Source organism: Stenotrophomonas sp. STEN014, assembly GCF_056760315.1.
Genome location: NZ_JBRREN010000004.1, coordinates 222,821 through 335,925 on the forward strand (window position 1 = coordinate 222,821; position 113,105 = coordinate 335,925).

The following is a 113,105-nucleotide window of genomic DNA, read 5'->3' on the forward strand; positions in this document are numbered from 1 at the left end:
GGCCGCCTCGGGCGAGTAGCCGCGATGGTGCTGGCCTGCGTTGGGCTGGGGGCGAATCTTGGCGATGCCTGCGCCACGGTGCGCGCCGCGCTGCAGGCGCTGGCACGCTTGCCACAGGCGCGGCTGCTGCGCAGCTCCCGCCTGTATCGCACGCCGGCGTGGGGCAATGAGGCGCAGCCGCCTTTCATCAATGCGGCGGCAGCGCTGGAAACAACACTGGCTCCGCTGCAGCTGCTGGATCACCTGTTGGCCATCGAGCAGCAGTTCGGTCGTGTAAGACTGCCGGATGAACGCTGGGGGCCGCGGACGCTGGATCTGGACCTGCTGCTCTATGCCGACAGCGTCGTGCAGCTGCCGCGTCTGCAGGTGCCCCATCCCCACCTGCACGAGCGCGCGTTCGCGTTGCTGCCCTTGGCCGATGTCGCGCCAGAGGCCTGGATCCCCGGGCATGGAACGGTGCGTGACGTGCTGGCTGGTGTGAAAACCTGCGGTATCGATCCGATAGGGGGATAATGCGTGGCTTATCGCCAACCGTTATCAATTCATGAGCATTCACGCAGACAGCAAGCCTTGGACCGTTCCCGCGCTGGCCGAGGCCAAGCGAAATGGCCAGAAGCTGGTGATGTTGACCGCCTACGACGCCGGCTTTGCCCGTTCGTTTGACGCCAACGGCGTTGACCTGATCCTGGTGGGTGATTCGCTCGGCATGGTGGTGCAGGGGCATGACTCCACCTTGCCGGTCAGTGTGGAAGACGTGGTCTATCACACCCGCGCGGTCGCCAGCGTGCTGCAACGTGCGCTGCTGGTGTCTGATCTGCCCTTCGGCGCCGATGCCACGCCGGAGCGGGCGCTGGAGGCATCGCTGCAGCTGCTCAAGGCCGGCGCCGAGATGGTCAAGATCGAAGGTGCCGGCTTCAAGCTGGACATCATCCGCCACCTGGTCGAGCGTGAGATTCCGGTGTGTTCGCACCTGGGGCTGACCCCGCAATCGGTGCTGCGCCTGGGGGGCTACCGTGTGCAGGGCCGGGGCGATGCCGCCCGGCAGCTGCTGGACGATGCCAAGGCCGTGGCCGAGGCGGGCGCCAGCTTGCTGGTGCTCGAATGTGTACCAACGCCGCTGGCCGGGCGCGTCACCGCCGAGACCGCCATTCCCACCATCGGTATTGGTGCCGGCCCCGAGTGCGACGGGCAGGTGCTGGTGCTGCATGATTTCCTCGGCCTGGACAGCGGTCATCGACGCCCCAAGTTCGTCAAGGATTTCCTTGCCGAGGGCGGGTCGGTGGCCGGTGCCGTCCGTGCCTATGCCGACGCGGTCCGCGCCGGTACCTTCCCTGACGCAGAACACGCCTACGCATCATGATTGAAACCGTTACCGAACTATCCCGGCTGCGTGCCATTGTCACCGGCTGGAAGCGTCAGGGTCTGCGCGTCGCGCTGGTGCCCACCATGGGCAACCTGCACGCTGGCCACTATTCGCTGGTGGAGCTGGCGCGCCAGCATGCCGATCGCGTGGTTTCCAGTGTATTCGTCAATCCGACCCAGTTCGGCCCGAACGAGGACTTCACCCGCTATCCGCGCACCCCGGAAGCCGACACCAGTGGCCTGGAGCAGGCCGGTTGTGACGTGTTGTGGCTGCCGACGGTCGAATCGATGTACCCGTTTGGCGTTGAGCTGGCTGCCAGTGTGCATGTGCCGGGTGTCAGCTCGTTGCTGGAAGGGGCCCATCGTCCCGGTCACTTCGATGGCGTCTGCACGGTAGTCACGCGACTGTTCAACCAGGTGCAGCCGGATGTGGCGGCGTTTGGCCGCAAGGATTACCAGCAGCTGGCGGTGATCCGGCAGATGGTGGTCGATCTGGCCTTCCCGATCGAGATCCTCGGCGGGCAGATCGTGCGCGAGGCCGATGGCTTGGCGATGAGCTCGCGCAACCAGTACCTCACCGCCGATGTGCGCCCGCAGGCGACCGTGATCCGCACGGTGTTGCTGGCGATGCGCGATGCCTATCTGGCAGGTGCCGACCGCGCCACGGTGGAGGCGGACGCGGCCGCGCAGCTGCAAGCCGCAGGCTATCGGGTTGATTATGCAGTGGTGCGGATGCCGGACCTGTCCGAGCCGGGCGACAGCAACGACGGCCGGCGCGTGGCGCTGGTGGCGGCCAAGCTCGGCACCACCCGGCTGATCGACAACGTAGAGTTCTGAATGCGGGGCGATGGGACTTTGTCTGTCCCATCCGGTTCATGAAATGACTGCCGATGGCGCCCTGGTGGCGCCATCGGCATATCCGGGGCCGGCGCGCGGGAAAGGTCATGCTGCAGTGCGGGCAGGGCCTTGTGCCGGTGCTAGACTGCGCGTTTTCATACGCAGTTTCGGCATTGCCATGCATCTCTCCCTGCTCAAAACCAAGATCCACCGTGCCACCGTCACCCATTCGGAGCTGAACTACGAGGGCTCCATCGCCATTGATGACAACCTGCTGCAGGCCAGCGGTATCCGCGAGTTTGAACAGGTGCACATCTGGGACGTCACCAACGGCGCGCGTTTTTCCACCTATGCGCTGCGTGCCGAAGCCGGCAGCGGCGTGATCTCGCTCAACGGCGGTGCCGCGCGCCACGTGCAGGTGGGCGACATCATCATCATCGCCGCCTTCGCCAGCATGAGCGAAGCAGAAGCCGACAGCTTCAAGCCCAAGCTGGTCTACGTTGACGGCGACAACCGTATTTCCCACACCAACGACAGCATCCCCACACAGGCCGCATGACCAAGAACAACGGATTCGACGTATTGCACGCCCATGCCCAGCGTTTGCAGGGCACGGGTATCCCTTCACTGCTGGCTGCCGAGCCGGATCGGGTGAAAAACCTGGCGCTCAAGGTCGGTCCGTTGTACGTGAATTTCGCGCGGCAGAAGTACGATCAGGCCGCGCTGCGGGCGCTGCTGGAGCTGGCCGCCGCGCGCGATGTCGCCGGCGGTTTCCAGCGGCTGTTTGGCGGTGAGCGGATCAACATCACCGAAGACCGCGCGGTGCTGCACAGCGCGCTGCGCGGCGATGCCAGCATCGCGCCGGCCGCGGTTGCCGCGCATGCCGAGGCGGCCGCCGTGCAGCAGCGGATGGGTGCGTTGATCCGGCAGCTGGAAGCCAGCAACGTCACCGACATCGTCAGTGTCGGCATCGGTGGGTCCGATCTGGGCCCGCGACTGGTGGCCGATGCCCTGCGTCCGGCGGCGGGTGCGCGTTTCCGCGTGCATTTCGTTTCCAATGTGGACGGCGCCGCCATGCAGCGCACGTTGGCCACACTGGATCCTGCGACCACGGTCGGCATCCTGATTTCCAAGACCTTCGGCACCCAGGAAACCCTGCTCAACGGCAAGATCCTGCGTGACTGGCTGGGCGGCAGCGAGCGCCTGTACGCGGTCAGTGCCAATCCCGAGCGCGCCGCCAAGGCCTTCGATATCGCCGCCGAGCGTGTGCTGCCGATGTGGGACTGGGTGGGCGGACGTTACTCGCTGTGGTCGGCAGTCGGTTTTCCGATCGCACTGGCGATCGGTTTCGAACGCTTCGGCCAGTTGCTGGCCGGTGCTGCGGAAATGGATGTGCATGCGGCCAGCGCGCCACTGGAGTGCAATCTGCCGGTGCTGCACGCACTGACCGATATCTGGAACCGCAACATGCTCGGCTACGCCACGCATGCGGTGATGACCTACGACCAGCGGCTGGCGCTGCTGCCGTCCTACCTGCAGCAGCTGGTGATGGAAAGCCTCGGCAAGCGGGTCAAGCTCGACGGCAGCCCGGTCGGTGGCGACACGGTGCCCGTATGGTGGGGTGGTGCCGGTACCGACGTGCAGCACAGCTTCTTCCAGGCGCTGCATCAAGGCACCAGCATCGTGCCGGCCGATTTCATCGGCTGTGTGCGCAGCGATAATCCCTACGCGATCAATCACCAGGCGCTGCTGGCCAATCTGCTGGCGCAGACCGAGGCGCTGGCCAACGGCCAGCACAGCGAAGACCCGCACCGCCAGTACCCGGGCGGCCGTCCGAGCACACTGATTCTGCTCGATGCGCTGACCCCACAGGCACTCGGCGCACTGATCGCGATGTACGAGCACGCGGTATATGTGCAGTCGCTGATCTGGGACATCAATGCTTTTGACCAGTTCGGTGTGGAGCTGGGCAAGCAGCTGGCCAGCCAGCTGTTGCCGGCATTGCAGGGTGAGGCGGTGGATATTGCCGATCCGATGACCCGCGAAGTGCTGGCCCGTCTGCGCTGAGCCGCGCGCTGCAGCAGCGTGTGATCAGAAACGCCGTGCAGCGATGCGCGGCGTTTCCCGTTCAGCGGTTGGGATCGCGCTCGGGGCTGGGGCGCTTGGTCAGCTTGCGCTGCAGCGAGCGCCGGTGCATGCCCAGCAGGCGTGCAGCGGCCGAGACATTGCCGCCGGTCTCATGCAGCGCCTGCTGGATGTGCTCCCACTGCAGGCGGCTGATCGGCGTCATCGCATCGGGTGGCTCGACTTCTTCGGGCTCGTCGCCTGCCTCGTCGTCCTCGCCGAGCGCGCGCAGGATCATCTGCACTGTGGCCGGCTTGGGCAGATAGTCATCGGCGCCCAGCTTGATCGCTTCGACCGCGGTCGCGATCGAGGCATAGCCGGTCACCAGCAGAATACGCATGTCCTGACGCAGCTCGCGCAAGGGCTGGATCAGGTTGAGTCCGGATTCGGTGCCAAGCTTGAGGTCGATCAGCGCAAACGCGGGGGGCGCCTGGGTGGCCAGTTGCAGTGCGCTGTCGATATCGGTGGCGGTGATTGTTTCGATGTCGCGCCGGGCAAGGGTGCGCTGCAAAGTGCGCAGATAGAGCGGATCATCGTCGACCAGCAGGCCGTGGGTCACAGGGGTGTTCATGTATTTACCTCGGCATTGTCCAGCGGCAGGCGGAAGCCGACGCGCGCTCCCTGGCCCTCGGCAGGACGCAGCCACAACTCGCCATGCAGGCGTTCAATGGTGGCATGGGACAGCGCCAGGCCGACCCCCATGCCGTCGGTTTTGCCGCTGTTGAACAGGGTGCCGGGCAGCGCGGCGGCGTCGGCATTGAAGCCGGGGCCATAGTCGCGCACTTCGCCGTAGAGCTGGCCGTCCCTTACCTGCAGATCCAGGTCGACTTGCGGGCGTCCTGCGCCTTCGCCGGCATCAGCGGCATTGTTCAACAGCACCTGCAGCAGGTGGCCCACGCCGGGGTCCAGCTTCAGTTGCAGGGGCGCCTCGGGATTGCGTCGCAGCTGGATGGTCGGGCGTACCAGGCGCCATTGTTCAAGCACGCTGCCGATGGATGCCACGCTGCGGCTGCGACGTACGCCTTCGGCGGGAGCCGCCAGCGCCAGGACGCGCTCCCGGCATTGCACCAGCAGCTCGCGCAGGGTTTCCAGGTCCTCGCGCATCTCCGGATCGTCGGCGCATTGCTCGGCGATATCGTCGGTCAGCAGTGTCATGGTCGCCAGCGGGGTGTTGAGTTCGTGCGCCACCGAGGCGGCGTGGGTGGCCAGGGCGACGATGCCTTCGTTGCGTACGAAGCGCTCGCGCAGCAGCGCCAGCTGGTTCTCGCGTTCGCGCAACGCCGCGGCCAGACGGGTGGAGAACACCAGCACCACGACGCTGGAGAGCAGGAAGTTGGCTGCCGCGCCCCAAAGATGCAGGCTCATCGAATCGAAATGGCCGCCTTGCAGCGGCAGACCGAATGCCGCACTGAGCGCATAGCCACCCACGCAGGCGGCGGCTACCGCGTGGGTCCAGCGCAGCGGCAGGGCCAGCGCCGCCAGTGCGATCAGGATCAGGAACAGGGAGCCGAACGGATTGCTGATGCCGCCGCTCCAGCCCACCATCCACGTCAGTACCGTGACATCGACCAGAATGTGGCCAAACGCCGTGGCCGGTGCCACATCGCTGTCATGTACGCGCAGTTGCACGTACAGGTTGAACAGTGCCAGCACGAAGACACCGGCCCACAGCGGCAGTTGTGGCAGCTCCAGCCCCAGCAGCCAGGTGGCGACGAGGATGGTTGCGGCCTGGCCGGCAGTGGCCAGCCAGCGCAGACTGCACAGGGTGCGCAGGAAAGAAGTGTCGCGGGTGTTCATTGGTCAATCGTATGCTGTCGAGGTGGATAAAGCCCACCGCAAGGTTCATGCCCGACGATGGCCAGGCGCGCTAAAATGGCCGCATGCATGACGCCGTGACCCGACCGACTCCGCCCACCGACGCTACCGCGTGGCCCCGCCGCATAACCCAGTCCGTGAATATCGGCGGGGTGAAAGTAGGGGGCGGCCACCCCGTGGTTGTGCAGTCGATGACCAACACCGACACCGCCGATGTAGCCGCCAGCGTGAAACAGGTCGCCGAGTTGTGGCGGGCCGGTTCGGAAATGGTACGACTGACTGTCAACAATCCCGAATCCGCGGCCGCCATTCCGCGCATCGTCGAGAAGCTGGCGATGATGGGCATCGATGTGCCGCTGATCGGTGACTTCCACTACAACGGCCATCAGCTGCTGGGCAACGAACCGGCCTGCGCCGAGGCGTTGGCCAAGTACCGCATCAATCCGGGCAACGTCGGCTTCGGCAAGAAGAAGGACACCCAGTTCGCGCAGCTGATCGAATTCGCCATCAAGTACGACAAGCCGGTACGCATCGGCGCCAACTGGGGCTCGCTGGACCAGTCGCTGGCGGCCAGGCTGATGGACGAGAACAGCCAGCGTGCGCAACCGTGGGATGCCGGCCGCGTGCTGCGCGAGGCGCTGATCCGCTCGGCAATCGATTCGGCCGAAACCGCCGTCGAGCTGGGCCTGCCACGTGACCGCATCGTGTTGTCGGCCAAGGTCAGCGGCGTGCAGGAACTGATCGCGGTCTACCGTGACTTGGCCAACCGCTCCGATTTCGCCCTGCATCTGGGGCTCACCGAAGCCGGCATCGGCAGCAAGGGCATCGTCGCCTCGTCGGCGGCGTTGGCGGTTCTGCTGCAGGAAGGGATCGGCGACACCATCCGCATCTCGCTCACCCCCGAACCGGGCCAGTCGCGCACCCAGGAAGTCATCGTCGCGCAGGAGCTGCTGCAGACCACCGGGCAACGCGCGTTCACGCCAATGGTCACGGCCTGTCCGGGCTGTGGCCGTACCACCTCCGAGTTCTTCCAGGAGCTGGCCAAGGTGGTGCAGAACCACGTGCGCGAGAAGATGCCGGTATGGCGCGTCAGCCATCCGGGTGCGGAGAACATGACGCTGGCGGTGATGGGCTGCATCGTCAACGGTCCGGGCGAATCCCGGCACGCCAACATCGGTATTTCACTGCCAGGTACCGGCGAGACTCCGGCTGCGCCGGTGTTTGTCGACGGCGAGAAGAAAGTGACGCTGCGAGGCGAGAACATCGCCCAGGACTTTGTTGCACTGATCGACAACTACGTTGAAACCCGATATGTACGAAGCTCCGGCTGATTCCCGGAGCGAGGCGGCCGGCCTGCGGCGCTGGTTTGGGCACAATGCGTGGCGGCTGGTACTGCTGTTTGCCGGTGTGCTGCTGCCACTGGCCGGTTTTGTCGCCCTGGCCGACGAGATCCACGAGGCCGAGGCCCTCCATGTCGACCATGCCGTGCTGCTGCGGATGAAGGCGCTGGCCTCTCCGGCGTTGAACGACTTTTTCGTGGTGATGTCCAAGCTGGGTTACCAATGGGGTGTCATTCCGCTTGACGTGCTGATTGTCGGGGCGCTGATTCTGGCTCGGCGTTGGCGGAAAGCGGCATTCGCCACAACGGCATTCGTGGGATCCGCGTTGTTGAACGTGGGCAGCAAGCAGATTTTCCAGCGGGAGCGTCCGACTCTGTGGGAGTCCATTGCGCCGGAAAGTACCTTCAGCTTTCCCAGTGGCCATGCAATGGGATCGATGACGCTGGCACTGACGGTGGTGCTGCTGGCGTGGCCCACGCGCTGGCGCTGGCCGGTAGTGGTTTGGGCGCTGCTGTTCGTCGTGCTGGTTGGTCTGTCACGCATCTATCTGGGCGTGCATTTTCCGTCCGACATTCTGGGCGGCTGGTGTGCGGCCCTGGTATGGGTGCTGGGCGTGTATCTGCTGATGTTTCGACGCCGTCACACTTTTCCTGCCTGACGATTGTCGTATCGGGAAATTCCTAGTGGACAGCGGGCAATGCCCTTATGGCTGGTGGCCAGCCGACAGCTCAGAGTGGCGCGGCTGCTGCAGCTGTTGTGGGGTTGGCTCCGGCGAACAGGCACCCGTCGGTACCTGAAAAACTCCGGCGTCGCCGATTCTGGTCGATAATGCGCAGGGCCCACCACCGGTGGTTGATGAGGGGAATGCCATCAACCGCTGCACGCACTGCAAGGCGTGGCTGGGCTCAATCTGTTGGTTCGTCTTCGGGGAATCCTGCAATGACTGTCCGAGTTTTTTTGATTGACGACCATGCCCTGGTACGCACCGGCATCAAGATGATTCTGGGCGGGCAGGCCGACATCGAGGTGGTGGGTGAGGCCGAGAGTGGTGAGCTGGCCTTGCCGCAGATCCGGCAGCTCAAGCCCGATGTGGTGTTGTGTGATCTACACCTGCCGGGGTTGAGTGGATTGGAAATCACCGAGCGCATCATCAAGGGCAAGCATGGCACGCGGGTCATCATCGTATCGGTGCTGGAAGACGGGCCGATGCCACAGCGGCTGATGGAGGCCGGTGCATCGGGCTATGTGGGCAAGGGCGGTGATGCGCAGGAGCTGGTCAAGGCCATCCGCGATGTCGCGCTGGGCCGTCGCTACCTGGCCAACAGCATCGCCCAGAATCTGGCGCTGGCGAAAATCGGACCGGGCTCGCCGTTCGATGAGCTGTCGCGACGGGAGATGGAAGTTGCCCTGTTGTTGATCCAGGGCTACCGCCAGGAGGAGATCGCGCGCCGGTTGAGCTTGAGTGCGAAGACGGTGAACACGCACAAGACGCGGATGTTCGAAAAGATCAAGGTGCAAGACAACATCGCCTTGGCACGTCTGGCGGCTCAGTACGGCATCGTGGATCCTGCAAGGAACGTGTGTTGACACGTCTGCCGCAGGCGCCCGCCTGACGCGCGCCGGGGAAGGGCGCGGAGCCTTGAAAACAGAAAAGCGGCCTCATGGGCCGCTTTTCTGTTTTTCATATCAGGCGCGTGGATCAGGCGTTGCGCGGTGCCTGGTCCTCTTCCTTCTCCGCGTTGGCTTCTTCCGTCGCCGTCACGACCGCCGGTTCCGCTGCGGCCGGCGGGGGTGCCGGAGCAATTTCCTGCGCGGTCCTGATGACGGCCTGCTCGGCCGGGGCTTCAGTCGCAGGAGCTGGTTCCTGCGCGGTGAACAGTTGCCCATTCTCCGGTTGCACTGCAGCCGGTGCGGATGTGACTGCCGGGGCCTCGACGACCACTTCTGTGACCACCTCCGCCGGAGGGGCGGACGCCGCCGGAGCAGCCGGAGGCGCTGCGTCGGCCGGTACGCTGACGGCCGGTGCGGCAACGATGGCGGTTTCCGGCTCCGCCGCGGTTGGCTGCGGCGCTGCGGCTTCCACCTCGGCGGTAGCCGTGGCCTGCGGGGTGATCTCCACCGGGGCGGCCGCGGCAGCAACAGCGGTGGTTGCAACCGGCGCCGGTGCGGCCGGCTTTTCGGCCTTCACCACGGGTGCCTGCGATGCAGCAGCGGCCGGCTCATCGTCAAAGTCGAACTCCGGCTGCTGGCTGCTCGGCTGGGCTGCGGTATGGACGGCATCGACTTCGCTGTCATCCAGTGCATCCGCGTTGTCGTCGTCCGTACCGGTGATATCGGTGTTGCCCGCGGCGTCAGCCCCTCCGCGACGGCGGCGGCGGCCACCGCGGCGACCGCGGCGGCGACGGCTGCCGCCTTCACCATTGCCTTCGTCGCTGTTGGCGGAGGGTTCGGTCCCGTTCTCGATTTCCGTTGCCGCGATGGCGATCTGCTCTTCGGCGGTGACCGCCGCGTTGAGTGCCTGCGTGACGGGCGCCTTGTCCTGCACCACGGTTTCCATGGCGTCCGCGACTTCACCGGCTGCTACCGGCGGGGCGGGCATGGGCTTGACCTCGGCCGGGATGGCGCCCGCCCGTGCGGCTTCCGCGTTCGGCTGACGGGGCTGCTTCTCGGATGCGGCGGCTGTGGTCTTGTCGCTCTCCTGCTGCGGCCTGGGCTGCTTCTGCGGCTTGGGCTGCTTCGGCTGCTTGGGTTGCTGCTCGTTGTTGCGCGGCTGCTTGGGCTGCTGCGGCTGCTCGTTGCGCGGCTGCTTGGATGGCGATGGCTGCAGGTTGTCCTGCGTCTGCGACGCCGGACTGGTCGCGTTCTGGCGCCGATCGTCCTTGCGTTCATCGCGACGGTTGCCATTGCGGGCCTGTTGCGGCTGGCCATTGCCGCCCCCGTTGCCACGATTGCCTTCGCGGCGCTGGTTGCGGTCATTGCGGTTGCCGCGGCCGCCTTCCGGCCGCTGTGGCTGGGCCGGCTGCGCGGCAGCGCTCGGCTCGCCACCGAACACGCGCTTGAGCCAGCCCATCACGCCGCCGGCAACCGGTGCTGCGGGCGCTGCGACGGGAGCGGGAGCCGGGATTGCCTCGACCACTTCACGGACCGGAGCCGGCTGGCTGTGCTTGACCTGGGTTACCGCCGGTGCCGGCGGGATGTTCAGCTGGGCCTTGGTCAGGGCGTGTACCGGCAGCTTGCGCGGGGTGCCGCGCTGATAGCTCGGCCGTGCGCTTTCCTCGCCCAGCTCGTTGTCGCGCAGGCGGGTGACTTCGTAGTGCGGGGTGTGCAGCTGCTCGTCGGCGACGATGACGATCGGGGCATCGTGGCGCTGCTCGATCTCGCGCAGCGCGCTGCGCTTTTCATTGAGCAGGTAGTTGGCGATCTCGACCGGGGCCTGGACCAGCACCTGTCCGGTGTTTTCCTTCATCGCATGCTCTTCGGCCACGCGGATGATGGACAGCGACAGCGACTCGATGCTGCGCATGCGGCCCTGGCCGTCACAACGCGGGCAGACGATCTGGCTGGATTCGCCCAGGCTCGGACGCAGGCGCTGGCGGCTCATTTCCATCAGGCCAAAGCGCGAGATGCGGCCCAGCTGGACGCGGGCGCGGTCGTACTTCAGCGCATTCTGCAGGCGGTTCTCGACTTCGCGCTGGTGCTTGCTGGAGGACATGTCGATGAAGTCGATGACCACCAGGCCGCCCAGGTCGCGCAGGCGCAACTGGCGGGCGACTTCTTCGGCCGCTTCCAGATTGGTCTGGAAGGCGGTGTCTTCGATGTCGCTGCCCTTGGTGGAGCGGGCCGAGTTGACGTCGATGGCGGTCAGCGCCTCGGTCTGGTCAACCACGATCGAGCCGCCGGACGGCAGGCGCACGTTGCGTTCGTAGATCGCCTCGATCTGCGATTCGATCTGGAAGCGGTTGAACAGCGGGATGTCGTCCTTGTAATGCTTGAGCTTGCGCAGGGTCTGCGGCATCACCTGCTGCATGAAGTCGCGTGCGGTCTCGTACAGCTCTTCGGTGTCGACCAGGATCTCGCCGACGTCGCTGCGCAGGTAGTCACGCAGGGCGCGCACGATCAGGCGCGACTCCTGATAGATCAGGAACGGGGCCGGCTTGGTCAGTGCGGCTTCGGCGATCGAGCGCCAGACCTGCAGCAGATAGTCCAGATCCCATTGCAGCTCTTCGGCATCGCGGCCGACGCCGGCGGTACGGATGATCACGCCCATGTCGTCGGGGATGTTCAGCTTGTCCAGCGCTTCCTTCAGCGCGGCGCGGTCTTCACCCTCGATGCGACGCGACACGCCGCCGGCAGAGGGGGAATTGGGCATCAGCACCATGTAGCGGCCGGCCAGGGAGATGAAGGTGGTCAGGGCGGCGCCCTTGTTGCCACGCTCTTCCTTGTCGACCTGGACGACGATTTCCTGGCCTTCGCGCAGGAGCTCCTTGATGGTGGCCTTGTTGTGGTCAACGCCGGCCTGGAAGTAATCGCGGGAGATTTCCTTCAGCGGCAGGAAGCCATGGCGGTCACCGCCGTACTCGACAAAGGCGGCCTCGAGCGACGGCTCAAGGCGGGTGATGCGGCCCTTGTAGATGTTGGACTTCTTCTGTTCCTTGGATGGCTGTTCGATATCGATGTCGTACAGGTTCTGCCCGTCGACGATGGCCACGCGCAGTTCTTCGGCCTGCGTGGCATTGATCAGCATTCGCTTCATTGTGCGTTCCTCGCGCGCTGCTACCGCGCGGAACGCCATGGCGTTTCGCCTCTGGACACGGGTCACCGCCCATTCGCGCAGGCGCGGGTAGGGCGGCTTGGGTTTCCAGCGCTGCAACACCACGGCAGGCCGCGGGAGCGCTTCTGTTTCTTGTTTTTAGGTTTTTCAGGGCCGGCGACTGCATCCGGCCGTGGCCGGGGGCGTCGCACGGGACATATGTTTCGTCCAGCACAGATGCTTTGGGCATCTGGCGATGGCCGGAGACGCCGACGAGCCGCTAACATGGCCGCCCCGGGGGCGGTGGCCGCGCACTGTGCCGGATTCGTGGGAAGCGGGGCTTCTGGCCCTGACCAACTTCCAACGAAATCAATCCCTTATATCGCCCCCCGAGTGTAACAGAATAATAGGCTCATGACTGACTCCGAACACCGCCCCACGTCGCCTGCGGGCAAAACCAGTGTGCGCATGATCAAGGTTCCTGAAGACAGGGCCGGACAGCGGCTGGACAACTTCCTGCTGGGCCAGCTCAAGGGTGCTCCGCGCAGCCTGGTCTACAAACTGGTCCGCAGTGGCCAGGTGCGGGTCAATGGTGGCCGGGCCAAGGCCGAGCGCAAACTGGAGGCGGGGGATGAGGTCCGGGTGCCCCCGGTCAGTCTCGCCGAGGCCGGAGAAAAGACGCCCCCGCCCGCCAGTTTCCTGCAGGTGATGGAAGCGGCCATCGTCTTTGAGGACGCCAAATTGCTGGTGATCAACAAGCCGACCGGGGTCGCCAGCCATGGCGGGAGCGGAATCAGCCATGGTGCGATCGAGACGATGCGGGTATTGCGACCCAACCTGAATCTGGAACTGGTGCACCGCCTGGACCGCGACACCTCCGGCCTGCTGATCATGGCCAAGAAGCGCTCGGCGCTGGTCGAGCTGCAGGCGCTGCTCCGGGAAGACCATGGCGGCATCCAGAAGCGTTACCTGACTCTGCTGGCCGGGCGCATGCCCGACGGGGTGATGAGCGTGGACGCGCCATTGCATGTCGGTCTGCGCCAGGGCGGTGAACGTCACGTCCAGGTCAATCCGATCGGCAAGCCCTCGCTGAGCCATTTCCGGGTATTGGAGCGGCGCGGCGGGCACTCCTATTGTGAAGTGCGGATCGAGACCGGCCGTACCCATCAGATCCGCGTGCATGCCCAGCATATCGGCCATCCCGTCGCGGGTGACGACAAATACGGCGATCCTGCCGTCAACAGGCGCTTTCGTGAGCAGATCGGGCTCAAACGCCTGTTCCTGCATGCCGCCTCGCTGGAGTTCGCGCTGGATGGCGGCAAGACCCCGTATCTGCTCAATGCGCCGTTGGCGCCGGAGCTGGCTGAGGCGTTGAATCGGCTGGCCTGAGCCTGGAGTGGTGGGCGCCGCCGGCGCTTACCATTTGAACAGCACCAGACTGATGGCGAGGGTGGCCATGCCGGTCACCAGGCCGTAGACGGTCTCATGGCCCTGGGCGTAGCGCTTGGCGGCCGGCAGCAGTTCGTCCAGCGCCAGGAACACCATGATCCCGGCGATCAGCCCAAACACGACGCCGAAGGTATCGTGCGAGAGCATGTCGGCCAGGGCGAAATAGCCGATCCCCGCGCCTACCGGTTCGGCCAGGCCCGACAGCAGGCTGGCGGCAAAGGCCCAGGATTTCCTGCCGGTGGCGAAGTACACCGGCACGGCGATGGCGATGCCTTCGGGAATGTTGTGGATGGCGATGGCGAAGGCCAGCGGTGCGCCGACCGAGGGGCTTTCCAGGGTGGCGAAGAAGGTGGCCAGGCCTTCGGGGAAGTTGTGCGCGGTGATCGCCAGTGCACTCAGCAGGCCGACACGACGGATGTGGTTGCGGTTGTCGGCGCGCAGGGCGGGGTCCTGCGTATCCAGGGTCTCGTGCGGGTTGGGTATGAGATGGTCGACGGCGGCGATCAGCAGCACCCCGGCCAGAAACGAGAGGGTGCCCCAGGTGAATCCGAGTCTGTCGCCATGGGCCAGGGCGAACGAGGCGATGGATTTGTTCAGGATTTCCGACAGCGACACATAGACCATCGCGCCGCCGGCAAAGGCCAGTCCGAACGCCAGCAGGCGCGGGTTCGGGCGCCGCGAGAACAGCACCATCAGGCTGCCGATGGCGGTGGCCAGGCCGGCAGCCAGCGTCAACGAGAACGCGATCCAGAGATTGCCGCTGGGAATCTCGTGCATCGGATGCGCGCCGGGGGAGAAGAGGTTCAGCCGCCGCGGCGCATCCGCTCCTCGATCGCGAAGCACTCGTCCGGCTTGGGTTGCGGCGGGTTGAAGCTGACCGGCACCTGGATCGTGGTGGGGACCGGCTGGCCGTTGCGGGTGGCCGGCTTGAACTTCCATTCACGCACGCGGGTGATGGCCGAGTCGTCCAGCTGGCTGTTGCCGCTGCTGGTGACCAGTGTCACGTCGGTCGGCGTGCCCTGTGCACCGACCAGTACGTTCAGCACGCTCTTGCCGCCCACGCCGGTACAGGCCAGCTCTGCCGGATAGTCCGGCGGCGGGGTCTGCAGGGCGGCAACCTCGGTGGGGGCGACCACGGCATTGGCCGGTGGCTGCGGCGAATTGCAGGCGCCGAGCACGGCAACGGTGGTCAGGGAGCCCAACAGCAGGCGCAGTTTCATGTCATTGCTCCGTTAGCGCAGAGGCCTTGGCGGCACAGATGAAGTCGTTCTCGCTCAGACCGCCAACGTCGTGGGTGGAAAAGCGCACGACCGCGCGGTCGTAATGCACGCCCAGATCCGGATGGTGATCCTCGGCGTGTGCAATCCACGCCAAGGCGTTCACAAAAGCCATGGTGTGGTAGTAGTTGTCGAAACGGAAGGTGCGCAGCAGTGCCTGGCCGTTCTCGGCCAGTTCCCAGCCGGGAACCTGCGGCAGCAGTTCGGCCAGACGGGCCTGGCCGAGGCGATGCTCGCTGCCTTTGCGTGGAATGCAGCTGGCTTGCGCCAGGGGTATCAGGTCAGGGGCCACGGGAACCTCCATCGGGCAGGGGACTGGACAATGGTGCGCGGGGAAGCAGTGTCCCATCAGCGTCAACCAAGACGCGGCTAGAATACCCGCATGATCCAGATCTCAGATACCGCTCAGACCCATTTCCGCAAGCTCATCGAACGCGAGGCCGTGCCCGGCATGGGCGTGCGCCTGAGTGCCGTCGACCCCGGAACGCCGCGCGCCGATGCGCGCCTGGAGTTCGCCGAACCGGCCGATCTGCTCGGCGACGAATGGGCGATCGATTGCGACGGCTTCACGCTGTATGTGGATGCCACCAGCGTGGGCTGGCTGGACGGTGCCGAAATCGATTACGTCACCCAGGCCGCCGGCACCCAGCAGCTGACCATCAAAGCGCCCAAGATCAAGGGTGAAGCGCCCGGCGAGGCTGCCTCGATGGTCGAGCGCGTGCGCTGGGTGGTTGAAAACGAGATCAACCCGCAGCTGGCCTCGCATGGTGGCCGTGTCGCGGTGCAGGAAGTCTCCGCCGACGGGGTGGTGCTGCTGCGCTTCGGGGGTGGCTGCCATGGCTGTGGCATGGCCGATGTGACCTTGAAGCAGGGGATCGAGAAGACCCTGATGGGCCGGGTGCCCGGTATCACCGCAGTACGCGACGCCACCGACCACGACACCGGTCAGGCGCCCTACATCCCACGCGAAACCGCGGGCTGAGGCGACACCCGCCGCATGCCGGGGACACCGGTCAGTGATCTGGTAAATCTGCTGGCCGCGCGCCGGCAGGTGAGCATTCTGCACGACCGCCGCACGCGCATGCCCTACAGCTGGAGCAACTGGCTGCAGACCCGCGTATCCCGGGCGATCTCCGCCTTCACCCACAGCGAGATGCTGGCCACGGCGGCGGCCAGGCCGGCGCGGCCGTCCCCTGGCGCCGTGCCGCTGTGGCGCACGATGCTGCTGATGTTCTGGCATGGCGGTGATCCGCCGCCGCCTGATCAACGCGGGCTGCGCTGGTTCGCCGGTTTCTTCAGCGCCGGCCTGCATCTGCTGTTTGCGATGCTGCTGCTGTGGGTCGCGCTGGTGCGTAGCAATGCCCCCGAGGACAGTGCCGACGAGGGCGCGCGTGTACAGATCGAATACGTCGGCCGCGGTACGCCCGAGGATGAGGGGGGCGGTACGCCGCAGGCCGCAGTGGCAGCCGGGCAGGTGGCCAATGCCGGGGCTGACACGGTGATCCCGGCGTCTGCGCAGCCAGCGGCAGCGGCGTCGTCTTCGGCTTCGGCCGCGGCGCAGGAGGCGGTCGCTGCTCCGGACTCGACCGCGGAGATGGACGCATTCGAGAGTATGTCGATTGACGCGTCCAAGCCGGTACCGGTTCCCGAACCGACGGCCGAACAACCCTTGCAGGTCACTGAAACGACCCGGCCCACCAGCCGGTTCGTGGTGCCGCCACCGGCCGTGAATGCGCCCATCGTGAGCCCGCGGGTGCAGGCGGTACGGGAACGCACGGTCGAAACCGCGGTGGAACGCCCACAGCCGATGCAGTCGATACGCACCCCGGTCGAGCTGCAGCCGCAGCTGCGGCTGCCACAGGTCCAGGTCCGCGAACGCCAGATCGAGGTGGCACCCTCCCAGCCGGTGGTACTGACCCAGCCGCGCGCGCGCGCGGTCGAAGTGCAGGTGCGGTCGCCCGAATTGGGGGTGGCCGAACGGCAGATCGAGACCGCGCCGCAGCGCAATGTGCCGATGGCGGCGGTAAGGTCACCCGAGATCAATGCGCAGGTGAGTGCGCCGCCGGTGGCGGTGCGCGAACGACAGCTGCCCGGAGTGCCGGATGCGCCAGTAGCCTCGCCCGCGCCCGCCGAGGGGACGATGGCCACAGCCACGGGCAGTGCGCGGGCGGACGTGACCGCTCAGCGTGAAGGAGCTGCCTCGACGGGTATGGCGGCGACATCCGTGCCGCGCTCCGGCAGCAGTGCCGGGGCCGGGCCGAGGCCGCAGGATCGCAGTGGCGGTTGGGCTACGCCCACCCGCGGCGACGACTGGGGCGCCTCACAGCGGCCGATGGCGGGCGATGCTGGCGGGCGGGCGGACCAGGGCGAGGGGCTGTTCAACGCCGATGGCTCGGTGCGACTGGCTGGCAGCGAAGGGCGGGCCCAGGATTCACCGCGCGGTGCGCCGGGAGGCGAGTCGGACAGCTGGAGCCGTGAGCGCATCGCCCAGTCCGGCACCTGGCTCAAGCGCCCGCCGTACGACTACACGCCGACCTCGCTCGACAAGTACTGGGTGCCCAGCGAGTCGCTGCTGGCCGAGTGGGTGCGCAAGGGCATCAAGAGCATCGAGATTCCGATTCCCGGCTCCAGCAGCAGGATTTCCTGCGTGGTGTCGCTGCTGCAGTTCGGCGGCGGCTGCGGCCTGACCGATCCGAACATGCAGGAGCAGCCGGCCGAGGCACGGCCGCCGCCGGATATCCCGTTCAAGAGGGAATTGCAGGAAGACAACGGCAGCCGCTGATGCGTGTCAGCGGCGCTGGTTTCCGGTGTGTTGCTGGTCAGCTGCCTGTGATGAAAGAAGTGAAACCGCTGTCTGGCGGGCGCGCGGTAGCGGGGGCGCTTTCAACCCTCTGCTCGAAGAAGCCCTGTGCATCTTCGGTGCGGAGCCTGGCAGGAACCTCAAGCGCTTCTTCCTGACGCAATCGTTCCAATGCGATCGCCATGGCCGCACCGGTGGGATCAAACGCGTTGCATGGAAGCCGATGGCGGCGGTCTCTGCGGCGACGATAGCGGGGAAGTTCTCTGCGCAGATCAGGCATCGGAAAAACGGCATATCCACCGGCAGCTGCGCCCGAGGGCGTTTGCGGGTGGGCTGACAGAACAAAGCCGCCTTCCCGGCGGCTTTGGAAACCCAAATGCAGGGTGGATCAGTCGACCCCGTGCAGGTCGCGCAGCTGGCTCGGGCGCGAGCCGAAGTAGGCCGCCAGATCGGCGATGTCCTGATCGCTCAGGTCTCTGGCCTGGGGGGTCATCAGCATGTGATCACGGGTACCGCCGCGGTACGTCTGCAGTGCATGGGCGAGGTAGTCGCCGTACTGGCCGCCCAGTTTGGGATAGGTCGGGTCGATCGGAGCGTTGCCATCGGCCCCATGGCAGTCGATGCAGCTCTGCCCGGTAGCCTTGCCTTTGGCCGCGGCCAGCTGCTCGCCGGCGGCGATGCGGCCCTGGGGCAGTCCGGCCGAGGAGCGGGAGTTGTGCTCGCCGCTGGCATGGCCGGGGTCGGTGGCGGACTTTCCGGTCGATTCCACCTCGGACTGCGAACACGCAGCCATGGCAACGGCGGCGAACAGGGCGAGGGACAGGCGCATTGCGTGCGTGGCTTTCGTCATGGTCGGCGCTTATTTGAGGGTGGACAGATAGGCGGACAGGTCGGCGATTTCCTGAGCGCTGAAACTCATCGACTGCGCCTGCATCGTCGGGTGCTTGCGCTTGCCTTGCCGGTATTCCATCAGCGCCTGGGTCAGGTAGGCCGAAGACTGCCCGCCGATCTTGGGCACGCGATAGCTGGGGTAGGCGTTCTTGTAGCCGGTCAGGCCATGGCAACCCTGGCAGGTGTAGGCGAGGGTTCTGCCGGCCTCCACGTTGCCGGTTACGGCCGGTGCCGGCGTGGCGGGGGCGGCGGGTGAGTCAGACGACGGATCAGCTTGGGCGGCCCCGAAGGTCAGGGCGAAAGCCAGAGCGAAACAAGCGGCGAGCGGCTGCGGGCGCATGGTTTCCTTGTCCGGTGAGCGGGGCTGGGGTTCCGCCGTGGGGACACGGAACGGGCCGAGTATAGCCCGCGTATTTATGCGATCGGAACCTGTGGTTGATGCTGCGGCGCGTCAGCCCATACTGCGTGCTCCTCACCGATCCATGACTTTCGGGGCATGGTGTGACTGTGGGGTGGTGCAATACTTATCTACAACACCTGCCTACGCATCCCTGGGACAAGACGATGTCGCGACTTTCTAATCTGTACGGCCGCACCGGAACCTGCGCCGCCGCACTTCTGATCTCTTCGGCCCTGCTGCTGGGAGGATGCAAGGCCGGAGGCGAGGAGGCCCAGGCCAAGACGCCCGAGGAACAGAAGGCCATCGATGCGGTTCCGGTGGAAGTGGCCAAGGCGACCAACCGTGCGATCGCCGCCAGCTATACCGGTACGGCCGCGCTGGATGCGCGTGCCGAATCGCAGGTGGTGGCCAAGACCTCCGGCGTCGCGCTGGCGGTGATGGTCGAAGAGGGCCAGACGGTCCGCGCCGGGCAGCCGCTGGTGCGGCTGGATCCGGATCGCGCGCGCCTGGCGGTGGCGCAAAGCGAGGCGCAGATGCGCAAGCTGGAGAACAGCTATCACCGCGCGCAGAGGCTGGTGGAGCAGCAACTGGTCAGTGCCGCCGATGTCGACCAGCTGCGTTTTGATCTGGAGAACGCCCGTGCCCAGTACCGCATGGCGACGCTGGAGCTTTCCTACACCACGGTGGTGGCGCCGATCTCCGGTGTGATCGCTTCGCGCGATATCAAGCCGGGCAACTTCGTGCAGATCAACTCGCCGATTTTCCGCATCGTCGATACCGGACAGCTGGAAGCCACGCTCAATGTGCCCGAGCGCGAAATCGCCAAGCTCAAGCCGGGCCAGGTGGTGGAACTGGCGGCCGATGCATTGCCCGGACGCAGCTTCACCGGCACGGTGGACCGGGTGTCGCCGGTGGTCGATACCGGTACCGGCACGTTCCGCGTGGTCACCACGTTCTCCGGCGAGCCCGACCTGCAGCCGGGTATGTTCGGCCGGCTGAGCATCAACTATGACCAGCGCGCCGATGCGCTCGTGGTACCACGCAATGCGCTGCTGGAAGATGGCAGGCAGCCGGCGGTGTATGTGGTGCGTGACGGCAAGGCACTGCGTACCACGCTCAAGCTGGGCTACGACGATGCGGGCTGGATCGAAGTGCGTGAAGGCCTGAAACCGGGCGATGAAGTGGTGATCGCCGGCAAGGCGGCCTTGCGCGAAGGCAGTGCGGTGCAGGTGATCGGGAAGGACAAGCCGGCCGAAGTCGCCGCCAAGGCACCGGCCGCACAGGCGTCCAAGCAATGAGTGGCCCGGCTCCATCGGCCCCCGGCGGTGGCTTCGATCTGATCGAGTTCGCCACGCGCCGGCGCGTCACCATCGCGATGATGACGCTGACCCTGGTGCTGTTCGGCCTGATCTCGCTGCAGAGCCTGAAGGTCGAATTGCTGCCGGACCTGAGCTATCCCACGTTGACCGTGCGTACCGACTACGAAGGTGCGGCGCCGGCGGAAATCGAAACGCTGATCTCGCAACCGGCCGAAGAGGCGCTGGGCATCGTCAAGGGCCTGCGCAAGCTCAAGTCGATCTCGCGTACCGGACAGAGCGACGTGGTGCTCGAGTTCGCCTGGGGCACGGACATGCAGCAGGCCGGTCTGGACGTGCGCGACAAGATGGAGACGCTGCAGCTGCCGCTGGAGGCCAAGCCGCCGGTACTGCTGCGCTTCAATCCGTCGACCCAGCCGATCATGCGCTTGGCGCTGTCGTCCAAACAGGAAGCCGGCAGCGAGGCCGATGCGGTGCGCCGGCTGATGGAGCTGCGCCGCTTTGCCGATGAGGATCTCAAGCGCAAGCTCGAACCGGTCAGCGGTGTGGCCGCAGTCAAAGTCGGCGGTGGTCTGGAAGACGAAATCCAGGTGGAGATCGACCAGCGCAAGCTGGCCCAGCTCGGCCTGTCGCTGGATACGGTGATCCAGCGCCTGCAGCAGGAGAACGTGAATCTCTCCGGTGGCCGGTTGGAAGAAGGTTCGCAGCGCTATCTGGTGCGTACCGTGAACCAGTTCGCCACGGTCGAGCAGATGCGCGAGATGCTGCTGACCACCACCGGGGGTTCCGGCGGAGCGGCGGCGGCCGGGGAGAACCGGCAGTTGATGATGGCCATTCTCGGCAGTCGCGATCCCAATGTGATCGCCGCGATGCGCAATGACGGTAACGGTGGCGGTGTGGCCACGGTGCGACTGAAGGATGTGGCCAACGTCTACCAGGGCTACAAGGAACGCGAGGCGGTGATCCGCAGCGGCGGCCGTGAGGCTGTGGAGCTGGCCATCTACAAGGAAGGCGATGCCAATACGGTGTCCACCGCCGATGCCCTGGAAACCCGGCTGGAAGCCATCCGCAAGCAGCTGCCCAAGGACATCGAGCTGACACAGGTGGAGGACCAGTCGGTCTTCATCCGCCACGCCATCAAGGACGTCAAGATCGATGCGGTGATCGGTGGCCTGCTGTCGATCCTGATCATCTTCCTGTTCCTGCGCGATGGCTGGAGCACTTTCGTCATTTCGCTGTCGTTGCCGATCTCGATCATCGCCACCTTCTTCTTCATGGGCCAGCTGGGCCTGAGTTTGAACGTGATGTCGCTGGGTGGTCTGGCGCTGGCCACCGGTCTGGTGGTGGATGACTCGATCGTGGTGCTCGAATCCATCGCCAAGGCGCGCGAGCGCGGCATGGGCGTGCTGGAAGCGGCGATCAAGGGCACCCGCGAGGTATTCATGGCGGTGGTGGCCTCCACGCTCACCACCATCGCGGTGTTCCTGCCGCTGGTATTCGTCGAAGGTATCGCCGGCCAGCTGTTCCGCGACCAGGCGCTGACCGTGTCCATCGCTATCGCGGTGTCGCTGGTGGTATCGATGACGCTGATCCCGATGCTGAGCGCGCTCAAGGGCCGTCCGCCGCTGGAGTTTCCGGCCGAGGATCCGCGCCAGCCGTGGCGTCCGGCCAGCCGTTGGCAGAAGCCGATGGCCTACACCGGCCGTGGCATCGGCGCGCTGATCCGCTACGGTTTCCTGGCGCTGGTCTGGTCGGTGGTGCGGGTCTTCCGCGGCATCTCGGCGGTGGTGGGCCCGGTGATGCGCAAGGCCAGTGATCTGGCGATGGCGCCCTATGGCCGTGCCGAAGCCGCCTACCTGAAGGCTTTGCCGGCGGCGTTGAAGCGGCCGTGGCCGGTGCTGGGCTTTGCGACCTTGGCCTTCGGCCTGACCCTGGCCGCGCTGCCACTGCTGGGGGTGGACCTGCTGCCACAGCTGGCCCAGGACCGTTTCGAGATGACCGCCAAGCTGCCGCCGGGCACGCCGCTGGCGCAGACCGATGCGCTGGTGCGCGAGGTGCAGCGCACGCATGCCAACGAGGAGGGCGTGCGCCTGCTGTATGGCGTTTCCGGCACCGGCACCCGGCTGGATGCCAGCCCGACCGAAAGCGGCGAGAACATCGGCAAGCTGTCGGTGGTGATGAGCGACACCTCGCGCGAGCCGGAGCTGACTGAAAAGCTGCGGCAGACGATGAAGGCCTGGCCGGCCGCGCAGGTCGACTTCGCCCGTCCGGAGCTGTTCGCGTTGTCGCCGCCGCTGGAGATCGAGATCGAAGGCAACAACCTCGAGGACATCCGCGTGGCGGGCAACCGCCTGGCCGACCTGCTGCGCGGCAATGCGCACTATGCCGACGTCAAATCGACAGTGGAGCAGGGCTTTCCGGAAATCCAGATCGTGTTCGACCAGGAGCGCGCCGCGGCGCTGGGACTGACCACACGGCAGATCGCCGATGCGGTGGTGAACAAGGTGCGCGGCAATGTGGCCACCCGCTACAGCTTCCGCGACCGCAAGATCGACGTGCTGGTGCGCGTGCAGGAATCGGAGCGTTCCTCGGTGGAGGATATCCGCCGGCTGATCGTGCATCCCAGCGGTTCCAAGCCGGTCGAGCTGGGTTCGGTGGCCGAAGTGGTTTCCACCACTGGCCCCAGCGAAATCCATCGCGCCGATCAGCGCCGCGTGGCCATTGTCTCGGCCAACCTGCGTGATATCGATCTGGGCAAGGCGATCACCGAGGTGCAGAGCCTGGTGGCGCAGAATCCGCTCGGTACCGATGTGGGCATGCATATCGGTGGCCAGGGCCAGGAGTTGGGCGAGTCGATCCGTTCGCTGCTGTTCGCTTTCGGTCTGGCGGTGTTCCTGGTGTATCTGGTGATGGCCTCGCAGTTCGAATCACTGCTGCATCCGTTCGTCATCCTGTTCACCATTCCGCTGGCGCTGGTCGGTGCGGTGGGCGCGCTGCTGCTGTCGCGCTCGCCCGTTTCGGTGGTGGTGTTCATCGGTCTGATCCTGCTGGTCGGGCTGGTGGTGAAGAACGCGATCATCCTGATCGACAAGGTCAACCAGCTGCGCGAGGAGGGTGTGGCCAAGCGGATCGCGCTGGTGGAAGGCGCACGCTCGCGTCTGCGTCCGATCATGATGACCACCTTGTGTGCGGTGTTCGGCTTCCTGCCGCTGGCCCTGGCCGTCGGTGAAGGTGCCGAGGTGCGTTCGCCGATGGCGATCACCGTCATCGGCGGCCTGCTGGTCTCCACACTGCTGACCTTGCTGGTGATCCCGGTGGTCTATGACCTGCTGGACCGCAAGCCGGACGAGTACTACGCCGAGCGCGGCCTGCGTGCCCGGCAGGTGGCCGCACAGGCGGTGCAGGTGCTGGCACGCGAGCAGGACGCCCTCGACGGCGCGGCGAAGGACTGACCCGGATGAACATCACCGAGCTGTCCATCCGCCGCCCCGTCACCACCATCATGCTGTTCGTGTCGATGGTGGCGATCGGCCTGATCGCCGCATTCAAACTGCCGCTGGAGGCCGAACCGGAAGCGACGATTCCCTTCTTCTTCGTGTCATTGCCGTACCCCGGCTCCACGCCGGAAGAAGTGGAGCGCAACGTGCTGCGGCCGGTGGAAGAGGCCATTGCCACGATGCCCGGTATCAAGTCGATGAACTCGCGGGCCAATGCCGAAGGCGGCACGATCCAGGTCGAGTTCAGCGACTGGGGCCGGGATATCGCCATGGCCGCTTCCGAGGCCCGCGAGCGCATCGACGCGATCCGCGACCAGCTGCCGGACGATTTCCGCCGCTACTACGTGCAGCGCTGGAGCACCAGCGACCGCGAGGCGATGAGCCTGCGCCTGAACAGCGAGGAGGATCTGACCGCGCGCGTCGATCTGATCGAACGCAGCATCAAGCAGCGCCTGGAGCGTCTGCCAGGCGTGGCCCGCATCGAGGTCGAAGGCGTCGCCAAACAGGAAGTACTGGTCGCGCTGGACAAGGATCGCCTCAGCGCGCACGGCGTCGCCCTGAACGAGCTGGTGCAGCAGTTGCAGGCGGCCAATTTCTCGGTTTCGGCCGGTCAGATCAACGAGGCCGGCCGCCGCCTGCGCGTGCAGCCGCGCGGCGAGCTTCTGGAGTTGCAGGCCTTGCGTGACCTGCGCATCAACAACCGCGGTACCCGTCTATCCGATATCGCCGAAGTCAGCTTCCAGCCGCAGCGCATGAACTATGTGCGGCAGATGGAAGGCCGGCCCAGTGTGGGTGTGGACATCTACAAGGAGCGTTCGGCCAATCTGGTGGATCTCTCGCGCGCTGTGCGGGCCGAGATCAAGGTGCTGGAAAACGATCCGGCGATGCGCGGCATCGATATCGAGATCGCCGACGACCAGGGTCAGGCGGTGACCACCTCGCTGCTGAAGCTGGCCGAGGCCGGTGCGATCGGTCTGCTGCTGTCGGTGATCGTGCTGTACGCGTTCCTGCGCCACTGGCCCTCGACGCTGATGGTGTCGATGGCCATTCCGATCTGTTTCATCATGACGCTGGGCTTCATGTACTTCACCGGCATCACCTTGAACATCATCTCGATGATGGGCCTGCTGCTGGCGGTCGGCATGCTGGTGGACAACGCGGTGGTGGTGGTGGAAAGCATCTACCAGGAGCGGGAGAAGTTCCCCGACCAGCCGGCGATGGCCTCCATTGTCGGTACCCGGCACGTGGCGATTGCCCTGTCCGCCGGCACGTTGTGCCACTGCGTGGTGTTTCTGCCGATGATGTTCGGCGAGAAGAACATCATCACCATCTACCTGTCGCAGCTGGCGGTGACCATTTCCGTGTCGCTGCTGGCCTCGTGGCTGGTGGCGGTGAGCCTGATCCCGATGCTCTCGGCACGGATGAAGACGCCGCCGGCGGTGAAGTCGCCCTTCATCAGTCGTCTGCAGGACCGCTACGCGAAGGCGCTGCGCTGGACGCTGCTACACCGTGGCTGGAGCGTGGCCGGCATCCTGTTCATCTCGCTGGTCAGCGTATGGCCGATGACCCATACCCAGGGCGGTGGCGATGAAAGCGATCCGGACGAGATCAACATCTTCTACCAGTGGAAGGGCTCCTACTCCAAAGAGGAGATGGGCAAGGAAGTGGCGCGGGTGGAGGATTTCGTCAACGCCCATCGCAAGGATTTCCATATCAAACGCGTCTACAGCCGCTACAGCGAACAGGGCTGGGCGCAGACCCGCCTGTTCCTGGACATCGATGATGCCGAGCTGAGCAAGAAGATCGAGGAGGAGGTGCGCAAGGGACTGCCGCAGTCGGCGCGGGCGAAGATCGGCATCGGCTGGCCGGGCGGGCAGGGCAGCGAAGGCCAGGGCATCCGCTTCAGCCTGATCGGTGATTCGACCCAGACCCTGCGGGAGCTGGCCGACGATATCGTGCCGATGCTGGCGCGTGATCCGAAGCTGCGCGACGTACGCGTGGATACCGGCGATGCCAATGCCGAACTGGCGGTGCGCGTGGACCGCGAGCGCGCAGCCGCCTACGGCTTCAGCGCACAGCAGGTGGCGCAGTTCGTGGGTATGGCGTTGCGTGGCTCCTCGCTGCGCGACTTCCATCGCGATGATGTGGAGATTCCGGTCAACGTGCGCTTCGCCGGTTCGGAGAGCTACGGCATCGAGGATCTTTCCTCGTTCATGGTGCGCACCTCCAGCGGCGCGGAAGTGCCGCTGCTGGCGATGGTCGATGTCGACGTCAATCCGGCGGCCAATTCGATCCAGCGCCTGAACCGGCAGACCATGCTGCGGGTGGAGGCCGGGCTGGCCAAGGACGTGGCGATGGATGCGGCGCGCAAGTCGGTGGAAGCCACCCTGGACGGCGTGCAGTTCCCGCCGGGCTACGGCTACACCTTCGCTGGCGGCGGCTTCAACATCAACTTCGATGGCATGCAGCAGATGGTGAACAGCATCTTCATCGCGCTGATCCTGATGCTGGTGATCATGGCCGCGGTGTTCGAGTCGCTGCTGTTTCCGGCAGCGATCATGTCCTGCGTGCTGTTCTCGATCTTCGGCGTGTACTGGCTGTTCTGGCTGACCGGTACCGAGATGAACATCATGGCCGTGATCGGCATCCTGGTGTTGATGGGCGTGGTGGTGAACAACGGCATCGTGATGATCGAGCACATCAACAATCTGCGGCGGCGTGGCATGGCCCGCACCGATGCGCTGGTGGAGGGCAGCCGCGAGCGGTTGCGGCCGATCATGATGACCATGGGCACGGCGATCCTGGCGATGATCCCGATCGCCTTGAATACCGAAACCGCCGATGGCATGCCGCCGTATCACCCGATGGCGCGCGCCATTGCCGGTGGCCTGGCCTTCTCCACGGTGGTCAGCCTGCTGTTCCTGCCCACCATCTACGCCATTCTCGATGACCTGCGCATGGGCACGGCGCGGCTGGTACGACGCGCACGCGGCTTGCCGGTGGACGGCCCGGTGCTGGAAAGCTGATCGGGGTCGCACCCGCTGAAAGAAAAAAGGCCCGCAGCGATGCGGGCCTTTTTTCAAGGGTTAAGCGGTCAGCTCAGCTGGCGAGCTTGCCGTAGACGGTGAAGCCGGTCAGCCACAGTCCCAGCATGCTGCCCAGATTGGTCAGCATGAAGGTCAGCACGATGCGGGTGACGCGATTGCGGTACCAGCCCTTGAGAGTCTGCGCATCGTCACGCAGTTGCAGGAAATCGAGATAGGCCGGTTTGCGCAGTCGGGTTTCCACCATCGCGGCAAAGGCGCCGGTGGGAATGCTCAGCCGGAACGGCTTGAACGGCGCCACGGCGATCGCGGTGAGGATGCTCAGCGGATGGCTGCGGGCCAGCAACGCACCCAGGCCGGCCAGACCACCGGTGTACAGCGCCCAGATCGCCAGCATGTGCGCGCCCATGTCCAGGCCGCCGCGCCAGAAGCCGATGCCGATCCCGGCCAGCACCACCGCCAGGATGGTCAGGGTGATCCACGGGATATTGCGCTTCTTCGGCACGGCTTCGAGCTGCTCGCGCAGCGTCGCCGGGGCTTCGGTATCGGTCTCCAGGTAGCGGGCAAGTCCGGCCAGGTGGCCGGCGCCAACCACCGCCAGCACATTGCGCTGTTCGCTGTGGTATTCCTCGCGCAGGCGCGTGGCCATGTAGCGGTCGCGCTCGCCGATGATGGCTTCGTACAGCGCCGGACTCTCGCTGGCGAACTCGCCGAAGCTCGATTCCAGCATGTCGCCCTGCTTGAGTTTCTCGATTTCCTCTTCGCCCACATCCTCCGACGAGAACAGTCCGGCGCCCAGCCCCATCACCAGCCTGATCTTGCCGAAGAAGCCCAGACGCTGGGATGCACGACGGAAGGTCAGGCCGACATCACGGTCGATCAGGTGCACTGGCAGGTCGCGTTCCTTGGCCAGCTGTACCGCACGTTTCAGCTCGGCACCGGGTTCGATGCCCAGCTGCTCGGCCAGGCGGCGCTGGTAGGCGGCCAAGGCCAGGTTGGCGGCAAACAGCGCCACGCGGCCCTTGCGAATGACGTCGATAAGATCCAGCTGCGCGAGCGCATCGGGATTGGTCAGTGCCTGCAGACGTTGCGGATCCAGCTCCACGGCGACCGCATCGAACCGGCCGCTGCCGATGGCCTGTTCCACGGCCTGCACGCTGGCCAGCGAAACGTGTGCGGTACCCAGCAGGGTGTAGCGCACGCCGTCGCGTTCGACGATGCGCACCGGCTGGCCGGCGAGCAGGTCGCTGTCGGCGTCAAGAAGGTTGTCGATCATTGCTTCATTCATTGTTGGGTGGCGTGTTGGCGCCATCGCCGAGTGCACGCTGCATCTGCACGGTATCCAGCCAGCGGCCGTGCTTGCGGCCGAGCCCGCGGAACACGCCGACCAGCTCGAAGCCGAAACGCTCGTGCAGCTTGATGGAGGCGGTGTTGGTGGGCTCGCCGATCACCGCGACCATCTGCCGGAAACCGCGCGCGGTACAGTCGTCGATCAGCGTCTGCATCAACGCGCTGCCGATGCCGCGACCCTGGTAGCGGGCATCCACATACACCGAGTTCTCCACCGTCCACTGGTAGGCGATGCGGGCGCGGTAGCTGTTGGCGTAGGCATAGCCCCCCACCTCGCCGTCGATGATCGCGACGAGGTAGGGAAAGCCGCGTTCGGTGATGTCGGCCATGCGTTGCGCCATTTCCGCTTCGCTGGGCACCTCGTATTCGTAGGTGTTGACCAGTTCCCGCACCTCGACCGCATAGATGGCGGTGATGGCGGGAATGTCGGCGGGTGTGGCCGGGCGCAGCTGGAGGGTCACGGAGGGCCTGCGGGTGTCAGTCGATGTAGCGCTTGAGCAGATCACCGTAGGCATCGATACGGCGATCACGCAGGAACGGCCAGATGCGGCGCACGTGTTCGCTGCGCTGCAGGTCGACATCACACACCAGGATGGTCGCATCGCCACCGGCCTCGGCAAGGAATTCACCCTGTGGGCCCAGGACGTGGCTGTTGCCCCAGAAGTCGATGCCCGAGGCCCCCAGCGGCGAGGTTTCGTGACCGACGCGATTGCAGCTCAGCACCGGCACGCCATTGGCCACGGCATGGCCGCGATGGCTCAGCACCCAGGCGTCGCGCTGGCGGTTCTTCTCATCCTGCACATCCTCCGGATCCCAGCCGATCGCGGTCGGGTAGAGCAGCAGCTCGGCGCCCGCCAGTGCCATCAGGCGCGCAGCTTCCGGATACCACTGGTCCCAGCACACCAGCACGCCGAGGCGGCCGACGGAGGTGTCGATCGGGGTGAAGCCGAGGTCGCCCGGGGTGAAGTAGAACTTCTCGTAGAAGCCCGGATCGTCGGGGATGTGCATCTTGCGGTACTTGCCCAGCATAGTGCCGTCTTTTTCGAAGACCACCGCGGTGTTGTGGTACAGGCCGGCGGCGCGGCGCTCGAACAGCGAGCCGACCAGTACTACGCCGTGCTTTTTCGCGATCGCGCCCAGGCGCTCGGTGCTGGGGCCGGGAATCGGCTCGGCCAGATCGAATTCATCCACCGACTCGTGCTGGCAGAAATAGGGGCCGTTGTGCAGCTCCTGCAGCAGCACCAGCTTCGCGCCCTGCGCGGCGGCCTCGGCCACGCGGGCCTCGATCACGTCCAGATTGGCGGCGGCATCGCCGTGGTTGCGTTCCTGGATCAGGGCGACGGAAAGGGTGTGACGGGAGCTCATCCGATTACAGGTCCTGCAAGGGGAGGGCGCATGGTAGCGCGGAAGCCACGGCGGATTATCCGCGGCGGCTGAACACGCGCCGCCTCAGGCGGTAGCGCTGTGGCGGCGCAGGAGGTGGCGGATCAGCTGGCCAGCAGGCCGGCCGGCAACTGCATGGTGATGCAGTGCAGGCTGCCGTTCTGCCAGATCAGCGAGCGGCAGGGGACCTGCACGATCTCGCGACCGGGGAAGGCCTGCGCCAAGACGTCGCGTGCGGCCTGATCTGCCGCATCGCCATACGCCGGCATCAGTACCGCACCGTTGATGATCAGGAAGTTTGCGTAGGAAGCGGCCAGGCGGCGGCCCTCATCGAGCACCGGCTGCGGCCACGGCAGCGGGAACAGGCGGTAGGGATTGCCATCAGCAGTACGCATCGAGGCCAGTTCCGCGCCCATGGCCTGCAGTTCGGCGTAGTGCGAATCCAGCGGGTCATCGCAATTCTGGTAGACGATGCTGTCGGCCGACGCAAAGCGGGCCAGCGTGTCGATGTGCGCGTCGGTATCGTCGCCTTCCAGATAGCCATGGTCCAGCCACAGCACGCGGTCCTGCTGCATCCAGGCGGCCATGTCGGCGCTGAGCGAGGCGCGGTCGCGGTCCGGATGGCGTTCGTGCAGGCACTGCCAGGTGGTCAGCAGGGTGCCTTGACCGTCGGTCTCGATACCGCCGCCTTCCAGCGCGAACGGGATGCTGCGCACGTCGGCATGGTTGAACACGCCAGCGGCATGCAGCACGCCGACCAGCTGGTCATCCAGGCTGGCTTCGAACTTGCCACCCCAGCCGGTGAAGCGGAAATCCAGCAGCTGGAAGCTGCCGTCGCCGCGCTTGAGGGTGATCGGGCCGGAATCACGCAGCCAGGTATCGTCGTAGGCGGCGGTGACAAAGCGCACACGCTCCATGTCGATCCGGTTCGATCGCAACCGCATTTCCGCGTAGGTCTCGATATCGTCATCGGCCACGCAGATCAGCACAGGCTGGAAACGGGTGATCGCGGCAACCAGGGCGATGTAGGTCTCTTCAACCTCGGCCAGGCGATCGGCCCAGTCGGTGTCGGCGTGAGGCCAGGCGATCAGTACGCCGGACTGGGATTCCCATTCGGCCGGAAAACGGAGCGTATCGTTCATGTTCTCGTGCATGCAGGGCCCCGTGCCCAGTGCATGGGTGTAAGTGACGGTGGGCGTGGATGCCCGCCGTCACGCGGGGCGGAAGGGGTCAGCGGATGGGGGGCTTTGGCCCGATTTCATCCGGGCTGGCTTGGCGCGCGACAACATCGATCACGCGCTGCTTTTCGAAATACACCGTGAATGCCGGATAGACCCAGCGATGGATGGTCGGCCATTGGCGTTTCTGGCCGCCCCGCGGCTCAAGGCGCTCCTGCGGAGCACCGAAGCGCGCTTCGACCTGGCTCATGGTTTGGCCGCGGGCCGGCAAAGCGCTGGCGGACTGTTCCTGGACCCGCTCGATGAGCAGGGTATCGGCCATGGCGGCTGACGTCGCACCCAGCAGGGTGATCAGGGTTAGTGCGTGGATCGTGTGTTTCATAGTCGCTGCTCCCCAGAGGACAAGTGTCGATTACAGCAAAAAACGGCGACAAATAGATGGTCTTGTCGCGCGTATTGGTGTTGCCGGTCGATACGCGGCAGCCGGTAGGTGGATGCAGCAACAAAAAACCGCCCGAAGGCGGCTTTTTGTGAAGTCGGAAACCGTGCGGATCCCGTGACTGGCTTGCGCCAATCGGCTCAGCGCTGGCGAGCCTTGAAGCGCGGGTTCGACTTGCAGATCACGAAGATCTTGCCGCGACGGCGGACGACCTTGCAATCGCGATGACGGGCCTTCGCCGACTTCAGGGAGGACAGAATTTTCATGGCATACCTCGGCGGATAACTGTTGGAGTTCTCAGGAGCGCGGCCGCGGATATGCAGGTGGACGCTCGTTCAAGCCCGCCATTCTACCGGCTATTTCCATGGCGGTTCAAGTGGTTGCGCGCTGTCGCTACGTCAGGGTGGTGGTGTGGGGCGCTAGAATAGGCCGACTCCCATCAAAACAGGCCTCCCGATGAGCCAGCTTCCTCCCGTTTTGACCATTGATGGCCCCTCCGGGGCGGGCAAAGGTACCGTAAGTCGTATCGTTGCCCGTCATCTGGGGTGGCACTATCTGGACTCGGGGGCGCTGTACCGGGCGGTGGGGGTGGCGGCCAGTTGGGCGGACATCGATACCTCTGACGCCTCGGCACTGGTGCGGTGCACGTTCGATACCAAGGTCCAGTTCGTTGAGCGGGGTGAGAGTCTGCGGGTGCTGGTGAACGGTACCGACGCCACCGACGAGCTCCGGCTGGAAACCACCGGGGCGCTGGCCTCGGCGATTGCGGCGATTCCGGAGGTGCGGGCGGCGCTGAAGGAGCGGCAGCGCGCATTCAGGCTTGCGCCGGGACTGGTGGCCGATGGTCGCGACATGGGAACAGTGATCTTTCCGGATGCCCCATTCAAGGTTTTCCTGACTGCGAGCGCCGAAGAGCGTGCATTGCGCCGGCATAAGCAGTTGAAAGAAAAAGGGGTTTCGGTTAACTTTGAAGACCTCCTGCGCGAGATCATGGCCCGCGACGCCCGTGATGCACAACGCGCAGTGGCGCCCCTGAGGCCGGCAGACGATGCTGTCCTCATCGACACCAGCGGCATTGGCATCGACGACGTCGTTGCCAGGGTGCTGGGTCTGGTCCCCACGCAGGGGGCTTGATCCACGCTGCGCCGAGTGTGGCCAGTGCATCGGCCGCAGTCGCAGAAGAGAAGTTGCAACAACCCCGCTGCGCAATAGTGCGTGGTGGGTTTTTCCATTCACATGCGGCTGCTTCCACGGAGCCGACCAACAGGCTGGGCAGTACGGGTTTCCGCAACAGATCCGCTGTCCGTGTGTTCAACTGAGTAAATCTAAATGACCGAATCATTTGCAGAACTGTTTGAAGCCAGTCAGGCCAATCTGGCCAAGCTGAAGCCCGGTGCCATCGTTATCGGTACCGTCGTTGATGTCCGCGGCGACGTGGTGGTGATCAACGCCGGCCTGAAGTCCGAAGGCATCGTGCCGATCGAACAGTTCCGTAACGACGCTGGTGAAATCGATGTGGGCGTGGGCGACCAGGTGAAGGTTGCGCTCGACTCGCTCGAGAACGGCTTCGGCGAAACCGTCCTGTCGCGCGAGAAGGCCAAGCGCGCGATGGTGTGGGACGAGCTGGAAGAAGCGTTGGAAAAGAACGAAACCATCACCGGCCGCATCAGCGGCAAGGTCAAGGGTGGTTTCACCGTGGACATCAAGGATGTCCGCGCGTTCCTGCCCGGTTCGCTGGTCGATGTGCGCCCGGTGCGCGACCCGGCCTACCTGGAAGGCAAGGAGCTGGAGTTCAAGCTCATCAAGCTCGACCGCAAGCGTAACAACGTGGTCGTTTCCCGCCGTGCGGTTGTCGAGAGCGAGCACTCGGAAGAGCGCGAGCAGCTGATGGACAAGCTGCAGGAAGGCGCCATCCTGAAGGGTGTCGTCAAGAACCTCACCGACTACGGCGCGTTCGTGGACCTGGGCGGTATCGACGGCCTGCTGCACATCACCGACATGGCATGGAAGCGCGTGCGCCATCCGTCCGAAGTCGTGAACGTCGGCGACGAGCTGGACGTGCGCGTGCTGAAGTTCGACCGCGAGCGCAACCGCGTTTCGCTGGGCCTGAAGCAGCTGGGCGAAGATCCGTGGGATAACATCTCGCGTCGTTACCCGGCCAACAGCCGCGTGTTCGGCAAGGTCTCCAACGTGACCGATTACGGCGCATTCGTCGAGATCGAGCCGGGCGTCGAAGGCCTGGTGCACGTGTCCGAAATGGACTGGACCAACAAGAACGTCAACCCGTCCAAGGTTGTGCAGGTTGGTGACGAAGTCGAAGTGATGGTGCTGGACGTCGATGAAGAGCGTCGCCGCATCTCGCTGGGCATGAAGCAGGTTGCCGCCAATCCGTGGGAAACCTTCGCTGCCATCTACAAGAAGAACGACAAGGTGTCCGGTCAGATCAAGTCGATCACCGACTTCGGCATCTTCATCGGTCTGGATGGCGGTATCGACGGCCTGGTCCACCTGTCCGACATCAGCTGGGCGACCACTGGCGAAGACATCGTGCGCAACTTCAAGAAGGGCGACACGCTGGAAGCCGTTGTGCTGGCGGTCGATCCGGAGCGCGAGCGCATCTCGCTGGGCGTCAAGCAGCTGGAGCAGGATCCGTTCGGCCAGTACATGGCGACCAATCCGAAGGGCTCCAAGGTCGAAGGCGTGGTGAAGGAAGTTGACGCCAAGGGTGCCGTGATCGAACTGGCCGACGGTATCGAGGGCTATGTGATGGCGCGTGATATCGCCAACGAGCGTGTTGACGATGCCACCCAGCACCTGAAGGTCGGCGACAAGATCGAAGCCAAGTTCGTGGGCATGGACCGCAAGGGCCGCACCCTGCAGCTGTCGATCAAGGCCAAGGACGAAGCCGAGACGGCTGAAGCGCTGGCTGAGTTCAACAAGAACTCGACCGAAGCGGCGGCAGGCACCACCAGCCTGGGCGCACTGCTGCGTGCTCAGCTGAACGGGAACAAGTCCGAGTAATTCGGGCGGCCTGTTGTAGATGTGACCTGGGCGGCCCGGACATCAGTCCGGGCCGTTTCAGGGTAAGACCCTGCCATTGACGAGTACGCAATGACCAAATCCGAACTGATCGAAATCCTGGCGCGCCATCAGGCGCATCTGAAGGCAGACGATGTCGATCTGGCGGTGAAGTCGTTGCTGGAAATGATGAGCGGGGCGCTGGCCTCCGGTGAGCGGATCGAGATCCGTGGGTTTGGCAGTTTTTCCCTGCATTACCGCTCTCCCCGCCTGGGGCGCAACCCGAAGACGGGTGAGTCGGTGGCCTTGCCAGGTAAGCATGTGCCGCACTTCAAGCCAGGCAAGGAGTTACGCGAACGCGTCAGCCCTGTCGTGCCGCTGGAAAGCGATCCGGCCTGAACGCCTTCACCGGGTACTGCGAATTCATGCTTCGGGCGGTAAGCTACGGGCACCAATTTTAGGGGCGGTAGCCGAGTGAAAATCGTCCGTTTGTTGTTGTTGCTGGCGGTACTGGTTGGTGGGCTGGTGATCGGCTCGCTCAACTCCCAGCCAATCGACATCAGTCTTGCTTTCTGGGTATTACAGACGACCTCGGGCCTTGCGATCATCGCTTCGCTGCTGCTGGGGGCGCTGGTTGGTGGCGGCATGGTGCTGCTGGGGCTCGTTGTCCCGCTATACGCCAGATTGCGTCGCGCCAATAAGGCCCTGTCTTCTGCTGTGGTCGAGCCTTCCGGCTCGGCGCAGCCACCTTCTCCATTTGATGGACGCTGATCACCGATGGCCTTTATCAGTGAGTGGTTCTGGTTTTTCCTGTTTCTGCCGATCGCGGCGGTCAGCGGTTGGGTCATCGGTCGGCGGGGGGGGCAGCGTCATAGTGAGAGTCAGGTCAGCCGTCTTTCCAGCACCTATTTCCGTGGCTTGAACTATCTGCTCAACGAGCAGCCGGACAAGGCGATCGAGCTGTTTTTGCATATCGCCGAGCTGGACAAGGAAACATTCGAGACCCAGGTGGCGCTGGGTCACCTGTTCCGCCGGCGCGGAGAGGTGGATCGCGCGATCCGCCTGCATCAGGGGCTGGTCAATCGCAGTGATCTGAATGACGCCCAGCGCGTGCAGGCACTGCTCGCCTTGGGCGAGGACTACATGAAGTCCGGCCTGCTGGATCGCGCCGAAACCGTGTTTACCGAACTTGCGCAGCTGGATCAGCGGGCGCCACAGGCTCTGAAACATCTGATCAGCATCTATCAGGCCGAGCGCGACTGGGAGAAGGCGATCCAGAATGCCACCCGTTACGAAGAGGTCACGGACGAGCCGATGGGCAAGCTGATCGGCCAGTTCGAATGCGAGCTGGCCGAGCGGCATCGCGCGGCCGGGCGGCTGGACGAGGCTCGGGCGGCGATCAAACGGGCCAACGTGGCCGATGCGATGAGTGTCCGTGCCGGCATCATCGAAGGGCGGTTGGAGAGCGACTTCGGCAACGATGAGTTGGCAGTCCGGGCGTTCGAGCGGGCGGCGCGCAATGATCCGGATTACTTGCCCGAGATCCTTCCGCAGTTGCTGAAGAATTACCGTAATGTCGGCGATATCGCCGGTGCCCGGGCATTTCTGGCTGAAATGACCGAGCACTACCGGGGCATCGCACCCGTGCTGGCGTTGACGCACTTGATGGAAGAGCAGGAAGGGGTTGCGCCGGCGCGGGCCTATCTGGGCCGTCAGTTGAAGGATCGCCCCTCGGTGCGCGGCGAGTCGGCGCTTATCGATTTGACCCTTGCCGAAGGTGCGGACCCGATCGCGACGCTACAGGACCTCAAACACATCACCGACCAATTGCTGGTTCGTAATCCTTCCTATCGCTGTACGCGTTGTGGATTCGGCGCACGTACCCATCATTGGCAGTGCCCCAGTTGCAAAGAGTGGGGTTCGGTCAAGCCGCTGCTGAATTTCGCGGTCCTCTGAGTCGTGTCGTTGCACTATGTCCTTCTGTTGGTGCTGGTTTTCAGCGCTGCAACTATTGTGACTTGGGTGGCGATCCGCTACGCGCTGTGGCGTCAGTTGTTGGATCAGCCGGGCGAGCGACGCAGCCATCGGGTGACCACGCCTCGTGGCGGCGGTATCGGTATCGTGGTGTCGCAGCTGCTGGCATGCGTGCTCGCAGTTACGCTGTTTCCTGTTTTTGCCATTCCAGTAGCAGTGTTCGCTCTCGGTTTGCTGCTGGTGGCGGGTATCGGCTGGTGGGATGACCATCGCGCTTTGCCAGCGCTTCCTCGTCTGTGTGTGCACTTGCTGGCAGCCCTTCTGCTGGGTGCAATGGTGTGGGCGGAAAGCGGCAGCCTGCTCAAGGCGCTGTTTTGCGCAGGTCTGGCGGTTTCATTGATCAACATCTGGAATTTCATGGATGGCATCAATGGCCTGGCTGCAACCCAGGCGATCATCGTCGGGCTGGGCGCAGTACTGCTGTTGCCACAACCGTATTCATTTGTGGCGTATGCATTTGTAGTGGGCTGTGCCGGCTTTCTTCCTTTCAACTTCCCGCGCGCCCGCGTGTTCATGGGTGATGTGGGCAGTGGCGCGCTTGGGTACCTGGTTGCCGGGTTGCTGGCCTTGGGGCTCTGCGTAACGGAGGTTGCTCCAGTGCTATGGCTGCTGCTTCCAGTGGCGTTCTTCATCGATGCCGGATTCACGCTTCTGCTGCGGATCTTGAACGGAGAGCCTTGGATGGAGGCACATACGCAGCACCTCTACCAGCGATTTGTGAAGCGTGATTTTAGTCACTTTGCGGTCACGCTCGGTTACGTGGCTTTCAGTCTGATCGGGCTTACAATCGCCGTTGTATTTTCAAGGCTACCCCTAGTTTGGGGTTGGGCAGGGGGCTCAATCTGCATTGCCGCAGCGGCGGTGATCTGGATTTCCTTTCGCGCAAGATCAATTTCATAAGGATGATGGTGGGTATGAGGTCTTTGCGAGAGCGCTTCGTTGGGGGGGGGCTGCGATATGCGGTGATGACACATGACCTGGTCATGGTCTGGCTGTGTTGGCAGCTGCTGTTCCTGGGGCGCTATGCCTTGTTGAATGATGCGCCTCCCCAGCCCTGGTTCTCGCTTGACGTATTTGTAGTCATCGCGCTGCAGGCGCTGGCTTTCTGGAAGGTTGGCCTCTATCGGGGTCTATGGCGTTTTGCCAGTGTTGCTGACCTGATCAATATCTTCAAAGCGAGTTTCATCGGATTGCTCGCCATTCTCGTGGTGTTCTCGTATCGCCGACTGGAAGGTATTCCCATCTCGGTATTGGTGGTCTATCCCTTTGCGTTGTCGGCGTTGCTAGGTACGCCACGCCTGCTGTACCGCGCGTGGAAGGACTACCAGGCAGTCAATTCGGATGCCAGGGCGCGGCGGGTTCTCGTGTTGGGCGCTGGTCATGCTGCAGAGTCCTTGATCAAGGATCTTCGCCGGTCAGGCGACTATGAACCGGTTGGATTGTTGGATGATTCGACCCATCTGCAGGGCGCCAAGCTGCATGGCACCCCTATCCTTGGCCGGCTGGATGATGTTGTTCCGGTTGCCAGGGAGACGGACGCCAAGCTTCTGGTCATCGCGATTCCGACACTCGACGCCGCCGGCATGCAGCGGGTGGTGGGCCTCTGCGAAAGTACGGGGTTGCCGTTCCGCACTGTTCCCCGATTGGCCGATATTCTGGATGGGAACTCTTTGCCAGGGCAACTCAAGGAAGTTGCGATTGAGGACCTGCTGGGCCGGAAGCCGATCCTGCCGGATTGGGAGCTGATTCGTGGCTGGCTCCGCGGCCGGACAGTTCTGGTGACGGGGGGCGGGGGATCCATCGGGTCGGAATTGTGTCGTCAATGCGCACGACATGGGGTCGCCAAGATTGTCGTTCTTGAAATCAGCGAATTGCTGATGATCAACATCCAGGCGGAACTGCGCAGGAATTTTCCCGATTTGCAGGTGCTCGGCTTGCTGGGTGACTGCGGAGATCCGGCTGTGATTCGCCATGCCTTGAGCAGCTATCATCCTGATACTGTCTTTCATGCGGCTGCTTACAAGCAAGTTCCACTGCTTGAGGATCAGTTGCGTGAGGCCGTGCGCAACAACACTCTGGCCACAGAGTGTGTGGCGACCGCATGTGTTGAGGCCAAGGTGGAGAATTTTGTATTCATCTCCACCGACAAGGCCGTGGATCCGGTGAATTCGCTGGGAGCGACCAAGCGCTATGCGGAGATGATTTGCCAGAGTCTGGACAAACGTTCCGCTGCAACGAGGTTTCTGACGGTCCGCTTTGGCAATGTGCTCGGATCCGTGGGGAGTGTGGTACCGCTGTTCCGTGAGCAGATCAGAAAGGGCGGTCCAGTCACCGTAACCCACCCGGATGTCAGTCGCTATTTCATGACAATCCCGGAGGCCTGTCTGCTTATCCTGCAGGCGGCAGCTTCGTCATCGCGCGGTGCCATCTACATGCTGGATATGGGAGAGCCGGTGCTTATCCGGCATCTGGCCGAACAGATGATCCGACTGGCAGGCAAACAGCCGGGAGTGGATATTCCAATCGTATACACCGGCCTGCGTCCAGGTGAGAAGCTGCATGAAAGCCTTTTTTATGCCGATGAGAAGTGTCGCCCCACGGCGCACCCCAAGGTCATGGAAGCGGGCGTGCGTGAGTTCTGTCCAGAGTTGGTGCTTGGCAACATCGCCGGTTTGCGACGAGCAATAGCCGATTACGACATCAATGCGATGCGTGAGATTCTTCTCGCGACGATTCCCGAGTTCAGGGCGGTCGAGGAGCCGTGTTCCGCCAATGCGGGTGCGAAGATCGTACCTTTCCCCTCAAAAGAAGCAGGAAGGATTCACTGATGCATGAGCGGATAAAGAAAGCGGTGTTTCCTGTGGCGGGCTTGGGTACCCGGTTTCTGCCGGCGACCAAGACGGTCCCCAAGGAAATGCTGCCGATCATTGATCGGCCGCTGATCCAGTACGCCGTCGATGAGGCTATCGAGGCCGGTTGTGACACGCTAATCTTCATCACCAACCGCTACAAACATGCGGTAGCCGACTATTTCGACAAAGCCTACGAGCTAGAACAGAAGCTGGAGCGCGCCGGTAAGCTGGAGCAGCTGGAGCAGATACGCCATGTACTGCCCAAAGGCGTGCGGGCCGTGTTCGTAACCCAGACCGAGGCGTTGGGGTTGGGGCATGCGGTTTTGTGTGCCAAGCCGATCGTCGGCAACGAGCCATTCGCGGTGCTGCTGCCCGATGACCTTATCTGGAACCGTGGTGACGGTGCCCTGAAGCAGATGGCCGACTTCAATGCCGCCAGTGGCGCCAGTGTCATCGCGGTCGAAGATGTCCCGCACGACAGGACCGGCAGTTATGGCATCGTGGCGACCGACAAGTTCGATGGTCGTCATGGCCACATCACCCAGATCGTCGAAAAGCCCAAGCCCGAAGATGCGCCCAGTGATCTGGCGGTGGTGGGGCGCTATGTGCTGAGCCCGAAGATCTTTGAGTTGCTCGAAGCTACCGGCACAGGTGCTGGCGGCGAGATCCAGCTGACCGATGCGATCGCACAACTGCTCAAGACCGAGCAGGTGGATGCATATCGTTTTGAAGGCAAGCGTTTTGACTGCGGTACGCATCTCGGGCTGGTCGAGGCGACGGTTCGCTTCGCACTGGAGAACGACAAGCTGGCAGGACCGGCGCGTGCGATGATGCAGAAGATGCTGTCCGAGTAAGCGTCAGAGACAGATCTGGAAGCGGATGTTGTCTGCCAGCTGGGCAGGTTCGAAAGGCAGCCGCAAGGCTGCCTTTCTTTTTTGATGTGATGCCGGTGTCCCGTAGGGTGTGGTCGCGCTGTGCCGGGACGCTATCGGGCAGCTGTCTGCCGGCCAATGCTCGGGGCAACACATTCGGCTTGCTTGATTGCGAATGAGCTAGGCCTTTTCCCATGGTCGCTGAAAAGAGAAGGCGGCCCTGTGGCCGCCTTCGTCCATCAACAGCATGGCGAACCGCTTATAGCGATTCGAAAATGCCTGCAGCGCCCATGCCGGTACCGATGCACATGGTCACCATGCCGTACTTCTGCTGGCGACGGCGCAGGCCGTGCAGCAACGTTGCGGTACGGATCGCACCAGTGGCGCCCAGCGGGTGACCCAAGGCGATGGCGCCGCCCAGCGGGTTGATCTTGGACGGGTCCAGCCCGCAATCGCGGATCACCGCCAGCGACTGTGCGGCGAAGGCTTCATTGAGCTCGATCCAGTCCAACTGGTCCTGGCTCAGGCCGGCCTGCTTCAATGCCTTCGGAATCGCCGCGATCGGGCCGATGCCCATCACTTCCGGGCGCACGCCGGCGACCGAGAAGCTGACGAAGCGGGCCAGCGGGGTCAGGCCGTAGTCCTTGATCGCCTGCTCCGATGCCAGCAGCACGGCACCGGCGCCATCGCTCATCTGCGAGGAATTGCCCGCGGTGACCGAACCGCCGAACTGGCCATTGCGGAACACCGGGCGCAGCTTGGCCAGTCCTTCTGCGGACGAGTCCAAGCGCGGTCCTTCGTCCGTGTCGGCGATCTTGTTGCGGGTGATGATGCGCTTGCCATCGGCCAGATCCGGCAGGTGCGAGACGATGTCGTAGGGGCTGATTTCGTCCTTGAATTCGCCGTTCCGGATTGCGGCGATGGCCTTCTGGTGCGAGGCCAGGGCGAACGCGTCCTGTTCTTCGCGCGAGACCTTCCATTCCTCGGCGACCTTCTCGGCGGTGATGCCCATGCCGTAGGCGATGGCAACGTGGTCGTTGTCGAACACGCTTGGCGCCATCGCGATCTTATTGCCCATCATCGGCACCATCGACATCGATTCGGTGCCGCCGGCCAGCATCAGGTCGCTGTTGCCCAGACGGACCTGGTCAGCAGCCATCGCCACGGCCTGCAGGCCGGATGAGCAGAAGCGGTTCACCGTCTGCGCGGCGATGGTGTTGGGCAGGCCAGCCAGCAGCACGCCGATGCGTGCCACGTTCATGCCTTGCTCGGCTTCGGGCATGGCGCAGCCGATGATGGCGTCGTCGATGCGGTTGACGTCCACGCCCGGAGCCTGGGCGACCACGCTCTTTAGAACGTGGGCGAGCATGTCGTCCGGACGGGTGTTGCGGAACATGCCCTTGGGCGCCTTACCAACCGGGGTGCGGGTGGCGGCGACGATGTAGGCGTCCTGGATTTGCTTGGTCATTGCAGTGATCTCTTCAATAGGTGTGAGCGTGAGGGCGGGCAAGGGCGGCGCTGGCAGCGCCACCCCGAGGCACGCTCACTCAGTTCCGCAGTGGCTTGCCGGTCTTGAGCATGTGCGCGATGCGGGCCTGGGTCTTTTCCTGCTGGGCCAGTTCGACGAAGTGCTTGCGCTCCAGGGTGAGCAGCCACTCTTCGTCGACCACGCTGTTGCGATCGACGTTGCCGCCGCACAGCACGGTGGCAATACGCTCGGCGATCTCGTAGTCGTAGGGGCTGATGAAGCGGCCTTCGAGCATATTGACCAGCATCATCTTGAAGGTGGCGATGCCCACGTCACCGGCCACGCGGATGCGGCGTGCCGGCAGCGGCGGACGGTAGCCGCCTTCGGCCAGCGCGGTGACTTCAGCCTTGGCGATGTGCAGCAGCTCGAAGCTGTTGAACACCACCTTGTCGGTGCCGCGCATCAGGCCCAGTTCCTTGGCGTTGACCGCTGAATTGGAGACCTTGGCCATGGCCACGGTTTCAAAGGTCTTCTTCAGCTCGGCGAACACGTCGCCGTCCGGGCCGGCCGCCTGCGAGGCGCGCACGGCGATTTCTTTCAGGCCGCCACCGGCCGGCAGCAGGCCGACGCCGGCTTCGACTAGGCCGATATAGCTTTCCAGCGCCGCCACCGACTTGGCCGCATGCATCTGGAATTCGCAACCGCCGCCCAAGGCCAGGCCACGCACCGCGGTCACCACCGGCACGGTGGCGTACTTGATGCGCTGGCTGGTGCGCTGGAAGTTGGCCACGATCGCCTCGAATTCGGCGATCTTGCCGGCCTGCAGTGCACCCAGTGCGCCAGCCAGGTCGGCGCCCGCCGAGAACGGCTCCTTGTTCTGCCAGATCACCACGCCCTTGAACTGCTTTTCAGCCAGACCGATGGCGTGCTGGATGCCGTCCAGCACCTGGTCGGAGACGGTGTTCATCTTGGTCTTGAAGCTGATGACGCCGATGCCATCGCCGTCGGTCCACAGACGGATGCCGTCGTTCTCGAACACGGTTTCGCCCGGCGCGAACTTCTCGCCCAGCAGTGCGTCCGGAAAGCGTTGGCGCTGGTAGACCGGCAGCGAGGAACGCGGCACCAGGGCATTCTGCGACGGGCTGTAGCTGCCTTCGGCAGCGTGCACGCCGTCACGGCCGTCCAGCACCCAGGCCGGCAGCGGCGCATTGCTCATGCTCTTGCCGGCGGCGATGTCGTCGGCGATCCACTGTGCCACCTGCTTCCAGCCAGCTGCCTGCCAGGTCTCGAACGGGCCCAGCGACCAGCCGTAGCCCCAGCGGATGGCCAGGTCGACGTCGCGCGCGGTTTCGGCGATATCGGCCAAATGGTAAGCGCTGTAGTGGAACAGGTCGCGGAACGTCGCCCACAGGAACTGCGCGTGCGGGTGCTGGCTTTCGCGCAGCTTGGCGAACTTCTCGGCCGGATTCTTGATCTTCAGGATCTCGACCACTTTCGGCGCAGCGGCGCGGTCGGCAGGACGGTAATCCTGCTTTTCAAGGTCGATGACCATGATGTCCTTGCCGACCTTGCGGAAGATGCCAGCGCCGGTCTTCTGGCCCAGTGCACCCTTGCTGATCAGTGCGCCCAGCCAAGCCGGCGCGTGGAAGTACTTGTGCCACGGGTCGTCAGGCAGGGTGTCGCCCATGGTCTTGATGACGTGGGCCATGGTGTCCAGACCGACCACGTCCGAGGTGCGGTAGGTCGCCGACTTCGGACGGCCGACCAGCGGGCCGGTCAGGCCGTCCACCTCGTCAAAGCCCAGGCCGAACTGCTGGGTGTGGTGGATGGTCGACAGGATCGAGAACACGCCGATGCGGTTGCCGATGAAATTCGGGGTGTCCTTGGCGTAGACCACGCCCTTGCCGAGGTTGGTGGTCAGGAAGGTTTCCAGGCCTTCCAGCACCGCCTTGTCGGTGGTCTTGGCCGGGATCAGCTCGGCCAGGTGCATGTAGCGCGGCGGGTTGAAGAAATGCACGCCGCTGAAGCGGTGGCGGAGTTCTTCCGGCAGCACGTCTGCCAGCTTGTTGATGCCCAGGCCTGAGGTGTTGGACGCCAGTACCGCGTGTTCGTTCACGAACGGTGCGATCTTTTTGTACAGGTCCTGCTTCCAATCCATGCGTTCAGCGATGGCTTCGATGATCAGGTCGCAGTCGCGCAGCTGCTCCAGGCCGGAGTCGTAGTTGGCCGGGGTGATGGCCTCGGCCAGCGCCTTGCTGGCCAGCGGCGCCGGGCTCAGTTTGCCGAGGTTGGCAATGGCCTTGAGCACGATACCGTCGGCAGGACCTTCCTTTGCGGCCAGGTCGAACAGCACGGTGTCGACGCCGGCATTGGTCAGGTGGGCGGCGATCTGCGCACCCATGACGCCTGCGCCAAGGACGGCGGCGCGGCGGACAATCAGGGAATTGGACATATCGATAAACCTTTGATCTGCGAGGACGGGTGGATCAGGTGAGGGAGGTTGAATCCGGCGCGCGCGCACTGGCGCGGAAGCCGGCTTCGGCGAAATGGATCAGTTCCTGCGCGGCCTTGCTGCGATGGGCGGCCTCGCTGATGTTGTGTGGGCGCTTGATCAGGCCGAAATCGGCCATGGCGTAGGTCAGCGAACCGGCCAGGAAATCCAGGCGCCAATAAAGTTCCTCTTTGCTCAGGCCCGGCACGCAGGCGCCGATGGCCTTGCCGAACTCGCGCAGCACGTGGCCGTAGTGGTCGGACAGGAACTTGCGCAGGTTGTCGTTCTTCTCGGCATAGGCGCGGGCGATGACGCGGACGAAGGCGCCGCCGCTCTGGCGGTCCTGGGCCATCGCCAGCGCAGGCTCGACGAAAGCGGCCAGCACCGGGCGCAACTCGCCGGGATGGGCGGTGCGCGCCTGTTCCAGCTGGCTCAGGCGGGCGGCGGACATCTCGTCCATGCGGCGGCGGAACACTTCATTGACCAGGTTGTCCTTGGACCCGAAGTGGTAGTTGACCGCGGCGATGTTGACATCGGCATGACTGGTCACCTGGCGCAGCGACGTGCCGGCGAAGCCGTACTGGGCGAACAGTTCCTCGGCTGCGCCGAGAATCCGGTCCTTGGTGGAAAAGCTGGCGGGTTTGCCCATGGCGGCTCAATCAATCAAACGATTGTTTAAATCCTACGCCTGTGCCCGGGCTCCGGTCATGCTGCCATGCAGCATCGTTCATCCGCCGCTGTGCAAACGCCGGGGTCAACCGGTAGAATTACCCACCGCAATCCAAGCTAAGCCCGCGTCCGCACGCGGGTTTTTTTCATGTACCCTCGGGCCGACCGGCCCATATACCGGAGAATTCCCATGGCGCTCGAGCGCACTCTTTCCATCATCAAGCCCGACGCCGTCGCCAAGAACGTGATCGGTGAAATCTACGCCCGCTTCGAAAAGGCCGGCCTGAAGATCGTGGCTGCCAAGTACAAGCAGCTCTCGCGCCGTGAAGCCGAAGGCTTCTACGCCGTGCACCGCGAGCGTCCGTTCTTCAACGCCCTGGTCGAGTTCATGATCTCCGGCCCGGTGATGATCCAGGCCCTGGAAGGCGAGAACGCCGTGCTGGCCCACCGTGACCTGCTGGGCGCCACCAACCCGAAGGACGCTGCGCCGGGCACCATCCGCGCCGATTTCGCTGATTCGATCGACGCCAATGCCGCCCACGGTTCGGATTCGGTCGAGAACGCAGCCATCGAAGTGGCCTATTTCTTCGCTGCCACCGAAGTGGTTTCGCGCTAAGCAGAGGTTGAAGTCGTGAACGAGGTCGTACAGACACCCGCCATCCAGCCGTTGCCGAAAACGGCATCCAGCGCTGGCAAGCAGAACCTGCTCGACCTTGATCGCGCGGGCCTGGAAACGTTCTTCGTCGAAACCCTCGGCGAGCAGAAGTTCCGTGCCCATCAGGTGATGAAGTGGATCCACCACCGCTACGTCACCGATTTCGACCAGATGACCGACCTCGGCAAGGCGCTGCGCGCCAAGCTGCAGCAGCATGCCGAGGTCGTCGTCCCGAATATCGTGTTCGACAAGCCCTCGGTCGACGGCACCCACAAGTGGCTGCTGGCGATGGGGGTGGATGGCAAGAACGCCATCGAAACCGTGTACATCCCCGACAAGACCCGCGGCACGCTGTGCGTGTCCTCGCAGGTCGGTTGCGGTTTGAACTGCACGTTCTGCTCCACCGCCACCCAGGGTTTCAACCGCAACCTGAGCACCGCCGAGATCATCGGCCAGGTGTGGGTTGCCGCCCGTCACCTGGGCAATGTGCCGCACCAGATGCGTCGTCTCACCAATGTGGTGATGATGGGGATGGGCGAGCCGTTGATGAATTTCGACAACGTCGTGCGTGCGATGAGCATCATGCGCGATGACCTAGGCTATGGCCTGGCCAACAAGCGCGTTACCCTGTCCACGTCCGGCCTGGTACCGCAGATCGACCGTCTCTCGGTCGAGAGCGATGTGTCGCTGGCCGTTTCCCTGCACGCACCCAACGATGAGCTGCGCGAGACACTGGTGCCGCTCAACAAGAAGTACCCGATTGCCGAGCTGATGGCTTCTTGCGCGCGTTACCTGCGCGGCAACAAGAAGCGCGATTCGGTGACCTTTGAATACACCCTGATGAAGGGCATCAACGACCAGCCCGAGCACGCCCGCCAGCTGGCGCGGCTGATGCGCCAGTTCGACAACGCGGTGCAGGCCAAGGATTCGGGCAAGGTCAATCTGATTCCTTTCAATCCGTTTCCGGGAACGCGCTACGAGCGCTCTGACGAAGAGCAGATTCGCGCTTTCCAGAAGATCCTGCTTGATGCGCACGTGTTGACGATGGTGCGCCGTACCCGTGGCGATGATATCGACGCGGCCTGTGGCCAGCTCAAGGGGCAGGTGATGGACCGCACCCGTCGCCAGGCCGAGTTCAACCGTCTGCTTGCGGCGCAGGAAAACGGAGATGTCGTTGCTTGATCGCCTGCTGATGCTGCTGGTCGCCACAGTGCTGGTTACCGGCTGCGGGCATGGTCGCGATTCCAGGACGGGAACGGTTCGGCGCATCGAGCAGGTCGCGCCGCAGTACGATCTGCGCGATGACAAGCAGGCGCGTCGGCGCATTCAATATCAGGAGTTGCTGCGTCTGTCCGGTGACCGGCTGGGACGCAACCAGCTCGACGACGCACTCAAATACGCCCGCTCCGCGCAAAAGCTGGAGCCCTCGGTTCCGGATGCTTACACCGTACAGGCGGTGATCGAAGGCTACAGGGCCAATCCGGCGGCCGCCGGAGAGCTGTATCGCAAGGCCGCCGAGCTGGCGCCGAAGCAGGGCGATGTGGCCAACAACTACGGCGCCTGGCTGTGCGGCAATGGTCATCCGGCAGAAGCGCTGGTCTGGTTCGACAGGGCGCTGGCGGATCCGGCGTACGCCGCACGGGCCGATGCACTGGCCAATGCCGGGGGCTGTGCGCTGGATGCGGGGCAGCGCGAACGTGCCGAGCGCGATCTCCGCCAGGCGCTGGCCTTGGCGCCTGACAACGCGTATGCGCTGGAGTCGATGGCACGCAGCGAGTACGCCCGGGGGCGCTATTTCGAGGCGCGGGCCTTCTATCAGCGGCGTCTTGCGGCTGCGCCGGCCACGGTTTCCGTGTTACAAATTGCCATTCAGATTGAAGAGCGGCTGGGCGACAGGAGTGCCGCCGGTCGATACCAACAGCGGCTGCGCGAGGAGTTTCCCTCGACAGCGGCCTCGAATCCCCAAGGCTAGTGCATTGTGATCAATGATCCAGGTGTGAACGCTTTTGAAGGTGTGGTGGGGTGTGGTGAGCAGCTTCGCCGGGCCCGCGAGGCGGCAGGGCTGTCGATACAACAGGTTGCTGGTCAGCTGCGTATGCCGGCTCAGGTGGTCGCAGCGCTCGAATGTGAACAGTGGGAGCGTCTCGGTGCGCCCGTGTTCGTGCGTGGTCAGCTGCGCAGCTACGCCAGGCTGTTGAAGGTGGATATCGGCGAGGCCCTGCAGCGGGCGATGATGGCACCGATCGAACCGCCGGCACTGGTCAGCCACATGCACACGCCGCGGCTCAAGCGTATGGCGGAGAGTCTGGGGCGTCGGGCGGTCTACGGAGTGATCACCGCGGTGCTCGCGGTTCCGGTGTGGTTTGCCTTCCAGGGCAAACTGGTCGACACCCCGCCCAGTACCGCTTCGTTGGATGTAATGCCCGAGGCGGCGTCCACGGCGTCGCCGCAGGCGGCTGCAGGCGGGCAGGCGGTGCCTGCTCCGGTGGGCGGCAGCGCGCCCAAGCGCGCTCCCTATATCGCCTCGATGGCCCCGGTTGCGCGAAATGCGGCCTCGGCCCCTGCCGCGACGCTGACGCTGGATTTCAAGGGGGACAGTTGGGTGGAGATTCTTGCACCCGACGGTTCCGTCGTGGAAAAGGGGTTGATTCCCGCCGGGCAGATACGCAGCTTCGATATCGGGCAGGTCGGGCGCATGAAGCTCGGCAATGCGGCCGAGGTCGCGGTTCGACAGGCCTCGGGCAGCGTCGATCTGACGCCCTACAAGCGCGGCAATGTGGCCCGCTTTACGGTATCCTCTGACGGATCCGTGGCGCCGGTTTCGTACTGAAACGTGGCATCCAACTAAAACAACAATGCTCCCCGGAAAAGTGGGGCGAGAGTACGCATGGCGATTGACGACCTGCTCGACGAGCACGAACAAAGTGAACGTGTCCGCACCTGGCTTCGCAAAAATGGGTTTGGAATTTTTGCCGGAGTAGTGCTGGGTATTGCTGCCATCTACGGTTGGCAGTGGTGGCAGAAGGACCAGGTGGGCAAGCTCGCCGAGGCCAATACCCGCTATGAGTCTGTTCTGCGCAGTCTGCAGTCCAAGAATCTCGGCGAGGCTGTGAAGGAAGTCGCGGCACTGGAAGGTGGCAAGGCCGGGATCTATGCCGATCTGGCCGCGCTGGAGCTGTCCAAAGCGCAGGTCGAGGCCGGCAAGCCTGAGGATGCGATCAAGACGCTGCGTGGGCTGAACGCCGAAGGCGAGTTCAAGGCATTGATTGACCAGCGTATTGCCCGGCTGCTGATCGAAACCGGTAAGCCGGAAGATGCGCTGGTGCTGCTGGGCCCGGCAGATGACAGCGCGGCTCTGGAGATTCGCGCTGACGCGCTGATGGCGCAGGGCAAGCGTGATGACGCGCGGGATCTGTACAGCCAGGCGCTGGCCAAGCTGGATGTCGCTGCTCCGCAGCGCCGTCTGCTGGAAACCAAGCTGACTGATGCTGGTGGCACTGTGACCGACCCTGCGGCGGAGAAGAACTGATGAAGCTCAAGCAAGTTGCAGGTGTGGCGCTGATGGCGATGGCGCTGGCCGGTTGCTCCACGGTCAAGGGCTGGTTTGCCGGGAAGGATGCCGAGGCCAAGAAAGCGCTTGAGCCGATGGAGCTGGCCAAGTTCGAGCCGACGGCCAGTGTCAGCAAGATCTGGTCGGTGAATGTTGGCAAGGGCGAGGGCCGGATTGGCCTGCGCCAGGCGCCCGTCGTCGCCGATGGCCGTGTCTACGCGGCGGCCGTAGAGGGCGGTGTGCATGCGCTGGATTTGCAGAGCGGCAAGGAAATCTGGGAATACGTCCCGGCCAAGGAAAAGAAGAAGCCCAAGCTCCGTCTTTCCGGCGGTCCGGGCGCTGGCGAAGGTGTGGTGGTCATCGGCACGCTGGACGGCAAGGTGATCGCACTCGACGCCAGCACTGGTGCCGAGAAGTGGACGGCCAAAGTCCCGGGTGAGGTGATCACGGCACCTGCGGTTGCGCAGGGTCTGGTATTCGTGCGCAGCAATGATGGGCGTACCACCGCGTTCGACGCCGGCACTGGCGAGCAGCGCTGGTTCAACTCGCAGGAGTTGCCTGCCTTGACCGTGCGCGGCAATGCGCCGGTGGTTGCCGGTCCGGGCGTGCTGTTCATCGGCAACGATGACGGCACCGTGGCGGCGTTGGCGATGCAGGACGGTCGTCCACTGTGGGAGCAGATGGTAGGTGCGCCGGAAGGGCGTACCGAGCTGGAGCGCATATCGGATGTCGATGGGGCCCCGGTGCTGGAAGGCAATACGCTGTATGTGAGCAGCTTCAAGAACCAGACGCTGGCCATCGAGGGCCCGACCGGGCGTCCGCTGTGGTCCCGCGATCACGGTGGCGCTGGCGGTGTTGCGGTGTCCTCAGGCAATGTCGTGGTCACCGATGGCAAGGGCGTGGTTTACGGGCTGGACAAGATGTCCGGTTCAGCGATGTGGTCGCAGCAGGCGCTGGGGCGCCGCTCGGTGACCGGTCCGGCCATCCACGGCGACTACGCGGTGGTGGGTGATTACAAGGGTTATCTGCATTGGTTGCGCCTGGACAACGGCGAACTGGCTGCCCGCGAGAAGGCCGGGGGCGATGCGCTCCGGGCACAGCCTTTGGTGGCTGACGGAATTCTGCTGATGCAGAACGTGGATGGAAAGCTGACCGCATTCCGGTTGGCCCAATAAGGAGTAAAAGCGATGCTGCCCTTGGTCGCCCTGGTCGGACGGCCGAATGTCGGCAAGTCCACCCTTTTCAATGCTTTCACCCGCACCCGGGACGCGCTGGTCCATGACCAGCCCGGTGTTACGCGTGACCGTAATTACGGTGTCTGTCGTCTCAACGAGGACAAACCGTTCCTGATCGTCGATACCGGCGGTATCGCAGGTGATGAGGAAGGTCTTGCCGGCGCGACCGCCCGGCAGGCACGTGCTGCCGCAGGCGAAGCCGATCTGATCCTGTTTGTCGTCGATGCCCGCGAGGGTACCTCGGCGCTGGACGATGAAATTCTATCGTGGCTGCGCAAGCTGTCGCGGCCGACCTTGCTGTTGATCAACAAGATCGACGGTACCAACGAAGATACCGTCCGCTCGGAATTCTCCCGTTACGGTTTCAGCGAAATGCTGACCGTTTCGGCGGCCCATCGTCAGGGCCTGGATGACCTGCTGGACGAGGTGGTCGAGCGCTTGCCGGAAGAGGGGACGACCGAGACCTTGGACGATGATCCGGGTCGCATGCGTATCGCTTTTGTCGGGCGCCCGAACGTGGGCAAGTCCACGCTGGTCAACCGATTGTTGGGCGAGGAGCGCATGATCGCCTCCGAAGTTCCCGGCACCACCCGCGATTCGATCGCGGTGGACATGGAGCGTGACGGCCGCGAGTACCGCCTGATCGATACCGCAGGCCTGCGCCGCAAAGGCCGGGTGGATGAAGTCGTGGAGAAATTCAGCGTCGTCAAAACACTGCAGGCGATCGAACAGTGCCAGGTTGCCGTTCTGATGCTGGACGCCACCGAGGGCGTTACCGATCAGGATGCCAGTGTGCTGGGTGCGGTGCTGGATGCCGGTCGTGCGCTGGTTGTTGCGATCAACAAGTGGGATGGTTTGACCGAATACCAGCGCGAGCAGGCGGAAGCCTTGACGTCGCGCAAATTGAGCTTCGTGCCGTGGGCTGAAGTGGTGCGTATCTCCGCCCAGCATGGTTCGGGGTTGCGGGAGCTGTTTCGTGCGATCCATCAGGCGCATGCGTCTGCGACGATGGAATTCAGCACCAGCGAGGTGAATCGGGCGCTGGAGATCGCGTACGAAACCAACCCGCCGCCGGCCATTCGTGGCCACGTGTCCAAGCTGCGCTATGTGCACCCGGGCGGCAGCAATCCGCCTACCTTCATCGTCCATGGCACGCGCCTGAAGGATCTTCCAGAGTCGTACAAGCGGTATCTGGAGAACTTTTTCCGCAAGCGCTTCAAGCTGGTGGGCACGCCGGTGCAGTTCATCTTCCGCGAGGGCACCAACCCTTACGAAGGCAAGAAGAACGTCCTCACCGAACGCCAGGTCAAGGCCAAGCGGCGCCTGATGAAGCATGTGAGGGGAAAGTAGGAAAAAGGGCGTCCATGGGGCGCCCTTTTTTACTGGTCGTTGCTGGCGCTGCCTGGATTGGCCATGGTGGAGTCTGAGGGTGCATTGCCGGTTCCTGCGTCAATGGCGGGCTTGGCGGATAATCACGCCATGAGCATTTGCGAACTTTCCCCTGAACAGGCGCGTACGCGCCAGACTGCCGGTGCCTTGCTGATCGACCTGCGTCAGGCGCACGAGCGCGCCGGCGGTATGGCCGAAGGCGCGCTGGGGATTGCCAAAGACGAACTGCTGGCCGCGCCGTCCCGGCATCTGCCTTCACAGGACAGGGAGATCCTGCTGATCTGCCAGAGCGGCCGACGCTCGGCCGATGCGGCGGCCGCGTTGCAGGCGGCCGGATACACCCGGCTGGCATCGGTTGCCGGTGGCACGGTGGCGTGGCGGGAGGCCGGCCTGCCGCTGGTGCAGCCGCTGCTGGATGCTGGTGAGCGCGATTTCTATGACCGCTATTCGCGCCACCTGCTCTTGCCGCAGGTGGGGGAGGCAGGGCAGCGCCGTCTGCGCGATGCGCGCGTGCTGGTGGTGGGGGCGGGCGGGCTCGGCGCGCCGGCAGCGTTCTATCTGGCGGCTGCGGGCGTGGGTCATCTGCGGATCGCCGATCACGACGTTGTCGAGCGCAGCAATCTGCACCGGCAGATCATCCATACCGATGCCGGCGTTGGCCAGCCCAAGGTCGTCTCGGCGCGTGAGCGTTTGCTGGCGCTGAATCCGCATATCGAGGTGGAGGCGATCCCGCAGCGGGTCACCTCCCACAACATCGATACGCTGATGCGGGATGTGGACGTGGTGCTGGATGGCTCGGACAATTTCCCGCTGCGCTACCTGCTCAATGACGCGTGCATCAAGCACGCCACGCCGCTGGTCTATGCCGCGATCGAGCGCTTTGACGGGCAGGTGAGTGTGTTCGATGCCGGCCGGCAGCGCGGGCGTGCGCCGTGCTATCGCTGCCTGTTCCCGGCGCCGCCGCCGGCGGAGTTCGCGCCCAACTGCGCCGAGGCGGGGGTGCTCGGCGTACTCCCCGGTCTGGCCGGGGTGATGCAGGCTGCGGAAGTGTTGAAGCTGCTGTTGGGTATCGGTGAGCCGCTGACCGGACGGCTGCTGCGCTTTGATGCGTTGCAGATGCGCTTCCGCGAAACCCGCGTGCATGCCGATCCGGCGTGCCCGGTATGTGCACCGGGCATGGAGTTTCCCGGTTATATCGACTACGCGGCGTTCTGTTCCCGGCGCGGCTGATCCTGCGCTCAGGGCAGGTGTCGGGCATGGCGGAATCAGGGACAATACCCGGTCCCTGCCGCTGCCCCCACGCCCATGACCGCTTCCGCTGACGCCTCCGTGGCGACTTCCCGCATCCTCGACGGCCGCCGTATCGCCGAGGAGCTGCTTGATGATCTGAAACTGCGGGTGGATGCGCGCCTGGCGGCCGGGCGTTCGCGCCCCGGGCTTGCGGTGGTACTGGTGGGGGGCGATCCGGCCTCGACCGTGTACGTGCGCAACAAGCGCCGTGCGGCGGAGAAGGTCGGCATCGAGGCCTTCGATTACGACATGCCCGAGGGCACCACCGAGGCGCAGCTGCTGGCGCTGATCGACCAGCTCAATGCCGACCCGAAGATCCACGGCATCCTGATCCAGCTGCCGCTGCCCGGCATCCCCGATGCAAGCCGGCTGATCCAGCGCATCGATCCGCGCAAGGATGTGGACGGTTTCCACCCCGAGAACGTCGGGCATCTGGCCCTGCGCCAGTTCGGCCTGCGGCCGTGCACGCCGCGGGGCATCACCACCCTGCTGGGCCATACCGACCAGCCGGTGCGTGGCCGCAACGCCACCATTGTCGGAGTCAGCAACCATGTCGGCCGGCCGATGGGGCTGGAGCTGCTGATCGCCGGCTGCACCGTGACCAGCTGCCACAAGTTCACGCCGCGCGAGGTGTTGGAGCAGGCGGTGCGCAATGCCGACATCCTCGTGGTCGCGGTGGGGATCCCGCAGCTGATTCCCGGCGAGTGGGTCAAGCCGGGGGCGGTGGTGATCGATGTGGGCATCAATCGCCTGGACGATGGCCGCCTGGTGGGGGATGTCGGTTTCGAGGCGGCCGCGCAGCGGGCCAGCTGGATCACCCCGGTGCCCGGCGGCGTCGGTCCGATGACCGTGGCCACGCTGATGCAGAACACGATCGAGGCGGCCGAGGCCAACGGCTGAACCGAGGTCGAGGAGGCGGGGCCGTGCAACGCTGATTTGCAGCGTTGCCCCCTGCGTCCCCCTGACATCGGCGCGCAAACAAGGGTAAAATGTCGCGCTTCCCCACATATCGGGTACGCCGATGCTGCGCATCCAGGCTGAAGCACTCACATACGACGACGTTTCGCTCGTCCCCGCCCATTCCATCGTCCTGCCCAAGGACGTCGATCTCGGCACGCGCCTGACGCGCGATCTGCGGTTGAAGCTTCCGGTTGTCTCGGCGGCCATGGATACCGTCACTGAAGCCCGTCTTGCCATTGCGATGGCCCAGATCGGCGGCATTGGCATCATCCACAAGAACCTGAGCCTCGAGCAGCAGGCGGCCGAAGTGGTCAAGGTCAAGAAGTTCGAGTCCGGCGTGATCCGCGACCCGATCACCGTCGGCCCGGAAACTTCGATCCGCGACGTGCTGGCCTTGACCCAGGCCCACAACATCTCCGGCGTGCCGGTGGTGGATGGCGGCGGCCAGCTGGCCGGCATCGTCACCCACCGTGACATGCGCTTCGAGACCGAGTTGGACGATCCGGTCCGCCACATCATGACCAAGAAGGATCGCCTGATCACGGTCAAGGAAGGCGCCGCGTCGGATGAAGTGCTGCAGCTGCTGCACAAGAACCGTATCGAAAAGGTGCTCGTGGTCAATGACGCGTTTGAACTACGCGGCCTGATCACGGTCAAGGACATCCAGAAGAAGACCGACAACCCCAACGCCGCCAAGGACACCTCGACCCGTCTGCTGGTCGGTGCCGCGGTCGGTGTGGGCGGTGACACCGATCGCCGCGTCGAGGCGCTGGTCGCCGCCGGTGTCGACGTGCTGGTGGTGGATACCGCGCACGGCCACTCGCAGGGCGTGCTGGACCGCGTGCGCTGGGTGAAGAAGAACTTCCCGGGCGTGCAGGTTATCGGCGGCAACATCTGCACCGGTGATGCGGCGCTGGCGCTGCTGGACTGCGGCGCCGATGGCGTCAAGGTCGGTATCGGTCCGGGCTCGATCTGCACCACGCGTGTGGTGGCGGGCGTGGGTGTGCCGCAGATCACCGCAATCGACCTGGTGGCCGAGGCGCTGCAGGACCGCATTCCGCTGATCGCCGATGGCGGCATCCGCTATTCGGGCGACATCGGCAAGGCGCTGGCCGCCGGTGCTTCGACGGTGATGATCGGCGGCCTGTTCGCCGGTACCGAGGAATCGCCGGGCGAGACCGAGCTGTTCCAGGGCCGCAGCTACAAGAGCTATCGCGGTATGGGCTCGCTGGCGGCGATGGAAAAGGGCAGCAAGGACCGCTACTTCCAGGATTCGGCCGATGCCGACAAGCTGGTGCCCGAAGGCATCGAGGGTCGCGTGCCCTACCGCGGTCCGGTCGGTGGCATCGTCCATCAGCTGATGGGCGGTCTGCGCGCCACGATGGGCTACGTGGGTTGCGGCACCATCGAAGAAATGCGCACCAAGCCGAAGTTCGTGAAGATCAGCGGCGCCGGCCAGCGTGAGAGCCACGTCCACGACGTGCAGATCACCAAGGAGCCACCGAATTACCGCATGGGCTGATCCAGTCCGACGCAAAGAGGGAGACGTTCGCGTGTCCCTCTTTTCGTATCCGCCATCCGTTTTCCGAATTGCACCTGCATTGGCGACATGACCAACATCCATAACGACAAGATCCTCATCCTCGACTTCGGCGCCCAGTACACGCAGCTGATCGCCCGCCGCATCCGCGAGTTTGGCGTGTATTGCGAAATCTGGGCGTGGGACCACGATCCGGCCGAGATCGCCGCCTTTGGTGCCAAGGGCATCATCCTGTCTGGCGGCCCGGAAACCACCACGCTGCCCGGCGCGCCGGCTGCGCCGCAGGAAGTGTTCGACAGCGGCCTACCGCTGCTGGGCATCTGCTACGGCCTGCAGACCATGGCCAAGCAGTTGGGCGGTGGCACCGAAGCCGCCGACCAGCGCGAGTTCGGTCATGCCGAGGTCAAGCTGCTGGGCAATGACGCACTGCTGGGCGGCCTGTCCGACCACGGCGGCGAGCCGCGCCTGGATGTGTGGATGAGCCATGGCGACCACGTCACCCACGTGCCGCCAGGCTTCGCCGTCACCGCCGTGACCGACCGAATCCCGGTGGCCGCGATGGCCAATGAGGAAAAGCGCTGGTACGGCGTGCAGTTCCACCCGGAAGTGACCCACACCAGGCAGGGTTCGGCGCTGCTGAAGCGCTTCGTCACCGAGATCTGCGGCTGCGCCACGCTGTGGACCGCCGCCAACATCATCGACGACCAGATCGCCCGCGTGCGTGAGCAGGTGGGCAGCGATGAAGTGATCCTGGGCCTCTCCGGCGGTGTGGATTCCTCGGTGGTCGCAGCGCTGCTGCACAAGGCCATCGGCACCCAGCTGACCTGCGTGTTCGTCGACACCGGTCTGCTGCGCTTCCAGGAAGGCGACCAGGTCATGCAGATGATGGCCGAGAACATGGGCGTCAAGGTCGTGCGAGTGAACGCAGCCGACCGCTACTTCAAGGCGTTGGAAGGCGTCAGTGATCCGGAAGCCAAGCGCAAGATCATCGGCAACCTGTTCGTCGAGATTTTCGATGAAGAATCGAACAAGCTCAGCAACGCCAAGTGGCTGGCGCAGGGCACGATCTATCCGGACGTGATCGAGTCGGCCGGCAGCAAGACCGGCAAGGCACACGTCATCAAGAGCCACCACAACGTGGGCGGTCTGCCGGAAGACATGAAGCTCAAGCTGGTCGAGCCGCTGCGCGAGCTGTTCAAGGATGAAGTGCGTCGCCTCGGCGTCGAGCTCGGCCTGCCGCGTGCAATGGTCTATCGCCATCCGTTCCCGGGCCCGGGCTTGGGCGTGCGCATCCTCGGTGAAGTCAAGCGCGAGTACGCCGAACTGCTGGGCAAGGCCGATGCGATCTTTATCGAAGAACTGCGTGCCGCGGACCTGTACGACAAGACCAGCCAGGCCTTCGCCGTGTTCCTGCCGGTCAAGTCGGTGGGCGTGGTCGGCGATGCGCGTGCTTACGAGTGGGTGATCGCGCTACGTGCAGTGGAGACCATCGACTTCATGACCGCGCATTGGGCGCACCTGCCATACGATTTCCTCGGCCGCGTGTCCAACCGCATCATCAACGAGCTGCGTGGCGTCTCGCGCGTGGTCTACGACATCTCCGGCAAGCCGCCGGCGACGATCGAGTGGGAGTGATCCTTCCGGTGCCAGCCCCGGTGGCCTGCCGCGTTTGAATCAGCCGCACACAACGCCCCGTCAGGGGCGTTGCTTTATGCGGCGGACCTGCGGGCGGCGGGTTGAATATCGTCAGCAGAGCGACGCCGCACCCAGAGCGTCGGTCGCGTCCGTGGTGTTTGTCGATGCCGGATCTATTGGCCGCACGGCTTTACTATGGTGATCATTTCCTTATGGCCGAACAGGTGGAACCCGATGCCGCATGACGCCTTTGCCTCGCGCAACGGGTTCGATCAGGGTGGCAAGTCCTGTGTGCGTTTCCCGTCCGGGCACGCTCGGGAGCACAGCTGGCGATTCGCGCATTGGAAGCGGCTGTGCGGTGTGCTCCTGCTGTGCATGCTCTGTCTGGTTCCGTGGCCGGCGCTGAGCCTGGCGCCCAGGCCGCTTGACGGCTACTTCAGGGAAGTATGGACCACGCGCGAAGGGCTTCCGCACAACCTGATCCACGGCATCGCGCAGACACCGGACGGCTACCTGTGGTTCGCCACCTGGGAAGGTGTGGTCCGCTACAACGGAATCGACTTCCGCATCTTCGACCAGCGGGCGGTGCCGGAATTGCGCGACAGCAGTGTGCTGGTCGTACGGGTGGCACGCGATGGTGGCTTGCTGCTGGGGACAGCGGGCGGCAGCGTGGTGCGTTATCACGCCGGGCGCTGGAGTGCCTGGCCGGGCAGCGAAGCCCTGCCGCAGGACCAGGTCATTGATCTGGTGGAGGACCGAGATGGCGGGCTGTGGGTGGGAACCCATGGCAGCGGCGTGTTGCATGTCGGCAGCAATGGTGCGATCACGCGCTTCGATGTCGATGCCGGCTTGCCAGGCAATTCCGTGCTGAAGCTCCTGCAGGCGGACGACGGTACGATCTGGGTCGCCACTGCCGGTGGTGTGGCGCGCTCTTCAGGCAAGCGTTTTGTGGCCCTGGGTGCGGCGGAGGGTCTGCCGCCCGGACAGGCGTTCACCGTGGTCTGCGGGCCGGATGGCCGCATCCATGTCGGCATGGAGCAGGGGGCGTGGCGGCAGGACGGCGAACGGTTTGTACCACTGGCGCCGGACCTGCCGCCCTCCAATGTGACCCGCATCATGGTGGAGGCCGATGGAACCGCCTGGCTGGGCACCGTCACCGGTCTGTATCGCCACAGCCGGAGCTATGGGCTGGAGCGCATCGGCAATGCCAACGGCCTGCCCAATGAACAGATTTCCGCAATCTGGGAGGACCGCGAACACAGTCTGTGGGTCGGTACGAACGGCGGCCTTGTGCGCCTTCGCAACGCGCCTTTCAGCACGTTCGGCCTGCAGGACGGCTTGCCCAACGCCTATGTGCGCAGTGTGCTGGCCGATGCGCAGGGCACCTTGTGGGTTGCCACCAGTGATGGCCTGGGCTGGCTGCGTGATGGTCGTTTCAGTGCAGCCGGCAGCCGCAACGGCCTGCCCGGTGATTCCCTGCTCAGTCTCGGCAGGTCGCGCGCAGGCGGTGTCTGGGTGGGGAGCTACAGTCACGGCGCGGTGCTGTGGGATGGTCGCGTGCGCCGCCATCTCGACAGCCGCAGTGGGTTGACCGGCAACCAGGTGCGCGCCCTGCTGGAAACCGCGGACGGCACCCTCTGGGTGGGCACCTCGCGCGGCTTGAACCGGGTCGACGCGCGGGGTGTGCGGCACTACACCCTGGCCCAGGGCATGCCCAGTGACTTCATCATCGCTTTGCACCAGGATCGCCATGGCGTGCTGTGGGTCGGCACTTCCAACGGGTTGGCGCAGATCGACGGCGAGCATGTCCGCGCTTACCCGCTGCGCGATTTCGGCGCCAGCAACGTGTTCGGCCTGCACGAAACCGATGACGGCACGCTGTGGCTGGCGACCAACCAGGGATTGATCCGCCTCCGCGACGGACAGATGCGCCTGATTGGTACCGGGCAGGGATTGCCGGTGGCCAAGATCTTCCAGGTACTGGCCGACGGCGAGGATCATTTCTGGCTAACCTCCAACCGCGGCATGTTGCGCGTGGCGCGACAGGCTCTGGACGCCGTGGCCGATGGCCGGCAATCGGGCCTGGAGGTGGAATGGTTCGACGAAAGCGATGGTCTGGTGAGTGCCCAGAACAACGGCAATTCCGGGCCGGCTGCGTGGCGCACCGCGGATGGAAAGCTCTGGTTCGCCACCGCCGGGGGACTGGCGATGACCGGGCCGGGCCGCATCCACGAACTTACCCGCATGCCGCCGCCAGTGGTCATTGAGGAAGTGCGCGTGGATGATCGTCCCGTGCCGCTGCAGGCCGAGCTTCGCCTGCCACCGGGCACGCGCAAGCTCGAGCTGCATTTCGCCGGCCTGAGCTATTTGATTCCAGAAAAAATCCGCTATCGCTACCGGCTCGACGGCTTCGATCCGGAGTGGGTCGAGCGCGGCGCATTGCGTTTTGCGCAGTACACCAACCTCGACCCCGGCCATTACGTATTCCGCGTATCGGCCGCCCATCCCAATGGGGGCTGGAGCCGCGAGGAGGCGCGCATCGCATTGCATATCCAGCCCCGGCTGCTGCAGCGCCGCGATTTCCGGCTCGGCCTGGCGGGGGTGGCCCTGCTTGCGCTGTACGGTTGGTATCGCTGGCGCGTGCACGCCCTGCAGGCGGCCAAGCGCCGTCTCGGCACGCAGGTGGAGGAGCGTACCCGCGATCTGCGCGTCCAGGCCGAGGCATTCGAACGACAGGCGCGCGAGGATGCACTCACGGGATTGATGAACCGTCGCGCCTTTGACGAAGCGCTCGCGCGTGACTTTGACAGGGCCGCAACGGAAGGGACGCCGCTGGCGCTGGCGCTGGCCGACCTGGATTACTTCAAACGCATCAATGATGGCTACTCGCACACCGCCGGCGATGCAGCGCTGCGCGCCGCTGCCGACACGATCCGCGCGCATGCCGGCGATGAGGTGCTTGTGGCGCGCTGGGGCGGCGAGGAGTTCGCGCTGCTGTTTCCCGGTCTTGCGCGCGAGCAGGCGCTGGCACGGTGCGAAGCGTTGCGCCAGGCGGTGACCGCCATCGACACCTCCGCTTTTGCCCCCGGATTCACAATGACGGTGAGCATCGGCGTCGCCGACCGTGTCGGGCTGACCCATCACGAAAAACTCATCAGCCGCGCCGATCTGCTGCTCTACAAAGCCAAGCGCAGCGGGCGCAACCGGGTGTGTGGTTGAGCTGGGGATGTTTTCCGCAGCGCGCCGGCCCGCCAGGCGGCAGGCGCCAAGCGGCGGCATGGATCACCTTCGGCATGCGGTTGGAGAGGCGCTGAACTCTGTCCGGCCTCCGTGTTGGAGCACGCTGCGGCCGCGGGCGTCGGCCGGGTGGCATGAGGGGGCATGCCGCCTCAGCGGATACGGCGTGGTTGCAGGGCCTTCAGCGCCCAGCCAAGAAGGGGTCTATCCGTCGAGCTTGCCGCTGGTGCAGGCGGCGTGCGGGGCCGCCCTGCGGGCCAGTACCGCCTCGCGGTGGGCGATATAGGCGTTGGAGCCGAGGATGATCAGTGCCCCTGCGACCGTCCAGCCATCCAGCACTTCGCCAAACAGCAGCCAGCCCAGCGTCACCACCAGCGGCAGCTGGGTGAAGCTGATCGGGGTCAGTGCGGAGACTTCGCCCAGCTTCAGGGCGCGGGTCCAGAACAGCTGTCCCACCGTGCCCAGCACGCCGGTGGCGACGAGCCACAGCCAGCCGGTGAGCGACGGCCAGACCCAGACGAACAGTGCCGGCACCAACGACAGCGGCACCCAGAATACATAGGTGTAGAACACCACCGTGTCGGGGCCGTCGACGCGGGTGAGCTGCTTGATCTGGATCGCGACCAGGGCGCTGAGCATGGCGGCGGCGACGGCGATCAGGCTCCCGGCCTGGAAGCCTGACACTCCCGGGCGCACGATCACCAGCACGCCGATGAAGCCGGCGATCACCGCCGCCCAGCGCCGGACGCGGACTTTCTCGCCCAGCCACAGTACCGCGGCGATGGTGACGAACAAGGGCGTGGAGTAGGACAGCGAGATGGCCTGCGACAGCGGCAGGTGACCGATGGCCCAGAAGCCGCACAGCATCGACGCCAGGCCGATGGCGCTGCGCAGGAAGTAGCGCGGCAGCTGTTGTGTACGCAGCGAGCCGTGGCCTGGGCGCAGCAGGACCGGCAGCAGCGCCAGCAGGCCGAAGCCGTTGCGGAAGAACGCCACTTCCTGGGTCGGCACATGGCCGGTGGCGTAGCGGATGGCGATGGCCATCAGCCCGAACGCCATCGCGCTGGCAAACATCAGCAGCGCCGCGCGCAGCGGTGCGGGAGTCGCGCGGCTTGCGGCGGTGATGCTCACCATTGTGCGCCGATCAGCCGTGGCTCCGGTTCGATCGGTACGCCGAACTTCTCCAGCACCGCTGCCGAAACACGTCGCGCGAACGCGAGCAGTTCGGCACCGGTGGCGTGGCCATGGTTGACCAGTACCAGCGCGTGGTCCGGCGAGACGCCGGCATCGCCCTCGCGCCGGCCCTTCCAGCCGCTGGCCTCGATCATCCAGGCGGCCGACACCTTGCGGCTGGCTGCGTCGTTGCCCGGAAACACGGGCAGGGCGGGGTAGTGCTGCAGCAGCACCTCCACCTGTTCCAGCGGCAGGATCGGATTCTTGAAAAAGCTGCCGGCGTTGCCCAGCACCTCCGGATCGGGCAGCTTGCGGCGGCGGATGGCGATCACCGCATTGGCCACATCAGCCGATACCGGCTGTTGGATACCTTGCGCCTGCAGCTCTTCGCGGATGCCGGCATAGTCCAGCCGCAGCTCATGCAGCAAGGGCAGGCGGAACTCCACGGCGGTGATCAGGTAGCGGTCGGCCTCGGCCTTGAACACGCTGTCGCGATAGGCGAACCGGCAGGCGTCCTGGTCCAGCCGTACCCACCCCTGTTTCTGCGTATCCCAGGCTTCGACGGTATGGATGAACTCGCCCACCTGCACGCCGTAGGCGCCGATGTTCTGGATCGGCGCCGCACCGGCGGTACCGGGAATCAGCGCCAGATTCTCCAGTCCGGACAGGCCTTCGGCCAGCGACCACAGCACCAGCTCATGCCAGATCACGCCGGCACCGGCGCGCACGATGGCGTGGTCGGCGCGGTGCTCGAGGATGTGCAGGTCGCGGTTGTCGAACACCAGCACCGTGGCCTGCGGATCGGCGGCCAGCAGCACATTGCTGCCACTGCCCAGCACCAGCAGCGGGGCGCCGGCGACGCTGGCCAGGGCCTCCGGGAGCGCCTGCGGATCGGACACCCGCAGCAGGCGGGCCGCGCGGGCGTCGACGTGGAAGGTATTGAGGGGCCGCAGGGAAGCGTTCTGGTGCAACGACCAGGCGGGAACAGCATTGGTCATAGGGGAGCGACCGCGCCTCGGGAGGGGGCTTCGCGCCGGCGGCGGATCGCTTCCACGCAATCGCCGATCAGCGCCGGACCACGGAAGATCAGTCCGCTGTAGCACTGCACCAGTGATGCGCCGGCGGCCATCTTGGCCACCGCGTCGGCGCCGGACTGGATGCCGCCCACGCCGATCAGCGGTATCGATTCGGGCAGGCGCGCACGCATCCGCCGCAGCACCAGCGTGGACTGGCCCAGCAGCGGCGCACCGGACAGACCGCCGGCCTCGGCTGCCAGCGGGTCGGCTTCCACGCCTGCCCGGCCGATGGTGGTGTTGGTGGCGATCACGCCATCGACCTGCAGCTCGCCCAGTACCCGCGCCGCGCCATCGATGTCGCGGTCGCTCAGGTCCGGGGCGATCTTGACCAGCATCGGCACGCGCTTGCCGTGTTTGCCCGCCAGCTGTTCCTGCGCCTCGCGCAGACCGCCGACCAGTCGCCGCAGCGCCTGCTCCTCCTGCAGCTCGCGCAGCCCGGCGGTATTGGGCGAGGAAATATTGACGGTGATGTAGTCGGCCAGCGGATACACCTTCTCCATGCAGATCAGGTAGTCCGACAGCGCATCCTCGTTGGGGGTGTCCTTGTTCTTGCCGATGTTGATGCCCAGCGGGCCCGGACGGTGCCGGGTCTGCTCGACATTCCGCACCAGCGCATCCACACCGCGGTTGTTGAAGCCCATGCGGTTGATGATGGCGCCATGACGCGGCAGCCGGAACAGGCGCGGCTTCGGGTTGCCGGCCTGCGGACGTGGGGTGATGGTGCCGATCTCGACAAAGCCGAAGCCCAGCCCGAACAGCGCGTCGATATGTTCACCGTTCTTGTCCAGGCCGGCGGCCAGCCCCACCGGGTTGGGAAACTCCAGCCCGAACACCTTGGTCGGCAGCGGCTTGACGCGGCCGGTGATCAGCGGCGTGGTGCCGGTGCGCCAGGCCAGATCCAGCGCGGACAGGCCGAGGCCATGGGCGCGCTCGGCGTCGAGGGAGAACAGGAACGGGCGGGCTAGTGAATACATAGGCTCAGTTCAACGTGCCGATGAAGGCGCGGGTTTGATATCCGATGGCGACCTTGCCATCCACGGCGGGATCGCCGCACAGCTGCCGCGATGCATCCCGCATGGGCATGTGACGGAGGAGCAACACGAGGAAATCCGCTGGCCCTGCAGCTTCCAAGGGGGCCGGTGCCGCAGCGCCCGGAGCGGCTCTGGCAGCGGCCACCGCTGCTTCCGCAGGAAGATCGGGCGCGCAAGACAACCCGTCCCGCAGCGCCGGCGGATATCCCCGCCGGTAGCGGAGAGGGTCCGCCGCCGTGTTGCTGAAGCGTTCGGTTGGAGCGGCCTGGCGCATGCCCGTCTCAGTAATTCAGCGCGGCGATCCACGCCAACCCGCCGAAGAACACGATGAAGGCCAGGATGCCCAGCACCCACAGCGCCACCGACAGCCAGCCCAGTACCAGGCCGGTGACCGCCAGGCCGTCGCCATCGAGCTGGCCGTTGCTGCGGCGGATCTCGCCGCGTGCCATATGGCCGAAGATGATCGCGCCCAGGCTGCCCAGGACGGGCAGCAGGGTCCAGCCGAGGATGCCGGCCACCAGGCTGATCACCGCGTAACTGCTGGTCTGGCGGGGGGCGGGGATGCTCATCGCGAAACTCCATTTCAGATGTGGAAAGCGGACGGTGGAGCCGTCCGCGACAGGACCATGGCTCCCGCCAGGGCGGGAGCCGTGTGCATCACAGGTCGAACTTGATGCCCTGGGCCAGCGGCAGCGAGTCGGAGTAGTTGATGGTGTTGGTCTGGCGACGCATATAGACCTTCCACGCATCCGAGCCGGACTCGCGACCACCGCCGGTGTCCTTCTCGCCGCCGAACGCACCGCCGATCTCGGCGCCGGAGGTGCCGATGTTGACGTTGGCGATGCCGCAGTCGCTGCCGGCCGCGGACAGGAACTTCTCGGCCGCCTTCAGATTGGTCGTGAAGATCGACGAGGACAGGCCCTGCGGCACGCCGTTCTGCATGTCGATGGCTTCGTCCAGGGTGCTGTACTTCATCACGTACAGGATCGGCGCGAAGGTTTCGTGCTGGACGACCTCATCGCTGTTCCTCAGCCCGGTGACGATGGCCGGCAGCACGAAGTTGCCCGGGCGGTCGATCGCGGTGCCACCGGTTTCCACGGTGCCGCCAGCGGCCTTGGCCTTGGCGATCGAGGCCAGGAACTGCTGCACCGCTTCGGGGCTGTTGAGCGGGCCCATCAGGTTGGTCGCATCCAGCGGATCGCCGATCTTGCCCTCGACCTGCTTGTAGGCCTTGATCAGGGTGGCCAGCACGTTGTCGTAGATCGATTCGTGCACGATCAGGCGGCGGGTGGTGGTGCAGCGCTGGCCGGCGGTGCCGACCGCACCGAACACGATGCCCGGCACGGCCAGTTTCAGGTCGGCGGTTTCGTCCAGGATGATGGCGTTGTTGCCGCCCAGTTCCAGCAGGCTGCGGCCCAGGCGACGGGCGACGCGCTCACCGACGATGCGGCCGATGGCGGTCGAACCGGTGAAGCTGATCAGCGGAATGCGGCGGTCATCGACCAGTTTTTCCGACAGCGCGGTGCCGGCGTCGTTGATCAGGAAGAACAGGTCCGGGAAGCCGGCGTCCTTCAGGGCCTCGTTGCAGATCTTCATCGAGGCGATGGCGGTCAGCGGGGTCTTGTTGGACGGCTTCCAGATGCAGATGTCGCCGCAGATCGCCGCCAGGAACGAATTCCAGGCCCACACCGCGACCGGGAAGTTGAACGCCGAGATGATGCCGACCAGGCCCAGCGGCTGGTACTGCTCGTACATGCGGTGGCCCGGGCGCTCGGAGTGCATGGTGTAGCCGTACAGCATGCGGCTCTGGCCCAGCGCGAAGTCGGCGATGTCGATCATCTCCTGCACTTCGCCGTCGCCCTCGGGCTTGGACTTGCCCATTTCCAGCGCGACCAGTGAACCCAGTGCGTCCTTGTGCTTTCGCAGCGCCTCGCCGCACAGGCGCACGGCCTCGCCGCGGCGCGGGGCCGGGGTGGTGCGCCAGACCTTGAAGGCTTCCTGGGCGCGGGCGATCACGGTTTCGTAATCGGCCTCGGTGGTGGCCTGTACCTCGGCGATGACCTCGCCGGTGGTCGGGTTCTGCGGCTTGAGGACGCCCGCGCCGGTGGCGGCAGACCATTCCCCGTTGCCCAGGTAGGTGCCCGCATTGGTGGCACCCAGACCCAAAGCCTTGAGAAGCTCGGAAGACATTCAAACTCCTGTTTCTTAACGTGATTTTGGTGCCGTCGGAGGGTGCTGCGGGGGCGACGGGATGAGCGGCACATAGTATCAGAGTGAACCGCTGGCCCCGCGTGGGCCGGATCCGGTGCGGGGGCGGTTGCGTGCCGCCGGGCAGAGCGGTGTGCCGGTCGCGGCGGTTGCGGTTCGCAGGCGCGCCCCATGCTGTTGCTCGCGACCGTTTTCGGCCATATTCGCCACCCTTGGCAGGGGTTTCCCCGGTGTTGAACAGGAAAGACAGATGAACGTGACGATTTCGGATGCAGTGGTGGTCGGCAACAGCCTGCCCTTTGTGCTGTTTGGCGGGCTCAATGTGCTGGAGGATCTGGATTCCACCCTGTATGCCGCCGAACGCTACGTGGAGGTCACCCGTCGCCTGGGGATTCCGTATGTGTTCAAGGCGTCGTTCGACAAGGCCAACCGCTCCTCGATCACCTCCTTCCGCGGCGTCGGCCTGGAAGAAGGGCTGCGCATCTTCGAACAGGTCAAGCAGCGTTTCGGTGTGCCGGTGATCACCGATGTGCACGAGGTGCACCAGGCCGCGCCGGTGGCCGAAGTGGTGGACGTGCTGCAGATCCCCGCATTTCTGGCCCGGCAGACCGACCTGGTCACCGCCATCGCCCGCACCGGCCGTGCCGTCAACATCAAGAAGCCGCAGTTCCTGAGTCCTTCGCAGATCAAGCACATCGTCAGCAAGATCCGCGAGGCCGGCAACGAGCAGATCATCCTGTGCGAGCGCGGCGCCCAGTTCGGCTACGACAACCTGGTGGTGGACATGCTCGGCTTCCGCGAGATGATCGAGGCCACCGGCGGCCTGCCGGCGATCTTCGACGTCACCCACAGCCTGCAGCGTCGCGACGCGGGGAGCGAAGCCTCCGGTGGCCGTCGCCGTCAGGTGGTGGAGCTGGCCCGTGCCGGCATGGCGGTCGGCATTGCCGGCCTGTTCCTGGAAGCCCATCCGGACCCGGACAATGCCCGTTGCGACGGTCCCAGTGCGTTGCCGCTGGCCGCGCTGGAGCCGTTCCTCACGCAGATCAAGGCGCTGGACGATCTGGTCAAGTCGTTCCCAGTGCTGGATATCGCCTGACAAACGGCCGGGGCAGGGCGGCCGCTGCAGTGGTCGTCCGTCCCGTATGCCATGGCGCGCTTGCGCATGTGCGCATCTGTTGCCGGCGCGTCCAAGGGGTGCCGGGCAGGCGAGGGTCATGCGACAATGCCGCGCTCAGGCTCCGTAGCTCAGCTGGATAGAGCGGTCCCCTCCTAAGGGACAGGTCGCACGTTCGAATCGTGTCGGGGCCACCATCTTCTCGCGTTGCCTGGCGTACCTGCCGGGCGCAGGTCGCGTCTTCTCCGGTGTGCTTGCCGATGTCGTCTCGCTTCCCTTCCTTCTTCATCGCCCATGGTCCTGGCGGCCGTGGGCGTGGGGGGATGCGGCTGGCGCGCGAGCGTCTGGATCGATGGAGGCGTGTATGCGGCGGGATGGCGCCGAGGGTGATTGAGCAAAGGGTGGGGCGATGAATCAGCGGATGCTCGGTGGCATCGCCAATGGCGTGGCGTCGGGGGCGTTGTGGGGGCTGGTGTTTCTCGCACCGGCAGTGCTGACGGACTTCTCGCCGTTGCAGCTGGCCGCCTCGCGCTACCTGGTTTACGGGCTGATCGCCGCGATCCTGCTGTTGCCGCGCTGGCCTGCGCTGCGCGCCCATATCGGCAAGGTCGAGTGGAAGGCGCTGACCTGGCTGAGCCTGCTGGGAAACCTGGTCTATTTCGTGCTGCTGTCCATCTGCGTGCAGTGGAGTGGCGGTGCGTCAGCCGCGCTGATCGTAGGCATGGTGCCGGTGCTGGTGGCGGTAGTGGGGGCGCGTGAGCCGGGAGCGGTGCCGCTGTCACGACTGGCGCCGGCGTTGGCGCTGTGCGTGGCCGGCGTGGTGTTGATGGGGGTGGAAGCGATGGCGTCCTCGCATGTGCAGACGTCGTCGGCGCAGCGCCTGACCGGTCTGCTGTGCGGCGTCGGCGCGCTGCTGTCGTGGACGGCATATTCCATCGGCAACACCCGCTGGTTGGCGAAATTGCCGGCGGTCTCCGGACATGACTGGTCGCTGCTGACCGGGGTGGCGACCGGCGGATTGGCGCTGCTGCTGGCACCGGTGGCGTTTGCCGGTGGCGGGCAGGGGCATTCGGGCGGGCAATGGCTCGGCTTCTGGGCGATGGCCACGGCCGTGGCGGTCTTCGCCTCGATCCTCGGCAACGCCTGCTGGAACCGGGCCAGCCGCGCGCTGCCGCTGACCCTGGGCGGGCAGATGATCGTGTTCGAGACCCTGTTCGGGCTGGTCTACGGCTTTGTGTGGCAGCAGCGCTGGCCGCTGCCGCTGGAGATCCTCGCGGCGCTCTGCCTGGTGGTCGGGGTGATCTGGAGCGCGGCCGCGCACCGTCCGGCAACCCCGCTCGCCCAGTCGGCCTGAGCATTCTGCGCATTTATCTGCCGACCCTCGTCCGGGATGCCGGCGGAGGATGCTGCCGGCGAGAGTGATCGCGTTTTCGCGCGTCTCCTGATCGCCGGCCTTCATCGCACCTGTTTGCAGCCGCTTGCAGGATAGATGCGCGATGTTCGCGATTGATGACATTTGCAACTTTTAGCCGCAGCTTCGGCGACGATGCCGACAAACGCCATTTTGCGTCGCAGCACTTGACAGGCTTCCAGCCGCTGGTGTCTCTTGGAGGCATGAACACCCCGCAGCCCCTCGCCCGTGTCCTGCCGCCGCCTCCTGGTGGCGCGGGCCGCGCATCCGGCCAGTGGCTGTCGATTACCACCACCATTATTACCGTCACCACTTGCCCGGTGCGGCCCGTCGTCTTCGCGTAATTTCCGAAAACCACGGCCCCGCACCCGGATCAGGATGCGGGGAAACTCCATCCAGATGCGTGTCGGGGCCTCCAGCCGAGGTTGATCCGATGTCGTCAGTTGCCGTTTTTCCCGCCGAACCCGTCGCGGACGCCGCCGTGCGCACCGTCGTGCACAAATTTGGCGGCACCTCGGTGGCCAATGCCGACCGCTACCGCCACGTCGGCCAGTTGCTGCTGGCGCGCGGGGAGGAGGAGCAGATCACTGTGGTCTCGGCGATGAAGGGGGTGACCGATGCGCTGATCGAGCTGGCGACGCTGGCCGGTGCGGCCGATCCGTTGTGGCGGCAGCGCTGGGAGGAACTGCGCGCGCGCCATCGCGCCGCGGCAGTGGCACTGCTGGGTGAGCAGGCCGGCCCGACCATCGAATGGCTCGATGGCCGTTTCGAGCGGCTGGCCGACGTGCTCTCGGCGCTGGCGGTGATCGGCGAATTGCCGCGCGAAGTGCTGGAGCGCGTGCAGGGTATGGGCGAGGTGTTCTCCGCGCATCTGCTCGGTCACCACCTGCAGGCGCTGGGCGAGGAGTGCGAGGTGCTCGACGCCCGTGACGTGCTGGTGGTCGATCACAGCGAGCTGGGCGTGGATGTGGACTGGAAGACCAGTGCCGCCAAACTTGCCCACTGGCGGCAGCAGCATCCGGCGCGGCGGCTGGTGGTCACCGGCTTCGTCGCCCGCGACCGCAGCGGCCACATCACCACGCTGGGGCGAAACGGCAGCGATTTCTCCGGCGCGATCTTTGCCGCGCTGTTCGCCGCCGATGAACTGCATATCTGGACCGATGTCGATGGCGTGCTGTCAGCCGATCCACGGGTGGTGCCCGAAGCGGTGCAGCTGGAGTCGCTCAGCTACGACGAGGCCTGCGAGCTGGCCTATTTCGGCGCCAAGGTGGTGCATCCGCAGACCATGTCCCCGGCGATCGAGCGCGGTCTGCCGATCATCATCCGCAATACCTTCGCGCCGGATCATCCCGGTACCCGGATCAGTGCCGAAAGCGTCAGCTGCGGGCCGATCAAGGGTCTGACCCTCAGTGCGGATCTGGCGGTGCTGAACCTGGAAGGTACCGGCCTGATCGGCGTGCCGGGCACGGCCGAACGGGTGTTCGCCGCGCTGCGCAATGCGCATGTGTCGGTGGTGATGATCTCGCAGGGCTCGTCGGAGCATTCGATCTGCTGCGTGGTCAAGCAGGCCGAGTCCGAGCGCGCGCGCAATGCCTTGCTGCAAGGCTTTTCGCATGAGCTGGCGGCCGGCCAGGTGCAGCGGGTGCAGTTGACCGGCGGGGTCAGCGTGCTGGCGGCGGTGGGGGACGGCATGGCCGGCCAGCCGGGCGTGGCCGCGCGCCTGTTCGAAGCGCTGGGCCGGGCGCAGGTCAATATCCTGGCCATCGCGCAGGGCTCGTCCGAGCGCAACATCTCCGTGGCCATCGACAGCGCCGATGCGACCAAGGCGCTGCGCGCGGCGCACGCCGGTTTCTGGCTGTCGCCGCAGACCTTCTCGGTCGGTGTGATCGGCCCTGGCAACGTCGGCGCCGCGTTGCTGGAACAGCTGCACAATTCGCAGGCGCAGCTGCTGGCCAAGGCCAGGCTGGATCTGCGGCTGCGTGCGGTCACCTCGCGCAGCCGCATGCTGCTGGACCAGCGCGGTCTGCGGGGCAACTGGAAAGCGGCGTTCGAGGCGGGGGCCGAGCCGGCGGACCTGGACCGGTTCACCGAACACCTGCTGTCCGCGCGTCTGCCGCATACCCTGATCATCGATTGCAGTGGCGCCCCGGAAGTGGCCGACCGCTACGCCGGCTGGCTGCAGGCCGGCATCCATGTGGTCACTCCGAACAAGCAGGCCGGCGCCGGCCCGCTGCCGCGCTACCAGGCGATCCGTCATGCGGCCGAGGCCAGTGGCGCGCGCTTCCGCTATGAAGCCACGGTGGGCGCGGGCCTGCCGGTGATCACCACGCTGCGCGATCTGGTCGATACCGGTGACGAGGTGACGGCGATCTCCGGCATCTTCTCCGGCACGCTGGCCTGGCTGTTCAACAAGTACGACGGCAGTGTGCCGTTCTCCGGACTGGTCACCCAGGCCCGCGCGATGGGCTACACCGAGCCGGATCCGCGCGATGACCTGTCCGGCGTGGACGTGGCGCGCAAGCTGGTGATTCTCGCCCGCGAGGCCGGCTATCCACTCAGTCTGGAACAGGTGACGGTGGAGAGTCTGGTGCCGGAAGCGCTGCGCCAGGCCAGCGTGGAGGAATTCATGGCACGTCTGCACGAGGTGGATGCCGCCTTCGGGCAGCGTCTGGCCCAGGCGCGTGGCCGTGGCAATGTGCTGCGCTATGTCGCCACGTTCAAACCCGGGCAGCCGCCCAGCGTGGGGCTGGTGGAGTTGTCGGCCGATCACGCCTTCGCCAACCTGCGCCTGACCGACAACGTGGTGCAGTTCACCACCCGTCGTTACTGCGACAACCCGCTGGTGGTGCAGGGCCCGGGGGCCGGTCCAGAGGTCACCGCGGCCGGAGTGTTTGCCGATGTGCTGCGGGTGGCCGCGGGCGAGGGGGCACGGCTGTGAGTGACTGGGTACGCGCGTTTTCGCCGGCGTCGGTCGGCAATGCCGGGGTGGGCTTCGACATCCTCGGGCATGCGATCGCCGGTGTCGGTGACACGGTCGCGGTGCGGCGGATCGCTGCGCCGGAAGTGCGGATCAATGCGATCCGCGGCACCACGCTGGATCTGCCGCTGGATGCGCCAAGCAATACCGCCGGCGCAGCGCTGATCGCCTTGCGTGAGGCCTTGCAGCTGCCGTTTGGTTTCGAGGTGGAAATCGAAAAGGGCATCCCGCTGGGCTCAGGCATGGGCGGTTCGGCCGCGTCCTGCGTGGCCGCGCTGGTGGCCGCCAACGCGCTGTTGGACCGGCCGTTGTCGCGCGAGGCGTTGTATCCGTTCGCGCTGAGCGGCGAGGCGGTGGCCAGCGGTGGCCGTCATGGCGACAACCTGGGCCCGATGCTGCTGGGCGGGCTGGTGCTGGCCACGGCCGACCGGCTGGTACGCATCCCGGTGCCGGCGCAGTGGCACAGCCTGCTGGTGCATCCGGATGCGGTGCTGGAAACCCGCCGCGCGCGGGCGGCCTTGCAGGGCGCTTATGAATTGAAGGAGTTCGTCACACAGAGCGCCAATCTGGCACTGGTGCTGGCCGGCTGCCATGCCGGTGATGCCGCGCTGGTGCGGGCGGGGTTGGCCGATGTACTGGTCGAGCCGCGCCGGGCGCCGCTGATCGTCGGCTTCGAGGCGGCCAAGCAGGCGGTACTGGCCGCCGGCGCGATGGGCGCCAGCATCTCCGGCGCCGGTCCCAGCATCTTTGCCTGGTTTGAGACCCGCGAAGCGGCGCAGGCGGCGCAGGCGCCGGTGCAAGCGGCTTTCGCCGCGGCAGGCTTCGACAGCCAGGGCTGGGTGTCGCCCCTGGATTCACCCGCCGCCACGCTGCTCTGAGTGCATCACTCTCACTTCTTCAATGGAACTGACATGAATTTCATCTCGACCCGCGGCAGCGCTCCTGCCGTCAGCCTGAGCCAGGCCATCGCCGCCGGCCTGGCTCCCGATGGCGGTCTGTATGTGCCACAGCGGATGCCGACCCCGCGCGCGTTGCGGGCGGGCCGTTCGCTGGCCGCCACCGCCGATGCCCTGTTGCAGCCGTTCTTCGCCGATGACCGGTTGGAGGCCGAGCTGCCCGGCATCTGCAGCGAGGCGTTCGATTTTCCGGTACCGCTGCAGGCGTTGGCCACGCCCAATGACCATGTGCTGGAGCTGTTCCACGGGCCGACTGCCGCCTTTAAAGATTTCGGCGCCCGCTTTCTTGCCGCCAGCCTGTCGCGGCTGCGTGCCGGCCAGTCGCGTCCGTTGACCATAGTCGTGGCGACCTCCGGCGATACCGGGGCCGCGGTGGCGGCCGCCTTCCACAAACAGCCGAACCTGAAGGTGGTGGTGCTGTATCCGGATGGCCGGGTGTCACCGCGGCAGGCGCACCAACTCTGCTGCCTGGGCGACAACATCCGCGCGCTGCGGGTGGCCGGTTCCTTCGATGACTGCCAGGCCATGGCCAAGCAGGCACTGGGCGATGTCGAACTGCAAGCGCAGGTGCCGCTCAGTTCGGCCAACAGCATCAGTCTGGGCCGGCTGTTGCCGCAGATGAGCTACTACGCCCATGCCGCGCTGACCCACCAGGCCGTACACGGCACCGCGCTGAATTTCGTCATTCCCACCGGCAACCTCGGCAACGCGATGGCGGCGGTGATGGCCCGCGCGCTGGGCGTACCGCTGGGACGGATCGTCCTGGCCACCAACGCCAACCGGGTGCTGCCGGACTATTTCGCGGGCGGGCAGTACATGCCGCAGGCCAGCGTCGCGACCCTGGCCAATGCGATGGATGTCGGAGCGCCCAGCAATTTCGAGCGGCTGCACTGGCTCTACCGGGGTGACGATGTCGCGTTGCGTGCGGCCTTTGTGTCGCGTCCGGTGGATGACGCCAGCATCCGCGACACCATCGCCGCACGGTTCAGCCGTTTCGGTGAGGTGTTCTGCCCGCATACCGCTACTGCCGTGCAGCTGCTGGAGCAGTTGCGTGCCAGCGGTGAGGCCGCTGCCGGAGAGCACTGGGCGGTGGCGGCCACCGCGCATCCGGCCAAGTTCGAATCGGTGGTCGAGCCCTTGATCGGACGTGAGATTCCGGTGCCGCCGGCGCTGGCGGCGTTGCTTGAGCGATCGGCCCACGCCGATCCGATCGAGCCGGACTACGCCGCGCTGCGCGCGGTGCTGCTCGGGTGATCGCAACGGCCGCGTTGTCCACATCCGGTGTGGAGCGCGGCCGGGGCAGCCTGTGGATAGAGGTCCGCCAGCCCAAGGCTGGCGGGCCTGCCCATTGTCATGGTGAAAATTTGGCCAGTCGTGATGCCGGCAGGGCTCCGGGTTTTCCACAATCGATGTGGACCGGCGCCGGAAGAATCTGTGGATAAGCGCGGCGATCCCTTGTGCGGCAAGGTGCGCATACAGGTTGGCCAAGAAATGACCAGTGCGGCATTCAGCCCAGGTCGTCGCTGGCCAGCTTCTGCAGTCCGGCGAAGTCCAGGATCTCGACCACGTTCAGATGCGGCAACGCGATCAGGCCCTGCTGGCGCAGCTTGGTGAACGTGCGGCTCACCGTTTCCATGGTCAGGCCGAGATGGTCGGCGATATCACTGCGGCCCATCGGCAGGGAGACGCGATTGCCGACCTGGCCCAGCTGCGCTTCGCGCGCGGCCAGCCGCAGCAGGAAATCGGCCAGCCGCTCCGGTGGCTGCAACCGCGCCAGCGCAAGCGCGTTGTCCTGCGCCGCGTCCAGCTCCTGGCAGGCGCGCTGCAGCAGCTTGCGCTCCAGGTGCGGATGGCGCAGGCGCACGTCGCGCATCTGCGTCACCGGCACGCGGCACACGCGGCTGTCGGCGATCGCCTCGATGTCGTAGCGGTGATGGTCGCTGCCACTCAGGCCGACATAGTCGCCCGGCAGTACGAAACCGCTGACCTGGCGGCGGCCATCGGCCAGCGTGCGGACCAGGCGCAAGGCGCCCTCGGTCACGGTATAGACATAAGTGCGTGGCTCGCCGGCGCGTGCCAGCGTGGTGCCCAGTGGAACCGGTTGGGATACCGTGATGTCTTCCAGCGCCTGCACTTCATCGCAGGACAAGGCCGAGCACACCGACAGATGCCGGACCGAGCACTGCAGGCATTCGCGCGCACCCGCGCCTTCCGCAGAGGCGGACGCCGGGGAGGATTGCTCGGAACCTGGGAAGGGCCGGGACATGGCTTCGGTGAGGGGAAAGATGGCGTGAATGATACTTCATGCGGCCAGCAGGGGCGGGCTGGCGCTAGAATTGGCGGTCGTCCATCCCCACCGAGTTGCAGGAGTTTCGCCCGTGATCAAGCCCCGTACCCCGCCCGGCATCATGGAATTGCTGCCGCGCGAGCAGATCGCGTTCCAGCGCATGCTGGACGTCATCCGCCGCAACTACGAGCGCTTCGGGTTCCTGCCGGTGGAGACGCCGGTGTTCGAATTGTCCGATGTGCTGCTGACCAAATCCGGTGGCGAGACCGAGCGCCAGGTGTATTTCGTGCAGTCCACCGGCGCGCTGGCCAATGCCGCCGAATCCGGTGACAGCGGCCTGCCGGAAATGGCGCTGCGTTTCGACCTGACCGTACCGCTGGCCCGTTACGTGGCCGAGCACGAACACGAACTGACGTTCCCGTTCCGCCGCTACCAGATGCAGCGCGTGTATCGCGGCGAACGCGCCCAGCGGGGCCGTTTCCGCGAGTTCTACCAGTGCGATATCGATGTGATCGGCAAGGACGCGCTGAGCATCCGCTATGACGCCGAAGTGCTGGCGGTGATCCACGCGGTGTTCTCCGAACTGCGCATCGGCAATTTCGCCGTGCAGCTGAACAACCGCAAGCTGATGCGCGGTTTCTTCGAGGCACAGGGTGTAGCTGATCCACAGCAGCAGGCGCTGGTCCTGCGCGAGGTCGACAAGCTGGACAAGCGGGGCGCCGACTATGTGCGCGAAACGCTGGTCGGTCCGGACTTCGGCCTGCCGGTCGAGGCGGTGCAGCGCATCCTGGCCTTCGTCGAGGTTCGCTCCAGCTCGCATGCCGATGCGCTGGCACAGCTGGATGCAGTGTTGGCTGCTGCCGGTGAATCGGCCAGCGAATCGCTGCGTACCGGGGCGGCCGAGCTGCGCGAGGTGCTGGAGCTGGTCAAGGCGCTGGGCGTGCCGGAAAGCGCCTATTGCCTGAACTTCTCCATCGCCCGCGGTCTGGATTACTACACCGGCACCGTCTACGAGACCACGCTGCTGGATCACCCCCAGATCGGCTCGATCTGCTCGGGCGGTCGCTATGAGGACCTGGCCAGCCACTACAGCAAGTCGCGGCTGCCGGGCGTGGGCATCTCCATCGGTCTGACCCGCCTGTTCTGGCAGCTGCGCGAAGCCGGCCTGATCGAAGGTATCGGCGAATCCAGCGTGCAGGCGATGGTGGCGCTGATGGACGAGGCGGCGATGCCGCATTCGCTGGATATCGCCCGCCGCCTGCGTGCCGGTGGCATCAACACCGAAGTGCAGATGGAACCGAAGAAGGTCGGCAAGCAGTTCCAGTACGCGGCCAAGGCGGGCATCCGCTTCGTGGTGCTGGCCGGTGAGGATGAGCTGGCGCGGGGTGTGGTTGCGGTCAAGGACCTGCTGCGTGAGCAGCAGTTCGAAGTGGCCCGCGAGGAGCTGGCCAGTGCCCTGCAGGTGGAGCTGGAGCAGACCCGCGCGATGGCGCGCTGAGCTGTCTTTATTCCGGTTTGATCCAAGGCCCCGCATCGCGGGGCCTTTTCTTTTGCGGCACTGGTACGGCGCGGTCGCCCGCCCGGACATGAACGGCGCTGCCTATCGACCTCGGCGGGTTTGACCTCGTCTGCGGTACGTAATAATGTATTAGCACGCTAATGCATTGATACAAATGAAGCCGCGCATCGATACCGAGAAAGACAAGCCCTCCGACGCTCCCTTGAAAGCGTTGGCGCGCGCGTTTGCCGCGCTGGACAAGCCGCAGGAGGTGCAGGCCTTCCTGCGCGATCTGTGCACCCCCGCCGAGCTGGAGGCCATGGCCGACCGCTGGCGGGTCGTCCCGCTGCTGCGCAAGGGCGTTCCCTATCGCGAGATCTACGACCTTACCGGGGTGAGCGTCACCACCATCGGCCGGGTGGCGCGTTCGCTCGAGCACGGCAGTGGCGGCTATGCCACCGCGATCGAGCGTATTGCCGCGCGCAAAACCGAATCCAACTGAGAACCGACCATGAGTGCTTCCCCCACCGCGCCGGCGCGTGACCGGCTGCGTATCGCCATCCAGAAGAGCGGCCGTCTGGCCGATCCCGCGCGCAGCCTGCTGGCCGCCTGCGGCCTGAGCTGGCGGCAGAGTCGCGACAAGCTGTTCTGCTTCGGCGAATCGCTGCCGGTGGATCTGCTGCTGGTGCGTGATGACGATATTCCCGGCCTGATCGCCGATGGCGTCTGCGATCTGGGCGTGGTCGGCCTCAATGAGCTGGACGAACAGGCCAAGGCGCGCCGCCAGCTGGGTCTGGCCGATGCCTACCGGCCTTTGCGTGGGCTGGGCTTCGGCGCGTGCCGGTTGATGATCGCCGTGCCCGAGGACTGGGACTGGCAGGGCGTGCAGATGCTGCAGGGCAAGCGCATCGCCACCAGCTATCCGGCCATTCTCAGCGCCTGGCTGCAGGAGCAGGGGGTGGACGCGCAGGTGGTGGAGCTGTCCGGCTCGGTGGAAATCGCCCCGAAACTGGGCACGGCCGAAGTGATCTGCGATCTGGTCTCCAGCGGCGCCACGCTGGCGGCCAACCAGCTCAAACCGGTGGAAGTGCTGCTGGAAAGCGAGGCGGTACTGGCCGGACCGGCGCACGCGCTGGATGACGCCCGCGCCGGGCTGATGGCGATGCTGTTGCGCCGTCTTGATGGTCTGAGCAAGGTGCAGGACCAGAAGCTGCTGATGTTCAGCGCCAACGAGGACCGCATTGATGATCTGACCCGGCTGCTGCCCGATGCGACGCCGCTGCTGCGCCTGCCCGGGGCGGGCGAAGGCGCGGCGGTGCGCCTGCAGACCATGTGCACCGGCACGCTGAGCTGGCAGCGTCTGGAAGAGCTCGAGCGCGCTGGCGCGCAGGGACTGATGGTGCTGGCGGTGGAGAAGTCACTGGTATGAACGCGAGCGAATTGAAGATCCTGGACTGGGCCGCGCTCGATGCCGATGCGCAGGCCGCCACTTTGACCCGCCCGGTACAGAGCGTGGCCGCGCAGACCCGCGAATCGGTCGCGGCCTTGATCGAACAGGTGCGCGGCGGCGGTGATGCCGCCCTGCGCGCGATCAGCGCCCGTTTCGATGGTGTGGCTCCTGAGGATTTCGAAGTCGGTGAGGCCGAATTCGCCGCGGCCGAGCGGGCGGTGTCGGCCGAGCTGCGCATCGCCATGCAGCAGGCCGCCGGGCGCATCGATGCCTATCACCGGGCCGGCATGGTGCAGCCGTACGCGGTGGAAACCGCACCGGGCGTCGTGTGCGAGAAAATGATCCGCCCCATCGGCCGGGTCGGGCTGTATGTGCCGGCCGGCAGCGCGCCGCTGCCGTCCACGGCGCTGATGCTGGGCGTGCCGGCCCGGCTGGCCGGTTGTCGTGAGGTGGTGTTGTGCACGCCGCCGCGCAAGGACGGCAGTGCCGATCCGGCGGTGCTGGTCGCCGCGCGGCTGACCGGCGTGCACCGTGTATTCAAGATCGGTGGCGCGCAGGCCATCGCCGCGATGGCCTACGGCACCGAGACCGTGCCCTCGTGCGACAAGCTGTTCGGGCCGGGCAACAGCTATGTGACCGAAGCCAAACAGCAGGTCGCCCAGGCCGGTGCCGCCGCCATCGATATGCCGGCCGGGCCGTCTGAAGTGCTGGTGATCGCCGATGCCGGCGCCAATCCGGTCTTCGTCGCCGCCGATCTGCTCTCGCAGGCCGAGCATGGTCCTGACTCGCAGGTACTGCTGCTCAGCGATGATGCCGCGCTGCTGGCTGCCGTCGCCGGCGAGGTCGCGCGGCAGGTGGCGGTGCTCGAACGCGAGGCCATCGCCCGACAGGCACTGTCCGCCTCGCTGCTGGTCAAGGTCCAGTCGCTCGACCAGGCCTTTGAAATCTCCAATCGTTACGCCCCCGAGCACCTGATTCTGGCCTTGCGCGATCCGCGCCCGTGGTTGGCGCAGGTCGAGGCTGCCGGCTCGGTATTCCTCGGCGATTACACCCCCGAAGCGCTGGGCGACTACTGCTCGGGTACCAACCATGTCCTGCCGACCGCCGGTGCCGCCCGCGCCTACAGCGGCGTGAGCGTGGCCAGTTTCCAGAACCAGATCAGCGTGCAGGCCGCCAGCGCCGAAGGCATTGCCGGCATCGGCCCGTGCGCGCTGACCCTGGCGCGTGCCGAAGGGCTGGGCGCGCACGCCAACGCGGTTGCGTTGCGGCTGGGGGTGACGCTGTGAGCGCGGTGCTGGATCTGGTTCGCGCCGACCTGCGTGATTTTGGTGGCTATGCTTCCGCCCGCAGCGCCCGGCTCGAGGGCGAGGTGTGGCTCAACGCCAACGAGGCGCCCTGGCCCAATCCGGCCGATGCGGCCGCCCGCTGCCGCCGCTATCCCGATCCGCAGCCGCAGGCGTTGCGCACGCGGCTGGCGCAACTGTATGGGTGCCAGCCGGAGCAGTTGCTGATCGGCCGCGGCAGCGACGAGGCCATCGACCTGCTGGTGCGCGCGCTGTGCGAACCGCAGCGTGATGCGGTGCTGTTCACTCCGCCGGTATTTGGCATGTATGCGGTCAGTGCGCGCCTGCAGAACGCGCCCGCGCTGGAAGTGCCGTTGCGCGACAGCGCAGACGGGCTGGTGCCCGATATCGACGCCATCATCGCCGCGGCCAGGCACGGCAACGCCAGGCTGGTGTTCCTGTGCTCGCCCTCCAATCCGGGCGGGCGCAGCATCCCGCTGGCACAGGTCGAGACTGTCGCCACCGCCTTGCGCGGGCAGGCCCTGGTGGTGGTGGACGAGGCCTATGGCGAATTCGCCGCGCAACCCTCGGCCACGACCCTGATGGACCGGCATGACAATCTCGCCGTGCTGCGTACGCTGTCCAAGGCGCACGCACTGGCCGCCGCGCGCATCGGTTGCGTGATCGCCGATGCCGGGTTGATTGCAGTGCTGCGCCGTTGCCAGGCGCCGTATCCGATTCCCACGCCGTGCGCGCAGCTGGCGCTGGACGGGCTGGACGAGGCCGCGCTGGCGCAGACCCGCGCCCGCATCGCCACCGTCATCGCCGAGCGCCAGCGCCTGCAGGCGGCCTTGTCGACGCTGCCGGCGGTGCGCCGGGTCTACGCGTCGGACGCCAATTTCCTGCTGGTGCGCTTTGTCGATGCACAGGCCGCATTCCAGGCCCTGCTGGCCGCCGGAGTGGTGGTGCGCGACCAGCGCGGCGCCCCGCAACTGCACGACGCCCTGCGCATCACCCTGGGTACCCCTGAACAGAACGACCGCGTCCTGGACGCACTTGCCACGCTGGAGCTTGCCGCATGACCCCCATTCTGTTTGTCGATCGCGATGGCACCTTGATCGAGGAGCCGGCCGACTTCCAGATCGACGCCTACGAAAAAGTGCGGCTGGTGAAGAATGTCATCCCGGCCATGCTCAGGCTTCGCGATGCCGGCTACCAGTTCGTGATCGTTTCCAACCAGGACGGGCTGGGCAGCGACGCTTATCCGCAGGCCAGTTTCGATGGCCCCAACAACCTGATGCTGCAGATCTTCGAAAGCCAGGGCATCGTTTTCCGCGATGTGCTCATCGATCCGAGCTGGCCGGCCGACAACAGCCCCAACCGCAAGCCGGGCATCGGCATGATGGTCTCCTACCTGCAGGACCGTTCCATCGACTGGGCGCGTTCGGCCATGGTCGGTGACCGTCCCACCGATATCGCCTTCGCCGACAACATGAACATCCGCGGCTTCCAGCTGCGTACCGGCCAGTTCGGCGGCGACTGGGACTGGGACGCCATCGCCCACGAACTGGCCGACGCGCCGCGCCGGGCCAGCGTCCAGCGCGACACCAAGGAAACGCAGATCCGCGTCTTTGTCGATCTGGACAAGGTCGCCAGTTCAAAGATCAGCACCGGTCTGCCGTTCTTCGACCACATGCTCGACCAGATCGGCCGTCATGGCGGGTTTGCGCTGGAAGTGGAGGCCAAGGGGGATCTGCATATCGACGAGCACCACACCATCGAGGACACCGGCCTGGCGCTGGGCCAGGCGCTGCGTGAGGCGCTCGGCGACAAGCGCGGCATCGGTCGCTACGGCTTCACCCTGCCGATGGACGAGACCCTGGCCAGCGCCGCGCTGGATTTCAGCGGCCGCCCGTATTTCGTGTTCGAGGGTGATTTCAGGCGCGAGAAGGTCGGCGACATGCCCACCGAGCTGGTGCCCCATTTCTTCCGCTCGCTGTGCGATGCGGCGGGGTTGAACCTCAACCTCAAGGTGGAAGGCGACAACGATCACCACAAGGTCGAGGCCTGCTTCAAGGCGCTGGCCCGTGCGCTGCGCCAGGCGATCCGTCGCGAAGGCACGCAGCTGCCATCGACCAAGGGGGCCTTGTGAGCATTGTCGGACTGGTGGATGCGGGCGGTGCCAACCTCGGTTCGGTGCGGTTCGCGCTGGAGCGGCTGGGTGTGGACGTGCACATGGTGCGCGCCGCCGGCGATCTGGACGGCGTGCAGCGGGTGATCCTGCCCGGCGTCGGCGCGGCCGCGGCCGGCATGGCGCGCCTGCACGCGCAGGGACTGGTGCAGCCACTGCGGGAGCTGCAGGTGCCGCTCATGGGCATCTGCCTGGGCATGCAGCTGCTGTACGAGCGCTCGGAAGAGGGCGGGGTCGATTGTCTGGGCCTGTTGCCCGGCGTGGTGCGCCGGCTGCATCCGGCCGTGGGCATCCGCGTGCCGCACATGGGCTGGAACAAGCTGCTGGCGCTGCGCCCCTCGCCGTTGCTCGACGGGGTCCCGCCCGGTGCCAGCACCTATTTCGTGCACAGCTACGCCGCGCCGGTGACCGCTGACACCGTCGCCGCCTGCCATCACGGCGGGCTGTTCACCGCCGTCGTGCAGCGCGGCGCGCTGTGTGGCGCGCAGTTCCATCCGGAGCGTTCGGCCGGGCCCGGCGCCCGCATCCTGCGCAACTTCATCGAGACCGATTTCCAATGAGCTTCACCGTCTACCCCGCACTGGATATCCGCAACGGCAGTGTCGTGCGCCTGCTGCAGGGCGATTACGCCCAGCAGACCACCTATGGCGATGATCCGCTGCCGCGCGCGCAGGCCTTTGCCGCCACCGGCGCGCAGTGGATGCACCTGGTCGATCTGGACGCGGCCAAGGCCGGCGGCTACACCCTGGCGCCGCTGCTGGCACAGATCGCCGCCACGACGCCCTTGAAGGTGCAGACCGGTGGCGGCGTGCGCGGCCGCGACGATGTCGCCCGCATCCTCGATGCCGGTGCCAGCCGGGTGGTGATCGGCTCGCTGGCGGTGCGCCAGCCCGAGGCCGTGGAAGCCTGGCTGGGCGAGTTCGGTCCGGAGCGGCTGACCATCGCGCTGGATACCCGTCAGGGCAGCGATGGCGTCTGGCGTCTGCCGATCCATGGCTGGACCGAGACTGCCGACGTCACGCTCGACCAGCTGGCAAGCCGCTATGCCGCCGCCGGCATGCGCCACCTGCTGTGCACCGACATCGCCCGCGACGGCATGCTGTCCGGCCCCAACATCGAACTCTATGCCCATCTTTCTGCCCTGCTGCCGGGCGTGGCGGTGCAGGCCTCCGGCGGCGTGCGTGACGCGGCCGATATCCGTGCGGCCAAGGCGGCCGGCTGCGGGGGCGCGGTACTGGGCAAGGCGCTGCTGGAAGGCCGCCTGCACCTGGAGGAGGCGCTGTCATGCTGAGCCGCCGCATCATTCCGTGCCTGGACGTGCACAACGGCCGCGTGGTCAAGGGTGTGCGCTTCCGCGACCACATCGACATGGGGGACATCACCGAGCTGGCGCTGCGCTACCGCGATGCCGGCGCCGACGAGCTGGTGTTCTACGACATCTCCGCCAGCCCGGAAGGGCGCTCGGTCGACCGCGGCTGGGTCGAGCGGGTGGCGCGGCTGATCGACATCCCGTTCTGCGTGGCCGGCGGCATCCGCGATGTGGACACCGCCCGCGCGGTGCTCAACGCCGGCGCCGACAAGGTCTCGATCAACACCCCGGCGCTGGAACGCCCGGAGCTGATCGGCGAACTGGCCGAAGCCTTCGGCCAGCAGTGCGTGGTGGTGGGCATCGATTCGATCCGCGAACCCGATGGCCAATGGCGGGTGCGCTCCTATACCGGCGACCCGGCCAAGACCCGTGCCGAAGCCCGGCTCACCCTGGACTGGGTGCGCGAGGTGCAGCTGCGCGGAGCCGGCGAGATCGTGCTCAACTGCATGGACAGCGACGGCGTGCGCAACGGTTACGACATCGCCCAGCTGCGCCAGGCGCGCGCCCTGTGCAACGTGCCGCTGATCGCCTCCGGGGGCGCCGGCACCCCGCAACATTTTGCCGATGTGTTCGAACAGGCCGACGTTGACGGTGCATTGGCTGCCAGCGTGTTCCACTCCGGCGCCATCGCCATTGCGCAGCTGAAACAGTTCCTGCGCGACCAACAGATCGAGGTGCGTGATGTCCACTGAATTCAATCCACTTGATGCCGCCACCCTGGACTGGAACAAGGTCGGCGGGTTGATGCCGGCCATCGTGCAGGACGTCGCCACCCAGCGGGTGCTGATGCTCGGCTATATGGACCGGGCAGCATTGGATGCCACCCGCAGCAGCGGCAAGGTCACTTTCTTCAGCCGCAGCAAGCAGCGCTTGTGGGTCAAGGGCGAAACCTCCGGCCACACTCTGGAGCTGGTGGAGATCCGCGCCGATTGCGACGCCGATACCTTGCTCATCAGCGCCCGCCCGCACGGCCCCACCTGCCATACCGGCGCGGTCAGCTGCTTTGCCGGAGCACCGGGCAACTTCCTCGGCGCGCTGGATGCGCTGATCAAGCAGCGCGAGCACGACCGCCCGATCAACAGTTACACCACCAAGCTTTTCGAGGAAGGCACGCGCCGGATCGCCCAGAAGGTGGGCGAGGAGGGCGTGGAAACCGCGCTGGCCGGGGTGGCGCAGCTCGATGACGACCTGCTGGGCGAATCGGCCGACCTGCTGTTCCACCTGATCGTGCTGCTGCGTGCCCGCGGCCTGTCGCTGGATGATGCGGTGGCGGTGCTGGAGCAGCGCCACGCGCGGGCGGCGTCCAAAGCGGCCCGCTGAGCCGCACACCCGCGCGGCATCTGTCGCCGCCGCGCGGGCAAGTGCCTGGCACTGCTGTCGCCGGTGCGGCCGGATTGCCGCCGCCCCGGCGTGGCAGCGCCGATCAGGCCGGGGTTACGGCTGGTCCGGCTTCTTCTCCGGTTTCTTCGGCCGCGTCGGGCTGCCGGGTACCCACCAGGTCCGCGTCCGCGCATCCGCCGGCGGCGCACCGCGTGTCTTCAGCAGCGAGACCAGCATCGATCCGCCGATCAGCACGGCGGTGATCAGCAGCGCAAGCTCGGTGGGAATCACCTTGGTCCCGAACCAGGCATTGAGGATCATCTTGATGCCGACAACCACCAGTACCAGCGACAGGCCGTACTTGAGGTAGTGGAAGCGGGTGATGATCCCGGCCAGGGCGAAGTACAGCGCCCGCAGGCCGAGGATCGCGAACACGTTCGCCGTGTAGACGATGAACGGATCGGTGGTGATCGCGAAGATCGCCGGAATGGAGTCCAGCGCGAACACCAGGTCGGTCAGCTCCACCAGCACCAGCACGATAAACAGCGGGGTGATGAACCGCACCCCGTTGCGGCGCACCGTGAAGCGGTCGCCTTCAAAGGTTTCGGTCACGCGGAAGTGACGGCGCATGAAGCGGTTGACGCGGTTGTTCTCGATGTCTGGTTCCCGCCCGACCGTGACCAGCATCTTGGCCCCGGTGAAGATCAGGAACGCCCCGAACACGTAGATGATCCAGTGGAAGTGTTCGATCACCGCCGCGCCCGCCAGGATCAGCGCCGCGCGCATCACCAGCGCACCGAGCACGCCCCAGAACAGCACGCGGTACTGGTAGGGCGCCGGGACCGCGAAATGGCTGAAGATCAGCACGAACACGAAAATATTGTCGATGCTCAGGCTCTTTTCGATCAGGTAGCCGGTCAGGAATTCATAGCCCTTGGGCGCTCCCAGAAAATGGAACACGCCGGCGGCGAAGACCATGGCCAGCAGGAAGTAGCCCAGGCTCAGCCAGAGCGCCTCCTTGATGCTGATCTCCTTTTGCTTGCGGTGCAGCACTCCCAGATCCAGGGCCAGCAGCACAAGCACGAACAGATTGAAGCCGACCCACAGCCAAAGCGTGTTCATCCGTCCTCTCCCGCGCAGTGATCAGGTCCGGCGCAGGCGAGGCCCTGCGCCTTGATTGGCTGCCCGCCGCCGAGGCAGGGGGGCGGGTTCGACGCTAGCGGTGGACCGGTGCAAACGCCGTCAAGCCGGGCCTTGGCGCCGGTCGCCGACCGCCACCGTCCGGTTCTGCCGGGCAGGGCCGCGCAGGATCTGTCCCTCCGCCCGGCCCGAATGCGCCGCGTGGCGGCAGCCGCGTCGCCCGCTGTTCGGCCCGGCGCGCGCTGGCCGCTCGCCGCGCTGCTTCTGCCGATGTGAACGCTGCCGGCGGCGCAGTGTTAGGATCAGCCCACAGGCACTGCCTGTTTCGCGCGCTCTGCGCAGCTGCCTTGCTAGTTGCCCACTCCGCTGTCTTCCACAGGTTGCCCGCCCGTTGTATCGGTGGGACTCGAGGCGAGTGCGCCATGCACGTATACCCCCTGAGCAACACCCCGTTTACTGCCGGTGCGCCCGCGCACCGCTCACCGCTGTCCGGCCGTCAAGCGCATCGCGCGTTTCCCGAGGGGCAAGGGTGGCGCCGCCATTCCATGCCGGTGGCGGCATGAAGCACGGCGCGGCGGACAAGAACGCCCCGGTCACCTGCGCCACCTGCGACGCTCTCTGTTGCCAGCTGACTGTGGTGTTGACCGAGAAAGATGCGGTCCCTGCACATCTGACCATCCGGTTGCCCAGCGGACTGCATGTCATGGACAAGGACGAGGATGGCTGGTGCGTGGCCCTGGATGGGCAGCAGATGAACTGCCGCATTTATGACAGCAGGCCGGCCATCTGCCGCTCCTTTGTCATGGGTGGACCCTATTGCCGGGCCGAGCGCGCTGCCCAGGCACGCGCGAATCCGCGCGGTATCGCATTGCAACTTGCCTGAGGAGAAACACATGCCCACGCCACTGCCCGTACCGGGAGAGGTTCCTGCGATGAAGAAAATCTCGATCACCGGCCCCCACGCCCAGCAACGCAACCTCAGCCGGGAGCGCATTGCCGAGGACATGGTGGCCTTCAGCAATGCCGGTGGCCACGTCGAGGTGCTGGGCAACACGCCGTTCCGCACCCGGGTGGACCCGCCCAAGCCGGCCACGGCCAGCGGCAAGGCGGCACGCCCGCTGGCGGCCGACGCCGAAGCGGCCGCCGTCCCGCCCGTGCCCCCGCGGAAGCGAACGCCGTCGCGGTGACGCCGGGCAGGCGGGCGGCATAGCGGAATTGTCCGCCGCCAGCCGCTTGCCCGATGCGCGCCCGCGGCATGCGGCCCGACCGCCGCCGCGGGCCGCCCGCCAATTCCGGTAATGCCGGGGCCGCCACGGGCGACGATAATGGCAACCGCCTGTCTGTCTGCCGAGGTTGTCATGCGTCTTTCCCTGTTTGCCGGCCTGTGGCTGGCCTGCGCGCCATTGCTGGCGGCCGCCAGCTGTGTGGACGGCACGGTGTTTGCCGATACCAATGGCAATGGCCTGCGCGATGCCGGCGAGCAGCCGTTGCCCGGTATCGCGGTGTCCGATGGCGAGCATCTCGTGCGCACCGACGCACAAGGCCGCTACCGGCTGCCGGCTTCGACCCAGCCCACGGTGTTTGTCATCAAGCCAGCCGGTTACCGCGCCGCCGCCCGCGCCGATGGTCTACCGGACATCTGGCGCCCCGGCAGTGCGCCCGCCGCTTTCAAGGGCAAGCGCCCGGCCGATGCCGATGCGCAGTGCCCGCCGTTCGCACTGGTGCCCGACGCGGACGCCCCGGCCAGTTTCCAGACCCTGCTGATGGCCGACAGCCAGACCAGCAACGCACTGGATGTGGGCTATTTCGAACGTGACCTCATCGCGCCGCTGCGCGGCAGCCATCAGGCCCGGCTCGGCCTGACCCTTGGCGACATCACCAACGATGATCCGGCGCTGTATCCGGCGCTGGTGGCGGCGGTGACCTCGCTGGGGGTGCCGTGGCTGCATGTGCCCGGCAATCACGATATGGATGTGGACGCGCGCAGCGATGCCACCTCGCTGGCCAGCTATCACCGCGCGCTCGGCCCGGACACCTATGCCTGGGAAGAACGCACGATGGTGTTCATCGGCCTGGACGACATCATCGCCCAGCCGGGGCAGAAGCCGGCCTATGTCGGCGGCCTGCGCGAAGACCAGTTCGCCTTCCTCGAACGCTATCTGTCCACCGTGCCGGAAGACAAACTGCTGGTGATCGGCGTGCATATCCCGCTGTTCGACCACCGCTTCCGCGAGGCCGACCGCAAGCGCCTGTTCGCGCTGCTGGAGAACCGTGCCAACCGGCTGATCCTCAGCGGCCACACCCACGAACAGAGCCAGACCTTCTGGGATGCCGCGCGCGGCTGGAATGGTGCCACCCCGTTGCACGAATACAACGTCGGCGCGGCCTGCGGCGCGTTCTGGTCCGGGGTGAAGGACGCGCAGGGCATTCCCGACACCACCATGGCCGATGGCACGCCCAACGGTTACGGCCTGCTCAATGTGCAGCCGCAGGGCCGCTACAGCGTGGAATACCGTGCCGCCCGCGCCCCGGCCAGCGAGCAGATCGCGCTGCATGCCCCGCGCGTGCTGCGCCGCGGTGCCTACCCGGCGTGGGGCGTGTACGCCAACGTGTACATGGGCTATGACGGCCTGCCGGTGGAGTTCCGCGTCGATGACGGCCCCTGGCAGCCGATGAAGCGGGTCGAGCAGCCCGATCCGCGCCTGCTGCAGGAAAACATCGCCGATGACCTGGCCACGGCGCTGCGCGGCTATGACCGCTCGCCCGAGGCCACCCCCTCCAGTCACCTGTGGCGCGCCGCATTGCCGACCACACTGGCCGAAGGCGAACACACGGTGGAGGTGCGCACCACCTTGAACGGCACCGTCTACAGCCAGCGCACCACCTACCGGCTGCAGAACGCCACGCCCTGAGCGGAGGCGGGCATCGGCCAAAGACAACCGCCCAGTCCGGGTTGGCCTTACCCACCCAGCGCCGTTGGCCTGTTTCCAGATGTCCGTCAGATGGCGCCGCATCGACCGGCGCACCCGCTGCGGGCCATGTCCACGCAGCACTCCCTCCTGCAGTCGCGTCGGTGGGATTGGCGGCATCACCCCCTTGCCGCCCGCTTGTTTTCCGATGCCCGATGGATACCGCACCACCGCCACGCTAGGCTTGCGCGGTGGTGCCAACTGCGGGCAGGGGAATCGATGCAACACAGAGCAATCATCTACACCGTGCTGGCCGCGACGGTGCTGGCGTGCAGTGGCTGCGGATTTACGCTGTCCGCTGACGGTGATGTGGCAGCCGAGCCGATGGACCCCGGGCGCCGCCTGATCGGCCAGGTGCAGGGCAGTGGCGCGGTAAGCCCGCTGCTCGGCGAGCAGGTGCTGATCGAAGGCGTGGTGGTGCGCAGCCTGACCGGCGATGGCGACGATATCGCGCAGGAATTGGGCGAGACGCTGGGCGAGGGCAATCGCGGCCGCGTGGTCGGCTGGTTCGTGCAGGACGAAGGCGACGGCGATCCTGCCACTTCCGATGCACTGTTCGTGCTCGATCGCGGCTATGACACCTCGCTCAACATGCCGGCCGAAGCCGAATTCACGATGCGCATGGGTAATCGCGTGCGCAGCGGCGACCGCATCGTCGTGCGCGGCGAAGTGATCGAGGTGCCACAGGCCGACACCGCCGAACAGCCGCGCAGCGCCGGTCATTCCGTCGCGCGCGGCACGCCAGCGGAAACCGTCACCACCCTTGCCGCCAGCAGCATCACCTTGCTGGCGCCGGATGAGCGCGCAGTGCCCCTCATTCCGTTGGCGATCGCACCGGCGCAGGCCCAGCAGGAGCGGGTTGAAGGCATGCGCCTGTCGCGGATCGATACCGGTGCATCGCCCTTGCCATTGCCGGCGTCCCCCTCACCGTAAGGGGGCGCATGAACCCGGCACCGACGAACAGGCGCCTGTATCCAGGGCATCACAGGCTTGCGATCTTCCGTGTTGGCCGCAGTTCTGCAGACACCCCGCGACATGCACGGAATCACGCCTGAATACTCAGGGATAGCCGCATTTCACAGTCCATCAACGCCGGGCGGCGCAATCATGTCTGTGCAAAAAGTCCGCAATATTTCCGTGGTCCAGACGTGAGAAAGGAGAAGTGAAATGTTTCTGACCAAGAAAAATCTGGTGTTGGCAGTGACCGCCGTCGCCGCCCTCGGTCTTGGCGGCTGCGCCACCTACCGTGACGATTTTGCAAAGATCAATACGCGCCTTGATTCACTCGACACGAAGGTGCAGAGCGCAGCCCAGAGCGCCGAATCGGCCAACCAGTCCGCGCAGCGGGCCAACCAGCGCCTTGATCAACTCGAAGGCCGCGTCCAGCAGCTCGAAACCGCACCGCGCCGCGAGCCGCGCGGCTGATCGCGCCTACGCGCGTGCTGACCAAGGGTGTGCGCTTCAAACCCGGTGGTCCTTGCTGACCACCGGGGGTTTTTCTTAAGCCGCTCCATGCTCCAAGGAACGTGTCCCATCAATACCTGTATCTATTCCGCGATCCGCGCCGCGTGTGGCGCGCTGGTACTGGCGTTGGCAAGTGTTGGCGCAGTCAATGCACAGGATGTCGCCACGCATCCGATGGCCGACGTCGACCAGCTTCCCCCGGATCAGACCGTGTCGGACACGGTAATCGAGCTGGCCGGCTGGGTGGTTGCCAGCAAGGACAGCCAGGGCTATCCGTTCACGATCATCGACAAGGCCGCCGCCCAGGTGCTGGTATTCGACGGTGACGGCCGGCTTCGCGGCGCCGCCCCCGGCCTGTTTGGTTCGGCGGTGGGTGACCACACGGCCCCAGGCATCGCCGGTCTGGCGCTTCGCGAGATTCCGGGCAAGGACCGCACCACGCCTGCCGGTCGCTTCGTGGGCGGTTTCGGCCCCTCCATCGACGCCGGCCGCGTGCTGTGGGTGGATTACGATTCGGCGGTATCCATGCACCCCACGGCGACCGGCGTCCCCGCTGAGAGACGCGTCGAGCGCCTTGCGTCGCCGTCGCCGGACGACAACCGCATCACCCATGGTTGCATCAATGTCTCGCCCGAATTCTACGAGCAGGTGGTCGTTCCCACGTTCGAACGGGGCGGGGTGTTCTACATCCTACCGGACACCGCGTCGCTGGCCGAGACCTTCCCGGAGTTCGTGCAAAGTCGCGGGCCGTTGGAAAGTAATCAGGAAGCCAACGCAGGGGCCGCCCGTCACTGAACGGTGCGTTGGTGTGATGCCTTTGAGGTACGAGGCAGTGCCGCGACGGAAGACTCCTGCAGCGCATCCGGTACGATCTTCGAATCCGATCACGCGCTCCGGTTATGCGTCGGCGGGTGAGTCCGGCTCGGCGATCGTATGATCGAGCTGCGCCAAGGGGCAGGGGGCCATGCGGTAGCTGGCAGGTAAATGGTGCGGGATCGGATTGAGCATGATGGATTCACCGTCAAATCGACGCGCCGGTCCTGAATCCTTGGCTGGAACTCCAACCGGAACGTGGGAGTCAGATCCTCAGTGGGGCTTGTACACCGGCATCGGTGCCCAGGTCTCGACCCAGCTTGCCGTGATGGAAACCTCAAGCGTGTTGCCATCGGCATCGGGCGAAATCCGGTAGCGATGCGTCGGGCCCTTCATCCACTGCACTGTGAAGTACAGCGCTGGCTCTTCCGTATTCCAGCGGACGTCGCTGATGGCGTTCTCCACTCCTTCCACGTCGTCGATGAAGGTCACTGCCAGTCCATCATCAATAAGTGAGAAGCGGAACACGGCAAAGCTGGCTTCCTCCCAGACGTTCCATTCGCCTATGAACTGTTGTCTGGGGTCAGGGGTCGGCATAGGGATGCTCAAGAGTGACATCTGGCGCTCACTGCATTTGATTCAGGTAGATGGTGCCGGACTGTTCGGGCCAAACAATGTCGGAAGTGTCATAGCCTTGCTGCTGGGCGGTCTCAATCCATCCGGTTGCGACAGTCCGGTCCATCTGGGCGTGCCGATGGAGCAGATGTAGTCGTTTCATGCCAGGCTCCCCGATAAGGGCGGTCGTATAGTCGTCATCAATTCCCAGAATCCAGAATTTCTCCCGGGTAAAGGGAACCCATTGCAGCCAATCCGGCATGAAGCTGATCAAGAATCTCGCATGGGCGCTGTCGGATACCCGGACAACACCGGAAGATTCCTCCAGCGCGTCGCGCTCACCTATGTAGGAGTGGGAAACGTGGATGGGTTCGTCCGAGTCCATGGTGAAGTTCCACACCCGATCTCGTGCGTCCGGGTTGTCGCCATGTTGTGGCTTCCTGGCAATCTCGTACCAGGTTCCAAGATAGCGGGGGAGGTCGACATAGGATGCGGTATGAATAGTGGTGTTCATGGGAATGCCTGTATTTCCACGCTGTCAACGATCGCGACAAAGAACTGTCCGTGCAGCAGGAACGGGTCCCAGGACCTGGCTACTTCGCTCGTCTTGCGTAGGTCAGGATGGTCGCCTCATCTTCGGCAGCGGCCTTGACCGACTTGGACCATCGCACCACGGCGCCTTTGTTCTGGATCAGGGTTTCCAACTGCAGACACAGGCACTCGGCGCACGCTTGGCCTCCCGGGCTGCTTTTTCCGCAAAGCTTGCAAGGCGCCATCGTGGTCGTCTCGGGAGGGCGAAGCTGATAGGCAATTTTTTCCATCAGTGCCTTGGCCTGGGTCACCGTTTTCACCGTTGATGATCCTCAGGACGAGCTGCGCACGCTGGCGCAGCTCTCCATTTGTTTAGCAGCAGTTGCTGTTACTTCTGCTGAGGCTTGCTGCCGTCATGGGTCTTGCCTTCCTTGGTGTCCGCATCCTTGCGGTTGGTGTCATGCTCTGGCATCGCGCCGGGTGCCCGCTTCGGATCACGTTCCTGCGGGTTCTGGGGGCTGGTTGTTACATTGAGGCTACTCATCTTCTACTCCATTGCGATGAAATCATCGCAGAAGCATCTTTCCCCTTTGTGTGTTACCCCGGTGTGCTATTGGCGCTCTGAGGATGAACGGGCGGATCAGGAAACAAGCCGATCCCAGCACATACCTGCTATCTGATCCGAGATTCTCCTCTGGTCCATGCTCATCTTGCCCGATAGATGACGGTGCAGGTCGGAGTGCCACGCACTGCGCGTTCCATGCGGATTGCGGATATAGATGTCGCAGGCAAGTTTGATTACCGGATTGCAGTCGTTGAGGAAACTGTCCCCGATAAGCGCGCCATCACTGTACCGAGTTCGCCAGTAGCCAAGCTCGGCGGTTACGTCGACAAAGTCGCGATCGCGTTGATTGTTCATGATGCGCAGCCAGGTACGCCATCTTCGCAGGTGGGGGTTCTTCCCCTGTCTTTCGCATATCTGCGAGATGTCATGTTCTGCGGTTCCGGAAGTCTTCCTTGAGCTGATCCAGCTGTTCCGCGGCAGACACCATGCTTTTTATCCGGTCCAGAAGGGAGTCGATATTGTTGCTGCGCTCCAGTTCATCTGCCGATCCGGATGCCGCTTTCAAAGCGCGTCGGGTCAGGATCGCAAGGGATCTGAGCTTGTCCAGGCGCTGTGAGCGGGACCACGCATGTGCTGATGTTGTCATCTCCAGCGCCAGTTCATCCAGGTCAGCGCGTACCTCTTCGTAGTTCATGATCAGCATCCGGAGCACAGGTAGTGCCCGCACCGCGCCCAACATAGGCCTATTTCCACCGTGCGATGTGATGAGCGATTCGTCCTTCGCTGTTCTTTCTCCAATCGCCTTGCGTCCTGCAACGGCGGTTGTCACGCGCCGGGCACGCGGCGCGCTCCCCAGTCGGCTTGGTGGTCAGCCCGTGAGTTCTCTTCCGGATTCGGGGACTGCCGGTTAACGGCACAACGCGCACCGTGTACGTGCGACGACGTTGTCGCGTGGATGGAGCACGTGCTTGAGCACCCCGAATCCCACCGATCCGGAGGCGCCCCGCGATCCGGATCGTCCGGATCCGACACGGGATCCGCGCAATCCGAATCAACCCAACCCGGATCTGCCCGACACGCGCAATCCGGATCTACCCGGCGATCCTGCTCCTGAACTGGAGCGTCAGGCGCCGGGCGAATTTGAAGAGGAACAATGAGATGCCGACCACTCCGCAAACACCGCAGAAAGGCCACGAGCAGCGCTCGCCGGGCAAAGACGACAACTCGCAGCGGCATGGCAGCCCGCAGCAGCATGACCAGAAGCCGCACGACCAGAAGCAACAACAGGACCGTCAGCACAAGTGAGTGAGAGGTTCTTGTCGGGGTTGACCGCGGGGACACCACGTTGTTCAGCGGCGGGCAGTGCGTGACAACGAGCTTGGGTAGGCAGGCTCGTCACGGTCCGGACAAGATGACGCGGGCTGGCGATAGTCCGCGTGGTGGTGCCCGCTGGCCGCATCCCCCGGTCAGCGGGTTGTGGCGCCGGGGATATAATGCCGGAAGGAAGCGGCGCGCAGGCGTTGAGTCCAATGGGTAGCCGGGTGGTCCACCTGGCCCCGGGAAAAAGCCCCTCCGGGAGGGGCTTTTGATCAGGCAACGATGAGGCTCCAGCTGATTTCGGAGCCATCGAATTTGTAGCGGAAGCCCTCGCGGTCGATCTGCCGGGCGAGGTGTCCATCGGCATCGGCCAATAGCGTGATTTCAACCGACTCCTCACCGGAGCGGCCGCTGATGCGCGACAGGGTTGCGGCGCGGACTTCCTCGGTTGAAACGAAGCTGACCGGCCGGCACTCGCGCCCGGGCCCTTCCAGATAAAGCTTTACGCCTTTCAATGGCGTGCCTCCCATGAATCCCCACGCATGTGGGGACCCGTTTCTAAGGGAGCGGGGGTTAACAGAACCTGCAGGAAGCGTTTGAAACCCGCTCAAACGTGACGCAGCCGGCAGCAATGGCGGCGCTCCGCATGCGCCGGACGGGGCCATCGTTCAGGTGAGAACCACCTCCGGCCGCGCCAGCGGACCCCAGCAACCGGCCGCTGGATTCACCGCACGCGCGCTGGCATATCCGCATGCAGCGGCAATCAGGGCGGCCCTGACGCCGGAACCGGCAGGTCGCGCGCGGCGGGGAACAGCGCGTGAAATCGGAGGCAATCGCCCCGTCACGCCGCGTGCATCCTCCCGGCCACGCTGAACAGGTGCACGGCGGATGACCCGTTGTCCACCGGCGATCGGGGGAAAGCCGCCCATCCGCGCCGCTGTGCGCGTAAATAAGAGCCCGGTGTTGCGGCCACGGCAGGTCATCTACCAGGCATCAGGCGACAGGCAGCCCGCGCGGGGACGCCCTTTCGCGACTGACGTCGCTCCTGCAGCACACACCTGCAGCGCTGCTGCGGAGCAAACGCAGGAAGCGGACGGCACGCCTGCAGGAGCAACCTTTGGAAGCGACCTGTAGGAGCGACGTCAGTCGCGACAAAAATCGCCACATCACCCGCCACCTCACTGTCCCTGCAAGCGTCCCGCCGACCGCCGCGCCCTAACGGCCTGGCGCGGCGGCGGGCATCGGCAGCGGGCTGTCGTCCGCCGGTTCCATCGCCGCTGCCGGCGCTGCGAACGGGTAGGGCACCACCACCGGGGGCGGCAGCTGCTGGCGCCAGCGCGCCAGTACCGCCTCGATAGGCCTGCCGGTGGCGATCTGCGGGTGCGAGGGCAACTCGCCTTCCTGTCGCTCGCGACGTTTCACCGTGGTCCGCGCCTGGGCGAAGGCGGCACTGAAGTCGTCGGTGGCATTGAGCGCTTCCACCAGGAAGGCGCGGCCGAACCAGGTGGCGCTGTCGGTATTGCCGCAACCGAACGAGGGCCGGTCCTCGCGCGCGGCGGTGATGATCATGCGGTTGGGCGCCTTGAGCGGCGGCACAAACCCGCCCGAGAAACAGGCCGACACCACGATCACCGCATTGCCGATCTTCGCCTCGTCCAGCAGCTGCGCCAGATCGGCCGGTGACAGGTAATCCTCCTGCTCCGGGCCGGTGCGCAGGTAGAAACTGTTGTCCGGCAGGCCGTGGCTGCTCAGGTAGATCAGCAGCACATCCTCGGCCGGGTCCAGCGTCTGTCCCAGCCCGTCCAGCGCATAGCCCAGGCTCTCGAAGGTGGCCTGCGGCGCGGTGCCGTCCGCAGCCGAGCCGGGCGGGGCGTTGATCAGGCTCAGCGTGCGCCCGCCGGTGTGCCAGCGTTGCGCCGCCAGCTGCTGCAGATACCGCACCTCGTTGCCGAACACGTCCTCGCCGGCATCGCCGGCCACGCCCAGCACATACAGATCGGTGACGCCCGGGCGCTGGGCCGGCAACTGCTGCAGCGCCGCCTCCAGCCGCGCCAGTTCGGCGCCTTCCAGCGGGGGCGTGGTCGGCGTCCATTCGGGCAGGTCGGCATTGTCTGCCAGCACCGGCCAGCTGCCGGCCAGCACCAGCGCCACGACCAGCGTGCGCCGCAGCCGCCGGGAACAGGATCGCAGCAGGGACGGCAGCGCCGGCATCGGGGAGATTCCACAGGACAGGGGTGCAGCGTTGCAGGCGCCTTGGCCGTAAGCAAGAGCCGGATGCGGGAAACCACAAGGGGCGAGGGGGGAAAGGCGCCGGATCGGTGGCGGCGGCCGCCTGTTCGGGTGCGGGGCCAACGGCGACCGGTCTACCCGGCCACGCGACCCGCTGTGACACTCCACCTCCTCGACACACAAAAAATCTGACAGGACTGGCCAACGGCGGCGAGTGCGGGTCGCGCGGCAGCTCAAGCGGCGCGGGCGCTGCCGCCGCTGGCCGGATAATGACCTGCGCCGACGCTGGCCCCGACCGGGGCGACCTGCCCTCGGCGTGCCCTCATCTGGTGCGGGAAAGACCTGCTTTGCACCAAAAAGGGGCAACGATGGCACTTGAAACGGCATCGATGCCGCTTTTTTCGCCATCGATGCCACTTTGACCGGCAACGTTGCCCCTTTTTGGGGCATCACTGCCGTTTTTTTCGGCACGCTTGCCCCTTTTTGGGGCATCGATGCCACTTTTTTCGGCAACGTTGCCCCTTTTTGGGGCAACGATGGCACTTGAAGTGGCAACGATGCCGCTTTTTTCGGCATCGATGAGACTTCTGTCTCAAAACAAGGCGCTTTCGAGCTGTCCGCAGGTGCCGGGTGGGGCGTCAATGGCGCCGCTTGCCACCGCCGCACGGCCACCACCGGGGCGATGACCAGAAAAAAGCCGCCCCGAAGGGCGGCTGGGTGCGGTCACTGATGTGGGGGAGTGACCGGGAAGGGCGGGCTTCCCGGCTGGGACCGGCAACTCAGGCCGGCTCGGACTCGCTGGCCCGCGCGCTCTTGGCAAAGCGGGTGCCCAGTCCGCGCCGCAGTCCTTCCAGGCCCTGGTTACGCCCGGCCACCTTCAAGATCGCGTAACCGTCCAGCGCGCAGCGCATCACATCGCTGCCCAGCGCGATCTCGGTATCCGAGGCCCGTTCGGCCAGCCGGGTGATGCGTTGCAGGCGCGGGCGCAGGCGGTCCAGCGCCTGCAGATCGGCCACCGCATCGGCCACGTTCAAGGTGGCCGGCACCACCTGCGGGTTCTGCGAGAGCATGCTCAAGGTCTGCCGGCAGAACGCCTCGGACTTGTCGCCCATCCGCGCCAGCTTGCGCCGCTGCGCCGAGGTCATCGCCACCAGCCCGGTCAACTGCGCCTCCAGATCGCCCAGCGCCTGGTCCACGGCCTGCAGCTGGTCATCGGTGAGGGTGAGGGAAATCAGATTCTGTGTCGTCGTCATTGCATGGTCCTTATGCGAATCAGGGAAGGGGACGGCCGCCGCCCCGAACGAGGCGGACCCGACCGCTCGGCCGGGCGCGTCAAGCCTGCGCCAGCCCGCCGTTGCAAACCACGAACCAGATCATGATTTTCCTGTAGGAAAAACCCGCGTTGGTGTTAAACGGGTTGGTCGGCGGCTTTCGACCCAATGCAGACGTTTACACGGATCAATTTTAGGACAGCGGGTCAACCCAGCGACGAGGCTCGATAGGTCTTCTTATTTATCTCTAAAGCGTTAATGCCATGCCAGGAATGGAGGTATTGATACCATTTTGCTAATTTATCCGCGAAGTCCTCTTTTCTGCCCTTAGGTGATCACTATGGACGACGTAGTAATAACGCATTCGGATGTGTACCAGAGCTGGCAGAGCCACCTGTTCAATTTCAATCTGGACGATCCTGAAGCTGGGGCGCGCGGCCTGCGCAAGCCGCAACTAGCCGCACTTTACGCGACCCTGGGTCATCTGGTGGTCGACCCCGCCACTACAGCCACCGTGGTCATGCCCACCGGCACAGGGAAAACGGACACAATGCTCGCGCTGATCATCGCGGCGAGAATGAGCCGGACACTGATCCTTGTTCCGTCGGACGCCCTCAGAGCTCAATTGATGAGCAAGTGTGCTGATTTGAAGACGCTTCGTACCGTGGGGGCAGTATCGGACACAGCGCGCAATCCCATTGTTGCAGCCATCGATTCGAAGCTATCTAAGGCGCAGGTTGCTGAATTGGCAACTACCAACATCATTGTGGCAACCCCCCAAGCCCTGCAGCTATTCGAAGATGCCGAATTGATGGCGCTAGTGAATATTTGCAGCCACCTGATGATCGATGAGGCCCACCATGTGGCGGCAGCCAGTTGGAGTCGGATCAAAACAGCCTTCAGCGGCAAACCTTGCATTCAGTTCACAGCGACGCCCTTTCGGGAGGATGGTTTAGCTCTGGCTGGCAAGATCGTCTACAACTACCCGCTAAGGGATGCGCAGATTGATGGCTATTTCAAAGGTATTGAGTTCCACCCTGTAAGGGAATACAACCTCAAGCTCTCCGACCAGACCATCGCAAATAAGGCCATTGAACTGCTCCGAGCTGACCTCAATGCGGGCTACGACCATTTGATGATGGTGCGAGCCAAATCGCACAAGCGGGCGAAAGACCTTTTTGAGATTTACAAACAGCACCCCGACCTGACGCCAGTTTTGATCCACAGCAAAGTGCCCGGCCGAGCCAGGGTGATGGCGGATATCGTCGAGAAGAAGCACCGGGTCATCGTCTGCGTCGACATGCTTGGCGAAGGCTTCGATTTGCCAGAACTCAAAATCGCCGCAATTCATGATCAGCACCAAAGCCCTGCTGTGACGCTCCAGTTCATTGGCCGACTGACGAGGGTGGATGCGGCTCTTGGTGATGCTAAATTTGTCGCCAACATCGCTAACCAGAAGACCGACCACCAAATGGCAGCCCTCTACAAGGAGAGTGCTGATTGGGGGGCGGTCATTCGCGACGTAAGCGAGGAGAGGGTCGGCCGGGAAATTGAGAAGGCGGACTTCAATGAGCAGTTTGTCGGCGGTGACGATGCTCAGATTATTTTTGGGCTGAACCCTAATCCAAAAATTAGCGCCGTGGCATATCACGTCCAACCCAAGGACTGGAAACCGCAGCGGGCGAAGCGGCTAGATGGGCGCAGAGAAAAGCTGCAGTACATTTCGATCAATGAACAGGCCGATACAGTCATAGCTGTGACCCGGCGAGAGGTACAGGTTGGGTGGGCTCAGACCGAAGAAATCACTGATACCAGCTGGAATCTGTACATCGCTTTCTATAACAAGGAGCAGGGAACTCTGTTTGTTCACACCTCTGGTGACGAAGCCCAAGCAACTCGATTTCTCAACCTAGTGGCCAGAGCCCATCGTCGCATCAATGGTGAGCCGACCTTCCGAACGCTCCACGACATCAAATTGATGAAGCTGCAGAACGTTGGCCTGTCGCGCGCCCGGAAAGACCTACGGTTCACGATGCACGTCGGGCGCGATATCAATCAAGTGATCAGTGATATCGAGAAGGGCAGTGCGACAAAATCAAATATCTTTGCGGCCGGTTTTGAGGGGGGCAGGCGAACTACTGTGGGCTGCTCGCACAAGGGCAAGATCTGGGAGATGAATTCGTCTCCGATCAACTACTGGGTTGAGTGGTGTAGGCGCATGTCGCTCAAACTCAACGACAACGCCATCGACCCTGCTGATGTACTCAAGAATGTCATGCGTGTTGAGCAAATCAAGGACAGTTGGCCAGAAGGTATTTTTTACGCCGATTGGCCTGAGTCAATCGCGATCGAGAACGAGCAAAGGATTTCGCTGCATTTTCAAGGGGAGACTTTCAATCTTCTCGACGTGGAGCTTGGTAAGCCTGAGTACGGTGACGCGCGGACGATAAATATCCCTGTCTTGGTTGAGGGGGAGGGGGGCGAGGAGCGTCGCCTCACTTCCATCGGCATAAAGTTGCTGGGAGATGGATACAAAACCTCCTGCCCTGGTGTGAAGATCCTTTATCCCTACGAAACGCCGCTGGATTCGTACCTGGATGGAGAGCCGCTTGTATTGCTCAAGGCGGATGGTTCCATGGTGCAGGGTAACTATCGTCATTATTCGACCAATAGCATGGATGTAAAGTTACCTGCCGACTTGCTCGAGCCATGGAATTGGGGGGCGACAAAGATCCATCAAGAGTCCATGCGTGCCGAGCGGCGTATGAATTCTGTACAAGGCTTCACCTTTGCCAAGGTCGCTGACGACTACTCAATCGTATTCAACGATGACGGTAAAGGTGAAATCGCCGACCTGGTGGCAATCCGCGAAGATAGAGATGCAATCTACGTTGACCTATACCATTGCAAATTTTGCCCAATGACTGATGGTGTGGCCACTCCCGGTGCGCGCGTCGCTGACGTCTACGAGGTATGCGGCCAGGCGTCGAGGTCGGTGAAGTGGCTGTACACCGGCAATAAGTTCTTCAACCGACTTATGGATCGCTACCAGCAATCACTGCTTAAGGACTTTGACAGAATCCTGAAGGGCACGCCCCAGCAGCTGGAGATACTGCGCAACAAATGCCACGATCACGAACTTATTTTCAAGTTTGTGATCGTGCAACCCGCGATATCAGCGGGGAAGGTGTCGAAGGAGCAGCTTGCCGTTTTAGGAACGAGCTACTCGTACATCAAGAGCATCACGGGCTTGGATATCAAGGTCATTGTTAGTCCTTAATCCACTTGCGCAAGCGGAATTACAGCTGATCCCGCAGGATTTCATGCGGTGATCTGCGCCGCTAGTGCTTACTTCGGCTTTGTCGCCACGGACTGGTGGCGGCCTGAGTCGCCCCGATTTTTCTAGGTGCTCAGTAACTGCCTCTGGCTGAAAGCCGTCATTCCGCTACCAACGGCTTGATGGATTTTGATAGGTGCGCCTGAAGCTCCGGATCTGTGCAGTACACATAGCACCCCTTCATTCCGCGGGTCATAAGGGTGCGATAGGTGTTGCGGATGATTCGATCGAGTCGCTTCCTCGTTTCTTCCCCGTCGCTCTGCATCATTTTTTTGTAACCGCGAATCGAGCGGTCCTGCTTCGAGCGGCCCGACGGGTCTGTTTTCACCGTTTGGTCCCGGAAAACCATGTCCGGGCCGATGATGACACCGACATAATCCAGTTCGAGGCCCTGACAGGTGTGGATACATCCCACCTCGTCGATGGACTTCGGGGCGATCAGCCAGAGGCTGCCGTCCTTGTCCAGATTCCATTGGCGCTGGTAGCCAAACTCCGGAATCACAATGTCGTAGGCCTCGGGATTTTTCTTGCTTTCCCAGTCCCAGCAGTAGCCTGCAACGACACGCGACCTGTTGTTGTGCCGGTTCTTCTCGGCGATCAGGGCATGTAGTTCGGTGGGAGAGTCGACGACCCGGAAATCGAAGCTGCCATGATCCAGCGATGTATTCGCGGTCTCGCGGATGCCGAGGGTGTTGTCGATCCATGCCAGATAGCCATCCGATCCGCTGCAGCGGAACTGCGAGGCCAGCTCCAGCTCGGTGACGGAGGCGCCAAGTTCGTTGGCCCAGTGACGGATCTCGTCGGAGTGGCCGATATCGGCCAAGGTGACCATCTGGTCATCATCGACAAACAGGATCGTGCACTTGGCGCTCTGGATCAGCTCCTTGACCTGGTTCTCGCCGAGGTTGCTGTACAGCCCGGAAAACCGGTTCAGGCGATGTGCCTCATCGACAACCAGTGCGTCGAACGTGTCGGGGGCAGTCTCGATGAAGGCGCCGGAGCCACTGAAGAGGTTGCCTATCTCCACCTGCTTGAAGTTTCCGCGCAGCATTTCCTTGTAGACCGCGCGTGGGGCGGCGTTCTTGGAAACATACTTGGCAAGAAGACCGAGCCTGGTCAGTTCCACGAGAAGGTTGATGGCGACCACGGATTTGCCGGTGCCTGGGCCACCTTTGACCAGAACGACCTGCTTGGCATTCGTAGATGCCGTGCGGGCTGCCGCCAGTGCGGTTTCATAGACAAGCTTCTGCTCGTCGATGAGGATGAACTCGCGGCTGCCACGGAGCATTTTGACGAGGCTGTCGGCCAGCATCTTGGAAGGGCGGATGCGCCCGTTCTCGATGCGGTAGAGAAGCTCGGCATTGTCGCCACGTTTGACATGCTGCTTGATGAAGTTCTGCAGCCTTTCCCGCTCCACGTTTCCCTTCAGGAAGATCGGCGCTTTATCGATGTAAGGAGCGTAGTGGGGATGGGTGATGATGCCGTCGTCGGTGTAGTTGTGCAGGTACGCACAGGCCTTCAGGGAAACATCTCCCTCATGCACGGCCTCATTGAAGCCTTCAAGAAGCGCGGCGTAGGACCAAGCCTGATAGCAGGGGTGGGGGCCTTCGCTCTCTCGCGGGCCGCCGCGCTGGGCGACAACGATTCCGTCTTTGTCCGAAAGCTTGGACGACGACCACTGCTTCAGCTCCACGATGATGAGGTGGGGTGTGCCGTCGGTGGTGCTTCCGGAGATAAGGAAGTCGATACGTTTGGAGGTCTGGGGGATGCCGAACTCGACGCCGATGCCGGTGTCGTCGGGGATTTCGTCATCCCGAAGGACCGAGGCCATCTCTTGCAGGGAAGCGCGCCAGGCCCTGAGCTCAGCGTCGGGTGCATAGCGGCCGGTCTTGTCCAGATAGGTACGGGCAATCTGGTATTCGATGCCGCGGCTTTCGATGTCCTTGATGAAACCGGATTTGTTAGCTTGATAAACGATCAACGCGCCTCCCCCTAAGGTCTGGTTGATTACAGATCGGTGTATTTGTCGCTCTTTCCCCGTGCCACGTCAGCTGGGTACTTCAGTGCATTGAGCTCCAGCTTTTTCCACGCGGCCTGGATCGGGTCGATGCCCAGCTTGTCAGATAGCTGCAGCAGATAGAGAAGCACATCGGCCACTTCCTCGGTGACTTGACCGTGCTGGGCGTCGGAAAGATTCCTGCTCTGTTCTTCCGTGAGCCACTGGAAGGGCTCAAGCAGTTCGGCCGCTTCGACAGAGAGTGCTGCGGCCAGATTCTTGGGAGAGTGGAACTGTCCCCAGTCGCGGGCCTGCGCAAATTCGCGAAGCGCCTGCTGCAATGACTGTATCTCGGTGTTCATAGGGTGATGCCTGAAATTGTGTTGCCATCTTAAGCCAGTAACGATGCGGCACTTGCCGGTGAATGGTGATTTCCAGTGAGCGACAGTGATATTTCGGCGGCTTGCAAACGTACCTATTGGGGTTCCTAAAGCTGATTCCCACCAACGCAGCCACGGCAACCGCATGCACTGCCGCCTATGGATCCCGGTACATGGGAAGGTGGGCAGAGCCGGCCATGCTTGTCCGCACGCAAGGGGCCGGAGGAATCAGCTCCGGCGCCATTTCCAGGAAAGTTCTGTTGAGAAGACGCTGTAGACCACTGAGGCCAGATATGCCGGTCGAGGACGTGGTGCAGGTCGAGAACACCGGGAAGGAACGACTGCAGACGCGCGTGCCCAATGGCTTGAACGACAATTAGATCGCCGCAACGCAAAGCCCCGCATGACGGGGCTCTGCGTTTTTTACCCGGTTGCATTGAGAGGGTGGCCGTCGATAACTGGCCGGCACTTTGCCTCAGTCGTGGGTAAGCGGCTGCATGCCTTCGTGATCGAAGGTTGCCTGGTAGGTGTTGATTGCGGCCACCAGGTTGGGCATGCCTTCGGCCGAGGCGGGGTTTTCGCGTAGTTGCCCGCCGGCAGTGAGCATGTGGGTGATCAGCACATGCAGGGCGGCATCGGGCTCAGGGGCCAGTTTGCAGTGGGCGAACATGTACTGGACGTTGCTGTCGATCACATCGGCGAGGGCGGCGGCGTCGGCGGCCTGCAGCCGCGCGTCGTGGAAAGCGGGCAGGTTTTTCAGTACTTCGGCATGGATGCGGCCCATGGCGGTGCGCAGCGGCTCGTCGGTTTGCCAGCGCTGGCCTTCGGCCAGTACCGGGGCGGGGCCGGGTGCGGCGGCATGGTCGTGGCTGGGACTGGCGGGCGCTGCGGTACTTGCTTCAGCGGCGGTGTCCGCGGCCGGGGCGTGATCATCGCCGGCGGTACAGGCGGTCACGGCAAGGGCCAGCGCAAGGGCGGTGGCGGGGACATGTAGGGAGCGCATCTTCATGGTCGTGGCATCGGTTCAGGCGTACACCAACCGTACCAAGCAGCCATCGCCCTCGAGGTGACATGTATCAAGGTGGAGCGGGGGGCTAGCGTTCTTGTGACAGGGGGGGAAGGTTGCGACTGATGGTCCAAGGCCACCCGGTGCCGCTGCATAGGGGAGTTGGGCCGGGCGGTCGCGACTCATGGCCTCAGGCCACCCGGCGTCGCTCCTGCAGGGAGCGTGGGGCGTGGTTTGTGTCGCTGCAGCATGGCCTCCGGCACATGGGCTTGTGCACAAAGCTGGCTATGCTTGCCCGCACGCGAGGGGCCGGGGGAATCGGCTCTGCCACCCTTTACCAGGAGAGTTCTGTTGAAAAAGACGCTGTTGACCACCGCCACCTTGCTGGCCCTGGGGATCGCCGGTTCGGCGTCCGCCGGCCAGAACCACGCCTGCGTGGATGACGCCTGCACGGTGCAGACCCTGTTTGCCGCCACCGAGGCCGGCAGTGCCACCGCAGGCGCCAGCATCGCCGCGCCGCGCATGGGCAACTGGGGCATCGACACGGCCGGCATGGACACCAGTGCCAAGCCGGGCGATGACTATTTCGCCTACGTCAACGGCAACTGGGCCAAGAACACCCCGATCCCGTCGGACAAGTCCAGCTTTGGCGCGTTCCTGGCGCTGCGCGACCTGTCCGAGGCGCGCGTGCACCAGCTGCTGGAAGGCTACGCGCTGGGCAACCCGGCCACCGATGGCGACAGCGCCAAGATCGCCGCGCTGTACCGTGGCTTCCTGGACGAGGCTGCCGCCGAAAAGGCCGGCGCCGAACCGCTGAAGCCGATGCTGGCCGAGATCCGCGCGGCCAAGGACAAGTCCGCCATCGCCGCACTGATGGGCCGCAGCAATGCCGGTTTCGGTGCCACGCTGTTCGGCCTTGGCGTTTCCGACGACCAGCGCGACCCGGAGCATTACACGCTGTACATGGGCCAGTCCGGCCTGGGCCTGGGCGACCGCCAGATGTATCTGGACGAGAAGTTCGCCCCGCAGCGTGCGCGCTATGTGGCCTATATCGAGCAGCTGCTGACCCTGGCCGGCTGGGACAAGCCGGCTGACGCGGCGGCCAAGATCATGGCCATGGAAACCGAGGTGGCCAAGGGCCACTGGACCCGCGCCGAGAGCCGCGACCGCGATAAGACCTACAACCGCCTGACCCGCACCGAGTTGGCCGCGCAGGCGCCGCAGGTGGATTGGAACGTGCTGTTCGACGCTGCTGGTGTTGGCCAGGCCGAGAGCGTGGTGCTGCGCCAGAACACCGCCATTCCGGCGCTGGCCAAGGTGTTTGCGGCCACCGACCTGGACACGCTCAAGGCGTGGCTGGCGTTCCACACCACCGATGACGCGGCCGGTCTGCTGTCGAAGAACTTCGTCGATGCCGAGTACGAGTTCCGCGCCAAGTTCCTGTCCGGCCAGCCGGAGCCCAAGCCGCGCTGGAAGAACGCGGTCAGCTACAGCGAAGGCATCATGGGCGAGGCCATCGGCCGCGATTTCGTCAAGCTGTACTTCCCGGCCGATGCCAAGGCCAAGATGGATGCGCTGGTCTCCAACGTGAAGCTGGCCATGGGCGCGCGCCTGGACACGCTGGCCTGGATGAGCCCGGCCACCAAGGCCGAGGCCCACGCCAAGCTCAAGGGCTTTGGCCTGAAGATCGGCCACCCGGAACAGTGGCGCGATTACAGCGCGCTGGAAGTGCGCAACGGCGACATCGTCGGCAACGCGCTGCGCGCCCGTGCCTTCGAGTGGGATTACCGCCGCGCCCGCCTGGGCCAGAAGGTCGACAAGAATGAGTGGGGCATGACACCGCAGACGGTCAATGCGTACTACAACTCGGTCAAGAACGAGATCGTGTTCCCGGCCGCGATCCTGCAGCCGCCGTTCTTCGATCCGTCCGCCGACCCGGCGGTGAACTACGGCGGCATCGGCGGCGTGATCGGCCACGAGATCATCCACGGTTTCGACGACCAGGGCCGCAAGTCCGACGGGGCCGGCGTGCTGCGTGACTGGTGGACCGCCGAAGACGCGGCCAAATTCGAGGCGCAGGCCGCCAAGCTGGGCGCGCAGTACGAGGCGTTCGAGTTCCCGCAGCTGCCGGGCATGAAGATCAACGCCCGCGTGGCGATGGGCGAGAACATCGGCGATCTGGGTGGCCTGACCATCGCGCTGGAAGCCTACCGCCGCTCGCTGGACGGCAAGCCGGCGCCGGTGATTGACGGCTTCACTGGCGAGCAGCGCTTCTTCATGGGCTGGGCGCAGGTATGGCGCACGCTGTGGCGCGACGATGCACTGCGCCAGCAGCTGGTCAACGGCACGCATTCGCCGGGCCACATCCGCGCCTTCGCCCCGCTGCGCAACATCGATGCGTGGTACGACGCGTTCAACGTGAAGGCCGGCGACAAGCAGTACATCGCCCCGGAAGACCGCGTGCGCATCTGGTAATCGGCAAGTTTGAGTGTTGCAACAGCAAGGGCCCTCCGGGGCCCTTGCTGTTGGTGGCCCCTCTTGAACTGGCCAGCGCGTGCAGGTGCGCAGCCCGGCGTCTTCACCCCGGCTTTCCCGCGCGCAGGCCAGTGTGTGCCTCCCATCAACACACGGAGCATCGGTGCGGCCCCGGCCGCCAGGATGAAAGAACCGCTATGAGCAAGATTGCACCCCGGGTACATACCGACCAGGCCACCATCGAGCGCCTGAAGGATCTGCAGGCCGCGCTGGATGCGGAGCTGGTGGTGGAGCTGCACCTGCGCGGGGGCGCGACACTGACCGGGACGGTGGTCGAGCGCCCGTCGATACTGCAGTTCCTGGATGAAGGCGGCAATGAAGGCACCAACGGCGTGCTGCCGCTGGATACCGGCGGAAAAAGCGTGCAACGGGTCTGGCTGGACGAGGTGGAGCATTTCCAGCGGCTGGGGACGTGCTGATCGCCCCGCGCTTTCTTCTCATGGCGTGCCGGTGGATGCCTGCCGTCGGGCCCGGTTGCACGGCGATGGCGGAACGGCAGCTGCAGCGGAGCGGGACCGGTCCGTTTGCTGAATCCGCATACATCAATGTCAGGCGGGCATGAGCGCGACGGCTTCGGCAAAGGCATTGCATTAACCCCGGCGGTGCGAGGCTGCACCCGGAGCGTTCCTGCTCCATCCGAGGAGAATCCAATGAACCGGGCGAAAACGAGTCGATGGCTGTTGTTGGCGCTGTTGCCGCTGGGCGTCAGCACCGCCTTTGCCGGCGAGGACAAGAATCCGCCGACGGAACATGACAAGACCCACGCGGAATCGCATCAGCCGGGCAGTGATACCTGGATCACCACCAAGGTGAAGGCCGACCTGTTGGCGACGGAAAACGTGCCGGGGTTGGAGATCACGGTCGAAACGGTCAACGGTACGGTGATGCTCAGCGGCACGGTGAACCAGCAGAGCGAGAAGGACCGCGCCATTGCGGTGGCACGCGGCATCAAGGGCGTCAAACAGGTCGATGCCGACAAGCTGCGCGTAGTGGCCAAACCGGAACGCTAGCAGGCGCGAAACATCCAATGACAGCAGCGGCCTCGATGCCGCTGTTGCCAGCGTCACCCAAAACGGCACTGCATGGGCGGTGCCGTTTTCTGTTGCACGCGCCCGGCTCAGCCCTTGCGGCGCAGCCAGAAGTAGATCGGCAGGCCGGCGATGACCAGCACGCCGCCCCAGGCCAGCGCTTCGCTGCCGACGCCGACGATGGCGTAGCCGCTGAAGGCCAGGGCGCCGGCGGCGGCAATCCGCGAGCCGGTACCGGTGCCGCGCCACAGCCACGCGGCCGAGCCGGCCAGGTAGGGCAGCAGGGTGGCGGCGGTGGACAGCAGCACAGAGAACTTGAACAGGTCCACCAGCGAGCGGTTGTAGTTGCAGATCACCAGCACGGTGGCCAGCAGGCAGCTGATGATGACGCCGAAGGCCGGCGCGCCGCGGCGGTTCTCGCGGGCGAAGGCGCGCGGCAGTACGCCATCGCGGGCGGCGGCCATCGGCAGCTGGGCCGAGAGCAGGGTCCAGCCGTTGAGCGCACCGACGCAGGAGATCGCCATCACCACGGCCAGCAACATGCCGGCGGTCGGGCCCCACAGCGCGGCGGCGGCATCGGCCATCGGCGCGCCGGAGTGGGCCAGCACATCGGCCGGCAGCAGGCCGATCACGGTGGTGCAGGCCAGCACGGTGGCGATACCGGCGATGGCGGTGCCGGCCACGGTGGCGCGGGCCACGGTGCGCGGGGCGTCATCGACCGAGTCGGCCGGCACGGTGGCCGCTTCCAGGCCGATCATCGCCCACAGGGTCAGGGCGACGGTGGCACCGGCCACGGCGCCCAGCGACTGCCCGCTGGGGTTGAACGGCACGTAATGGCCGGTGTCGACAAACCACAGCGCCACCAGCCCGAACAGCAGCAGCGGCACCACTTTCAGCACGGTGGTCAGCAACTGCAGGCGGCCGGCCTCGCGTACACCCAGCAGGTTGACCCCGGCGCACAGCCACAGCGCAACCAGCCCGCAGGCCGCCGCCCGTACCGGGGTGGCGGTCAGGGCGGGAAAGATGGCGCCGACGCTGCCGGCGAAGGCCACGGCGATGGCGGCGATGGCGCACCACATCGAGATCCAGTAGCTCCAGGCCACCATGAAGCCGGGCAGCTCGCCGAAGGCGTTGCGGGCGAACACGTAGGGGCCGCCGGTCTGCGGCCAGCGTTTGGCCAGCCGGGCGAAGGTGACGGCCAGCAGCAGCGCGCCGCACAGGGTGATGGCCCAGCCGATCAGGGTGGCGGCGCCATACGGGGCCAGGGTGGCGGGCAGCAGGAAGGTGCCAGAGCCGATCATGCTGCCGACCACCAGCGCGGTGGCGGACCAGAAGCCCAGGGGGCGGCGAGAGTTAGTCATAGGAATACGGCAACGGCATGGGCCACGCCGGCGCAGCCAGGGGCGGCGGACGGGCGGGAGAAGAAGGAGCGGCGGCCGCCAGGGCCGGAACGCGGAGGGGGCGAATTATGACGGTTCAGCGCCCGGGCCGCGACGGGCCGGCCCGGCGTGACCTTTGGCCCTTTCCTGCGGAGCGTTCTGGATCGACGCTGGCCACCTCGTCCACCGTATGGATACCCCCGATGAACTTCCGCCCTCTGGCGTATGCCGTCTCGCTGTCGCTGGCCACCGCGCTGACGGCGTGCTCGCCGTCTTCGCCGCCGGCCGCGGACGATGCCACCACCCAGGCGCCGCAGGCCTACAAGGCCGCGCAGCTGAACCAGCTGTATGCCGACTACTGGGAAGGCGTGCTCAAGCTGAACCCGCTGCAGGCCACCTTCCAGGGCGACAACCGCTACAACGACCAGCTGCCGAACTTCGCCTCGGCCGAGTTCCGCCAGCAGAGCCATGATTTCAGCACCGAGTGGCTGGGCAAGGTGGAGAAGCTCGGCGATGCCGGGCTGTCCGGGCAGGACCTGCTCAGCTACCGGATCTTCGTCGAGGAGCAGAAGCAATCGCTGGAAGGGGAAAAGTTCCCGACCTGGATGATGCCGGTCAACCAGATGGGCTCGACCGTGAGCTATGCGGTGATGCTGGGTTCGGGCCAGGTGGCGCAGCCGTTCAAGACGGTGAAGGACTACGACAACTGGCTGGCGCGTGCCGGCCGCATCCCGCTGGTGCTGGAGACCGAAATCGGCAACATGCGCGAGGGCATGAAGGCCGGCGTGGTGCAGCCGCGCGTGCTGATGGAAAAGGTGGTGCCGCAGTTCGACGAGATCCTCACCGCCAAGCCCGAGGACAGCCAGTTCTGGGGGCCGATCAAGGCCATGCCGGCCGATTTCCCGCAGGCCGACAAGGACCGCCTGACCGCGGCCTACCGCACGCTGATCGCCGATCAGCTGATGCCGGCGATCAAAAAGCAGCGTGACTTCATCGCCAACGAGTACCTGCCGGCCACCCGCGACACCGTGGGCCTGGATGCACTGCCCGAGGGCAAGGCGTGGTACGCCTTCAACGCCAAGGAGAGCACCACCACCGCGCAGACGCCGGAGCAGATCCACGCCATCGGCCTGTCCGAAGTGGCGCGCATCCATGCCGAGATCAACCAGGTGATGGCGCAGGTGGGCTTCAAGGGCTCGCTGCAGGACTTCTTCAAGTTCATGCAGAACGACAAGCAGTTCGAGTTCAAGTCCGAGCAGGCGCTGCTGGAGCACTACCGCGGGCTGGAAGCCAAGGTCAACGCCAACGTCGGCAAGCTGTTCTCGCTCACGCCCAAGGCCGGCTTCGAGATCCGTCCGGTGGAGGCGTTCCGTGCCAAGTCGGCGGCCGGTGGGTCGTACATGACGCCGAGCGAGGACGGTACCCGTCCGGGCATTTTCTACGTCAACACCTATGATCTGCCCACGCGCAAGACCTGGGACGCCGAAGACCTGTTCCTGCACGAGGCCATTCCCGGCCACCACTTCCAGCTGGCGTTGCAGCAGGAACTGAAGGACGTGCCGGCGTTCCGCCGCTTCGGCGGTGAGACCGCCTTCATCGAGGGCTGGGGCCTGTATGCCGAAAGCCTGGGCAAGGATCTGGGTGTGTATACCGATCCGTACAGCTACTTCGGCCGCCTGCAGGGCGAGCTGTGGCGCGCGGTGCGGCTGGTGGTCGATACCGGCCTGCATTCGAAGAACTGGAGCCGCCAGCAGGTGCTGGACTACATGTTCGCCAACTCCTCGGTGAGCGAGCCGGACGCAATTGCCGAAGCCGAGCGTTATATCGCCTGGCCGGGCCAGGCGCTGGCCTACAAGACCGGCGAGCTGAAGATCCAAGAGCTGCGCAAACGTGCCGAGCAGAAGCTGGGCGACAAGTTCGACATCCGCCAGTTCCATGCTGAAGTGCTGAAGGACGGCTCGGTGCCGCTGGATGTGCTGGACGAGAAGATCAATACGTGGATTGCTGAAAAGTCCAAGTAATCTGCGGTGGAGTGACCTGGCAAGGGCATCGCCAAGGCGGTGCCCTTGCCGTTTGTGGCGCACCGGCACGCGCGGCGACGGAGTGTTCCAGTCACGCCGGCGCCGATGGCATCGCGCCATGGCACAGTGCTGCGCTGTTTCCCCTTCCCCTGTGAGGGTGCGTACCGGTCGTTGCCGGATGCGTGCCCCTGTTACCGATGATGACCCTGATTGTTTCCCTGATCCTGCCGTTGATGGCGCTGTGGCTGTGGTGGCCCGTGCACTTCCTGTCCCAGCGCCAGCGGCGCTGGCATATCGGCCCCAGCCTGGCCCTGGCGCTGCTGGGGCTGGCGTTTGCCACGCTGTGGCGGCTGGATGTGTTCGCCTACGCGGTGGAGGCGTGGATCCAGCTGGTGTTCGGCTGGGTGCTGGTGATGTTCATCCTGCTGCTGGTGTTCCTGCTGCTGCGCGAGGCCGGCTGGCTGCTGACGCGGCTGTTCCCACGCCAGGCTGCGCTGGCCACGCTGTGGCATGGGCGTGGGCTGAACCAGGGCGCGGCGGCGGTGATCATGCTGCTGGCGACACTGGGCATCGGGAATGGATTGAAGCCGCCGGCGGTGCAGGAGCGCGAACTGGTGGTGCCGAATCTGCCGGTGGAGATGGACGGGCTGCGGGTGGCGGTGCTGGCCGATCTGCATATCAGCCCGGTCAAGCGCAGCTGGCGCACCGAGCGCATCGTGGCGGCGACGCTGGCGGTCAAGCCCGACCTGATCGTGCTGCCCGGTGACATGGTCGATGGCGAAGTGGAGGACACCGCGCCATTTGTCACCGCGCTGGCCGACCTGCAGGCGCCCTATGGCGTGTGGCTGGCGCCGGGCAACCACGAGTACTACCACGGCTATGCGCGCTGGATGGCGCACTTCCGGCAGATGGGTCTGGGCGTGCTGGAGAACCAGACCGCGACGCTGGACATCCGTGGCCGGACGCTGGCGCTGTCGGGTGTGGGGGATCTGGCCGCGCTGCGGGCCTCGCCCTACATGCACGGTGGATTGGCGCCGGATCTGCCGGCGGTGGTGGCCGCGGCCCGTGGCAGTGATGTGCACGTGCTATTGGCCCACCAGCCCAAGCAGGCGCGCGCCGCGGCGGCAACCGGCGCGGTGGATCTGCAGATCTCCGGACATACCCACGGCGGCCACATGCCCGGCTTCGATCGCTGGGTCGTGGCACCGTTCAACCACGGCTACGTGCGTGGCGAGTACCGGGTGCAGGACATGACCCTGTTCGTCAGCAGCGGCGCGGGGCAGTGGGACGGTTTCAGTGCGCGGCTGGGCGTGCCGTCGCGGATCGAGGTGCTGGTGCTGCGGCGCGCGGCGCAGGCCCGCGCGCACTGAGCCAGGCGCTGGGACTGCCGTCAGCTGTCGCTGGTGTTGTCCGGGTCCATGCGGTCGGGCATCAGTTTCGGAATCGTGCTGACCACCGCCAGCGCCGCCACGGTGGTGGCCACGGCCACCATCTGCATGCCCATGCCGGCGGCCATGCCGATGGCGGCGGTCATCCAGATGCCGGCGGCGGTGGTCAGGCCCTGTACGCGTTCTTCCTTGTCCAGCTTGAGGATGGCGCCGGCGCCGAGAAAGCCGATGCCCGAGACGATGCCCTGCATCACCCGGGTGACATCGCCGGTGGAAGCGCCGGCCTGCAGCGGCGCCAGCACAAACAGCGCCGAACCCAGGCTGACCAGGATATGGGTCTTCAGCCCGGCCGCACGGCCCTTGCTTTCACGCTCCAGCCCCAGCGCGCCGCCGAGCACGATGGCGGTGAGCAGGCGCGAGACGATGACCGTCAACGTGCCCAGGTCCGGAATGGCGAATTCGGCGCCCAGTGCCTGGCCGATCTGTGAAGCGATACCCATCTGCGTGTTCCTGCCGGAAGTGCCGGCCGCGATGGTGCCATGGTCGCCGCGAAGAGGGTTTCATCACAGCGCCGGCGTGGCGCCGGCCGGGGCTGTCGTTGCCAACGATTCGAATCGAAGCGGTGCGGGCCAGTGCCGGTTGGCGGGCCGTCTTGTGCGGCAAAACTCGGCGGTTCTGTTGACGGGAAAAGGAAACGGCCCCGAAGGGGCCGTTTTCCGTCGTATCACTGCCGGTTCAGAGCGTGATCTGCTGGAAATTCTCGACCCGGGTGTGGCCGTGGGTGGCGTCGCCGGTGCGCGGCATCGGGTAGTCGGACAGGCGGTCCAGCAGCACGGTCTGCAGACCGGCCTCGCGGGCGGCATCCAGCTCCTCGACGATATCCGACAGGAACAGGATGTCCTTCGGTTCAATGCCGATCGCCCCGGCGATACGGGCATAGCTGGCGGTTTCGCGCTTGCCGCCGATCTCGGTGTCGAAATTGCCGGAGAACAGGCCGTTGAGGTCGCCGGCATCGGAGAAGCCGAAGAACAGTTTCTGCGCCGGCACCGAGCCGGAGGAATAGACGTACAGCGGCAGCCCGGCGGCCTGCCAGCCGCGCAGCACCGCGGCCACTTCCGGATACAGGTGGGCGGTGTAGTCGCCGTTGCGGTAGCCGACCTCCCAGATCATGCCCTGCAGCGCCTTGAGCGCGGTGTGCTTGCGGTCCTGGTCGATCCAGCCCTGCAGGGTTTCGACGATCACTTCGTCCTGGCAGGCGCCGGCGGCGATTTCGGTGGCCACCGCGTCGAGCCAGCGACGGACATCCGGCTGCTGGCCGTGTTCGCGGACGAAGCCGGGCAGGGCGGCGCGGGCGTAGGGGAACAGCACTTCCTTGACGAAGGAGATGCTCGAGGTGGTGCCCTCGATATCAGTGAGGATGGCGCGTGGCTGGGACATGCGGAAAGTCTTCAAGGCAGAGGCGGCGGCCACGCGGCGGTGGCCGCGCGGGATCAGGCGGCGCTGGGTTCGTAACGCGGGAAGCGCTGGGCGATGTCGGTGCCGGTGAAATGGCCGACCCAGCCGTCCGGTTCGGTGAAGAAGCGGATCGCGGCGAAGCTGGGCTCCTCGCCCATATCGAACCAGTGGGTGA

Annotated in this window: 106 protein-coding genes and 1 tRNA gene (2 of these 107 running past the window's edge); 66 read left to right on the plus strand and 41 right to left on the minus strand. The window is 65.1% G+C overall.

The features are described 5' to 3' along the window. From pcnB to pgi, 6 genes are all read left to right on the plus strand, one after another. Positions 1-19, plus strand: partial view of a polynucleotide adenylyltransferase PcnB gene (gene pcnB / locus ACVOMC_RS07755; protein WP_481523482.1) — the 3' end only. 1,358 nt of this gene lie to the left of the window's left edge; only the last 19 of its 1,377 coding nucleotides appear in the window; its start codon lies beyond the left edge, outside the window; the stop codon is at positions 17-19. A gap of 5 nt (positions 20-24) precedes the next feature. Further along, positions 25-513 carry a 2-amino-4-hydroxy-6-hydroxymethyldihydropteridine diphosphokinase gene (gene folK / locus ACVOMC_RS07760; RefSeq protein WP_481523483.1) on the plus strand — a complete coding sequence of 163 codons (489 nt, stop codon included), beginning with the start codon at positions 25-27 and terminating at the stop codon, positions 511-513. 31 nt (positions 514-544) lie between these two features. Beyond that, positions 545-1,360, plus strand: a complete 816-nt coding sequence (panB, locus tag ACVOMC_RS07765; protein WP_481523484.1) for a 3-methyl-2-oxobutanoate hydroxymethyltransferase — start codon at positions 545-547, stop codon at positions 1,358-1,360. Further along, positions 1,357-2,199, plus strand: a complete 843-nt coding sequence (gene panC, locus ACVOMC_RS07770; RefSeq protein ID WP_481523485.1) for a pantoate--beta-alanine ligase — start codon at positions 1,357-1,359, stop codon at positions 2,197-2,199. The genes panB and panC overlap by 4 nt, the downstream gene beginning before the upstream one ends. 178 nt (positions 2,200-2,377) lie before the next feature. Beyond that, positions 2,378-2,758 carry an aspartate 1-decarboxylase gene (panD, locus tag ACVOMC_RS07775; RefSeq protein WP_481523486.1) on the plus strand — a complete coding sequence of 127 codons (381 nt, stop codon included), beginning with the start codon at positions 2,378-2,380 and terminating at the stop codon, positions 2,756-2,758. Continuing rightward, a complete protein-coding gene (gene pgi, locus ACVOMC_RS07780) occupies positions 2,755-4,266 on the plus strand; it encodes a glucose-6-phosphate isomerase (RefSeq protein ID WP_481523487.1) in 1,512 nt (503 codons plus the stop codon). Before panD ends, pgi begins: the two co-directional genes overlap by 4 nt. Before the next feature lie 61 nt (positions 4,267-4,327). Here pgi and ACVOMC_RS07785 read toward each other — a convergent pair whose 3' ends face one another. Both ACVOMC_RS07785 and ACVOMC_RS07790 read right to left on the minus strand, forming a co-directional pair. After that, positions 4,328-4,894 carry a response regulator transcription factor gene (locus tag ACVOMC_RS07785; protein ID WP_481523488.1) on the minus strand — a complete coding sequence of 189 codons (567 nt, stop codon included), beginning with the start codon at positions 4,892-4,894 and terminating at the stop codon, positions 4,328-4,330. After that, positions 4,891-6,120, minus strand: a complete 1,230-nt coding sequence (locus ACVOMC_RS07790) for an ATP-binding protein (RefSeq protein ID WP_481523489.1) — start codon at positions 6,118-6,120, stop codon at positions 4,891-4,893. The genes ACVOMC_RS07785 and ACVOMC_RS07790 overlap by 4 nt, the downstream gene beginning before the upstream one ends. Positions 6,121-6,203: 83 nt before the next feature. Here ACVOMC_RS07790 and ispG point away from each other — a divergent pair, with 83 nt between their 5' ends. The 3 genes from ispG (at position 6,204) to ACVOMC_RS07805 (ending at position 9,065) form a co-directional block, all read left to right on the plus strand. Continuing rightward, positions 6,204-7,469 (plus strand): flavodoxin-dependent (E)-4-hydroxy-3-methylbut-2-enyl-diphosphate synthase, encoded by a 1,266-nt coding sequence (ispG, locus tag ACVOMC_RS07795; RefSeq protein WP_481523490.1) that lies wholly within the window; start codon positions 6,204-6,206, stop codon positions 7,467-7,469. After that, on the plus strand, positions 7,450-8,136 hold the full coding sequence (locus tag ACVOMC_RS07800) for a phosphatase PAP2 family protein (protein WP_481523491.1): 687 nt from the start codon (positions 7,450-7,452) through the stop codon (positions 8,134-8,136). The genes ispG and ACVOMC_RS07800 overlap by 20 nt, the downstream gene beginning before the upstream one ends. Positions 8,137-8,417: 281 nt before the next feature. Further along, positions 8,418-9,065 carry a response regulator gene (locus tag ACVOMC_RS07805; protein WP_057505655.1) on the plus strand — a complete coding sequence of 216 codons (648 nt, stop codon included), beginning with the start codon at positions 8,418-8,420 and terminating at the stop codon, positions 9,063-9,065. Between the two features lie 112 nt (positions 9,066-9,177). On the opposite strand, the gene ACVOMC_RS07810 is transcribed toward ACVOMC_RS07805, so the two are convergent. Then, on the minus strand, positions 9,178-12,231 hold the full coding sequence (locus ACVOMC_RS07810) for an Rne/Rng family ribonuclease (RefSeq protein WP_481523492.1): 3,054 nt from the start codon (positions 12,229-12,231) through the stop codon (positions 9,178-9,180). A gap of 411 nt (positions 12,232-12,642) precedes the next feature. Here ACVOMC_RS07810 and ACVOMC_RS07815 point away from each other — a divergent pair, with 411 nt between their 5' ends. Continuing rightward, a complete protein-coding gene (locus tag ACVOMC_RS07815) occupies positions 12,643-13,617 on the plus strand; it encodes an RluA family pseudouridine synthase (RefSeq protein ID WP_481523493.1) in 975 nt (324 codons plus the stop codon). A 27-nt stretch (positions 13,618-13,644) separates the two neighbouring features. Here ACVOMC_RS07815 and zupT read toward each other — a convergent pair whose 3' ends face one another. The 3 genes from zupT to ACVOMC_RS07830 are packed head-to-tail and all read right to left on the minus strand — an operon-like array spanning position 13,645 to position 15,246. Then, complete coding sequence (zupT, locus tag ACVOMC_RS07820; protein ID WP_481523494.1) at positions 13,645-14,454, minus strand: zinc transporter ZupT; 810 nt, start codon at positions 14,452-14,454, stop codon at positions 13,645-13,647. 26 nt (positions 14,455-14,480) lie between these two features. Further along, positions 14,481-14,897, minus strand: coding sequence for an energy transducer TonB (locus ACVOMC_RS07825; RefSeq protein WP_481523495.1), 417 nt, complete (start codon positions 14,895-14,897; stop codon positions 14,481-14,483). 1 nt (position 14,898) lies between these two features. Beyond that, the gene (locus ACVOMC_RS07830) at positions 14,899-15,246 is read right to left on the minus strand and encodes a 4a-hydroxytetrahydrobiopterin dehydratase (RefSeq protein ID WP_481523496.1); all 348 of its coding nucleotides are present in this window, start codon (positions 15,244-15,246) and stop codon (positions 14,899-14,901) included. Between the two features lie 90 nt (positions 15,247-15,336). Here ACVOMC_RS07830 and ACVOMC_RS07835 point away from each other — a divergent pair, with 90 nt between their 5' ends. Beyond that, positions 15,337-15,936 (plus strand): NfuA family Fe-S biogenesis protein, encoded by a 600-nt coding sequence (locus ACVOMC_RS07835; RefSeq protein ID WP_054659193.1) that lies wholly within the window; start codon positions 15,337-15,339, stop codon positions 15,934-15,936. Positions 15,937-15,951: 15 nt separating this feature from the next. Continuing rightward, positions 15,952-17,736: a DNA polymerase III subunit gamma/tau domain-containing protein gene (locus tag ACVOMC_RS07840; RefSeq protein WP_481523497.1), complete on the plus strand. Its 1,785-nt coding sequence runs from the start codon at positions 15,952-15,954 to the stop codon at positions 17,734-17,736. Positions 17,737-17,773: 37 nt separating this feature from the next. Here the strand turns inward: ACVOMC_RS07840 and ACVOMC_RS07845 are convergent, their stop codons facing one another. The 3 genes from ACVOMC_RS07845 to ACVOMC_RS07855 form a co-directional block, all read right to left on the minus strand. Further along, positions 17,774-17,938 carry a hypothetical protein gene (locus ACVOMC_RS07845; protein ID WP_481523498.1) on the minus strand — a complete coding sequence of 55 codons (165 nt, stop codon included), beginning with the start codon at positions 17,936-17,938 and terminating at the stop codon, positions 17,774-17,776. A gap of 204 nt (positions 17,939-18,142) precedes the next feature. Continuing rightward, positions 18,143-18,604, minus strand: coding sequence for a c-type cytochrome (locus tag ACVOMC_RS07850; RefSeq protein WP_481523499.1), 462 nt, complete (start codon positions 18,602-18,604; stop codon positions 18,143-18,145). A 9-nt stretch (positions 18,605-18,613) separates the two neighbouring features. After that, the gene (locus ACVOMC_RS07855; RefSeq protein WP_481523500.1) at positions 18,614-18,985 is read right to left on the minus strand and encodes a c-type cytochrome; all 372 of its coding nucleotides are present in this window, start codon (positions 18,983-18,985) and stop codon (positions 18,614-18,616) included. 224 nt (positions 18,986-19,209) lie between these two features. On the opposite strand from ACVOMC_RS07855, the gene ACVOMC_RS07860 reads away from it, so the two are divergent. The 3 genes from ACVOMC_RS07860 to ACVOMC_RS07870 are packed head-to-tail and all read left to right on the plus strand — an operon-like array spanning position 19,210 to position 26,884. Next, complete coding sequence (locus ACVOMC_RS07860; RefSeq protein WP_481523501.1) at positions 19,210-20,343, plus strand: efflux RND transporter periplasmic adaptor subunit; 1,134 nt, start codon at positions 19,210-19,212, stop codon at positions 20,341-20,343. Next, entirely contained in the window at positions 20,340-23,813 is a 3,474-nt protein-coding gene (locus ACVOMC_RS07865; protein ID WP_481523502.1) for an efflux RND transporter permease subunit, read from the plus strand. The genes ACVOMC_RS07860 and ACVOMC_RS07865 overlap by 4 nt, the downstream gene beginning before the upstream one ends. 5 nt (positions 23,814-23,818) lie before the next feature. Further along, positions 23,819-26,884, plus strand: a complete 3,066-nt coding sequence (locus tag ACVOMC_RS07870) for an efflux RND transporter permease subunit (RefSeq protein ID WP_481523503.1) — start codon at positions 23,819-23,821, stop codon at positions 26,882-26,884. A 73-nt stretch (positions 26,885-26,957) separates the two neighbouring features. Here the strand turns inward: ACVOMC_RS07870 and ACVOMC_RS07875 are convergent, their stop codons facing one another. From ACVOMC_RS07875 to ykgO, 6 genes are all read right to left on the minus strand, one after another. Next, positions 26,958-28,178, minus strand: a complete 1,221-nt coding sequence (locus tag ACVOMC_RS07875; protein WP_481523504.1) for a TraB/GumN family protein — start codon at positions 28,176-28,178, stop codon at positions 26,958-26,960. A gap of 4 nt (positions 28,179-28,182) precedes the next feature. Beyond that, positions 28,183-28,713, minus strand: coding sequence for an N-acetyltransferase family protein (locus ACVOMC_RS07880; RefSeq protein WP_481523505.1), 531 nt, complete (start codon positions 28,711-28,713; stop codon positions 28,183-28,185). A 16-nt stretch (positions 28,714-28,729) separates the two neighbouring features. Beyond that, positions 28,730-29,617: a carbon-nitrogen hydrolase gene (locus ACVOMC_RS07885; RefSeq protein WP_481523506.1), complete on the minus strand. Its 888-nt coding sequence runs from the start codon at positions 29,615-29,617 to the stop codon at positions 28,730-28,732. Between the two features lie 122 nt (positions 29,618-29,739). After that, a complete protein-coding gene (locus ACVOMC_RS07890; RefSeq protein ID WP_481523507.1) occupies positions 29,740-30,777 on the minus strand; it encodes an agmatine deiminase family protein in 1,038 nt (345 codons plus the stop codon). An 88-nt stretch (positions 30,778-30,865) separates the two neighbouring features. Next, the gene (locus ACVOMC_RS07895) at positions 30,866-31,195 is read right to left on the minus strand and encodes a hypothetical protein (protein WP_481523508.1); all 330 of its coding nucleotides are present in this window, start codon (positions 31,193-31,195) and stop codon (positions 30,866-30,868) included. 197 nt (positions 31,196-31,392) lie between these two features. Continuing rightward, positions 31,393-31,518, minus strand: coding sequence for a type B 50S ribosomal protein L36 (ykgO, locus tag ACVOMC_RS07900; protein WP_054656844.1), 126 nt, complete (start codon positions 31,516-31,518; stop codon positions 31,393-31,395). A gap of 190 nt (positions 31,519-31,708) precedes the next feature. Between ykgO and cmk the strand changes: the two genes are divergently transcribed. The 8 genes from cmk (at position 31,709) to galU (ending at position 40,010) form a co-directional block, all read left to right on the plus strand. Continuing rightward, complete coding sequence (gene cmk, locus ACVOMC_RS07905; RefSeq protein ID WP_481523509.1) at positions 31,709-32,386, plus strand: (d)CMP kinase; 678 nt, start codon at positions 31,709-31,711, stop codon at positions 32,384-32,386. Positions 32,387-32,581: 195 nt separating this feature from the next. Next, positions 32,582-34,273 (plus strand): 30S ribosomal protein S1, encoded by a 1,692-nt coding sequence (gene rpsA, locus ACVOMC_RS07910; RefSeq protein ID WP_481523510.1) that lies wholly within the window; start codon positions 32,582-32,584, stop codon positions 34,271-34,273. A 90-nt stretch (positions 34,274-34,363) separates the two neighbouring features. After that, a complete protein-coding gene (locus ACVOMC_RS07915) occupies positions 34,364-34,669 on the plus strand; it encodes an integration host factor subunit beta (protein WP_054656848.1) in 306 nt (101 codons plus the stop codon). 75 nt (positions 34,670-34,744) lie between these two features. After that, positions 34,745-35,041, plus strand: a complete 297-nt coding sequence (locus tag ACVOMC_RS07920; protein WP_481523511.1) for a lipopolysaccharide assembly protein LapA domain-containing protein — start codon at positions 34,745-34,747, stop codon at positions 35,039-35,041. A 6-nt stretch (positions 35,042-35,047) separates the two neighbouring features. Continuing rightward, on the plus strand, positions 35,048-36,226 hold the full coding sequence (gene lapB / locus ACVOMC_RS07925) for a lipopolysaccharide assembly protein LapB (protein ID WP_481523512.1): 1,179 nt from the start codon (positions 35,048-35,050) through the stop codon (positions 36,224-36,226). A gap of 3 nt (positions 36,227-36,229) precedes the next feature. Then, complete coding sequence (locus ACVOMC_RS07930; RefSeq protein ID WP_481523513.1) at positions 36,230-37,204, plus strand: MraY family glycosyltransferase; 975 nt, start codon at positions 36,230-36,232, stop codon at positions 37,202-37,204. A 14-nt stretch (positions 37,205-37,218) separates the two neighbouring features. Next, positions 37,219-39,132, plus strand: a complete 1,914-nt coding sequence (locus ACVOMC_RS07935; RefSeq protein ID WP_481523514.1) for a polysaccharide biosynthesis protein — start codon at positions 37,219-37,221, stop codon at positions 39,130-39,132. Continuing rightward, positions 39,132-40,010: a UTP--glucose-1-phosphate uridylyltransferase GalU gene (galU, locus tag ACVOMC_RS07940; RefSeq protein WP_481523515.1), complete on the plus strand. Its 879-nt coding sequence runs from the start codon at positions 39,132-39,134 to the stop codon at positions 40,008-40,010. The genes ACVOMC_RS07935 and galU overlap by 1 nt, the downstream gene beginning before the upstream one ends. A gap of 277 nt (positions 40,011-40,287) precedes the next feature. Here galU and ACVOMC_RS07945 read toward each other — a convergent pair whose 3' ends face one another. The 3 genes from ACVOMC_RS07945 to ACVOMC_RS07955 all read right to left on the minus strand — a co-directional run bounded on the left by ACVOMC_RS07945 (position 40,288) and on the right by ACVOMC_RS07955 (position 44,636). Beyond that, on the minus strand, positions 40,288-41,496 hold the full coding sequence (locus ACVOMC_RS07945) for an acetyl-CoA C-acyltransferase (RefSeq protein WP_481523516.1): 1,209 nt from the start codon (positions 41,494-41,496) through the stop codon (positions 40,288-40,290). Between the two features lie 79 nt (positions 41,497-41,575). Next, on the minus strand, positions 41,576-43,948 hold the full coding sequence (locus ACVOMC_RS07950) for a 3-hydroxyacyl-CoA dehydrogenase/enoyl-CoA hydratase family protein (protein ID WP_481523517.1): 2,373 nt from the start codon (positions 43,946-43,948) through the stop codon (positions 41,576-41,578). A 34-nt stretch (positions 43,949-43,982) separates the two neighbouring features. Continuing rightward, complete coding sequence (locus ACVOMC_RS07955) at positions 43,983-44,636, minus strand: TetR/AcrR family transcriptional regulator (protein WP_481523518.1); 654 nt, start codon at positions 44,634-44,636, stop codon at positions 43,983-43,985. Positions 44,637-44,846: 210 nt separating this feature from the next. On the opposite strand from ACVOMC_RS07955, the gene ndk reads away from it, so the two are divergent. The 12 genes from ndk (at position 44,847) to ACVOMC_RS08015 (ending at position 60,129) form a co-directional block, all read left to right on the plus strand. Further along, complete coding sequence (ndk, locus tag ACVOMC_RS07960; protein ID WP_054656861.1) at positions 44,847-45,272, plus strand: nucleoside-diphosphate kinase; 426 nt, start codon at positions 44,847-44,849, stop codon at positions 45,270-45,272. A 15-nt stretch (positions 45,273-45,287) separates the two neighbouring features. After that, positions 45,288-46,493, plus strand: a complete 1,206-nt coding sequence (gene rlmN / locus ACVOMC_RS07965) for a dual-specificity RNA methyltransferase RlmN (protein WP_481523519.1) — start codon at positions 45,288-45,290, stop codon at positions 46,491-46,493. A 10-nt stretch (positions 46,494-46,503) separates the two neighbouring features. Next, complete coding sequence (pilW, locus tag ACVOMC_RS07970) at positions 46,504-47,283, plus strand: type IV pilus biogenesis/stability protein PilW (protein ID WP_481523574.1); 780 nt, start codon at positions 46,504-46,506, stop codon at positions 47,281-47,283. A gap of 6 nt (positions 47,284-47,289) precedes the next feature. Then, entirely contained in the window at positions 47,290-48,141 is an 852-nt protein-coding gene (locus tag ACVOMC_RS07975) for a helix-turn-helix domain-containing protein (RefSeq protein ID WP_481523520.1), read from the plus strand. A gap of 57 nt (positions 48,142-48,198) precedes the next feature. Beyond that, complete coding sequence (locus ACVOMC_RS07980; RefSeq protein WP_481523521.1) at positions 48,199-48,840, plus strand: YfgM family protein; 642 nt, start codon at positions 48,199-48,201, stop codon at positions 48,838-48,840. Continuing rightward, positions 48,840-50,036 carry an outer membrane protein assembly factor BamB gene (gene bamB, locus ACVOMC_RS07985; RefSeq protein ID WP_481523522.1) on the plus strand — a complete coding sequence of 399 codons (1,197 nt, stop codon included), beginning with the start codon at positions 48,840-48,842 and terminating at the stop codon, positions 50,034-50,036. Before ACVOMC_RS07980 ends, bamB begins: the two co-directional genes overlap by 1 nt. A 12-nt stretch (positions 50,037-50,048) precedes the next feature. Further along, entirely contained in the window at positions 50,049-51,446 is a 1,398-nt protein-coding gene (gene der, locus ACVOMC_RS07990; protein WP_481523523.1) for a ribosome biogenesis GTPase Der, read from the plus strand. Positions 51,447-51,575: 129 nt separating this feature from the next. Then, positions 51,576-52,715: a molybdopterin-synthase adenylyltransferase MoeB gene (gene moeB, locus ACVOMC_RS07995; RefSeq protein WP_481523524.1), complete on the plus strand. Its 1,140-nt coding sequence runs from the start codon at positions 51,576-51,578 to the stop codon at positions 52,713-52,715. Positions 52,716-52,790: 75 nt separating this feature from the next. Continuing rightward, a complete protein-coding gene (gene folD, locus ACVOMC_RS08000) occupies positions 52,791-53,675 on the plus strand; it encodes a bifunctional methylenetetrahydrofolate dehydrogenase/methenyltetrahydrofolate cyclohydrolase FolD (RefSeq protein WP_481523525.1) in 885 nt (294 codons plus the stop codon). A 121-nt stretch (positions 53,676-53,796) separates the two neighbouring features. Further along, positions 53,797-55,257: an IMP dehydrogenase gene (gene guaB / locus ACVOMC_RS08005; protein WP_481523526.1), complete on the plus strand. Its 1,461-nt coding sequence runs from the start codon at positions 53,797-53,799 to the stop codon at positions 55,255-55,257. Positions 55,258-55,344: 87 nt separating this feature from the next. Continuing rightward, a complete protein-coding gene (gene guaA, locus ACVOMC_RS08010; RefSeq protein ID WP_481523527.1) occupies positions 55,345-56,910 on the plus strand; it encodes a glutamine-hydrolyzing GMP synthase in 1,566 nt (521 codons plus the stop codon). Positions 56,911-57,285: 375 nt separating this feature from the next. Beyond that, complete coding sequence (locus tag ACVOMC_RS08015) at positions 57,286-60,129, plus strand: ligand-binding sensor domain-containing diguanylate cyclase (RefSeq protein ID WP_481523528.1); 2,844 nt, start codon at positions 57,286-57,288, stop codon at positions 60,127-60,129. A 222-nt stretch (positions 60,130-60,351) separates the two neighbouring features. Here ACVOMC_RS08015 and ACVOMC_RS08020 read toward each other — a convergent pair whose 3' ends face one another. From ACVOMC_RS08020 to amaB, 5 genes are all read right to left on the minus strand, one after another. Next, positions 60,352-61,239 carry a DMT family transporter gene (locus ACVOMC_RS08020; RefSeq protein ID WP_096144962.1) on the minus strand — a complete coding sequence of 296 codons (888 nt, stop codon included), beginning with the start codon at positions 61,237-61,239 and terminating at the stop codon, positions 60,352-60,354. A gap of 35 nt (positions 61,240-61,274) precedes the next feature. Continuing rightward, entirely contained in the window at positions 61,275-62,318 is a 1,044-nt protein-coding gene (gene murB / locus ACVOMC_RS08025; RefSeq protein ID WP_481523529.1) for a UDP-N-acetylmuramate dehydrogenase, read from the minus strand. Beyond that, positions 62,315-63,370, minus strand: a complete 1,056-nt coding sequence (locus ACVOMC_RS08030; protein WP_057506343.1) for a quinone-dependent dihydroorotate dehydrogenase — start codon at positions 63,368-63,370, stop codon at positions 62,315-62,317. Before ACVOMC_RS08030 ends, murB begins: the two co-directional genes overlap by 4 nt. 338 nt (positions 63,371-63,708) lie before the next feature. Further along, entirely contained in the window at positions 63,709-63,996 is a 288-nt protein-coding gene (locus ACVOMC_RS08035) for a DUF4190 domain-containing protein (RefSeq protein WP_481523530.1), read from the minus strand. Positions 63,997-64,084: 88 nt separating this feature from the next. Further along, positions 64,085-65,617, minus strand: coding sequence for an L-piperidine-6-carboxylate dehydrogenase (gene amaB / locus ACVOMC_RS08040; protein ID WP_481523531.1), 1,533 nt, complete (start codon positions 65,615-65,617; stop codon positions 64,085-64,087). A 268-nt stretch (positions 65,618-65,885) separates the two neighbouring features. On the opposite strand from amaB, the gene kdsA reads away from it, so the two are divergent. From kdsA to thrC, 7 genes are all read left to right on the plus strand, one after another. Continuing rightward, entirely contained in the window at positions 65,886-66,731 is an 846-nt protein-coding gene (gene kdsA / locus ACVOMC_RS08045; protein ID WP_057506341.1) for a 3-deoxy-8-phosphooctulonate synthase, read from the plus strand. 138 nt (positions 66,732-66,869) lie between these two features. Then, positions 66,870-66,946, plus strand: a tRNA-Arg gene (locus ACVOMC_RS08050). Positions 66,947-67,158: 212 nt separating this feature from the next. Then, positions 67,159-68,103: a DMT family transporter gene (locus ACVOMC_RS08055; RefSeq protein WP_481523532.1), complete on the plus strand. Its 945-nt coding sequence runs from the start codon at positions 67,159-67,161 to the stop codon at positions 68,101-68,103. A 155-nt stretch (positions 68,104-68,258) separates the two neighbouring features. Continuing rightward, complete coding sequence (locus ACVOMC_RS08060; RefSeq protein ID WP_481523533.1) at positions 68,259-68,504, plus strand: hypothetical protein; 246 nt, start codon at positions 68,259-68,261, stop codon at positions 68,502-68,504. An 89-nt stretch (positions 68,505-68,593) separates the two neighbouring features. Next, positions 68,594-71,098 carry a bifunctional aspartate kinase/homoserine dehydrogenase I gene (thrA, locus tag ACVOMC_RS08065; RefSeq protein WP_481523534.1) on the plus strand — a complete coding sequence of 835 codons (2,505 nt, stop codon included), beginning with the start codon at positions 68,594-68,596 and terminating at the stop codon, positions 71,096-71,098. After that, complete coding sequence (locus tag ACVOMC_RS08070) at positions 71,095-72,015, plus strand: homoserine kinase (RefSeq protein WP_481523535.1); 921 nt, start codon at positions 71,095-71,097, stop codon at positions 72,013-72,015. The genes thrA and ACVOMC_RS08070 overlap by 4 nt, the downstream gene beginning before the upstream one ends. A 33-nt stretch (positions 72,016-72,048) precedes the next feature. Next, positions 72,049-73,347 carry a threonine synthase gene (gene thrC, locus ACVOMC_RS08075; RefSeq protein ID WP_481523536.1) on the plus strand — a complete coding sequence of 433 codons (1,299 nt, stop codon included), beginning with the start codon at positions 72,049-72,051 and terminating at the stop codon, positions 73,345-73,347. Positions 73,348-73,600: 253 nt separating this feature from the next. On the opposite strand, the gene ACVOMC_RS08080 is transcribed toward thrC, so the two are convergent. Further along, positions 73,601-74,359, minus strand: coding sequence for a Crp/Fnr family transcriptional regulator (locus ACVOMC_RS08080; protein WP_481523537.1), 759 nt, complete (start codon positions 74,357-74,359; stop codon positions 73,601-73,603). 112 nt (positions 74,360-74,471) lie between these two features. Here ACVOMC_RS08080 and hisS point away from each other — a divergent pair, with 112 nt between their 5' ends. From hisS to hisIE, 10 genes are all read left to right on the plus strand, one after another. Further along, positions 74,472-75,878 carry a histidine--tRNA ligase gene (gene hisS / locus ACVOMC_RS08085; protein ID WP_481523538.1) on the plus strand — a complete coding sequence of 469 codons (1,407 nt, stop codon included), beginning with the start codon at positions 74,472-74,474 and terminating at the stop codon, positions 75,876-75,878. Positions 75,879-76,053: 175 nt separating this feature from the next. Next, positions 76,054-76,380, plus strand: coding sequence for a YerC/YecD family TrpR-related protein (locus ACVOMC_RS08090; RefSeq protein ID WP_057506336.1), 327 nt, complete (start codon positions 76,054-76,056; stop codon positions 76,378-76,380). A gap of 9 nt (positions 76,381-76,389) precedes the next feature. Next, on the plus strand, positions 76,390-77,307 hold the full coding sequence (gene hisG / locus ACVOMC_RS08095) for an ATP phosphoribosyltransferase (protein WP_054659958.1): 918 nt from the start codon (positions 76,390-76,392) through the stop codon (positions 77,305-77,307). An 11-nt stretch (positions 77,308-77,318) separates the two neighbouring features. Continuing rightward, positions 77,319-78,614, plus strand: coding sequence for a histidinol dehydrogenase (gene hisD, locus ACVOMC_RS08100; protein ID WP_481523575.1), 1,296 nt, complete (start codon positions 77,319-77,321; stop codon positions 78,612-78,614). Continuing rightward, a complete protein-coding gene (gene hisC / locus ACVOMC_RS08105) occupies positions 78,611-79,693 on the plus strand; it encodes a histidinol-phosphate transaminase (protein WP_481523539.1) in 1,083 nt (360 codons plus the stop codon). Before hisD ends, hisC begins: the two co-directional genes overlap by 4 nt. Continuing rightward, a complete protein-coding gene (hisB, locus tag ACVOMC_RS08110; protein WP_481523540.1) occupies positions 79,690-80,763 on the plus strand; it encodes a bifunctional histidinol-phosphatase/imidazoleglycerol-phosphate dehydratase HisB in 1,074 nt (357 codons plus the stop codon). The genes hisC and hisB overlap by 4 nt, the downstream gene beginning before the upstream one ends. Further along, the gene (hisH, locus tag ACVOMC_RS08115) at positions 80,760-81,362 is read left to right on the plus strand and encodes an imidazole glycerol phosphate synthase subunit HisH (RefSeq protein ID WP_481523541.1); all 603 of its coding nucleotides are present in this window, start codon (positions 80,760-80,762) and stop codon (positions 81,360-81,362) included. Before hisB ends, hisH begins: the two co-directional genes overlap by 4 nt. Beyond that, the gene (gene hisA, locus ACVOMC_RS08120; RefSeq protein ID WP_481523542.1) at positions 81,359-82,093 is read left to right on the plus strand and encodes a 1-(5-phosphoribosyl)-5-[(5-phosphoribosylamino)methylideneamino]imidazole-4-carboxamide isomerase; all 735 of its coding nucleotides are present in this window, start codon (positions 81,359-81,361) and stop codon (positions 82,091-82,093) included. The genes hisH and hisA overlap by 4 nt, the downstream gene beginning before the upstream one ends. Then, positions 82,087-82,863 (plus strand): imidazole glycerol phosphate synthase subunit HisF, encoded by a 777-nt coding sequence (hisF, locus tag ACVOMC_RS08125; protein WP_054660794.1) that lies wholly within the window; start codon positions 82,087-82,089, stop codon positions 82,861-82,863. The genes hisA and hisF overlap by 7 nt, the downstream gene beginning before the upstream one ends. Then, entirely contained in the window at positions 82,853-83,491 is a 639-nt protein-coding gene (gene hisIE, locus ACVOMC_RS08130; protein WP_481523543.1) for a bifunctional phosphoribosyl-AMP cyclohydrolase/phosphoribosyl-ATP diphosphatase HisIE, read from the plus strand. Before hisF ends, hisIE begins: the two co-directional genes overlap by 11 nt. A gap of 114 nt (positions 83,492-83,605) precedes the next feature. Here hisIE and ACVOMC_RS08135 read toward each other — a convergent pair whose 3' ends face one another. Continuing rightward, positions 83,606-84,613 carry a TerC family protein gene (locus ACVOMC_RS08135; RefSeq protein ID WP_054660918.1) on the minus strand — a complete coding sequence of 336 codons (1,008 nt, stop codon included), beginning with the start codon at positions 84,611-84,613 and terminating at the stop codon, positions 83,606-83,608. Between the two features lie 577 nt (positions 84,614-85,190). Between ACVOMC_RS08135 and ACVOMC_RS08140 the strand changes: the two genes are divergently transcribed. From ACVOMC_RS08140 to ACVOMC_RS08165, 6 genes are all read left to right on the plus strand, one after another. After that, the gene (locus ACVOMC_RS08140) at positions 85,191-85,514 is read left to right on the plus strand and encodes a YkgJ family cysteine cluster protein (RefSeq protein WP_481523544.1); all 324 of its coding nucleotides are present in this window, start codon (positions 85,191-85,193) and stop codon (positions 85,512-85,514) included. A gap of 49 nt (positions 85,515-85,563) precedes the next feature. After that, positions 85,564-85,818, plus strand: coding sequence for a hypothetical protein (locus ACVOMC_RS08145; RefSeq protein WP_481523545.1), 255 nt, complete (start codon positions 85,564-85,566; stop codon positions 85,816-85,818). Positions 85,819-85,989: 171 nt separating this feature from the next. Next, positions 85,990-87,543: a calcineurin-like phosphoesterase C-terminal domain-containing protein gene (locus tag ACVOMC_RS08150; RefSeq protein ID WP_481523546.1), complete on the plus strand. Its 1,554-nt coding sequence runs from the start codon at positions 85,990-85,992 to the stop codon at positions 87,541-87,543. A gap of 276 nt (positions 87,544-87,819) precedes the next feature. Then, positions 87,820-88,533 carry a single stranded DNA-binding domain-containing protein gene (locus ACVOMC_RS08155; RefSeq protein ID WP_481523547.1) on the plus strand — a complete coding sequence of 238 codons (714 nt, stop codon included), beginning with the start codon at positions 87,820-87,822 and terminating at the stop codon, positions 88,531-88,533. A 234-nt stretch (positions 88,534-88,767) separates the two neighbouring features. Further along, complete coding sequence (locus ACVOMC_RS08160) at positions 88,768-89,025, plus strand: hypothetical protein (RefSeq protein ID WP_057506328.1); 258 nt, start codon at positions 88,768-88,770, stop codon at positions 89,023-89,025. Between the two features lie 153 nt (positions 89,026-89,178). After that, on the plus strand, positions 89,179-89,859 hold the full coding sequence (locus tag ACVOMC_RS08165; protein WP_481523576.1) for a hypothetical protein: 681 nt from the start codon (positions 89,179-89,181) through the stop codon (positions 89,857-89,859). Between the two features lie 291 nt (positions 89,860-90,150). On the opposite strand, the gene ACVOMC_RS08170 is transcribed toward ACVOMC_RS08165, so the two are convergent. The 6 genes from ACVOMC_RS08170 to ACVOMC_RS08195 form a co-directional block, all read right to left on the minus strand. Further along, entirely contained in the window at positions 90,151-90,474 is a 324-nt protein-coding gene (locus ACVOMC_RS08170) for a hypothetical protein (RefSeq protein ID WP_054658894.1), read from the minus strand. A gap of 28 nt (positions 90,475-90,502) precedes the next feature. Further along, positions 90,503-91,006, minus strand: a complete 504-nt coding sequence (locus ACVOMC_RS08175) for a lipocalin family protein (protein WP_481523548.1) — start codon at positions 91,004-91,006, stop codon at positions 90,503-90,505. Positions 91,007-91,085: 79 nt separating this feature from the next. Beyond that, complete coding sequence (locus ACVOMC_RS08180; protein WP_481523549.1) at positions 91,086-91,334, minus strand: hypothetical protein; 249 nt, start codon at positions 91,332-91,334, stop codon at positions 91,086-91,088. Between the two features lie 77 nt (positions 91,335-91,411). Beyond that, a complete protein-coding gene (locus ACVOMC_RS08185) occupies positions 91,412-91,567 on the minus strand; it encodes a hypothetical protein (RefSeq protein WP_481523550.1) in 156 nt (51 codons plus the stop codon). Between the two features lie 96 nt (positions 91,568-91,663). Further along, positions 91,664-91,942 (minus strand): hypothetical protein, encoded by a 279-nt coding sequence (locus ACVOMC_RS08190; protein WP_481523551.1) that lies wholly within the window; start codon positions 91,940-91,942, stop codon positions 91,664-91,666. Between the two features lie 70 nt (positions 91,943-92,012). After that, positions 92,013-92,282, minus strand: a complete 270-nt coding sequence (locus ACVOMC_RS08195) for a hypothetical protein (RefSeq protein WP_481523552.1) — start codon at positions 92,280-92,282, stop codon at positions 92,013-92,015. Positions 92,283-92,556: 274 nt separating this feature from the next. Between ACVOMC_RS08195 and ACVOMC_RS08200 the strand changes: the two genes are divergently transcribed. Further along, entirely contained in the window at positions 92,557-92,745 is a 189-nt protein-coding gene (locus tag ACVOMC_RS08200) for a hypothetical protein (RefSeq protein ID WP_054658890.1), read from the plus strand. Between the two features lies 1 nt (position 92,746). Beyond that, complete coding sequence (locus ACVOMC_RS08205) at positions 92,747-92,893, plus strand: hypothetical protein (protein ID WP_157722818.1); 147 nt, start codon at positions 92,747-92,749, stop codon at positions 92,891-92,893. Between the two features lie 284 nt (positions 92,894-93,177). Here ACVOMC_RS08205 and ACVOMC_RS08210 read toward each other — a convergent pair whose 3' ends face one another. The 3 genes from ACVOMC_RS08210 to ACVOMC_RS08220 all read right to left on the minus strand — a co-directional run bounded on the left by ACVOMC_RS08210 (position 93,178) and on the right by ACVOMC_RS08220 (position 96,387). Beyond that, positions 93,178-93,435 (minus strand): hypothetical protein, encoded by a 258-nt coding sequence (locus ACVOMC_RS08210; RefSeq protein ID WP_145974331.1) that lies wholly within the window; start codon positions 93,433-93,435, stop codon positions 93,178-93,180. A 685-nt stretch (positions 93,436-94,120) separates the two neighbouring features. Next, positions 94,121-95,116 (minus strand): C13 family peptidase, encoded by a 996-nt coding sequence (locus ACVOMC_RS08215; RefSeq protein WP_481523553.1) that lies wholly within the window; start codon positions 95,114-95,116, stop codon positions 94,121-94,123. Positions 95,117-95,913: 797 nt separating this feature from the next. After that, a complete protein-coding gene (locus tag ACVOMC_RS08220) occupies positions 95,914-96,387 on the minus strand; it encodes a hypothetical protein (protein ID WP_481523554.1) in 474 nt (157 codons plus the stop codon). 358 nt (positions 96,388-96,745) lie between these two features. Between ACVOMC_RS08220 and ACVOMC_RS08225 the strand changes: the two genes are divergently transcribed. Continuing rightward, on the plus strand, positions 96,746-99,685 hold the full coding sequence (locus ACVOMC_RS08225; protein ID WP_481523555.1) for a DEAD/DEAH box helicase: 2,940 nt from the start codon (positions 96,746-96,748) through the stop codon (positions 99,683-99,685). Positions 99,686-99,842: 157 nt separating this feature from the next. On the opposite strand, the gene ACVOMC_RS08230 is transcribed toward ACVOMC_RS08225, so the two are convergent. From ACVOMC_RS08230 to ACVOMC_RS08240, 3 genes are all read right to left on the minus strand, one after another. After that, entirely contained in the window at positions 99,843-101,723 is a 1,881-nt protein-coding gene (locus ACVOMC_RS08230; protein ID WP_481523556.1) for a DNA/RNA helicase domain-containing protein, read from the minus strand. A 26-nt stretch (positions 101,724-101,749) separates the two neighbouring features. Further along, positions 101,750-102,100 carry a nucleotide pyrophosphohydrolase gene (locus tag ACVOMC_RS08235; protein ID WP_481523557.1) on the minus strand — a complete coding sequence of 117 codons (351 nt, stop codon included), beginning with the start codon at positions 102,098-102,100 and terminating at the stop codon, positions 101,750-101,752. 493 nt (positions 102,101-102,593) lie between these two features. Next, positions 102,594-103,127 (minus strand): hypothetical protein, encoded by a 534-nt coding sequence (locus ACVOMC_RS08240; protein ID WP_481523558.1) that lies wholly within the window; start codon positions 103,125-103,127, stop codon positions 102,594-102,596. A 348-nt stretch (positions 103,128-103,475) separates the two neighbouring features. On the opposite strand from ACVOMC_RS08240, the gene ACVOMC_RS08245 reads away from it, so the two are divergent. The 3 genes from ACVOMC_RS08245 (at position 103,476) to ACVOMC_RS08255 (ending at position 106,669) form a co-directional block, all read left to right on the plus strand. Continuing rightward, entirely contained in the window at positions 103,476-105,599 is a 2,124-nt protein-coding gene (locus ACVOMC_RS08245; RefSeq protein ID WP_481523559.1) for a M13 family metallopeptidase, read from the plus strand. 197 nt (positions 105,600-105,796) lie between these two features. Next, the gene (locus ACVOMC_RS08250) at positions 105,797-106,078 is read left to right on the plus strand and encodes a DUF3247 family protein (RefSeq protein WP_054658359.1); all 282 of its coding nucleotides are present in this window, start codon (positions 105,797-105,799) and stop codon (positions 106,076-106,078) included. Between the two features lie 231 nt (positions 106,079-106,309). Further along, positions 106,310-106,669, plus strand: coding sequence for a BON domain-containing protein (locus ACVOMC_RS08255; RefSeq protein ID WP_481523560.1), 360 nt, complete (start codon positions 106,310-106,312; stop codon positions 106,667-106,669). A gap of 107 nt (positions 106,670-106,776) precedes the next feature. Here ACVOMC_RS08255 and ACVOMC_RS08260 read toward each other — a convergent pair whose 3' ends face one another. Beyond that, entirely contained in the window at positions 106,777-108,048 is a 1,272-nt protein-coding gene (locus ACVOMC_RS08260; RefSeq protein WP_057506468.1) for an amino acid permease, read from the minus strand. A 221-nt stretch (positions 108,049-108,269) separates the two neighbouring features. Between ACVOMC_RS08260 and ACVOMC_RS08265 the strand changes: the two genes are divergently transcribed. Both ACVOMC_RS08265 and ACVOMC_RS08270 read left to right on the plus strand, forming a co-directional pair. Further along, positions 108,270-110,087: a DUF885 domain-containing protein gene (locus ACVOMC_RS08265; protein ID WP_481523561.1), complete on the plus strand. Its 1,818-nt coding sequence runs from the start codon at positions 108,270-108,272 to the stop codon at positions 110,085-110,087. A 200-nt stretch (positions 110,088-110,287) separates the two neighbouring features. Then, entirely contained in the window at positions 110,288-111,457 is a 1,170-nt protein-coding gene (locus tag ACVOMC_RS08270) for a metallophosphoesterase (protein WP_481523562.1), read from the plus strand. Between the two features lie 20 nt (positions 111,458-111,477). Here the strand turns inward: ACVOMC_RS08270 and ACVOMC_RS08275 are convergent, their stop codons facing one another. From ACVOMC_RS08275 to ACVOMC_RS08285, 3 genes are all read right to left on the minus strand, one after another. Beyond that, entirely contained in the window at positions 111,478-111,975 is a 498-nt protein-coding gene (locus tag ACVOMC_RS08275; RefSeq protein ID WP_481523563.1) for an MgtC/SapB family protein, read from the minus strand. Between the two features lie 235 nt (positions 111,976-112,210). Next, positions 112,211-112,912 (minus strand): acireductone synthase, encoded by a 702-nt coding sequence (mtnC, locus tag ACVOMC_RS08280; protein WP_481523564.1) that lies wholly within the window; start codon positions 112,910-112,912, stop codon positions 112,211-112,213. A 53-nt stretch (positions 112,913-112,965) separates the two neighbouring features. Then, positions 112,966-113,105, minus strand: partial view of a 1,2-dihydroxy-3-keto-5-methylthiopentene dioxygenase gene (locus ACVOMC_RS08285; protein WP_481523565.1) — the end only. It continues 415 nt past the right edge of the window; only the last 140 of its 555 coding nucleotides appear in the window; the start codon falls outside the window, past its right edge; its stop codon occupies positions 112,966-112,968.

Excerpts from the sequence above, each read along its gene's own strand:
- folK (WP_481523483.1), top strand. The coding sequence starts at position 25 with ATGGTGCTGGCCTGCGTTGGGCTGGGGGCGAATCTTGGCGATGCCTGC.
- panB (WP_481523484.1), top strand. The coding sequence starts at position 545 with ATGAGCATTCACGCAGACAGCAAGCCTTGGACCGTTCCCGCGCTGGCC.
- panC (WP_481523485.1), top strand. The coding sequence starts at position 1,357 with ATGATTGAAACCGTTACCGAACTATCCCGGCTGCGTGCCATTGTCACC.
- panD (WP_481523486.1), top strand. The coding sequence starts at position 2,378 with ATGCATCTCTCCCTGCTCAAAACCAAGATCCACCGTGCCACCGTCACC.
- pgi (WP_481523487.1), top strand. The coding sequence starts at position 2,755 with ATGACCAAGAACAACGGATTCGACGTATTGCACGCCCATGCCCAGCGT.
- ACVOMC_RS07785 (WP_481523488.1), bottom strand. The coding sequence starts at position 4,894 with ATGAACACCCCTGTGACCCACGGCCTGCTGGTCGACGATGATCCGCTC.
- ACVOMC_RS07790 (WP_481523489.1), bottom strand. The coding sequence starts at position 6,120 with ATGAACACCCGCGACACTTCTTTCCTGCGCACCCTGTGCAGTCTGCGC.
- ispG (WP_481523490.1), top strand. The coding sequence starts at position 6,204 with ATGCATGACGCCGTGACCCGACCGACTCCGCCCACCGACGCTACCGCG.
- ACVOMC_RS07800 (WP_481523491.1), top strand. The coding sequence starts at position 7,450 with ATGTACGAAGCTCCGGCTGATTCCCGGAGCGAGGCGGCCGGCCTGCGG.
- ACVOMC_RS07805 (WP_057505655.1), top strand. The coding sequence starts at position 8,418 with ATGACTGTCCGAGTTTTTTTGATTGACGACCATGCCCTGGTACGCACC.
- ACVOMC_RS07810 (WP_481523492.1), bottom strand. The coding sequence starts at position 12,231 with ATGAAGCGAATGCTGATCAATGCCACGCAGGCCGAAGAACTGCGCGTG.
- ACVOMC_RS07815 (WP_481523493.1), top strand. The coding sequence starts at position 12,643 with ATGACTGACTCCGAACACCGCCCCACGTCGCCTGCGGGCAAAACCAGT.
- zupT (WP_481523494.1), bottom strand. The coding sequence starts at position 14,454 with ATGCACGAGATTCCCAGCGGCAATCTCTGGATCGCGTTCTCGTTGACG.
- ACVOMC_RS07825 (WP_481523495.1), bottom strand. The coding sequence starts at position 14,897 with ATGAAACTGCGCCTGCTGTTGGGCTCCCTGACCACCGTTGCCGTGCTC.
- ACVOMC_RS07835 (WP_054659193.1), top strand. The coding sequence starts at position 15,337 with ATGATCCAGATCTCAGATACCGCTCAGACCCATTTCCGCAAGCTCATC.
- ACVOMC_RS07840 (WP_481523497.1), top strand. The coding sequence starts at position 15,952 with ATGCCGGGGACACCGGTCAGTGATCTGGTAAATCTGCTGGCCGCGCGC.
- ACVOMC_RS07845 (WP_481523498.1), bottom strand. The coding sequence starts at position 17,938 with ATGGCGATCGCATTGGAACGATTGCGTCAGGAAGAAGCGCTTGAGGTT.
- ACVOMC_RS07850 (WP_481523499.1), bottom strand. The coding sequence starts at position 18,604 with ATGACGAAAGCCACGCACGCAATGCGCCTGTCCCTCGCCCTGTTCGCC.
- ACVOMC_RS07855 (WP_481523500.1), bottom strand. The coding sequence starts at position 18,985 with ATGCGCCCGCAGCCGCTCGCCGCTTGTTTCGCTCTGGCTTTCGCCCTG.
- ACVOMC_RS07860 (WP_481523501.1), top strand. The coding sequence starts at position 19,210 with ATGTCGCGACTTTCTAATCTGTACGGCCGCACCGGAACCTGCGCCGCC.
- ACVOMC_RS07865 (WP_481523502.1), top strand. The coding sequence starts at position 20,340 with ATGAGTGGCCCGGCTCCATCGGCCCCCGGCGGTGGCTTCGATCTGATC.
- ACVOMC_RS07870 (WP_481523503.1), top strand. The coding sequence starts at position 23,819 with ATGAACATCACCGAGCTGTCCATCCGCCGCCCCGTCACCACCATCATG.
- ACVOMC_RS07875 (WP_481523504.1), bottom strand. The coding sequence starts at position 28,178 with ATGATCGACAACCTTCTTGACGCCGACAGCGACCTGCTCGCCGGCCAG.
- ACVOMC_RS07885 (WP_481523506.1), bottom strand. The coding sequence starts at position 29,617 with ATGAGCTCCCGTCACACCCTTTCCGTCGCCCTGATCCAGGAACGCAAC.
- ACVOMC_RS07890 (WP_481523507.1), bottom strand. The coding sequence starts at position 30,777 with ATGAACGATACGCTCCGTTTTCCGGCCGAATGGGAATCCCAGTCCGGC.
- ACVOMC_RS07895 (WP_481523508.1), bottom strand. The coding sequence starts at position 31,195 with ATGAAACACACGATCCACGCACTAACCCTGATCACCCTGCTGGGTGCG.
- ykgO (WP_054656844.1), bottom strand. The coding sequence starts at position 31,518 with ATGAAAATTCTGTCCTCCCTGAAGTCGGCGAAGGCCCGTCATCGCGAT.
- cmk (WP_481523509.1), top strand. The coding sequence starts at position 31,709 with ATGAGCCAGCTTCCTCCCGTTTTGACCATTGATGGCCCCTCCGGGGCG.
- rpsA (WP_481523510.1), top strand. The coding sequence starts at position 32,582 with ATGACCGAATCATTTGCAGAACTGTTTGAAGCCAGTCAGGCCAATCTG.
- ACVOMC_RS07915 (WP_054656848.1), top strand. The coding sequence starts at position 34,364 with ATGACCAAATCCGAACTGATCGAAATCCTGGCGCGCCATCAGGCGCAT.
- lapB (WP_481523512.1), top strand. The coding sequence starts at position 35,048 with ATGGCCTTTATCAGTGAGTGGTTCTGGTTTTTCCTGTTTCTGCCGATC.
- ACVOMC_RS07935 (WP_481523514.1), top strand. The coding sequence starts at position 37,219 with ATGAGGTCTTTGCGAGAGCGCTTCGTTGGGGGGGGGCTGCGATATGCG.
- galU (WP_481523515.1), top strand. The coding sequence starts at position 39,132 with ATGCATGAGCGGATAAAGAAAGCGGTGTTTCCTGTGGCGGGCTTGGGT.
- ACVOMC_RS07945 (WP_481523516.1), bottom strand. The coding sequence starts at position 41,496 with ATGACCAAGCAAATCCAGGACGCCTACATCGTCGCCGCCACCCGCACC.
- ACVOMC_RS07950 (WP_481523517.1), bottom strand. The coding sequence starts at position 43,948 with ATGTCCAATTCCCTGATTGTCCGCCGCGCCGCCGTCCTTGGCGCAGGC.
- ACVOMC_RS07955 (WP_481523518.1), bottom strand. The coding sequence starts at position 44,636 with ATGGGCAAACCCGCCAGCTTTTCCACCAAGGACCGGATTCTCGGCGCA.
- ndk (WP_054656861.1), top strand. The coding sequence starts at position 44,847 with ATGGCGCTCGAGCGCACTCTTTCCATCATCAAGCCCGACGCCGTCGCC.
- pilW (WP_481523574.1), top strand. The coding sequence starts at position 46,504 with ATGCTGCTGGTCGCCACAGTGCTGGTTACCGGCTGCGGGCATGGTCGC.
- ACVOMC_RS07980 (WP_481523521.1), top strand. The coding sequence starts at position 48,199 with ATGGCGATTGACGACCTGCTCGACGAGCACGAACAAAGTGAACGTGTC.
- bamB (WP_481523522.1), top strand. The coding sequence starts at position 48,840 with ATGAAGCTCAAGCAAGTTGCAGGTGTGGCGCTGATGGCGATGGCGCTG.
- der (WP_481523523.1), top strand. The coding sequence starts at position 50,049 with ATGCTGCCCTTGGTCGCCCTGGTCGGACGGCCGAATGTCGGCAAGTCC.
- moeB (WP_481523524.1), top strand. The coding sequence starts at position 51,576 with ATGAGCATTTGCGAACTTTCCCCTGAACAGGCGCGTACGCGCCAGACT.
- folD (WP_481523525.1), top strand. The coding sequence starts at position 52,791 with ATGACCGCTTCCGCTGACGCCTCCGTGGCGACTTCCCGCATCCTCGAC.
- guaB (WP_481523526.1), top strand. The coding sequence starts at position 53,797 with ATGCTGCGCATCCAGGCTGAAGCACTCACATACGACGACGTTTCGCTC.
- guaA (WP_481523527.1), top strand. The coding sequence starts at position 55,345 with ATGACCAACATCCATAACGACAAGATCCTCATCCTCGACTTCGGCGCC.
- ACVOMC_RS08015 (WP_481523528.1), top strand. The coding sequence starts at position 57,286 with ATGCTCTGTCTGGTTCCGTGGCCGGCGCTGAGCCTGGCGCCCAGGCCG.
- murB (WP_481523529.1), bottom strand. The coding sequence starts at position 62,318 with ATGACCAATGCTGTTCCCGCCTGGTCGTTGCACCAGAACGCTTCCCTG.
- ACVOMC_RS08030 (WP_057506343.1), bottom strand. The coding sequence starts at position 63,370 with ATGTATTCACTAGCCCGCCCGTTCCTGTTCTCCCTCGACGCCGAGCGC.
- ACVOMC_RS08035 (WP_481523530.1), bottom strand. The coding sequence starts at position 63,996 with ATGAGCATCCCCGCCCCCCGCCAGACCAGCAGTTACGCGGTGATCAGC.
- amaB (WP_481523531.1), bottom strand. The coding sequence starts at position 65,617 with ATGTCTTCCGAGCTTCTCAAGGCTTTGGGTCTGGGTGCCACCAATGCG.
- kdsA (WP_057506341.1), top strand. The coding sequence starts at position 65,886 with ATGAACGTGACGATTTCGGATGCAGTGGTGGTCGGCAACAGCCTGCCC.
- ACVOMC_RS08055 (WP_481523532.1), top strand. The coding sequence starts at position 67,159 with ATGAATCAGCGGATGCTCGGTGGCATCGCCAATGGCGTGGCGTCGGGG.
- ACVOMC_RS08060 (WP_481523533.1), top strand. The coding sequence starts at position 68,259 with ATGACATTTGCAACTTTTAGCCGCAGCTTCGGCGACGATGCCGACAAA.
- thrA (WP_481523534.1), top strand. The coding sequence starts at position 68,594 with ATGTCGTCAGTTGCCGTTTTTCCCGCCGAACCCGTCGCGGACGCCGCC.
- thrC (WP_481523536.1), top strand. The coding sequence starts at position 72,049 with ATGAATTTCATCTCGACCCGCGGCAGCGCTCCTGCCGTCAGCCTGAGC.
- ACVOMC_RS08080 (WP_481523537.1), bottom strand. The coding sequence starts at position 74,359 with ATGTCCCGGCCCTTCCCAGGTTCCGAGCAATCCTCCCCGGCGTCCGCC.
- ACVOMC_RS08090 (WP_057506336.1), top strand. The coding sequence starts at position 76,054 with ATGAAGCCGCGCATCGATACCGAGAAAGACAAGCCCTCCGACGCTCCC.
- hisG (WP_054659958.1), top strand. The coding sequence starts at position 76,390 with ATGAGTGCTTCCCCCACCGCGCCGGCGCGTGACCGGCTGCGTATCGCC.
- hisB (WP_481523540.1), top strand. The coding sequence starts at position 79,690 with ATGACCCCCATTCTGTTTGTCGATCGCGATGGCACCTTGATCGAGGAG.
- hisA (WP_481523542.1), top strand. The coding sequence starts at position 81,359 with ATGAGCTTCACCGTCTACCCCGCACTGGATATCCGCAACGGCAGTGTC.
- hisF (WP_054660794.1), top strand. The coding sequence starts at position 82,087 with ATGCTGAGCCGCCGCATCATTCCGTGCCTGGACGTGCACAACGGCCGC.
- hisIE (WP_481523543.1), top strand. The coding sequence starts at position 82,853 with ATGTCCACTGAATTCAATCCACTTGATGCCGCCACCCTGGACTGGAAC.
- ACVOMC_RS08135 (WP_054660918.1), bottom strand. The coding sequence starts at position 84,613 with ATGAACACGCTTTGGCTGTGGGTCGGCTTCAATCTGTTCGTGCTTGTG.
- ACVOMC_RS08140 (WP_481523544.1), top strand. The coding sequence starts at position 85,191 with ATGAAGCACGGCGCGGCGGACAAGAACGCCCCGGTCACCTGCGCCACC.
- ACVOMC_RS08145 (WP_481523545.1), top strand. The coding sequence starts at position 85,564 with ATGAAGAAAATCTCGATCACCGGCCCCCACGCCCAGCAACGCAACCTC.
- ACVOMC_RS08150 (WP_481523546.1), top strand. The coding sequence starts at position 85,990 with ATGCGTCTTTCCCTGTTTGCCGGCCTGTGGCTGGCCTGCGCGCCATTG.
- ACVOMC_RS08155 (WP_481523547.1), top strand. The coding sequence starts at position 87,820 with ATGCAACACAGAGCAATCATCTACACCGTGCTGGCCGCGACGGTGCTG.
- ACVOMC_RS08160 (WP_057506328.1), top strand. The coding sequence starts at position 88,768 with ATGTTTCTGACCAAGAAAAATCTGGTGTTGGCAGTGACCGCCGTCGCC.
- ACVOMC_RS08170 (WP_054658894.1), bottom strand. The coding sequence starts at position 90,474 with ATGCCGACCCCTGACCCCAGACAACAGTTCATAGGCGAATGGAACGTC.
- ACVOMC_RS08175 (WP_481523548.1), bottom strand. The coding sequence starts at position 91,006 with ATGAACACCACTATTCATACCGCATCCTATGTCGACCTCCCCCGCTAT.
- ACVOMC_RS08185 (WP_481523550.1), bottom strand. The coding sequence starts at position 91,567 with ATGAGTAGCCTCAATGTAACAACCAGCCCCCAGAACCCGCAGGAACGT.
- ACVOMC_RS08190 (WP_481523551.1), bottom strand. The coding sequence starts at position 91,942 with ATGAACAATCAACGCGATCGCGACTTTGTCGACGTAACCGCCGAGCTT.
- ACVOMC_RS08195 (WP_481523552.1), bottom strand. The coding sequence starts at position 92,282 with ATGAACTACGAAGAGGTACGCGCTGACCTGGATGAACTGGCGCTGGAG.
- ACVOMC_RS08205 (WP_157722818.1), top strand. The coding sequence starts at position 92,747 with ATGCCGACCACTCCGCAAACACCGCAGAAAGGCCACGAGCAGCGCTCG.
- ACVOMC_RS08210 (WP_145974331.1), bottom strand. The coding sequence starts at position 93,435 with ATGGGAGGCACGCCATTGAAAGGCGTAAAGCTTTATCTGGAAGGGCCC.
- ACVOMC_RS08215 (WP_481523553.1), bottom strand. The coding sequence starts at position 95,116 with ATGCCGGCGCTGCCGTCCCTGCTGCGATCCTGTTCCCGGCGGCTGCGG.
- ACVOMC_RS08220 (WP_481523554.1), bottom strand. The coding sequence starts at position 96,387 with ATGACGACGACACAGAATCTGATTTCCCTCACCCTCACCGATGACCAG.
- ACVOMC_RS08225 (WP_481523555.1), top strand. The coding sequence starts at position 96,746 with ATGGACGACGTAGTAATAACGCATTCGGATGTGTACCAGAGCTGGCAG.
- ACVOMC_RS08235 (WP_481523557.1), bottom strand. The coding sequence starts at position 102,100 with ATGAACACCGAGATACAGTCATTGCAGCAGGCGCTTCGCGAATTTGCG.
- ACVOMC_RS08240 (WP_481523558.1), bottom strand. The coding sequence starts at position 103,127 with ATGAAGATGCGCTCCCTACATGTCCCCGCCACCGCCCTTGCGCTGGCC.
- ACVOMC_RS08250 (WP_054658359.1), top strand. The coding sequence starts at position 105,797 with ATGAGCAAGATTGCACCCCGGGTACATACCGACCAGGCCACCATCGAG.
- ACVOMC_RS08255 (WP_481523560.1), top strand. The coding sequence starts at position 106,310 with ATGAACCGGGCGAAAACGAGTCGATGGCTGTTGTTGGCGCTGTTGCCG.
- ACVOMC_RS08260 (WP_057506468.1), bottom strand. The coding sequence starts at position 108,048 with ATGACTAACTCTCGCCGCCCCCTGGGCTTCTGGTCCGCCACCGCGCTG.
- ACVOMC_RS08265 (WP_481523561.1), top strand. The coding sequence starts at position 108,270 with ATGAACTTCCGCCCTCTGGCGTATGCCGTCTCGCTGTCGCTGGCCACC.
- ACVOMC_RS08270 (WP_481523562.1), top strand. The coding sequence starts at position 110,288 with ATGACCCTGATTGTTTCCCTGATCCTGCCGTTGATGGCGCTGTGGCTG.
- ACVOMC_RS08275 (WP_481523563.1), bottom strand. The coding sequence starts at position 111,975 with ATGGGTATCGCTTCACAGATCGGCCAGGCACTGGGCGCCGAATTCGCC.
- mtnC (WP_481523564.1), bottom strand. The coding sequence starts at position 112,912 with ATGTCCCAGCCACGCGCCATCCTCACTGATATCGAGGGCACCACCTCG.